The 115,343-nt window shown below is 69.0% G+C and carries 92 protein-coding genes and 1 tRNA gene (2 of these 93 only partly in view); 53 read left to right on the forward strand and 40 right to left on the reverse strand.

Going from position 1 to position 115,343, the window contains the following annotated elements:
• Positions 1-12 carry the 5' portion of a catalase gene (locus G4D83_RS09680; RefSeq protein ID WP_163864417.1) on the reverse strand. Its footprint begins 1,521 nt before the window's first position, so only the first 12 of its 1,533 coding nucleotides appear in the window; the start codon lies at positions 10-12; the stop codon falls past the left edge of the window.
• A gap of 259 nt (positions 13-271) precedes the next feature.
• Between G4D83_RS09680 and kamD the strand changes: the two genes are divergently transcribed.
• From kamD to G4D83_RS09730, 10 genes are all read left to right on the forward strand, one after another.
• Positions 272-1,822, forward strand: a complete 1,551-nt coding sequence (gene kamD, locus G4D83_RS09685) for a lysine 5,6-aminomutase subunit alpha (RefSeq protein ID WP_163864418.1) — start codon at positions 272-274, stop codon at positions 1,820-1,822.
• Entirely contained in the window at positions 1,819-2,295 is a 477-nt protein-coding gene (locus tag G4D83_RS09690; RefSeq protein ID WP_163864419.1) for a hypothetical protein, read from the forward strand. Before kamD ends, G4D83_RS09690 begins: the two co-directional genes overlap by 4 nt.
• A gap of 4 nt (positions 2,296-2,299) precedes the next feature.
• Positions 2,300-3,085 carry a lysine 5,6-aminomutase subunit beta gene (gene kamE / locus G4D83_RS09695; RefSeq protein WP_163864420.1) on the forward strand — a complete coding sequence of 262 codons (786 nt, stop codon included), beginning with the start codon at positions 2,300-2,302 and terminating at the stop codon, positions 3,083-3,085.
• The gene (gene kal / locus G4D83_RS09700) at positions 3,082-3,480 is read left to right on the forward strand and encodes a 3-aminobutyryl-CoA ammonia lyase (RefSeq protein WP_205522603.1); all 399 of its coding nucleotides are present in this window, start codon (positions 3,082-3,084) and stop codon (positions 3,478-3,480) included. Before kamE ends, kal begins: the two co-directional genes overlap by 4 nt.
• Entirely contained in the window at positions 3,477-4,304 is an 828-nt protein-coding gene (kce, locus tag G4D83_RS09705; RefSeq protein WP_163864421.1) for a 3-keto-5-aminohexanoate cleavage enzyme, read from the forward strand. The genes kal and kce overlap by 4 nt, the downstream gene beginning before the upstream one ends.
• A 151-nt stretch (positions 4,305-4,455) precedes the next feature.
• On the forward strand, positions 4,456-5,232 hold the full coding sequence (locus tag G4D83_RS09710) for an SDR family NAD(P)-dependent oxidoreductase (protein WP_163864422.1): 777 nt from the start codon (positions 4,456-4,458) through the stop codon (positions 5,230-5,232).
• Positions 5,222-6,016 (forward strand): class I SAM-dependent methyltransferase, encoded by a 795-nt coding sequence (locus G4D83_RS09715; RefSeq protein WP_176437032.1) that lies wholly within the window; start codon positions 5,222-5,224, stop codon positions 6,014-6,016. Before G4D83_RS09710 ends, G4D83_RS09715 begins: the two co-directional genes overlap by 11 nt.
• A 177-nt stretch (positions 6,017-6,193) precedes the next feature.
• Complete coding sequence (locus G4D83_RS09720; protein WP_163864423.1) at positions 6,194-6,583, forward strand: hypothetical protein; 390 nt, start codon at positions 6,194-6,196, stop codon at positions 6,581-6,583.
• Between the two features lie 121 nt (positions 6,584-6,704).
• The gene (locus G4D83_RS09725; RefSeq protein WP_240356236.1) at positions 6,705-8,927 is read left to right on the forward strand and encodes a serine/threonine protein kinase; all 2,223 of its coding nucleotides are present in this window, start codon (positions 6,705-6,707) and stop codon (positions 8,925-8,927) included.
• Positions 8,928-9,025: 98 nt separating this feature from the next.
• Positions 9,026-9,961 carry a hypothetical protein gene (locus G4D83_RS09730; RefSeq protein ID WP_240356237.1) on the forward strand — a complete coding sequence of 312 codons (936 nt, stop codon included), beginning with the start codon at positions 9,026-9,028 and terminating at the stop codon, positions 9,959-9,961.
• A gap of 3 nt (positions 9,962-9,964) precedes the next feature.
• Here the strand turns inward: G4D83_RS09730 and G4D83_RS09735 are convergent, their stop codons facing one another.
• Positions 9,965-11,521 (reverse strand): ChaN family lipoprotein, encoded by a 1,557-nt coding sequence (locus G4D83_RS09735; RefSeq protein ID WP_163864424.1) that lies wholly within the window; start codon positions 11,519-11,521, stop codon positions 9,965-9,967.
• A 115-nt stretch (positions 11,522-11,636) separates the two neighbouring features.
• Here G4D83_RS09735 and G4D83_RS09740 point away from each other — a divergent pair, with 115 nt between their 5' ends.
• Both G4D83_RS09740 and G4D83_RS09745 read left to right on the forward strand, forming a co-directional pair.
• On the forward strand, positions 11,637-14,621 hold the full coding sequence (locus tag G4D83_RS09740; RefSeq protein WP_163864425.1) for a TonB-dependent receptor plug domain-containing protein: 2,985 nt from the start codon (positions 11,637-11,639) through the stop codon (positions 14,619-14,621).
• The gene (locus G4D83_RS09745; RefSeq protein ID WP_163864426.1) at positions 14,621-15,472 is read left to right on the forward strand and encodes a 5'-nucleotidase C-terminal domain-containing protein; all 852 of its coding nucleotides are present in this window, start codon (positions 14,621-14,623) and stop codon (positions 15,470-15,472) included. The genes G4D83_RS09740 and G4D83_RS09745 overlap by 1 nt, the downstream gene beginning before the upstream one ends.
• A 26-nt stretch (positions 15,473-15,498) precedes the next feature.
• On the opposite strand, the gene G4D83_RS09750 is transcribed toward G4D83_RS09745, so the two are convergent.
• Both G4D83_RS09750 and G4D83_RS09755 read right to left on the reverse strand, forming a co-directional pair.
• A complete protein-coding gene (locus G4D83_RS09750) occupies positions 15,499-15,789 on the reverse strand; it encodes a TIGR04563 family protein (protein WP_163864427.1) in 291 nt (96 codons plus the stop codon).
• A gap of 7 nt (positions 15,790-15,796) precedes the next feature.
• Complete coding sequence (locus G4D83_RS09755; protein WP_163864428.1) at positions 15,797-16,000, reverse strand: TIGR04563 family protein; 204 nt, start codon at positions 15,998-16,000, stop codon at positions 15,797-15,799.
• 453 nt (positions 16,001-16,453) lie between these two features.
• Between G4D83_RS09755 and tilS the strand changes: the two genes are divergently transcribed.
• From tilS to G4D83_RS45495, 9 genes are all read left to right on the forward strand, one after another.
• Positions 16,454-17,815 carry a tRNA lysidine(34) synthetase TilS gene (gene tilS / locus G4D83_RS09760; RefSeq protein ID WP_163864429.1) on the forward strand — a complete coding sequence of 454 codons (1,362 nt, stop codon included), beginning with the start codon at positions 16,454-16,456 and terminating at the stop codon, positions 17,813-17,815.
• Positions 17,816-17,993: 178 nt separating this feature from the next.
• Positions 17,994-19,910, forward strand: coding sequence for an ATP-dependent zinc metalloprotease FtsH (gene ftsH, locus G4D83_RS09765; protein ID WP_163864430.1), 1,917 nt, complete (start codon positions 17,994-17,996; stop codon positions 19,908-19,910).
• Positions 19,911-20,031: 121 nt separating this feature from the next.
• Entirely contained in the window at positions 20,032-21,270 is a 1,239-nt protein-coding gene (gene folP, locus G4D83_RS09770; RefSeq protein WP_163864431.1) for a dihydropteroate synthase, read from the forward strand.
• 228 nt (positions 21,271-21,498) lie between these two features.
• Complete coding sequence (glmM, locus tag G4D83_RS09775) at positions 21,499-22,893, forward strand: phosphoglucosamine mutase (protein WP_163864432.1); 1,395 nt, start codon at positions 21,499-21,501, stop codon at positions 22,891-22,893.
• 108 nt (positions 22,894-23,001) lie between these two features.
• Entirely contained in the window at positions 23,002-23,727 is a 726-nt protein-coding gene (locus G4D83_RS09780; protein WP_163864433.1) for a pyridoxine 5'-phosphate synthase, read from the forward strand.
• Between the two features lie 6 nt (positions 23,728-23,733).
• Positions 23,734-24,114, forward strand: a complete 381-nt coding sequence (acpS, locus tag G4D83_RS09785) for a holo-ACP synthase (protein WP_163864434.1) — start codon at positions 23,734-23,736, stop codon at positions 24,112-24,114.
• Positions 24,115-24,118: 4 nt separating this feature from the next.
• Positions 24,119-25,654, forward strand: a complete 1,536-nt coding sequence (locus tag G4D83_RS09790; protein ID WP_163864435.1) for an NAD(P)H-hydrate dehydratase — start codon at positions 24,119-24,121, stop codon at positions 25,652-25,654.
• Positions 25,651-26,130, forward strand: coding sequence for a tRNA (adenosine(37)-N6)-threonylcarbamoyltransferase complex ATPase subunit type 1 TsaE (tsaE, locus tag G4D83_RS09795; protein WP_163864436.1), 480 nt, complete (start codon positions 25,651-25,653; stop codon positions 26,128-26,130). The genes G4D83_RS09790 and tsaE overlap by 4 nt, the downstream gene beginning before the upstream one ends.
• 27 nt (positions 26,131-26,157) lie before the next feature.
• Positions 26,158-27,498 (forward strand): hypothetical protein, encoded by a 1,341-nt coding sequence (locus G4D83_RS45495; protein WP_205522604.1) that lies wholly within the window; start codon positions 26,158-26,160, stop codon positions 27,496-27,498.
• 3 nt (positions 27,499-27,501) lie between these two features.
• Here the strand turns inward: G4D83_RS45495 and G4D83_RS09805 are convergent, their stop codons facing one another.
• The 5 genes from G4D83_RS09805 to G4D83_RS09825 form a co-directional block, all read right to left on the reverse strand.
• Entirely contained in the window at positions 27,502-28,359 is an 858-nt protein-coding gene (locus tag G4D83_RS09805; protein ID WP_163864437.1) for a class II glutamine amidotransferase, read from the reverse strand.
• Between the two features lie 88 nt (positions 28,360-28,447).
• Positions 28,448-29,713 (reverse strand): imidazolonepropionase, encoded by a 1,266-nt coding sequence (hutI, locus tag G4D83_RS09810; RefSeq protein WP_163864438.1) that lies wholly within the window; start codon positions 29,711-29,713, stop codon positions 28,448-28,450.
• Between the two features lie 4 nt (positions 29,714-29,717).
• The gene (locus G4D83_RS09815; protein ID WP_163864439.1) at positions 29,718-30,458 is read right to left on the reverse strand and encodes a hypothetical protein; all 741 of its coding nucleotides are present in this window, start codon (positions 30,456-30,458) and stop codon (positions 29,718-29,720) included.
• A gap of 14 nt (positions 30,459-30,472) precedes the next feature.
• On the reverse strand, positions 30,473-32,128 hold the full coding sequence (gene hutU, locus G4D83_RS09820) for a urocanate hydratase (RefSeq protein WP_163864440.1): 1,656 nt from the start codon (positions 32,126-32,128) through the stop codon (positions 30,473-30,475).
• Positions 32,129-32,299: 171 nt separating this feature from the next.
• Entirely contained in the window at positions 32,300-33,484 is a 1,185-nt protein-coding gene (locus tag G4D83_RS09825) for a BON domain-containing protein (RefSeq protein ID WP_163864441.1), read from the reverse strand.
• Between the two features lie 234 nt (positions 33,485-33,718).
• Between G4D83_RS09825 and G4D83_RS09830 the strand changes: the two genes are divergently transcribed.
• Both G4D83_RS09830 and G4D83_RS46000 read left to right on the forward strand, forming a co-directional pair.
• Positions 33,719-36,097: an FdhF/YdeP family oxidoreductase gene (locus G4D83_RS09830; protein WP_163864442.1), complete on the forward strand. Its 2,379-nt coding sequence runs from the start codon at positions 33,719-33,721 to the stop codon at positions 36,095-36,097.
• A gap of 15 nt (positions 36,098-36,112) precedes the next feature.
• Complete coding sequence (locus G4D83_RS46000; protein WP_240356239.1) at positions 36,113-39,166, forward strand: hypothetical protein; 3,054 nt, start codon at positions 36,113-36,115, stop codon at positions 39,164-39,166.
• 9 nt (positions 39,167-39,175) lie between these two features.
• On the opposite strand, the gene G4D83_RS09840 is transcribed toward G4D83_RS46000, so the two are convergent.
• The gene (locus tag G4D83_RS09840; RefSeq protein WP_163864443.1) at positions 39,176-40,567 is read right to left on the reverse strand and encodes an MBL fold metallo-hydrolase RNA specificity domain-containing protein; all 1,392 of its coding nucleotides are present in this window, start codon (positions 40,565-40,567) and stop codon (positions 39,176-39,178) included.
• Between the two features lie 33 nt (positions 40,568-40,600).
• Between G4D83_RS09840 and G4D83_RS09845 the strand changes: the two genes are divergently transcribed.
• Positions 40,601-41,980: a sigma 54-interacting transcriptional regulator gene (locus G4D83_RS09845; RefSeq protein ID WP_163864444.1), complete on the forward strand. Its 1,380-nt coding sequence runs from the start codon at positions 40,601-40,603 to the stop codon at positions 41,978-41,980.
• A 6-nt stretch (positions 41,981-41,986) separates the two neighbouring features.
• Here G4D83_RS09845 and G4D83_RS09850 read toward each other — a convergent pair whose 3' ends face one another.
• From G4D83_RS09850 to G4D83_RS09860, 3 genes are all read right to left on the reverse strand, one after another.
• Positions 41,987-43,324: a serine/threonine-protein kinase gene (locus G4D83_RS09850; RefSeq protein ID WP_240356240.1), complete on the reverse strand. Its 1,338-nt coding sequence runs from the start codon at positions 43,322-43,324 to the stop codon at positions 41,987-41,989.
• Positions 43,325-43,456: 132 nt separating this feature from the next.
• Entirely contained in the window at positions 43,457-47,437 is a 3,981-nt protein-coding gene (locus G4D83_RS09855; RefSeq protein ID WP_240356241.1) for a serine/threonine-protein kinase, read from the reverse strand.
• A gap of 190 nt (positions 47,438-47,627) precedes the next feature.
• Positions 47,628-47,876: a helix-turn-helix domain-containing protein gene (locus tag G4D83_RS09860; protein ID WP_163864446.1), complete on the reverse strand. Its 249-nt coding sequence runs from the start codon at positions 47,874-47,876 to the stop codon at positions 47,628-47,630.
• Positions 47,877-48,129: 253 nt separating this feature from the next.
• Between G4D83_RS09860 and G4D83_RS09865 the strand changes: the two genes are divergently transcribed.
• From G4D83_RS09865 to G4D83_RS09890, 6 genes are all read left to right on the forward strand, one after another.
• Entirely contained in the window at positions 48,130-48,537 is a 408-nt protein-coding gene (locus G4D83_RS09865; RefSeq protein ID WP_163864447.1) for a (deoxy)nucleoside triphosphate pyrophosphohydrolase, read from the forward strand.
• A gap of 1 nt (position 48,538) precedes the next feature.
• A complete protein-coding gene (locus tag G4D83_RS09870; protein ID WP_163864448.1) occupies positions 48,539-49,471 on the forward strand; it encodes a hypothetical protein in 933 nt (310 codons plus the stop codon).
• Positions 49,472-49,647: 176 nt separating this feature from the next.
• Complete coding sequence (ftsH, locus tag G4D83_RS09875; RefSeq protein ID WP_163864449.1) at positions 49,648-51,669, forward strand: ATP-dependent zinc metalloprotease FtsH; 2,022 nt, start codon at positions 49,648-49,650, stop codon at positions 51,667-51,669.
• 108 nt (positions 51,670-51,777) lie between these two features.
• Positions 51,778-52,020, forward strand: coding sequence for an RNA polymerase sigma factor region1.1 domain-containing protein (locus G4D83_RS09880; protein ID WP_141643202.1), 243 nt, complete (start codon positions 51,778-51,780; stop codon positions 52,018-52,020).
• 101 nt (positions 52,021-52,121) lie between these two features.
• Positions 52,122-52,763 carry a nucleotide exchange factor GrpE gene (locus tag G4D83_RS09885; protein WP_163864450.1) on the forward strand — a complete coding sequence of 214 codons (642 nt, stop codon included), beginning with the start codon at positions 52,122-52,124 and terminating at the stop codon, positions 52,761-52,763.
• 61 nt (positions 52,764-52,824) lie between these two features.
• Complete coding sequence (locus G4D83_RS09890) at positions 52,825-54,285, forward strand: trypsin-like peptidase domain-containing protein (protein WP_176435670.1); 1,461 nt, start codon at positions 52,825-52,827, stop codon at positions 54,283-54,285.
• Positions 54,286-54,306: 21 nt separating this feature from the next.
• Here the strand turns inward: G4D83_RS09890 and G4D83_RS09895 are convergent, their stop codons facing one another.
• Positions 54,307-54,945 carry a DUF6066 family protein gene (locus tag G4D83_RS09895; protein WP_163864452.1) on the reverse strand — a complete coding sequence of 213 codons (639 nt, stop codon included), beginning with the start codon at positions 54,943-54,945 and terminating at the stop codon, positions 54,307-54,309.
• 168 nt (positions 54,946-55,113) lie between these two features.
• Here G4D83_RS09895 and G4D83_RS09900 point away from each other — a divergent pair, with 168 nt between their 5' ends.
• On the forward strand, positions 55,114-55,473 hold the full coding sequence (locus tag G4D83_RS09900; protein ID WP_141643206.1) for a PilZ domain-containing protein: 360 nt from the start codon (positions 55,114-55,116) through the stop codon (positions 55,471-55,473).
• Between the two features lie 164 nt (positions 55,474-55,637).
• Here G4D83_RS09900 and G4D83_RS09905 read toward each other — a convergent pair whose 3' ends face one another.
• A complete protein-coding gene (locus tag G4D83_RS09905) occupies positions 55,638-57,188 on the reverse strand; it encodes a Glu/Leu/Phe/Val family dehydrogenase (RefSeq protein WP_163864453.1) in 1,551 nt (516 codons plus the stop codon).
• A 311-nt stretch (positions 57,189-57,499) separates the two neighbouring features.
• On the opposite strand from G4D83_RS09905, the gene G4D83_RS09910 reads away from it, so the two are divergent.
• From G4D83_RS09910 to G4D83_RS09935, 6 genes are all read left to right on the forward strand, one after another.
• Positions 57,500-57,574, forward strand: a tRNA-Thr gene (locus G4D83_RS09910).
• Between the two features lie 564 nt (positions 57,575-58,138).
• A complete protein-coding gene (locus G4D83_RS09915) occupies positions 58,139-61,717 on the forward strand; it encodes a VWD domain-containing protein (protein ID WP_163864454.1) in 3,579 nt (1,192 codons plus the stop codon).
• A 197-nt stretch (positions 61,718-61,914) separates the two neighbouring features.
• A complete protein-coding gene (locus G4D83_RS09920; protein ID WP_163864455.1) occupies positions 61,915-63,216 on the forward strand; it encodes an AHH domain-containing protein in 1,302 nt (433 codons plus the stop codon).
• Between the two features lies 1 nt (position 63,217).
• Positions 63,218-63,811: an imm11 family protein gene (locus G4D83_RS09925; protein ID WP_205522605.1), complete on the forward strand. Its 594-nt coding sequence runs from the start codon at positions 63,218-63,220 to the stop codon at positions 63,809-63,811.
• Positions 63,812-63,874: 63 nt separating this feature from the next.
• Entirely contained in the window at positions 63,875-65,161 is a 1,287-nt protein-coding gene (locus G4D83_RS09930) for an acetyl-CoA C-acetyltransferase (protein WP_163864456.1), read from the forward strand.
• A gap of 14 nt (positions 65,162-65,175) precedes the next feature.
• Positions 65,176-66,534, forward strand: a complete 1,359-nt coding sequence (locus G4D83_RS09935) for a 3-oxoacyl-ACP reductase (RefSeq protein ID WP_163864457.1) — start codon at positions 65,176-65,178, stop codon at positions 66,532-66,534.
• Here the strand turns inward: G4D83_RS09935 and G4D83_RS09940 are convergent.
• Entirely contained in the window at positions 66,477-66,881 is a 405-nt protein-coding gene (locus G4D83_RS09940) for a CYTH domain-containing protein (protein ID WP_163864458.1), read from the reverse strand. The genes G4D83_RS09935 and G4D83_RS09940 overlap by 58 nt on opposite strands.
• Positions 66,882-67,108: 227 nt before the next feature.
• Here G4D83_RS09940 and G4D83_RS09945 point away from each other — a divergent pair, with 227 nt between their 5' ends.
• Entirely contained in the window at positions 67,109-68,722 is a 1,614-nt protein-coding gene (locus tag G4D83_RS09945; RefSeq protein ID WP_163864459.1) for a glycosyltransferase family 39 protein, read from the forward strand.
• Here G4D83_RS09945 and G4D83_RS09950 read toward each other — a convergent pair.
• Genes G4D83_RS09950 through G4D83_RS09965 form a run of 4 tightly spaced genes read right to left on the reverse strand, consistent with a single transcriptional unit; the run spans position 68,637 to position 72,462 of the window.
• Positions 68,637-69,788, reverse strand: coding sequence for a sensor histidine kinase (locus tag G4D83_RS09950; RefSeq protein ID WP_163864460.1), 1,152 nt, complete (start codon positions 69,786-69,788; stop codon positions 68,637-68,639). The genes G4D83_RS09945 and G4D83_RS09950 overlap by 86 nt on opposite strands.
• The gene (locus G4D83_RS09955; protein ID WP_163864461.1) at positions 69,785-70,462 is read right to left on the reverse strand and encodes a response regulator transcription factor; all 678 of its coding nucleotides are present in this window, start codon (positions 70,460-70,462) and stop codon (positions 69,785-69,787) included. The genes G4D83_RS09950 and G4D83_RS09955 overlap by 4 nt, the downstream gene beginning before the upstream one ends.
• Positions 70,463-70,475: 13 nt before the next feature.
• On the reverse strand, positions 70,476-71,825 hold the full coding sequence (locus tag G4D83_RS09960) for a sensor histidine kinase (RefSeq protein ID WP_163864462.1): 1,350 nt from the start codon (positions 71,823-71,825) through the stop codon (positions 70,476-70,478).
• Positions 71,806-72,462: a response regulator transcription factor gene (locus G4D83_RS09965; RefSeq protein ID WP_163864463.1), complete on the reverse strand. Its 657-nt coding sequence runs from the start codon at positions 72,460-72,462 to the stop codon at positions 71,806-71,808. The genes G4D83_RS09960 and G4D83_RS09965 overlap by 20 nt, the downstream gene beginning before the upstream one ends.
• 142 nt (positions 72,463-72,604) lie before the next feature.
• On the opposite strand from G4D83_RS09965, the gene G4D83_RS09970 reads away from it, so the two are divergent.
• Genes G4D83_RS09970 through G4D83_RS09980 form a run of 3 tightly spaced genes read left to right on the forward strand, consistent with a single transcriptional unit; the run spans position 72,605 to position 78,185 of the window.
• Positions 72,605-73,921: a TolC family protein gene (locus G4D83_RS09970; protein WP_163864464.1), complete on the forward strand. Its 1,317-nt coding sequence runs from the start codon at positions 72,605-72,607 to the stop codon at positions 73,919-73,921.
• Entirely contained in the window at positions 73,914-75,092 is a 1,179-nt protein-coding gene (locus G4D83_RS09975; protein WP_163864465.1) for an efflux RND transporter periplasmic adaptor subunit, read from the forward strand. Before G4D83_RS09970 ends, G4D83_RS09975 begins: the two co-directional genes overlap by 8 nt.
• An 18-nt stretch (positions 75,093-75,110) precedes the next feature.
• The gene (locus G4D83_RS09980) at positions 75,111-78,185 is read left to right on the forward strand and encodes an efflux RND transporter permease subunit (protein ID WP_163864466.1); all 3,075 of its coding nucleotides are present in this window, start codon (positions 75,111-75,113) and stop codon (positions 78,183-78,185) included.
• Between the two features lie 31 nt (positions 78,186-78,216).
• Here G4D83_RS09980 and G4D83_RS09985 read toward each other — a convergent pair whose 3' ends face one another.
• Together G4D83_RS09985 and G4D83_RS09990 are read right to left on the reverse strand one after the other, a co-directional pair.
• The gene (locus G4D83_RS09985) at positions 78,217-80,595 is read right to left on the reverse strand and encodes a TonB-dependent receptor family protein (RefSeq protein ID WP_163864467.1); all 2,379 of its coding nucleotides are present in this window, start codon (positions 80,593-80,595) and stop codon (positions 78,217-78,219) included.
• Positions 80,596-80,707: 112 nt separating this feature from the next.
• Positions 80,708-82,231 (reverse strand): hypothetical protein, encoded by a 1,524-nt coding sequence (locus tag G4D83_RS09990; RefSeq protein WP_240356242.1) that lies wholly within the window; start codon positions 82,229-82,231, stop codon positions 80,708-80,710.
• Between the two features lie 146 nt (positions 82,232-82,377).
• Between G4D83_RS09990 and G4D83_RS09995 the strand changes: the two genes are divergently transcribed.
• Both G4D83_RS09995 and G4D83_RS10000 read left to right on the forward strand, forming a co-directional pair.
• Entirely contained in the window at positions 82,378-83,601 is a 1,224-nt protein-coding gene (locus G4D83_RS09995) for an imelysin family protein (RefSeq protein ID WP_163864468.1), read from the forward strand.
• On the forward strand, positions 83,594-85,039 hold the full coding sequence (locus G4D83_RS10000) for an HTTM domain-containing protein (protein ID WP_163864469.1): 1,446 nt from the start codon (positions 83,594-83,596) through the stop codon (positions 85,037-85,039). The genes G4D83_RS09995 and G4D83_RS10000 overlap by 8 nt, the downstream gene beginning before the upstream one ends.
• A gap of 17 nt (positions 85,040-85,056) precedes the next feature.
• Here G4D83_RS10000 and G4D83_RS10005 read toward each other — a convergent pair whose 3' ends face one another.
• Positions 85,057-85,776, reverse strand: coding sequence for an MBL fold metallo-hydrolase (locus G4D83_RS10005; protein ID WP_163864470.1), 720 nt, complete (start codon positions 85,774-85,776; stop codon positions 85,057-85,059).
• 291 nt (positions 85,777-86,067) lie between these two features.
• Between G4D83_RS10005 and G4D83_RS10010 the strand changes: the two genes are divergently transcribed.
• Positions 86,068-86,412 (forward strand): rhodanese-like domain-containing protein, encoded by a 345-nt coding sequence (locus tag G4D83_RS10010; protein ID WP_163864471.1) that lies wholly within the window; start codon positions 86,068-86,070, stop codon positions 86,410-86,412.
• 106 nt (positions 86,413-86,518) lie between these two features.
• Here G4D83_RS10010 and G4D83_RS10015 read toward each other — a convergent pair whose 3' ends face one another.
• The 5 genes from G4D83_RS10015 to G4D83_RS10035 all read right to left on the reverse strand — a co-directional run bounded on the left by G4D83_RS10015 (position 86,519) and on the right by G4D83_RS10035 (position 90,515).
• A complete protein-coding gene (locus G4D83_RS10015; RefSeq protein ID WP_240356243.1) occupies positions 86,519-87,088 on the reverse strand; it encodes a hypothetical protein in 570 nt (189 codons plus the stop codon).
• A gap of 51 nt (positions 87,089-87,139) precedes the next feature.
• Positions 87,140-88,060, reverse strand: a complete 921-nt coding sequence (locus G4D83_RS10020) for a type VI immunity family protein (RefSeq protein WP_163864472.1) — start codon at positions 88,058-88,060, stop codon at positions 87,140-87,142.
• Complete coding sequence (locus G4D83_RS10025) at positions 88,057-88,650, reverse strand: hypothetical protein (protein ID WP_240356244.1); 594 nt, start codon at positions 88,648-88,650, stop codon at positions 88,057-88,059. The genes G4D83_RS10020 and G4D83_RS10025 overlap by 4 nt, the downstream gene beginning before the upstream one ends.
• Before the next feature lie 204 nt (positions 88,651-88,854).
• Positions 88,855-89,616, reverse strand: coding sequence for an SIR2 family NAD-dependent protein deacylase (locus G4D83_RS10030; protein ID WP_163864474.1), 762 nt, complete (start codon positions 89,614-89,616; stop codon positions 88,855-88,857).
• Between the two features lie 11 nt (positions 89,617-89,627).
• On the reverse strand, positions 89,628-90,515 hold the full coding sequence (locus tag G4D83_RS10035; RefSeq protein ID WP_163864475.1) for a LysR family transcriptional regulator: 888 nt from the start codon (positions 90,513-90,515) through the stop codon (positions 89,628-89,630).
• Between the two features lie 167 nt (positions 90,516-90,682).
• On the opposite strand from G4D83_RS10035, the gene G4D83_RS10040 reads away from it, so the two are divergent.
• Both G4D83_RS10040 and G4D83_RS10045 read left to right on the forward strand, forming a co-directional pair.
• Positions 90,683-91,915, forward strand: coding sequence for an MFS transporter (locus G4D83_RS10040; protein ID WP_163864476.1), 1,233 nt, complete (start codon positions 90,683-90,685; stop codon positions 91,913-91,915).
• 78 nt (positions 91,916-91,993) lie between these two features.
• Positions 91,994-92,359: a hypothetical protein gene (locus tag G4D83_RS10045; protein WP_163864477.1), complete on the forward strand. Its 366-nt coding sequence runs from the start codon at positions 91,994-91,996 to the stop codon at positions 92,357-92,359.
• A gap of 2 nt (positions 92,360-92,361) precedes the next feature.
• Here the strand turns inward: G4D83_RS10045 and G4D83_RS10050 are convergent, their stop codons facing one another.
• Both G4D83_RS10050 and G4D83_RS10055 read right to left on the reverse strand, forming a co-directional pair.
• Positions 92,362-93,201: an SDR family oxidoreductase gene (locus G4D83_RS10050; protein WP_163864478.1), complete on the reverse strand. Its 840-nt coding sequence runs from the start codon at positions 93,199-93,201 to the stop codon at positions 92,362-92,364.
• Positions 93,202-93,493: 292 nt separating this feature from the next.
• On the reverse strand, positions 93,494-95,833 hold the full coding sequence (locus G4D83_RS10055; protein ID WP_163864479.1) for a hypothetical protein: 2,340 nt from the start codon (positions 95,831-95,833) through the stop codon (positions 93,494-93,496).
• A gap of 249 nt (positions 95,834-96,082) precedes the next feature.
• On the opposite strand from G4D83_RS10055, the gene G4D83_RS10060 reads away from it, so the two are divergent.
• The gene (locus tag G4D83_RS10060) at positions 96,083-97,198 is read left to right on the forward strand and encodes a Gfo/Idh/MocA family protein (protein WP_163864480.1); all 1,116 of its coding nucleotides are present in this window, start codon (positions 96,083-96,085) and stop codon (positions 97,196-97,198) included.
• A gap of 15 nt (positions 97,199-97,213) precedes the next feature.
• On the opposite strand, the gene G4D83_RS10065 is transcribed toward G4D83_RS10060, so the two are convergent.
• The 3 genes from G4D83_RS10065 to G4D83_RS10075 form a co-directional block, all read right to left on the reverse strand.
• Positions 97,214-97,798 (reverse strand): hypothetical protein, encoded by a 585-nt coding sequence (locus G4D83_RS10065; protein WP_163864481.1) that lies wholly within the window; start codon positions 97,796-97,798, stop codon positions 97,214-97,216.
• An 87-nt stretch (positions 97,799-97,885) separates the two neighbouring features.
• Complete coding sequence (locus G4D83_RS10070; RefSeq protein WP_163864482.1) at positions 97,886-98,422, reverse strand: hypothetical protein; 537 nt, start codon at positions 98,420-98,422, stop codon at positions 97,886-97,888.
• A gap of 15 nt (positions 98,423-98,437) precedes the next feature.
• Positions 98,438-98,974: a hypothetical protein gene (locus G4D83_RS10075; protein WP_163864483.1), complete on the reverse strand. Its 537-nt coding sequence runs from the start codon at positions 98,972-98,974 to the stop codon at positions 98,438-98,440.
• Positions 98,975-99,252: 278 nt separating this feature from the next.
• Here G4D83_RS10075 and G4D83_RS10080 point away from each other — a divergent pair, with 278 nt between their 5' ends.
• Entirely contained in the window at positions 99,253-99,639 is a 387-nt protein-coding gene (locus tag G4D83_RS10080) for a hypothetical protein (RefSeq protein ID WP_163864484.1), read from the forward strand.
• A 199-nt stretch (positions 99,640-99,838) separates the two neighbouring features.
• Positions 99,839-102,328 (forward strand): WD40 repeat domain-containing protein, encoded by a 2,490-nt coding sequence (locus G4D83_RS10085; protein ID WP_163864485.1) that lies wholly within the window; start codon positions 99,839-99,841, stop codon positions 102,326-102,328.
• A gap of 29 nt (positions 102,329-102,357) precedes the next feature.
• Here the strand turns inward: G4D83_RS10085 and G4D83_RS10090 are convergent, their stop codons facing one another.
• The gene (locus G4D83_RS10090; protein ID WP_163864486.1) at positions 102,358-103,110 is read right to left on the reverse strand and encodes an AAA family ATPase; all 753 of its coding nucleotides are present in this window, start codon (positions 103,108-103,110) and stop codon (positions 102,358-102,360) included.
• A 249-nt stretch (positions 103,111-103,359) separates the two neighbouring features.
• Between G4D83_RS10090 and G4D83_RS10095 the strand changes: the two genes are divergently transcribed.
• The 3 genes from G4D83_RS10095 to G4D83_RS10105 are packed head-to-tail and all read left to right on the forward strand — an operon-like array spanning position 103,360 to position 108,854.
• Positions 103,360-106,866, forward strand: a complete 3,507-nt coding sequence (locus tag G4D83_RS10095; RefSeq protein WP_163864487.1) for a response regulator — start codon at positions 103,360-103,362, stop codon at positions 106,864-106,866.
• A gap of 15 nt (positions 106,867-106,881) precedes the next feature.
• Entirely contained in the window at positions 106,882-107,700 is an 819-nt protein-coding gene (locus G4D83_RS10100) for a CheR family methyltransferase (RefSeq protein WP_163864488.1), read from the forward strand.
• A 5-nt stretch (positions 107,701-107,705) separates the two neighbouring features.
• Positions 107,706-108,854 (forward strand): hybrid sensor histidine kinase/response regulator, encoded by a 1,149-nt coding sequence (locus tag G4D83_RS10105; protein ID WP_240356245.1) that lies wholly within the window; start codon positions 107,706-107,708, stop codon positions 108,852-108,854.
• 24 nt (positions 108,855-108,878) lie between these two features.
• Here G4D83_RS10105 and G4D83_RS10110 read toward each other — a convergent pair whose 3' ends face one another.
• From G4D83_RS10110 to G4D83_RS10135, 6 genes are all read right to left on the reverse strand, one after another.
• Positions 108,879-109,859: an aldo/keto reductase gene (locus tag G4D83_RS10110; RefSeq protein ID WP_163864489.1), complete on the reverse strand. Its 981-nt coding sequence runs from the start codon at positions 109,857-109,859 to the stop codon at positions 108,879-108,881.
• Positions 109,860-110,429: 570 nt separating this feature from the next.
• Entirely contained in the window at positions 110,430-111,692 is a 1,263-nt protein-coding gene (locus tag G4D83_RS10115) for a hydroxymethylglutaryl-CoA synthase family protein (RefSeq protein WP_163864490.1), read from the reverse strand.
• 56 nt (positions 111,693-111,748) lie between these two features.
• Positions 111,749-112,786, reverse strand: a complete 1,038-nt coding sequence (locus G4D83_RS10120) for an alcohol dehydrogenase catalytic domain-containing protein (RefSeq protein ID WP_163864491.1) — start codon at positions 112,784-112,786, stop codon at positions 111,749-111,751.
• Positions 112,787-112,831: 45 nt separating this feature from the next.
• Complete coding sequence (locus G4D83_RS10125) at positions 112,832-113,572, reverse strand: CoA-transferase subunit beta (protein ID WP_163864492.1); 741 nt, start codon at positions 113,570-113,572, stop codon at positions 112,832-112,834.
• Positions 113,569-114,366, reverse strand: a complete 798-nt coding sequence (locus G4D83_RS10130; protein WP_163864493.1) for a CoA transferase subunit A — start codon at positions 114,364-114,366, stop codon at positions 113,569-113,571. Before G4D83_RS10130 ends, G4D83_RS10125 begins: the two co-directional genes overlap by 4 nt.
• Positions 114,363-115,046 (reverse strand): TetR/AcrR family transcriptional regulator, encoded by a 684-nt coding sequence (locus G4D83_RS10135; protein WP_163864494.1) that lies wholly within the window; start codon positions 115,044-115,046, stop codon positions 114,363-114,365. The genes G4D83_RS10130 and G4D83_RS10135 overlap by 4 nt, the downstream gene beginning before the upstream one ends.
• Before the next feature lie 254 nt (positions 115,047-115,300).
• On the opposite strand from G4D83_RS10135, the gene G4D83_RS10140 reads away from it, so the two are divergent.
• Positions 115,301-115,343, forward strand: the 5' portion of a protein-coding gene (locus G4D83_RS10140; protein WP_163864495.1) for a GC-type dockerin domain-anchored protein. It continues 800 nt past the right edge of the window; the window shows 43 of its 843 coding nt (coding positions 1-43); it begins with the start codon at positions 115,301-115,303; the stop codon falls past the right edge of the window.

The following is a 115,343-nucleotide window of genomic DNA, read 5'->3' on the forward strand; positions in this document are numbered from 1 at the left end:
ACGGGTTTTCATGCGAAGTCTCCTCTCGGGGGATGAGGCGCCCCGCTCCAGAGCACGCGCCGTGCCGTTCCTTGGAATCCAATAACTCCAACGGGTTGCCGTGTCGCCAATCGCGGCGCTCACCGGCATATCGGTGGAAACACCGCCGGCTCGGTGGGGTGGATCACCGTTTTTTCGGTGCGGACGTTTCCCAACCGATAATGCGGTGCGGCAGCGCGTTCGGGTATGCTTCGGCGCTTCCTGTAGGCGTTCGGGCGGGTAAGGTGCGCCCATGCCAGGCCCGTTCATTGACGACGCGCAGATTGCGCATGCGCGCACTCTGGCGGAGGAGATCGTCAACCCGATCTTCGACCTCATCCGCCGCAACACCACTGTATCGATTGAGCGCACCGTGTTGCGCTTCTTCGGAATCTCCGGGGCAGGCGCGCGAGGGGTGCCGCTCGCCAACCTGATGGTCGACAAGCTCAAGGCCGCCGGGGTGCTCAACCGGGGCGCCGCCTATTGGTATGGCCGGGCGCTCCACCTGGGCGCCAAGAGCCCGCTGGAGGCCGTGGAGCGGCTGACGGCGCTGCCGACGGACAAGCTCGGTCCGCTGTCTCCGGAAGTCGAGCAGAACCTCCGTGCCGAGGTCCGCGCCGAGGCCCGCTCCGCGCTGGAGGACATGAAGTCCCGCCTCGCCGCGCGCGATGCGCTCCGCCAGCAGTTCCCCATGTCGCCGGCGCCGCACAAGTACGTCATCGTCGCCACCGGCAACATCTACGACGACGTGGACCAGGCTCGGGCCGCGGCCCAGGCGGGCGCGGACGTCATCGCCGTCATCCGCTCCACCGCGCAGTCCCTGTTGGACTACGTGCCTCACGGCGCGACGACGGAGGGCTACGGCGGCACGTACGCCACCCAGGAGAACTTCCGCATCATGCGCGAGGCCCTGGATGAGGAGAGCATCAAGCTCAAGCGCTACATCCAGCTCACCAACTACTCGTCCGGCCTGTGCATGTCGGAGATCGCCTTCTGCGCGGCCTACGAGAAGCTGGACATGCTGCTCAACGACGCGATGTACGGAATCCTCTTCCGTGACATCAACATGCGGCGCACGTTCATCGACCAGTACTTCAGCCGCCGCATCTGCGCGCTCGCCGGCATCATCATCAACACCGGCGAGGACAACTACATCACCACGGCGGACGCGTTCGACGCGGCGCACACCGTCATCGCCAGCCAGTTCATCAACGAGTGCTTCGCCAAGCGCGCGGGCCTCAAGGACTGGCAGCTGGGCATCGGCCACTCGTACGAAATCGACCCGTACCGGGACGACACGCTCCTGTTGGAGTTGTCGCAGGCGATGCTGGTGCGCCGCTGCTTCCCGGACGCGCCGCTGAAGTACATGCCGCCCACCAAGCACAAGGAGACGGACATCTTCTTCAGCCACGCGTACGACGTGATGGCGGACCTGGTGGCCATCTGGACGAAGCAGGGCATCCAACTGCTCGGCATGATGACGGAGGCCATGCACACGCCGCTGCTCGCGGACCGGTTCGTGGCGCTCAAGTCCGCCAACTACATCCACCGCGCGGCGCGGGGCATCGACGAGGAGTTCACCGTCCGCGAGGACGGGAAGATCGCCAACCGGGCCCGCGAGGTGTTCGGCCAGGCGATGAAGCTGCTCCAGGAGTGCCGCGACGAAGGCATGGTGGCGGCCATTGGCAAGGGTCACTTCGGCGACGTGAAGCGCGAGGAGACCGGCGGCAAGGGGTTGGACGGCGTGATGGAGAAGGCTCCCGATTACTTCAACCCGTTCCTGGAAATCCTGGAGGCAACATGATGCTCGGTACCATCCTGACCGTGGTGATGGCCGCTGGCGGTTCGGCGGACTCGCTGGCGCAGTTCCAGGTGAAGAACGTGGGCGTGCAGGTGCCCGCCGCGTGGAACCGCTCCGCCGAGGACGGGACGACGAAGTTCACCGCGCCCAGCGGCGACGCGTACTTCCTGGTGGACGTGGGCTCGGTGCAGACGGCGGGCATGAAGGCCCAGGTCTGCGTGGACAAGATTGTCGCCAGCATCGGCGGCGCCAACTGGGTGGCCCTCAAGGTGGGCGGGCAGCCGGCGGCGAAGCGGTTGGACTCGGACAATTCGACGAACGGCGGGGTGGTGGACACGGTGACGTACGTCGGGTGCGATGGGCGCACGACGTGGTCCGTCGTCTTCCACATGGAGCAGGCCAAGAAGGACCGCTTCGCCGCGCTGGCCGACAAGGTGGGCACCAGCGTGAAGATTCAGCGGGGCATGGGGAAATGAGCCGATGGTGAAGCCCAGCAAGCAGATCATCCGTCCCTACGGAGACCGTCGGGACGACGGCGTCGTGCAGCTCTCGTTCACGCTGCCGGTGCCCCTGTCGGAGAAGGCCAAGGAGGCCGCCGCCGTCTTCACGAAGAAGATGGGGTTCTCCGACGTCAAGGTCGCCGCGGCCGAGCGCGCCGCGGACAACTACACGTTCTTCATCGTGTACGCCCGCTCGGGCATGTACCTGGACTACGCCGAAATCGACGTGCCGGAAGTCGTCGTGAAGAAGATGTCCTTCGACGACCTCAACGCCTTCATCAAGGAGAAGGTCGGCCGTCGCATCGTCGTGTTCGGCGCGTGCACCGGCACGGACACGCACACGGTGGGAATCGACGCCATCCTGAACATGAAGGGCTACGCGGGCGACTACGGCCTGGAGCGCTACCCCGGGTTCGAGGCGTTCAACCTGGGCAGCCAGGTGCCCAACGAGGACCTCATCAAGAAGGCCCTGGCGAAGAACGCCGACGCCATCCTGGTGAGCCAGGTCGTCACGCAGCGCGACGTGCACAAGGACAACTCCCGGCACTTCATCGACGCGGCGAAGGCGGCGGGCATCCACGGCAAGGTGCAGCTCCTCCTGGGCGGCCCGCGCGTGGACCACAAGCTGGCGCTGGAGCTGGGCTTCGACGCCGGCTTCGGTCCCGGCACCAAGCCGTCCGACGTGGCCAACTACATCGTCCACGCGCTCCTGAAGAAGGAAGGCAAGGAGCCGAAGGACGCCCACTACCAGGGAGAGCCGACGTGAGCACTGGGACGAAGGCCATCATCCGCCTGCGCATGAGCAGTCACGATGCGCACTACGGCGGCAACCTGGTGGACGGGGCGCGGATGCTCGGCCTGTTCGGCGACGTGGCCACGGAGCTGTGCATCCGGGCGGACGGCGACGAGGGGCTGTTCCGCGCGTACGACTCGGTGGAGTTCCTGGCCCCGGTGTACGCGGGGGACTTCATCGAGGCGGAGGGCGAAATCATCAGCGCGGGCAACACGTCGCGGAAGATGCGCTTCGAGGCCCGCAAGGTCATCCGGCCCCGCACGGATGTGAATGATTCGGCGGCGGACCTGTTGCCGGAGCCCATCGTCGTGTGCCGTGCTTCGGGCACCTGCGTGGTTCCCAAGGACAAGCAGCGAGGCCAGCGATGAGCACTCCCATGGTCATCACCGCGGCGATGGTCGGCGCGGAGACGACGCGCGAGCAGACGCCGCACCTGCCCATCACCGCCGATGAAATCGCGGAAGACGCCGTGCGCTGTCGCGAGGCCGGCGCGGCGATGGTGCACCTGCACGTGCGCACCGCGGACGGCAAGCCGTCCCAGGACGCGGAGCTGTTCCGGGCCGCCATCCGCGCCATCCGCAAGCGCACCGATGTCCTCATCCAGACGTCCACCGGTGGCGCGGTGGGCATGACGGTGGACCAGCGCTGTGGTCCGCTGACGCTCACGGGAGAGGACAGGCCGGACATGGCCACGCTCACCACGGGCACGGTGAACTTCGGCGAAGAGGTGTTCTGGAACCCGCGTCCCCTGGTGCGGGACATCGCGAAGCGCATCCGCGCGCTGGGCCTCCGGCCGGAGCTGGAGTGCTTCGACGTGGGCATGCTCGACGAGGCCCGCTATCTGGCGAAGGAGGGCCTGGTGGACCTGCCGGCGCACTTCGACTTCGTGCTCGGCGTGCCGGGTACGCTGCAGGCGCGGCCGGAGGTGCTGGACTTCATGATTGCCTCGCTGCCGGAGGGGAGCACCTGGACGGTGGCCGCGGTGGGCCGTCACCAGCTCCCGTTCGTGGACGAGGCGGCGAAGCGCGGCGGCAACGCGCGGGTGGGTCTGGAGGACAACATCTACGTGTCCAAGGGCGTGCTCGCGAAGGGCAACTGGGAGCTGGTGGCCGAGGCCGCCAAACGGGCTCGGGCCCACGGCCGCGAGCCAGCCACGCCGGAGCAGGCGCGCAAGCTGCTGCGCCTGAGCTGATGCACTCCGACGCCGACGCGCTCTTGCCGCGTCGGCGTCTTCTTTTCCATGTCAGCAATCACGGGCCCCTCGCGTCGGCAGCCGCCGGACGCCACCCGTCTGCCCGGATTCCGGCGCGACGGGGCCCCAAGTCTTCCGAGGAGCCATCTGAATGGACACGGAGCTGAAGGGCAAAGGCATCCTGGTGACGGGCGGCGCGGGAGGTATCGGCACCGCGCTCGTCCGAGCGTTCTCCGAAGAAGGCGCGAAGGTGGCGGTGCACTACCGCTCCCGCGAAGCCCAGGCGCGAGCGCTTGCGCAAGAAGTGGGCGGCGCGGCGGTGGGCGCGGACCTGACGGTGGAGGCGGAGGTGGATGCCCTCGTGCCCGCGTCGGTGGCCGCGCTGGGCCGGCTGGACGTGCTGGTGTGCAACGCGGGCGTGTGGCCCGCCCCGGATGAGCCTGTCTGGCAGATGTCGCTGGAGCGCTGGCGTCGGACGCTCGCGGAGAACCTGGACAGCGTCTTCCTGTGTTGCCGTGCGTTCCTCCGGCACGTGTCCACCACGGGCGTGGGCAACATCGTCATCATCAGCTCCACGGCGGGCCTGTTCGGCGAGGCCGGGCACTCCGACTACGCGGCGGCGAAGGGCGCGCTGGCGAACGGCTTCGTGCGCAGCCTGAAGAACGAGCTGGGCCGCATCGCCCCGCTGGGCCGGGTCAACGTGGTGTGCCCCGGCTGGACGGCGGTGGACCGCAACCGCTCCAAGCTGGAGGGCGAGGGGTTCGTGAAGCGGGTGACGCGCACCATGCCGCTGCGCAAGGTGGGCCAGCCCGAGGATGTCGCGCGCGTGGTGGTGACGCTCGCATCGGATCGCATCTCCGGCCACGTGACGGGTGAGGTCATCACCGTGGCGGGAGGCATGGAAGGAAGGGTGCTTCATGACGACTGAGTCGATGGACGTGCGGAAATACAACCGCGAGGCGTGGGACCGGCAGGTGTCGGTGGGAGACAGGTGGACTGTTCCGGTGACGCCGGAGGTCATCGCCGCGGCGAGGCGCGGGGAGTGGAGCATCGTGCTCACGCCCACCAAGCCGGTGCCGCGCGAGTGGTTCGGTGAAGTCGCTGGAAAGCGGGTGCTGTGCCTGGCGGGTGCGGGCGGACAGCAGGCGCCCGTGCTGGCGGCGGCGGGCGCGAGGGTGACGGTGCTGGACAACTCGCCCGCGCAGTTGGGGCAGGACCGCAAGGTGGCGGAGCGGGAGGGCCTGGAGCTGCGGCTGGTGGAGGGGGACATGAAGGACCTCTCCGTGTTCGAGGACGGCGGCTTCGACCTCATCTTCCACCCGTGCTCCAACGCCTTCGTGGATGACGTACGGCCCGTCTGGCGAGAGGCCTTCCGCGTGTTGCGCCCAGGCGGAGTGCTCCTGTCGGGCATCAGCAATCCGGTCATCTTCCTGTTCGACCCGGACCTCCAGGAGCAGGGGGTGATGCAGCTCAAGTACAAGATGCCGTACTCGGACTTCACCAGCCTCACGGACGCCGAGCGCCGCCGGTACACCGACAAGGGTGAGCCCCTCTGCGTGGGACACTCGCTCCAGGACCAGTTGGGCGGACAGCTCGACGCGGGCTTCCTCCTGGCGGGCCTGTTCGAGGACCGGCACGTCGCGGGCGACAAGCTCTCCGAGCACTTCGACGGCTTCATCGCCACCCGCGCCGTGAAGCCGGGCGCGCCCTGAGCATGTAGGGGTGGTGACTGGACGGAGGGCGGGCAGGCGGTAGGGGAGGGGACCTGCTCCCACCGGGTGCCGGCGGCGTGGATTTAACCTTCTTCTCCACGCGGGGTTCTTCCTGGCAACGAGGACGCGAGCGGGTGTGCCGCTCGCGTCCAGTTCCACCGACTGGAGAGTCCCACCATGCGTCAAGGTTTCCTGCTGCGTTCCGTTGTCGCTGCTTCGCTGTTGTTCTCCGTCCCGGTGCTCGCCGAGGACGCCGCGCCCGCGCCCCAGGGCCAGGAGGGCCACCATGGGGGTCGATATGGCCACAAGGGCATGAAGGGAGAGCGGAAGCTGGCCAGGATGGAGCACCGCCTGGACCGCGCCGTGTCCGAGGGTCGTCTCTCGCAGGCGCAGGCGGACCAGTTCAAGACGGAGGCCCGCCAGCTTCGCGACGAACTGAAGGCCCAGCGTGACGCGGCCGGCGGTCAGCTCTCCGAGGACCAGCGCCTCCAGGCTCGCGAGCGCGTCCGTGCCCTGCGCGCGAAGGTGAAGGCCGCCGTGCAGGCCAACGCGCCCACCAAGACCTGAGTCCGACCCGCGGGTTCCCATGGAGCGTGAGGCCTTTCAGAGACAGGCCAGGCGCTGACTTCGTTCCATGTCGTGCCGCGACAGTCCCCTGGAGGGGCCCCTGCGCACGATGAATTCTGGAATGGTAGTTTCCCCTGACATGGGCAACCCGGGGCAGACGCAGTTTGGTCGGTACGAATTGCTGGAGCGCCTGGGCGCGGGTGGGATGGCGGAGGTGTACCGGGCCCGGTATCCGGCGGCTCCTGGCGTCATCAAGTCCGTGGTCATCAAGCGGGTGCTCGGTGTCTATGCGTCGGACCCTGAGTTCGCGGAGATGTTCCTCAATGAAGCCCGTATCTGCGTGCGCCTGAGTCATGGCAACGTGGTGCAGGTCTTCGACTTCGGGGAGGTGGACGGCGAGTATTTCCTGGCCATGGAGTGGGTGGATGGCCAGCCGCTTTCCCGGGTGCTGAAGCGGGCGAGCGCGAAGGGCCTTCCCAGACTCCCCACGCCCATCGCCGCCGGCATCGCCATCGACATGTGTCGAGGGCTGCACTACGCGCATACCCTGGTGGATGAGCAGGGTGAGCCGCTCGGCCTGGTGCACCGCGATATCTCCCCGGACAACGTGTTGATGAGCTTCGAGGGGGAGGTGAAGATCTCCGACTTCGGAATCGCCAAGGCCCGGCTCGCGGGCCGCGTGGAGACAGAGGCCGGAGTGGTGAAGGGCAAATACCTGTACCTCTCGCCGGAGCAGGCGCGAGGCGAGGTGCTGGACGCACGCTCGGATGTGTATGCGGTGGGCGTGGTGCTGTACCAGATGCTGTGCGGACAGCTCCCGAACGAAGGCGATGAGCTGGAGGTGATGACCCGCACCGTCGAAGGGCGACTGACTCCAGCGCGGCAGTTCAATCCGACGCTGGACGCGGCCATGTTGGAGATCCTCCAACGCGCGTTGATGAAGTCACGGGACGACCGCTACAGGACAACGGAGGCGCTGCAGCAAGCCCTCTCCGATTGGCTGAGCACGAACGCGCCGCTGTTTCCCACGAACACCCGCAAGCATCTGACGAGCTGGCTCTTTCAGGACGAGCTGGCCACGCGCAAGCGCATCCCGGCGCTTCCCTCCGAATTCCTATCGCAGCTCGAGTCGTGGCGAGCCCCCGCCGACGTCAATGCGCTCGGGCCAAGGAGCCAGCGGTCCGCGGCGACACGGGTCGTACGCGCGAAGTCCCAATCTTCCGCCCCCCACGCCAGGACGTCCGAGCCGCCAGGCGCGGCCTTCGAGCTGGATGTGGCGGAGGTGGCGCCAGGAGCCCAGCGAGCAGCTCGGAAGGGTTCCCTGGGCTGGCGCTGGGGAGCTCTCATCGCGTTGGTGCTCGGGTTGCTGGGCATGGGCATCGTCTGGCGTGGCTCCAAGACGGACGCCGCGACAGAGGCGCTCACGACGAAACAGGACAACGTGCGTGTTCCGGCGGCGCCCGAAGTTCCTCCCATACTGGCGGAGCCCGAGGTGGGGTCCCCGCCGGTCGCCGCCGAGGTTGTTCCCTCACAGGATGATGCCAAGGTCGCCCCGCGGGGCGACGAGAGCGTCGAGGCTTCCGCGTTGGGCGAGCGCAAGGAGGCGGAGCCGGAAGTCGAGCCTGCCTTGGACACGAAGGTGTCGATGGAGCAGGAGCCGCCCGCGCTGGCCGTGCTTCGCGAGTCCGGACAGTCATTCAATCCCATCCAGCGGGCACATGAGTTGGTGCTTGAGCCCACGGAGCGCTACTCGCTGCGCACGCTGGGCACGTATGGCTTTACCTGGTCCAAGGCGCTGGACGGCACGCGTGCGGCGCCCTCCTCCAGTCGCGTCCTCGCGTTCATCGCCGACCCCGAGGTGCCGCCAGAGCGGCGGCTGTGGACGCTGACCACGGACTCCCAGACGGTGACGGGCATCACGCGGATGTGGCTGTTCGTCCTGTGGGGCCAAGAGTGGGCGCTCACGCGGCCCCACATGATGGAGATCGACGTTCGTTCGCTCAGTGGAGGCGCGAAGCAAGGCCGGTCCCTGAACGTCGTCGACTTCGCGAGCGAACTCGCCCCCGAGCATCGCTTCACGGTCCGGAACCTACGGCCCGGGCTTCGGTATGCCGTGGAGATCCGGGCCTCCCACGAACGGCCGCGCAGCCCCGTGGTGATGATCGCCGTGCCGGCCGCGCCGTTTCGCCTCCGCGTCGCCGGGCAGCCCTCGGACGAGCGATTGCACGTGCTCGACGTCGGCCGGCACATCCTGTCGGGAGCGTCGGAGCTGTGGTTCTCCCTGCCGAGATGGGCGGACGACGCGGAAGTGGAGATGGAAGTCTCCGTGGAGGCCGCTCCCTGAACCTCCCGGACCCGCGAGCAAGCGGCCGTGTTGCCGACCCGCACGCGCAGCGTGACGGACCCCGGGGAATCGCGCAGACTCGCGGCACGAGGTCTCGCATGCGGCTGGTGCTGTCCCTGGTGGTGTTCGTGTCACTCGTCGGCTGCGGCGCGCATTCAACGCGCGCGTTCCTGGGCGACGCCGCGGCTCCCGCTCCTTCGCGAATCCCCGTGGACGACGCGGAGTTGCTCCGGGTCCAGGCCCGCGCCCGGTACATCGTCGAAGCGGAGCGCGCCGCCATTCGCGCCACGGACGTGCTGATGGAGAGCAAGGACGTGGACCTGAGCCCGTCCCGGATGCAGATGCACCTCACCCTGCCTCATGGTGGCGCCTGGTACGGCCTCTTCGGCCGGGTCGACGACGCGGGGAAATTCATCCCGGCCTATGCGTTGAAGGCTCCCCACGAGGAGCCCGAATGGATGGAGCTCATCCCCTTGAACACGCTCCCCATCGACTTCAGCCCCATGGCCCGCGCGGTGAGGACGGCGAAGAACATCACCGTGGAGGCCTTCGGTCGGCCCAGCGTCAACCCCGTGGTCCTCGTGGAGGCGTCGGGCGACATCACCGTGTACACGCTGCAGGGGACCAGGGACCCGAAGCGCTTCTTCTATGGCGGCGACTTCCGCTTCCGCTTCGCTCCGGATGGCAAGACGCTGCGCGAGCAGGTGAAGCTGCACCCGAGCGTCATCGCGGTCGACGTGGCGCCCATCACCGAGGACGCCTCGCGGATGGATGCGCACCTGCACCAGACCTTCAAGGGACCGCTGGAGACGGAGCTGGCCTTGCTGATGCTCTATCCGGAGCTGACGTCGCTGGCGGTGGGCCACGTCGACACGGCGGTGACCTACGTCCTGTTTCCGGATGGCGGCATCAGCGTCGTCACCGAGGACAACCCCGCGTCCAGGCGCGACCTCCTCCCGGATGGCACCTTCGCGTCCCCTCCCGCCGCGCCGAAGCCCCCAGAGGCGGAGGCCCCCGAGGCACGCGCTCGGTGAGACTCAGTCCCGCAGCCGCTCGGCCCAGGTGAAGTACACGGTGCGCGCGTCGGCGAACGGATCTCGAAACAGGGCGCGGACCTCCGCCTTCGCCAGCCGGCCCTCGTCGAAGGCGCGGTAGAGCCTGTCCCCGAGCAGGTAGCCCAGCGCGTGGCTGACGCCGTGGAACAGCCGGTCCTTGCGCAGGGGCAGCAGCTTCACCGCCTCTTCGGGCGCCTCCAGCTCCGCGGCCTTGTGCGCCAGCACGAAGGCGGAGACCTGTCGCTCCACGCCGCGACTCTCGCCGAAGCGACGGGCCCAATCGGCCAGCCCCAGGCACGTGCGACGCGGGTTCACCAGGCGGGAGCCGAAGAAGCCCAGCGCCTCCTCCATGCACCGCGCGTAGAAAGCTTCGGAGGCCGTGCGCGGCGCCTCCATCGCGCTGCCCACCGCGCAGTGCCGCACGAAGTGCGCGGCCTCCTCCGCCGCGTGGTTCAGTGACAGCGAGGCCAGATACGCCGTCCGCGCTCGCGGGATGTAGCTGCTCTCCCGCGACAGGATGTGGCGGCGCAGCTGTGACAGCTCCGCCTGCGTGAAGCGCCCGCGTCGCTGGATGCGCGCCAACACGTCGCCATCCGCCACCGTGGCGACCTCCACCGACTCCAGCGCGCGCACCACCGGCACCCCGGCGAGGCGGCCGATCAGCGCCGCCATCTCCCGGAACCGCTCCGAGGCACCCCGGTCCATCAAGGGCGAGTCGCCGGCCTCGGCCTCCAGATAGTCGAGGAAGCTCTGCTGACAGACGACGGGAGAGGCGTTGAGCAGGCACACCGTGTCGTCGGCCAGCTCCACCGCTTCGGCCACGCCCATGCGTCCGTCGCGGGCCAGCCGCCACCAGACGCCTTCCGCGTTCTGGTACACGACCAGGCCGCGACGCGTGTCGTCGCCGAGCGCGCGCTCCACCTGCGCGGGCAGGTGACACGGCGCGACGTGGTACTGGCCCACGAGGACGAGGACGAGCGGACGGTCCTCGGCACGGGCCGCCCGGGCGATGCGCTCCGCGGCGTAGGCATCCCTCAGCGCGAGCGAGCGCTCACCCTGGGCACGCCGGTCGATTCCGACGACCTCCAGGCGGTGGCGCCGGGCGAAGGCGAGCAGGGTGCGCAGCGGGGCGCCCGGGCCGAATCCCGCACCATCCGTGTCACCGCCCAGCTTCGCCAGGAGGGAGCGCTCCGAGAGGCGGCCGGAGCGCCAGGCATCGACCGAGGTCTGGTGACGTCCCTCGATGCACTCGAGGGCCATCACGACGCGGCGTCCCGAGGTGAGCGCGTGCTCCACCAGCTCGAGGTAGGTCTGCTGCGCCAGGGGCAGCGTGTGGTAGTCGCCCACGTACACCACGTCCGAGGCGAGCACGCGTTGGTGCACGTCGGCCAGAGGCAGGACGCGCCGATAGCTGGCGGTACGCCGCCGGTAGCGGGCCTCGTAGGAGCGGAAGGCATCTGTCTGCCCGTCCACCACGCGGGCGATTTGTGCCCGCTGACGACGGAAGAGGGCAAGGTGCAGGGCGAGCGAGTCGCGCATGGAGTGCGGCGATCCCTCGCACGGCCCTGGAGACCCGGCAAAAAATCAGCGGCACGCGGCCTCGGGGCTCCCTTCCTTGACTCGGGGAGGGGGGCAATGGACCATCCCCTTCAGCTTGAAGAACACACTCGCGCGCGCGACCCTCCTCAGCTTCGTGCTCTTCCTGGCGGTACCTGTCCGTGCCGAGGAGCCTTCACTTCTTCACTCCGCTCCGACCAAGGCCGAGGCCAACCTGCCTCTGCGGCTGGACGGCACGCTCGTGGAGGGAAGCCGCATCCTGGAGATGTACGTCCGCTACCGCGGCCCGGGTGAGCCCTTCGCCCGCGTGCTGATGGAGCGCCAGTACGGCGACCTCTACCGCGGCGTCATCCCCGCCGAGCACATGGTCCCGCCAGGCGTCGAGTACTACGTCGAGGGCCTCACCGCCGACGGTGAGCGCATCCCCATCTTCCAGACCGCCGCGCGGCCCGCCCGTGTGTTCGTGGCCGGAGAGGTCTCCACGACGGCGAGCCGGCCCGGCCCCTCGGAGCCGCCCGTCTCCATCTCCGCCGACGAGCGGCCCCCCACCCGGACCCCGCCGCCCGAGCGCACCAAGGCGCCGCCGCCCACGAACAGCGCCTCCGATGACTCGATGGCGGCCCTGACCGCGGATCTGCCCTCGGACGTTCCTCCGCCCAGGACCGCGACGCGAGACACCCGCACCCCGCCGCCGTCGCGCGAGCCTCCGCCCCCGACGCGAGGCACCACGACGACCTCACGCGAGACGGCGACTCCCACGCGAGAGCCCACGACGCGCGAGAGCCCACGGGCGACGCGAGAGCCACCTCCGCGAGATGCGGTGACGACGCGGGATGCACCCGTTCGCGAGCCCGTCGCTTCCCGCGAGTCGTCCCGGGAGACCTCGACGCGCGATTCGGCTTCCTCGCGGGAGTCGTCCGCGACGCGCGAGAGCGCGGCCTCCGCGGTGATGCGCTCGGAGCTGGAGGAGGACATGGCCCTCTACAGCGCCGAGGACACCCTGGCGCTGGCCACGCGTCACGAGGAGAAGGTCCGGAAGGTGCCCGCCATCGCCGCCTCGTTCGGCCGCGAGCAGATCAGCGCGCTGGGTGCCCGCACCGTCGCCGACGTGCTGGACGTGGTGCCCGGCCTCACCGTCAGCCGCGACGTGCAGGGCTTCCACCGCACGGCGGTGCGCGGCATCCGCAACGACGCCGAAGTGCTGTTCCTCCTCAACGGCCACCGCCTCAACAACTTCTTCGACGGCAAGGCGCTGATGAACCTGCCGGTGGAGAACCTGGAGCGCATCGAAGTCATCCGTGGCCCGGGCTCCGCGCTCTACGGCGCGGGAGCGTTCCTGGGCGTGGTCAACATCGTCACCGACACCTCGGATGGCGTGCGCACGGCCGTCTCCGCCGGAGGCTTCCCGGAGAAGGACGACCGTCTGGCCATCACCGTCAACGGGCACGCATCGGCCGGAGAGACCTTCGGTGACCTGCGCCTCTTCGCCGACGCGGATGTGTGGAGCCAGTCAGGCGACTCGAACGTCATCGACAACGATGGCCTGGATGACGAGGCCATCTCCCAGGGGCTCCGCGCCGTGGAGGACCCGGCCGGCAAGACGCGCGATGACCGCTTCCTGCTCAACCTGGGCGGCGGCGCGACGTATGCGATGGGCGACGCGGGCCGGCTGGGCGCCTCGGTGCGCTTCCTCACCGAGAACCGCACCGCGCTGATGGGCCTCTTCGACACCGTGGCCGAGGACTCCGAGTTGAAGTGGAACGTCCTCATGGCGGACGTCCATTGGGAGCGCTCCATCGGCACCTCGGTGCTGCTGCGCGCGCGCGCCGGGTTCGATCAACAGTCCACCGACCGCCTCTTTCAAATCACCCCCAAGAACTTCCGGACGGGGACCGAGGCCAACCAGCTCTTCGCCGAGGGCCTGCGGGAGCGGACGAGCATCTCCGTGCGCTCGCTCACCGGCGGCGTGGACGCGGACATCGCGCTGTCGGCCAACAACCGCCTGTCGCTGGGCGCGCTGGTGGAGCAGCAGTCGCTGGGCGACTACAACTACGAGACCAACTACACGCTGGACGCGCGCGTGCGTCCAGAAGGCTTCACCGCGCCCGAGGGCCTCACGGACCTCTTGGGACTCGCCGACGGCGCCGTGTCCAAACGGCTCATCGTGGGCTTCTTCGCGCAGGACCAGTGGACCGTCGTCAACCCGCTGACGCTCACGTTCGGTGTGCGCGTGGACGCCACGCAGCTTCCCACCGTGGACGGCTCGGGCACCATCACCGGCACCAGCTTCGTGCCCAGCATCAATCCCCGCGTGGGCCTGGTGTTCTCCGCCACGGACGCGCTGGTGCTCAAGGCCCTGTATGGCCGCGCCTTCCGCGCCCCCACGCTCCAGGAGCTGGTCGAGCGCATCCCCGACACGGACTACAACCAGGGCCGCTTCGAGGGAAACCCGCGCCTGCAGCCCTCCACGGTGGACACCTTCGAACTGGGCGCCGACCTCATCCAGTCCGCCGGCGAGGCCCGCGTGCGGCTGCGCGCCAACGCGTACCTGGAGCTGTTCGACTCGCCCATCGTCCCGGTGGACACGTCCGGCAACATCGTCCCGCTGCGCAACCGCGAGCTGGGCGTGCGCGTGTACGGCATCGAGGGCGAGGCCCGCCTGGAGGCCTCCAAGCGCGCCAACGCCTGGATCAACGCGAGCATCTCCCGCGCGCAGGACATGGAGCTGCCGTCGCAGTCCCGCCTGCTCACCGACACGCCGCAGGCCCGCTTCAACGCGGGCGTGTCCATGCCCATTGGCGCGTGGGTGAACTTCGACGTGGTGGTGCGCACGGGCGCGGAGCGACGCAACAACAGCCGCTCCGTGCTGGAGCTGGTCCGCCGCTACAAGATTCCCGCCTACAGCCTCATCACCGCGCAGATTCGCAGCGAGCCCATCGCCGACATCTGGGAGGTGTCGCTGGTGGCGCACAACGTCTTCGACCACGACCTTCGCGACGACGTGCCCCGTCCGGACCGCGTCACCAACAGCCTCCCGCGCGAAGGCATGTCCGGCTACCTCACCGTGAGGGCCCACTTCTGATGCCGCTCCCCAAGTCCAAGTCCAAGTCCGTACTTGCCGCCCTCGCGTGCGCCCTGGCGTCGCCGCTCTCCGGGTGCATCTCCTACAACGACTCGTGCCAGCCGCTCGTCTCGGACCCGGATGCCGTCGTCGGCTACCTGGCAGCGGACGTCCAGTTGGACAAGCCGTTCACCCGGCATGACAACAACGCGCTGGCCCAGGTGGTCGCCGACGCGTTCCTCCATGCCGAGGACGGCTCCGCGCGGCCCGCCGTGCTGGGCGTCGTCAACGGCGGCTCCCTGCGCACGGAGGGCCTCTGCTACACGCGCATGTCGCTGCGCAAGGGGCCGCTCACCGACGGCGTGCTCCACGAGGTCATCCTCTTCGAGAACCTCATCGTCACCGTGGACCTCACCGAGCGCGAGGTGGTGGAGATGATGGAGAACAGCGTGGGCGCGCTGTACCTGGAGGGGCAGTCCATCGCCTCGCCCTCCGGCGCGTTCCTCCACGTGTCAGCGGGGACGTCGGTGCGCGTGGACTGCTCGCGCCCCAGGGGCGAGCGCGTTCGGGCGCTGACGGTGGGGGGGCAGGCCATCCCGCTGCCGGCGCGCGAGGACACGACCATCCGCTACCGCGTGGCCATGCCCAGCTTCCTGCTCGAGGGCGGCGACGGCTACGACACGGTGTTCGGCAATGCCGGTCAGGACCCCGCCCGGAACCCGGTGCAGGCGCGAAAGCTGGGCGGCACCGACGCGAACATCGCCTCGGCGTACATGCGGGAGAAGTACCCCACGCCCGTCCAGGCGCTCTCCGAGGAGCCGCGCGTCATCTTCGAGAACTGCGCACTGCCCGCGAGGCCCGCCGGCAGGTGAGTGCCGGGGGCCGCTCGCGGGGCCCTTCAGGACTTGGGCTCGTCCGGGTTCGGAGCGGCCGCCACCATGCTCGGTGGGGTCGCTGGCGCCGCCGCCACCGGAGGGCTCGCCGTGACGGTGGCGGGCCGAGGAGGCGGAGGCGCATTGAGCACGTCGTTGACCGACGGCATCTTCCGAATCTCCGCACGCGCGACCTTCCACGCCTGCTGGACAATCCACGAGAGCGAGCGGTCCTGTCGCGTCGCTTCGCGCTGGATCTCCTCCAGCATGTCCTCGGGGAAGTAGAGGCTTTGTTTGCGGTGGTCGGTGGTGGCCATGCCTGCGCTACTCCTCGCGCGGGTCCTGGCGCTCGTCGCCAGTCACGTCGTTAACGGCGGGGAACCCCTTGATGCGCTCGCGGGCGATCTTCCACGCCTGCTGCACGACCCAGGAGAGGGAGCGGTCCTGTCGGGTCGCTTCCTCCTGAATCTCCTTCAACATCTCCTCGGGGAAGTACAGCGACTGCTTGCGCTTGTCGGTGCCTGCCATACTTGAGTCTCCGGGGCGGATTCGAGGTGACGACCTGAACACACCGGGGCCGTTATCCGACAGACGCCCAAGAGGGTCAACGGTTTCGGAGGACTCATTCCGCGCTCGCTGGGTCCTCGCCCGGGCACGTTCAGTCAAGCCTGACGTATCCAACTGTGCGCGAAAAAGGAAACGCCCCGGCCCTCTAGACAAGAGGACCGGGGCGTCTCGGAAAGAGGGACCGCCGGGAGTGGATCTCCCAGCGGACCCGTGGGCCCAGAGGGGGAGGGGGGGGACCCCTAGGCCCAACACCTTGAAAATTCGACCGTCCCCTCAACAACCCCGGGGGCCGCGCATATTTCCTCTTCCGAGTCGGCGCCCATCCGGTGTGACGATCATAAGAACCAGCCCCCCTGCCTTCAACCGCACGCGCCTCTGTAACCCTGTTACCCGACACTCCATTCCACCTGTCAGATGTCACGCACTGGACCCATGACACGGCTGCTGACGAGGACGCTGCTGGACGCGTACACGCGCCTGGGGCTGGAGGGCCGCTCCGTGCTGTGCGCCGTCTCTGGAGGCGCGGACTCGGTGGCCCTGCTCGTCGGCACGGCGAGCGTGCGAGAGCGCCTGGGGCTGCGCGTGGAGGTCGCCACGGTGGACCACGGCCTGCGGCCTGAATCTCGAGCGGAAACGCAGTTGGTGGTGTCGCTCGCCGAGCGGCTGGGTTTCGCGTGTCACGTGCGCGAGCTGTCGCTGCGGTCCGGCGCGGGCGTGGAGGCGCGGGCGAGACAGGCGCGCTACGCGGCGCTGGAGGCGGTGCGCGTGGAGCGCGGCTTGTCGGCGGTCGCGACGGCCCACTCGGCCACCGACCAGGCGGAGACGCTGCTGATGCGCCTGGCCCGCGGCGCGTCGTCGCGAGGCGCGGTGGGCATCCACGAAGCGCGTCCCGGGCTCGTCCGGCCGCTGCTGGAGCGCACCCGCGAGGAGCTGGTGGACTTCCTGGCGGAGCAGGGCGTCGGATATTCGACAGATGCGATGAACGCCGACCCGACGTTCTTCCGCGTCCGGGTCCGGAAGGACGCCCTGCCGGCCCTGTCCCGCGCCGCGGGCTTCCGCGTGGACGCGCGATTGGCGTCCTTCGCGCGGCTTTCGGCGGAGGACGACGCGCTGCTGAGCGAGCTGGCGGACGCGGCCTGGAGGCGCGTGTGGCTGCCGGAAGGCGGCGGCCTGGACGCGGTGGCGGTGCGCGCGCTGGAGGTGCCGCTGCGGCGCAGGGTGCTCGCCCGGCTGCTGGCCGAGCATGACGTGGTGACGGACGCGGCCACGGTGGAGCGCGTGCTGGGCGCGGTGGAGGAGGGCGGCTCCGCGACGGTGGGGCGTGGACTGCGACTGCGCGCGACGGGCGGGCGGGTGCGCTGCGTGCCGCTGACTCAAGAGACGCGGCCCGTTTCAGCGCTGTTCCTGGAAGGCGCGGGGGCCTCGGGCGTGTTGGAAGGCACGGGGTGGTCCTTTCGCGTGGAGACACAGGCGCCGCCCGAGGGGGTCCATGGACTGTCGCTGGCGGAGGACGTGAACTGGCCGCTCACCGTGCGGACACGCAAGCCCGGGGACAAGGTCCGGATGGGCGCGGGACAACGGCGGCTTCAGGATGTGTTGGTGGATCTTCGAGTGCCCGCGGAGTCGAGAGATGCGCGGCCGGTGGTGTTGGACGCCTCGGGCACCGTGATGTGGCTTCCAGGGTTGTGGGCGCCGCCCCCCAGGGCGGATGTTTCCGGACACTACCTGTGGGCGACACCCGTGGGTCCGAGCATTCAGCGGACCCCTTCGTTATAGAGTGGAATGAGTGTTGTCGGGGGTTGGCCGCGCCCCCTAAATAGTTGAGGGCTTTTTGCTGTTGCTGATACGGTCCGACGACAGGGGAGCTCGCCTGGTGTCGGGCAAACGATTGAAAAGGCTGGGTTTCTCCCGGCGCGGCCCTCATCCCGCCGAGTACCGAAAGGGCAGCTGACACGTGCGTTCGACTTACAAGACCATCGGGCTCTGGGTCATCCTGATCGTCCTCTTCGTCGCCTTCTACAACTTCTTCTCCCAGGGCAACGACCAGGTCCAGGAGCCTTCGTTCACGCAACTGCTGACGAAGGTAGAGGAGAAGAAGGTCAAGGAAGTGGCGGTCAAGGGCAACACCTACTCCGGCAAGTTCGTCGACACGAGCGAGAAGTTCCGCACGACGGGACCGGCGCCGGACGCGGCCATGCTGAACCAGCTCCGCAACAACGGAGTGGACGTCAAGTACGAGCGGGAGGAGCAGAACAGCCTCTGGCTGACCATCCTCGGTCAGTGGATGCCGGTCGTCTTCCTGTTCCTCTTCTTCATCTTCTTCATGCGCCAGCTCCAGGGTGGCAGCGGCAAGGCGATGACCTTCGGGAAGTCGAAGGCCAAGCTCCTGAGCGAGAGCCACAACAAGGTCACCTTCGCTGACGTGGCCGGTGTGGACGAGTGCAAGGAAGAGCTGGAGGAGATCGTCGCCTTCCTGAAGGACCCCAAGAAGTTCACCAAGCTGGGCGGTCGCATCCCGAAGGGCGTGCTGATGATGGGCCCCCCGGGAACGGGCAAGACGCTGCTCGCGCGGGCCGTGGCCGGCGAGGCGGGCGTGCCGTTCTTCTCCATCTCCGGCTCGGACTTCGTGGAGATGTTCGTGGGCGTCGGCGCCAGTCGCGTGCGCGACCTCTTCGAGCAGGGCAAGAAGAACGCCCCCTGCATCATCTTCATCGACGAAATCGATGCCGTGGGTCGTCACCGTGGCGCCGGTCTGGGCGGTGGACATGACGAGCGTGAGCAGACGCTCAACCAGCTCCTCGTGGAGATGGACGGCTTCGAGTCCAACGACGGCGTCATCCTCATCGCCGCGACGAACCGTCCGGACGTGTTGGACCCCGCGCTGCAGCGTCCGGGTCGCTTCGACCGCCGCATCGTGGTGCCGCGTCCCGACCTGAAGGGCCGCCTGGGCGTGCTGAAGGTGCACACCCGCCGCGTGCCGCTGGCGCCGGAAGTGGACCTGGAGGTCATCGCTCGCGGTACGCCGGGCATGACGGGCGCGGACCTGGAGAACCTGGTGAACGAGTCGGCGCTGATGGCCGCGCGGCAGAACAAGGAGCGCGTGGACCTGAGCGACTTCGAGGCCGCCAAGGACAAGGTCTTCATGGGTCCTGAGCGCCGGTCGATGATCATGACCGAGAAGGAGAAGAAGAACACCGCGGTGCACGAGGCGGGGCACGCGCTGCTCGCCAAGCTGCTGCCAGGGTGCGACCCGCTCCACAAGGTCACCATCATCCCGCGCGGTCAGGCGCTCGGCGTCACCTGGAGCCTGCCCACCGAGGACAAGGTCAACGGGTACAAGAAGCAGATGCTGGACCAGATCGCCATGGCCATGGGTGGCCGCATCGCCGAGGAGCTGCTCTTCAACGAGATGAGCAGCGGCGCGGCGAACGACATCGAGCGGGCCACCGAGACGGCGCGCGCCATGGTGTGCCGCTGGGGCATGAGCGAGAAGCTGGGGCCCCTGGCGTTCGGCAAGAGCGACGGCGAGGTGTTCCTGGGCCGCGACTTCAACTCGTCCAAGGACTACTCCGAGGACACCGCGCGGCAGATCGACTCCGAGGTTCGCAGCATCGTGGTGGGTTGCTACGAGCGCGGCAAGCAGGCGCTGACGGAGCACCTGGACGCGCTCCACCGCGTCTCCGACGCCCTGGTGGAGTACGAGACGCTCGACGCCGAGGACGTGAACATCCTCCTGCAGGGTGGACAGCTCACCCGTGAGCGCCCGCCCCCGCGCGTGAATGCGCCCCCGAAGGCGACGGAGAAGAAGGACAAGCGGAAGATCCTCGACGCCCTCGACGGGCTGCCGAAGATGGAGCCGAACAAGGCGTAGCCCCGCCGCTGTCCTGAAGTCCTGAAGGCCCTTCCCGAAGTCGGGGAGGGCCTTCTGCTTTGCGGGGGCTGGGCGCTCGGCGCACGGGGTAGGGTGGCGCGGTGCCCTGGAGTCACTTCCCATGATTCGTGCCCGCCCCATCAGCGCCGACCGTCCCGAGGACCTGACGTTGGCCTTCCGACGCATGGGCCTGCCGACGCCCGCGCGCGAGTACCTGCTGGAGAAGCTGCCGCACGCGCAGCTTTTGCTCACGGGCGTGACGAAGGACGTGGGCACCTTCCTCCATGCGCTGCCCGAGCGGGCGCTCGTGCCGGGCCGAGAGGAACATCCCTCGTGGGTCTCCGGAGACGCGCGCTCACGGCCGGGGGCGGGGCTGCTGTCGGGTCGCCGCGAGCAATTCGAGCGGCTCGTCGCCCTGGCGCGCGCGGAGGGCGGGGCGCTCACGGAGCTGGCGGGCGCACTGGAGCGGGCCCTGGAGGCGGGGAAGGCGCCTGGGAGGATGGTGCTGGGCGAGCGGACGTTCGAGTGGGGCTCGCGCACCTACGTCATGGGCGTGGTCAACGTGACGCCGGACAGCTTCTCCGACGGAGGGCGCTTCCTGAGCGCGGAGGCGGCCATCTCACACGGCCTCGCCCTGGCGGACGCGGGCGCGGACCTGCTGGACGTGGGCGGCGAGTCCACGCGCCCCGGCTCCCAGCCTGTCACCGCCGAAGAGGAGGTGGCTCGCGTGCTGCCCGTCATCGAGGGCCTGCGCGCGCGCACCTCCGTGCCCCTCTCGGTGGACACGACGAAGGCGGCCGTGGCGCGCGCGGTGTTGAAGGCGGGCGCCCACCTGGTCAACGACATCACCGGCTTCCGCTCGGACCCGGAGCTGGCCGGCGCGGTGGCCGAGGCCAACGCCGCCTGTTGTCTGATGCACATCCGGGGGACGCCGGACACCATGCAGCAGGCCCCTCGGTACGAGGACCTGGTGGATGAGGTGCTCGACTTCCTCGACGCGTCCGTGACGCTGGCGACCTCGGCGGGCATCGCGCGCGAGCGCATCCTGCTGGACCCGGGGATTGGCTTCGGCAAGACGTTCGACCACAACCTCTACCTGCTGCGGCGGCTGGGAGAGCTGCGCGTGTCGGCGCTGCCCCTGCTGGTCGGCACCAGTCGCAAGGGCTTCCTGGGGGCCCTGACGGGCGGGAAGCCGGCGGGCGAGCGACTGGCGGCGACGCTGGGCTCCGTGGCGGCGATGGCCGTGCTGGGTGGGGCGGACGTCGTCCGGGTACACGATGTGGCCGAGACGCGCGATGCGCTCGCCGTCGCCGATGCCATCCGCTCCGCTCGGGATGGGGGCATCCTGCTCGGCCGCTGAGCGTCCGTGGACGCCGGGCCACGCGGAAGGGCCCGCGCGGTCTGGGTCGTCGAGGCGGGGCTTGGTATCGTTTTCGCACCCTTGTTCAAGGGTGATAGAGCCTGCAAGGCCGGGCCGTTGCCAGGGGAGCGTTGGGACCCTACCTTCGAGCCCCGGCGGTGGGCGGGGTATAAGCCCCGACGTCGAGAGACCGGCACAGGCCCGGCGTGGGAAAGGTGGAGCGGCACCATGGCGTACAGGATGAACATGCCTCCGAAGGAGGAGCGCACGACACAGAAGCTGTTCGGCACGGACGGTGTTCGCGGCAAGGCGAACGTCTACCCGATGACAGCGGAAGTGGCGATGCAGCTCGGGCGGGCACTCGCGTTCCTCATCCGCAACGGGCCGCACCGGCACCGCGTCATCGTGGGCAAGGACACGCGACTGTCCGGCTACATGCTGGAGCAGGCGCTCGCCGCGGGCCTCACGTCCATGGGGGTCGACGTGGAGCTCGTCGGTCCGCTGCCGACGCCGGGCATCTCCAACCTCACCACGTCGATGCGCGCCGACGCCGGCGCCGTCATCTCCGCGTCCCACAATCCGTATGAGGACAACGGCATCAAGTTCTTCTGGCGCGATGGCTTCAAGCTGCCGGACGAGACGGAGGGCAAGATTGAAGAGCTGCTCTCCACGGGTGCCATCGACTCCATCCGCCCCACCGCGACGAAGATTGGCCGCGCGTTCCGCATGGAGGACGCCCGGGGTCGCTACATCGTGTTCCTCAAGGCGACCTTCCCGCGCGAGCTGACGCTGGAGGGTCTGACCATCGTCGTCGACTGCGCCCACGGCGCGGCCTACAAGACGGCGCCCGCGGTGCTGGAGGAGCTGGGCGCCAAGGTCATCAGCCTGGGCGTGGCGCCGGACGGCAAGAACATCAACCACAAGTGTGGCGCGCTGTTCCCGGAGAACCTGGCGCGCACCGTCATCAAGCACGGCGCCCACCTGGGCATCGGCCTGGACGGCGACGCCGACCGCCTCATCGTCGTGGACGAGAAGGGCAAGGTCGTGGATGGCGACGCCATCATGGCCATCTGCACCGGCGAGCTGATGGCTCGCAAGCAGCTGAAGAAGAAGGTCCTGGTCTCCACGGTGATGAGCAACATCGGCCTGGAGCGCGCGGTGGCGCGCTGGGGCGTGAAGGTGGCTCGCACGCGCGTGGGTGACCGCTACGTCGTCGAGGAGATGCGCCGCAACGGCTACAACCTGGGCGGCGAGCAGAGCGGCCACCTCATCTTCCTGGACCACACCACGACGGGTGACGGCACGCTGGCGGCGCTCCAACTGCTCGCGGTGATGTGCCGCGCGGGCAAGCCCCTGAGCGAGCTGTCCTCCATCTTCGAGCCGGTGCCCCAGACGCTGGTCAACGTGGTGGTGAAGCAGAAGAAGGAGCTGGGCGAGATGCCGGACGTGATGAAGGTCATCAAGTCCGTGGAGCAGAAGCTCGGCAACTCCGGCCGCGTGCTGGTGCGCTTCTCCGGCACCGAGCCCAAGGCCCGCGTCCTCATCGAGGGCGAGGACGCCGCTCGCAACGAGGCCTACGCGAAGGACATCGCCGACGCCCTCGCCAAGGCGTGCAATCGCTAGTCGTCGTTCACGGCGGTTGACTTCCGGACGCTGGCCGCGATTAGAGGGGCCAGCGCGTGCCGGGGCCCCCGACAATCCCGGGACCGCGCATCAAGCGAGGTGCGGTCGATGGGACAGCGACTGGGTGTCAACGTGGACCATGTGGCGACGCTGCGGCAGGCGCGGCGCACCACCTATCCGGACCCCGTGACGGCCGCGGCGATGGCGGAGCTGGCGGGCGCGCGGCAAATCACCATCCACCTGCGTGAGGACCGGCGCCACATCCAGGACCGCGACTTGCGCATCCTGCGGGAGACGACGCAGACGCTGCTGAACCTCGAGATGGCGGCCACCACGGAGATGGTGAAGATCGCCTACGAGCACAAGCCGGACGTGGTGACGTTGGTGCCGGAGCGCCGCGAGGAGCTCACGACGGAGGGCGGCCTGGAGGTCGCCGGCCAGCGCGAGCACGTCGCGAAGATCATCAAGAACCTCAAGGACGGCGAAATCACCGTCTCGCTGTTCATCGACCCGGACCTGGACCAGGTGCGCGCGTCGCACAAGGTGAACGCGGACCGCATCGAGCTGCACACGGGGCGCTACTGCGAGGCGCGCAACGAGAAGGAGCGCGCGCGGGAGCTGGCGCGCATCGTCGACGCGGCCAAGGCGGGCACGAAGCTGGGGCTGGGCGTGGCCGCGGGCCACGGGCTCAACTACGACAACGTGCAGCCCATCGCGCGCATCGCCGAAATCGACGAGCTGAACATCGGCCACGCCATCGTCGCGCGCGCGGTGCTGGTGGGCTTCGACCGCGCGGTGCGGGAGATGCTCGACCTGATGCGCAACCCGGGATAGCGCGCCATGGGAATCCGGGGCCTGGGCCTGGACATCTGCTCCATCTCCCGCATCCAGCGCATCATGGATGGACCTCGCGCGGAGCCGTTCCTGAACCGCGTCTACACCGAGGCGGAGCGGGCCCTGTGTGGCCAGCGCCATGACGCCGCCAGCGCCTATGCCGCGCGCTTCGCGGCGAAGGAGGCACTGGTGAAGGCGCTGGGCGCGCCCAAGGGCATCCGCTGGAAGGACATGGAAGTGCGCCGGGACGGGGGGGCGCCGTACTTCGCCCTCTCCGGCGTGGCGCTCGAAGTGATGGAGGCGCGAGGGTTGGAGGCGTTCCTCGCGCTCACCCACGATGCAGACGTGGCCGCCGCCACGGTGGTCCTCCAGACGAAAGGGGAGTGAATCCATGTTGCGCGTCCTCACCGCCGCCCAGATGCGTCAGGCCGAAGAGGCCGCCGAGCAGCGCCACGGCATGCCCTCCGCGCTGCTGATGGAGAACGCGGGGAGGGGACTCGCGGAGGTGGCTCGCGAGCTGGCCGGGCCCGGTGGACGTTTCGTGGTGGTGTGCGGGCCGGGCAACAACGGTGGGGATGGCCTGGTGGCGGCGCGCTTCCTCATCGAGGGAGGCGCCAAGGTGTCGGTGACGCTGGTGGGCGACCCCGCGAAGCTGACGCCCGAGGCGAAGCGCAACCTGGAGGCCCTGCGGGGCTTTGGTGGGGTGGCGCGCGCCGTGGAGTCGTTGGAGCAGCCCGGCTCCGGTGACGTGGTGGTGGACGCGCTGTTCGGCACCGGACTGAGCCGGGCTCCGGCGGCGGCCTTCGCGGAGGCCATCTCCGCCATCCATCGCTGGCGGCGCGCGGGTGCGAAGGTCGTCGCGGCGGACGTGCCCTCCGGCCTCCAGAGCGACACGGGCGAGCCCTTCTCGCCCTGCGTGGAGGCGGATGCCACGGTGGCCTTCGGCTTCCTCAAGCCGGGCCAGGTGCTGGAGCCCGGCGCGACGCTGTGCGGACGCGTGCGGCGGGTGGACATCGGCATGGGCGGCGCGTCGTCTCGCGAAGTCTCGGGCGCCGAGCTCTTCGTGGTGGAGGAGTCGGACGCGCGCGACACGCTGCCGGTGCGCAAGGCGGACACGCACAAGGGCACGTACGGCCATGTCCTCGTCGTCGCGGGCAGCCGGGGCAAGACGGGCGCCGCGGCCCTGGTGTCGAAGGCGGCGCTGCGCAGCGGCGCGGGGCTCGTCACGGTGGCCACGCGGAGCGACGCGCTGGAGTCCGTGCAGTCGCACTCCGCTGAAATCATGGGCATCCCCTTGGAGGCCGCCGGGCCTTTGGGAATGGGTGACCTGGACGCGCTGCTCGCCGCCGCCGAGGGCAAGGACGCGCTGGTGATGGGCCCGGGCATTCCTCGCGGTCCGGGTACCGGCGCGCTCATCGGCGAGCTGGTGTCGCGCCTGGAGATTCCGGTCGTCCTGGACGCGGACGCGCTCAACGCCGTGGCCGAGGACCTGTCCGTGCTGCGCCGCGCGAAGGGGCCGGTGGTCCTCACCCCGCACCCCGGCGAGATGGCGCGGCTGACGGGCAAGTCGACCCGGGAGGTCCAATCCAAGCGACTGGAGGTCGTGAGTCGACTCGCTTCGGGATTGGGCGTGACGGTGGTGCTCAAGGGGGACCGGACGCTGACGGCGCACGCGGATGGACGCGTCTTCATCAACACCACCGGCAACCCGGGCATGGCCACGGGAGGCTCCGGGGACGTGCTGTCCGGGGTGTGCGGCGCCCTGCTGGCACAGGCCCTCCCCGTGCCGGATGCCATCTGGACGGCGGTATATGCCCATGGCTTCGCGGGCGACCTGGCCGCGGCCAGGCGTGGACAACTGGGCCTGGTGGCGGGGGACCTCATTGAACAGGGGCTCTGCGAGCTGTGGGTGAGGTGGGGTCGATGAGTGACGGCGAGCTGGTGACGCGGACGTTGACGCTGGCTTCACCCGAGGAGACGCATCGGCTCGGCGTGAAGCTGGGCGGGCTCTTGGAGCCGGGCGACTTCGTGGGCCTGATTGGGGACCTGGGCGCGGGCAAGACGCACCTGGTGCGCGGAGTCGCCGAGGGCGCGCACGTCCCTCGCTCCGAAGTGGCCAGCCCCACGTTCGCGATTGTGTACCCGTACTCGGGAAGGATTCCGCTCTACCACGCGGACCTGTACCGCCTGACGGGCTACGATGACCTCTACGCCACGGGGTTCATGGACCTGGTGGGCGGAGAGGGCGCGGTGCTGGTGGAGTGGTTGGACCGCGTGCCCGAGGCCGCGCCCACCGAGCACCTGCGCGTCACCCTGGCCCACGCCGGTGGGGATGCGCGCTCGCTCAAGGCCGAGGCCTTCGGCGCCCGCTCGGTGGCGCTGCTGACGGCGTGGCTGCCTTGATGTCCACGCACCGCGGAGGAGTGGCGCATGGGACGTAGCTACGCGGCGCTTCGCGAACTCAATCGCAACCGGCCCGTCGCGCCTGGGGACCGCGCGCGCGTGCTCGACGTGCCCGAGGAGTGCTGGTTCTTCGACAGCGAGTACCGGCTTCAAATCTGGAGTCGGGAGACGCTGTTCGAGTTCAACGTCGTTCCAGCTCCGTCCGTGGCGCGCCAGCGGCACTTCCTCGTTCAGCGGCTCGATGGACTGTTCGTGGACCTCGCGGTCTACGAGGACAGCGCCATCTGTACGCGGGGAACGCTGGGCGGGCGCGTGGCCCAGGCGAGGGTGCGCCTGTCCGATATCGACGGCCTGGTGAGCCACTATGGCCGGCTCGGCTTCCACGCCGGCCTGGGCTGGAACGTGTCGTCCGACAGGTTGGTGCGGCGCGAGCTGCGCTCGACGCAGCCTGGACTGATTCGCTCCGAGACGGTGAGCGTCGACGGGGCGGAGCTTCACGCCGTCTCCGTGCGCGTCGCTGGGCTGGAGAAGACGTCCCATGAGGAGCGCACCCCGTTCCAGACGCGTGACGAGGCGCTCGTCGCGGCGGAGCAGCGGCTCTTCGCGCTGGAGCAGGAGGAACTGACCGCCTTCACGTGCTCGACGCCGCAAGCGAAGCATGTGAATCCGGCGCCCCCGTCCCAGTCGCCGAAGGTGGAGCTGTCGAGCGCGGCTCGGCCCGACACGGCACGCGAGGCCGTGGATGCCGCGGTGGCCCTGCTCACCGAGCTGCACCACAAGCTGCCGGAGGGACATTTCGTCATCGAGCTCATCGACCCCGAGCAAGACCGTGCGCGGCTGGAGCGCATGGGGCACGGCGGCACCTTCTTCCGCTCCATGCACGAGAAGCGCTTCGGGCGATGGACGAGGCCCGAAGCCGTCGACGCCACGGGCTCCTCCTTCGACTACTTCACGCGGCGCTACGGCACCGCGACCTGGGTCGTCGCGCACGCGAACGGCGAGACGACGCACCTGAGCGGCAACGTCAGCGGTGGCGGACAGTGCGTGCTCGAAATCAACGCCGACGAGTACAACGTGGAGGAGCTGGCGGAGAACCTCGATGAGCCCGTGCCGGGCCTCTCACTAGCCCTCGTCTTCCATGGCGGCTGGCACGACGGCGCGAGCTTCCTCTTCGACCGGCGCTCCCAGACGCCAGAAGGGGAGTACGGCATCCACTCCTTCGGCGAGCTCGAACCCGAGCTGCCCGACGAGCCAACGGCGCCCGAGCACATCCAACCCTTCGGCTTCTGGTTGTTCGAGCGCGTCGTGGCCCTGCGCGAGAAGCTGGTGCCCGCGCTGCGCGAGCTCCAGCCTCCCGTGGTGCCCTGACGCTCAGGCAGCGTGACGCGTGGGGCCGGGCGTGGGGGGCTGAACGTCCCCCGCCAGCTCCGGCACCCGCCAGCGATGGAAGACGAGCCCGGCGTCCACGCCGATGACGTCCTCCTCGTTGACGGGCGTCCAGTACGGCCCACCGCACAGCGACTCACTGGAGACGATGAGCTGCTCCAGCCGCGTGCCCACCTCGGGCAGCGCGCCCGTCGAGCAGCTCGCGCCACCGGTGTTGATGAAGAGGGTGCGGTTGCGCCGCGACGCCACCATCACCTCGCCATCCGTGGCGAGGAAGTTCATCGCGGAGCGCGGCTGCACCAGCGGCTCGTCGGTGATGGCTGACACCAGGCTCATCGTCTCCGCGAGCGCTCGGGCGACGCCCTCCACGGGGACCGCATGCGCGATGGGATACCGGGCGGCCAGCCGGGTCAGGAAGACGTAGAAGCAGCGCTCGCTGTCCGTGGTGCCCTGGATGCCCGCGCGCAGCGTGGGACAGATGAGCTCTTCAATCCTCGCGCTGTGCTTCGCGAATTCCCGCACCGTGCCGTTGTGAACGAAGGTCCACCGGCCATGCTGGAAGGGGTGGGAGTTGCGCAGCTCCACAGCGCCCACCGACGCGAGCCGGATGTGCGCCACCACCGTGTGTGAGGACACACGGCTGCTCACCCGCTCGAAGTCAGGGTCACTGTGCGCGGGGCCCACACCGTGGGCCACCTGCGGGAGCGCCTCCGCGCCGTACGCGGCGATTCCCCACCCATCCTTGTGCTCGCGCGACTGGATGAGGAGCGAGTTCTTCTCCGTCACCAACGAAGGGTGGACGGCGGAAGGCACTGACGATCTGAATCCAAATAGTCGGCACATGGCTGCAATGGGTACTTATAACGGCCGGCCCCGACGGGAAGTTCTCCTGCCCTCCCGTGCGACGCACGTGTCACCAGACAACGTCGCTTCACCCGCAGGAATTCAGCGCCTGCTTGACCACGACACGCCCGGCTTTGACGACCGTGCGCGCGTGCCCTACGCCTAAATGGTAGGGCAGATGGCGGAAAGACGCACAACTGAACAGCACCAGGTCGCCTGCATCACCCACAGCCAGCCGACCATGTTGTTGCAGTCCCAATGAGAGCGCGGCGCCGCGTGTCGCCGCCCAGTAGGCCTCCGCCGCGCTCAACCCGTTCTCCAGACACGCCAGTCCCAGCGCCAAGGCCGTGTTTTCACTCATGGCCGAGCCTGGATTCACGTTGGTACCCAAAGCGATGTTGAGGCCCGCGTCACGCAGTCGACGTCCCGGCGCGTAGGGGCGCATGCGCAGGAAGAGCGTGGAGGTGGGTACGAGCACGGCGGTGACGTTGGCGTCGGCGAGGGCGCGCATGCCGGCGTCGGTGACTTGCTCCAGGTGGTCGGCGGTGGCGGCGCCCAGCTCGGCGGCGAGTTCTGAAGCGCCCCGGGCGGTGAGCTGGTCCGCGTGCAGGCGCGGAACGAGCCCCAGTGCGCGGCCGGTGGTGAGGATGCGGCGGGCCTCGTCGACGGTGAAGGCGCTGTCCTCGACGAAGACGTCGCAGAAACGCGCCAGGCCCTCGCGGGCGACGGCCGGGAGAATCTCCTCGATGCAGAGGCGGACGTAGTCCTCGCGGCGCTCCCGGTACTCCTGGGGAAGGGCGTGCGCGCACAGCAGCGTGGGCACCAATTCCACGGGCGTCAGCGCGCCCAGCCTGCGCACCGCGCGCAGCATCTTCAGCTCGTTCTCCAAATCCAGCCCGTAGCCGCTCTTCACCTCGGCCACCGTCACGCCCTGCTCCAACAGGCGCTGGACGCGGGGCAGGGCCAGGCGCACCAGCTCGTCCTCGCTGGCGGCGCGGGTGGCGCGCACGGTGCTGACGATTCCGCCGCCCGCCTTGGCTATTTCCAGATAGGTGGCGCCCTGGTTGCGCAGGTCGAACTCCGCGGAGCGCTCGCCAGCGAACACCAGGTGCGTGTGCGGGTCCACGAAGCCCGGGCCCACGAAGCCGCCCTCCGCATCCAGCACCTGTGTGTCGGGGCCCACGGCGCCCGAGGGCAGCTCCGACTCCGGACCCACGAAGGCGATGCGTCCCTCGCGCACGCCCACGCACGCGCCGGGCTTCGGCGTGAGCGCGGCTTCCGCGGGCTCGCGGTGCGTGCCTTCCAGGGTGAGGACCTCGGACGTGTTGCGGACCAGCAGCTCCAGCGCTTGCATTGCTTCAACGACCTCCGCGTACGCCGACGATGGGAACGTTCCAGCTGGCGCTCTTGCCCACCAGCGCCCGACCGAACCCGCCGGACAGCTCCAGCGATTCCAGCCAGCTCCAATTGAACCGGGCGGCCACGACGCCGCCGTAATACAGCGAGCCCTGGCTCGAGCCGTGGGACGCGAGCGTGTGCACCGCGATGAAGGGCACCAGCCCCACGGACACGCCTTGCTCGGGCGAGAAGCTGAAGGCGCACGTCGCCTCCGCGCCGCCCATGGTGCCCGGGCCGCCCCGGCTCGTGGTGATGCCGAAGTCGGTGGCCCCGCGCAGCGCGAGCGAGGGCGCCACACCGAGCTGCGCCGAGCCGAGGTAGTAGGACGCGCCCGCGTACACGCCGTAGCCGGGCAGGGGCAGCGGGAGGAACATCTCGCCCTGGATGCCGGTGTGCAGGTGCAGCCGCTCGGTGAGGGGCCACGTCATGGCGGCATCGAACGCGAGCCCCCACTGCTGCGTGGAGAAGCTGGAGTCGTCGCCCCGGAAGCGGTCCTCGGTGTTGATGGACACCTGCGTCCCGGCGATGGGCGCGCTGAGCCGGGGGCCGGAGCGGATGCCGGCCTGGAGGATGCGGTGCTCGGCGGACCCCGGGCCCAGGCGCATGACCATGGGCCCGACGGCCGTCGGGGCACACCCCGCGAGCGCCCCGAGAGCCAGGGCCAGGAACAGGACGACTCTCGAGTGCGCGCGGTAGGCCATGGCGACTCCGGAGGCTACACGGTGATGCCCGGAATCTTCACGCCTCGCTCCTTGGCGACTTCAATGGCCTCCGGGTAGCCCGCGTCCGCGTGGCGCAGCACGCCCATGCCGGGGTCGCTGGTGAGCACGCGTTCGATGCGGCGCGCGGCCTCCGCCGTGCCGTCCGCGACGATGACCTGGCCCGCGTGCAGCGAGTACCCCATGCCCACGCCGCCGCCGTGGTGGAAGGACACCCACGACGCGCCGTTCACCGCGTTCACCAGCGCGTTGAGGATGGGCCAGTCCGCCACCGCGTCCGTGCCGTCCTTCATCGCCTCCGTCTCGCGGTTGGGCGACGCCACCGAGCCGCAGTCCAGGTGGTCTCGGCCGATGACGATGGGCGCCTTCACCTCGCCCTTGCGCACCAGTTCGTTGAACGCGAGGCCCGCCTTCGCGCGTTCGCCGTAGCCCAGCCAGCAGATGCGCGCCGGCAGGCCCTGGAACGCCACGCGCTGCTCCGCCATGTTCAGCCAGCGCTGGAGCGACGCCTTCTGCGGGAACAGCTCGCGCACCACCTGGTCCGTGCGGCGGATGTCCTCCGGGTCTCCGGACAGCGCCACCCAGCGGAACGGGCCCATGCCCTCGCAGAACAGCGGGCGGATGTACGCGGGCACGAAGCCGGGGAACTCGAAGGCGTTCTCCATGCCCCCGAGCTGCGCCTGGCCGCGCAGGTTGTTGCCGTAGTCGAACACGTGGCTGCCGGCGCGCTGGAAGTCGTTCATCGCCTCCACGTGCTGAATCATCGACTCGCGGGCGCGGCGCACGTAGCCCTCGGGGTCGCGGGTGCGCAGCTCGGCGGCGGCCTCCAGCGACAGGTCCGTGGGGATGTAGCCGTTGAGCGGGTCATGCGCGCTCGTCTGGTCCGTGACGAAGTCCGGCTTGATTCCCCGGCGGTACAGCTCGCGGAACACCGTCGCCGCGTTGCCGATGATGCCGATGGAGCGGCCCACGCGCTTCTGCTGCGCGTCCTTCGCCAGGGCCAGCGCCTCGTCCAGGTCCTTGGCCACCACGTCCAGGTAGCGCGTCTCCACGCGGCGCTGGGCGCGCCACGGGTCGATCTCCACGCCGAGGAAGACGGCGTTGTTCATGGTGGCGGCCAAGGGCTGCGCGCCGCCCATTCCGCCCAGGCCTCCGGAGAGGATGAGGCGGCCGGCGAGGTCCTCGGTGCCGTAGTGGAAGCGGCCGGCGGCGGCGAACGTCTCGTAGGTGCCCTGGAGGATTCCCTGGGTGCCGATGTAGATCCACGAGCCGGCCGTCATCTGGCCGTACATCATCAGGCCCTTCTTCTCCAACTCGTTGAAGTGCTCCCAGTTGGCCCAGCGGCCCACGAGGTTGGAGTTGGCGATGAGCACGCGCGGCGCGTCCGGGTGCGTGCGGAAGATGCCCACGGGCTTGCCGGACTGGACGAGCAGCGTCTCCTCGTCGGAGAGGTTCTGCAGGCTGGAGACGATGCGGTCGAAGGACGGCCAGTCGCGAGCGGCCTTGCCGGTACCGCCGTAGACGACGAGGTCCTCGGGGCGCTCGGCGACATCCGGGTCGAGGTTGTTCATCAACATCCGGAGCGCGGCCTCCTGGACCCATCCCTTGCACGAGAGGGTGGAACCACGGGGGGCGCGGATGACGCGGGACATGAACAGGCTCCTGAGGTGTGGCTGGCGGAAAGGCCCGGCACACTAGCCGAACCCGCGCGGCGCGGGGACAGCACCGTGAGGCCCCATGCCCCACTGTCCGCTGGAGGCCCGAAAGGCCCGCCCCCAGGGGAGGACGGGCCCCGATTCATGACGCGGAAGGCCGAGCCCACATCAGGAGTGCAGCGAGCCGTCCTCGTCCGAGGTCTGCTCGGATGGGTTGAGCGGCTCCTGGGACGCGGGTGGGGGCCGCGCCCCCTCGCTCCGGTTCAGTCGCAGGTGGTTGAGGACCTCCTTCACGCCGAGCACGGCCTCGGAGACGTCCTCGATGGCGCGCTTCTCGTCGCGGCCTCGCACTCGGCCGAGCAGCGTCACCACGCCGCCCTCCACCTGGACGTCCACGTCGGAGGAGTCCATCCACGCGCGCATCAACTGGTCGCAGATGTCCGCGCGGATGCGGTCGTCCCCACGTTGGTAGCCCCGAGGGCCCTTGCCCGTGGGAGGTGACGCGGTACGGGGGCGGTAGCCGCCACCGAGGAAGCCTCCATGGCCCATGTCATGGTCATCGCCGCGCGACATGCTCGTGGAGAATCCCAACTGGGGCGGGGCCATGTTCTCGATGCCCGGTCCATGGCCCGAAGGTTGGGTGCCGCCCAGTCGCACGTCCGCTTCGGCGGGCCGGTCGCGAGGCCGCAGCTCCCGCATCTCATCCATCCACGCCTCGGGCTCGTCCCACGAATCCGAGCCGCGCGGTTCGTAGCGCGAATGTCCCCGTCCCACGGCCCCCTGGCGATGGGCGATGGGTGGCGCTCCACGAGGACCGGGGCGGCTGCTCTCCTCTGAGGGGCTCTTTCGTCGAAGCCGCTCGTCGGTCCGACCGATGCGCGGGTCTCTCTCGGCGCCCTCATCCAGGGCGCGGAAGGTGCCGCTGGGGCTGAAGCCCGGTCGCCGGGCGATGCGCTCCGGGTCGAGGAGTCGGGCACGGCGGTCCAGCTCGCGCTCGCGGTCGTAATCCGGGCCGTACTCGCGGGCCTTGTCCAGCTCCCTCGCGGCGTCACTGAAGTCCCGGTCGATTTCGTAGTCGAGCGTGTCCCGGTCCCCCCGCATCGAGCGGTTGTCGAGGTCGCGAGCGAAGTCCCTCGAGGGGTGCTCGTAGTCGCGGCGCCCATCCCAGTCGGAGCGGTGGGAGTCGCGGCCCGGCCTCGCATGGTGCTCGTGGTGCTCATGACGGGGTGGGCCTCGCGGGTCGTCCTGTCCTCTGCCCGGGGGGTGTCTCCCCTGATGCTCGTCGTGGGGTGCCGCCCCTCGACCGGGTCGCTCTCCGCCTCGCCTGCCGGAGTCCTCATGGCGCCTGCTCATGACTTGCGTCTCCTTGCGTATCGGCTCGCCCTTGGTCCCTGTCTCCAGAGGGTTTTGACCGCGCGCGGTGCTGGCAACGCGGCCTTGCCCCGTTGGCTGTCCGGGCGCGGGCCGGGCGGGAATGAGGTCCGGGAAGGAGCGGCGTCGAGCAGACGTACCCGCGAGGCCCGGGAGCGGTAGACTCGGGCGCGCCACGGTCGGGCGGACGTCCGCATGGCATCCGGAGGGCGGGGCATGGCCGAAGTACAGCGGGACGAAGAGGAGACCCAGGGCGAATCGGCCTCGGCGCTGACGCCGCTGCTTCCTCCCGTCCAACCACCCGAGGAGTCGAAGGCTCCCCTGGTCGGCCTCCTGTCCGAAGTCGCTGGCGGTATTCCCGCCGTCATCTCCACCATGAAGCACGCCTGGGGCGAGATGGGGGCCGTGCGTGGCACGCGCCTGCTGCTCAAGGTCAACCAGAAGGACGGCTTCGACTGTCCGGGGTGCGCGTGGCCGGACCCGGGACATCGCTCGGTGGCGGAGTTCTGTGAGAACGGCGCCAAGGCGGTGGCGGAGGAGGGGACGACGGAGCGCGTGACGCCCGACTTCTTCCGCCAGTGGAGCGTGGCGGAGCTGTGCTCCCAGTCCGATTTCTGGCTGGGCAAGCAGGGCCGCCTCACACACCCCATGGTGCTCCGCGAGGGCGCCACGCACTACACGCCCATCTCGTGGGAGGAAGCGTTCGCGCTCGTCGCGGAAGAACTCAACGCGCTGGAGACGCCGGACGCCGCGTGCTTCTACACGTCCGGGCGCACCAGCAACGAGGCCGCGTTCCTGTACCAGTTGTTCGTGAGGCAGTTCGGCACGAACAACCTGCCGGACTGCTCGAACATGTGCCACGAGTCCAGTGGCACCGCGCTCAGCGAGACACTCGGCATCGGCAAGGGCACTGTCACGCTGGAGGACTTCGACCAGGCGCAGGCCATCTTCGTCATCGGGCAGAACCCGGGCACCAACCACCCGCGCATGCTGACGACGCTCCAGGCCGCCGCGCGCCGGGGCTGCGAAATCGTCAGCATCAACCCGCTGCCGGAGACGGGCCTCAATCGCTTCAAGCATCCGCAGGAGGTGTTCCAGCTCATCGGCCCGGGCACCGCGCTCAACACCCAGTTCCTCCAGGTGCGCATCAACGGCGACGTGGCGCTGCTCCAGGGGCTGGGCAAGGCGCTGTTGGACTTGGAGGCCCAGAAGCCCGGCACGGTGGTGGCGCGCTCGTTCATCCAGGACAGGACGCTCGGGTTCGAGGCGTACGCGGCCCACCTCGCGGAGGTGAGCTGGGATGACGTGGTGGAGCGCAGCGGTGTGCCTCGCGCCCAGATTCTGGCGGCGGCGGAGCTGCTCGCCCGGTCCGAGCGCACCATCTTCTGCTGGGCCATGGGGCTCACCCAGCACCGCAATGCGGTCGCCAACATCCAGGAGATCGTCAACCTCACGCTGTTGCGAGGCAGCGTCGGCAAGCCCGGCGCGGGCGTCTGTCCGGTGCGTGGCCACAGCAACGTGCAGGGGGACCGCACCATGGGCATCTGGGAGCGGCCGAAGGCCGAGTTCCTGGATGCGCTCGCCCGGGAGCTCGACTTCGAGCCTCCGCGTCACCATGGCCTGGACGTGGTGGACACCATCCACGGCATGCACGAAGGCCGGGTCCGGGTGTTCTTCGCGATGGGCGGCAACTTCCTGTCGGCCACGCCCGACACGGAGCTCACCGCGAAGGCCCTGCGACGCACGCGCCTCACCGTGCATGTGTCCACCAAGCTCAACCGCGCGCATCTGGTGCACGGGCGCCGGGCCCTCATCCTCCCGTGCCTGGGTCGCACCGAGCGGGATGTGCAGGTGGGTGGGGCGCAGTTCGTCACGGTGGAGAACTCGATGGGCGTGGTGCATGCCTCGCGCGGCGCGGTGGCGCCGGCTTCCGAGCATCTGCTCAGTGAGCCGGACATCGTCGCGCGGCTGGCCACGGCGGTGCTGGGCTCTCGCTCGAAGGTGCCGTGGCGGTCGCTGGTGGAGGACTATGACCGCGTCCGGGACTTGATTGCCCGAGTCATCCCGGGCTTCGGCGACTTCAATCGCCGCGTCCGCGAGCCCGCGGGGTTCTTCCTGCCGAACGGGCCTCGCGAGGGGCGCTTCACGACGGCGAGCGGCAAGGCTCACTTCACGGTGCACGCGATGCCCCGCGAGGAACTGGAGCCCGGGCAGTTGTTGATGATGACGCTGCGGACGCATGACCAGTTCAACACCACGGTGTATGGCCTGGATGACCGTTATCGAGGCATTCGCGGTGGGCGGCGCGTCGTGCTGATGCACCCGAAGGACATCCAGGAGCGCGGGCTCACCGAGGGACAGGTGGTGGACCTGACGAGCCACTTCCGGGACGAGAAGCGCGTGGCCCGGAGGTTCGTGGTGGTGCCGTACAACATTCCGCGCCGGTGCGCGGCGACGTACTTCCCCGAGACGAACGTGTTGGTGCCGGTGGACAGCTACGCCGAGAAGAGTCGCACCCCCGCGTCGAAGTCCGTGGTCATCACCGTGGCGCCGTCCGTGGACGCGCCAGCCCTGGCAGAGGGTTCGACTTCATGAGGACCGTGAGCGCGCATGCAGCCGTCCGGTGAGGCCGCGTGGCCGGAGTCGATCCGGCCGCTTTATGAGGGAGTGTCGGGCACGCCCGATGCGGAGGCGGTGTCGGCGTCCTCGCAATGGACGGAGTCCTTCGCGCTATGGGTGCGAGGGGCCTCGCTGGAGGAGCGCAACCAGGCGCAGCTCGCGGCGTGGGAGCGCGTTGCCTCGGGGGAACGAGGGCTCGCGGAGTTGTTGTTCCTGGTGGGCTCGTGCAGCGAGCTGCTGTGGCCGTATGCGGCGCCGCCGACCGGGCTGCTGGAGCGCTTGCTGACGCGGCGGACGCAGATGCTGGAGGTGCTGCGCGCGGCGGGAGACGCGGAGGTCGCCACGCGGATTCGTCGGGAGACCGAGGACTCCGTGTCGACGGTGCTGACGCGCTACCTCAAGCGGCATCCGGACTCGCTGGCGACGCTCGTGGGGGACGTGTCGTGCACGTTCGATGGGCGCGCGCTGCGCTTCCAGGACACGGTGGAGGTGGACCTCAAGCGGGTGATGGCCACCGGCGCGAAGGCCATCGGGATGCTGGAGCAGCTTCGCGCGCTCCTGCCGGCGACCGCCGAGGCGGGCAGGGACAGGCTCGCGGACTTCATCCGGACGCGCGCCTCGCGGATTCCGTGGCAGGAGGCCTCCGAGGTCCTGGCCGAGCGGCTGTTCGCCCTGGCGACGTCACCGGAGGGCCGCGGAGCGATGCGCGGCTTCCTGGCGTGTTATCCGAATGGCCGCAAGGAGCCGGAGTGGTGTGCTCGCGCGGGTTTGCTGCTGGCGCGGACACTGGAGGTGGGCGGGCCGACGTCCGTGGTGGAGAACCTGTGCGAGCTGCTCGCGCGGTTCGATGCGCCGCCGGTGGATGGGCTGCGCGGTGCGATGGGCGCGCTGGTCGGCAGCGACTTCGAGGTGGCGGCGAGCCTGGAGCCCGTGCGCTTCGTGCTCGACCACTGTCAGGCCACGCTGCGCAAGGGTGAGCCGGGGCTCGTGCTGGCGCTGGTGTGGCTGGAGGAGCGGCTGTTTCGCGCGGCGGTGCGCAAGGGCCTGGCGGACGCGTTCGAGCGGCGCAAGCGGACTCGGGCGAAGCTGGAACCCCTGGCTCCTGGCTTCGTGCAGTTGTGCTGGTTGGCGGAGGAGTGCGCGGACCTGTGGCCTCGTCTGGTGGCGGTGGATGCGCGACCGGGCATGGATGAGCTGGCGGCGTGGCGCGAGGACGTGGCGGAGCGGGTGGGGCGCAAGCCCATGCTTCGCAAGGCGGCCATCGAGTTCTTCCTGTGGTGCGCGCCGGATGCGGCGTCGTCCGAGGCGGAGCTGACGGTGCTGTCGCTGCTGCGCACGGAGACGGACCGACGACAGGTGCGAAAGCTGAAGGACCACCCGTCATCGCGGGTCCGGTTGCGGGTGCGCACGTTGCAGCGGTGGCTCCAGGGCACGGGGAAGGAAGGGCCCGCCGTGAAGCCCACGGGGGCCGTGGCTCCGGCTTCGTTGACGGAGGCGTTGCGGCATCTGCATGTGACTCGTGCGGTGCCGCTGGCCGGGCGGACGTGGCTGCGAGATCGCGACCTGGAGGAGTTGTTGCTGGGCGCGGTGACTCGGGTGGAGACGGACTTCGCCACGCGTTACCCGGAGCGGTTCCGCGAGGATACTGGAGAGTTGGTGGCCTCGCTGTTGGATGGGCTGAGCGGGGAGATGGGCCGCGTGAAGGCGGACCTGTTGACCTTGCTGGCGCAGGGGCAGCCTCTGCCGCTGGACTTCGAGCTGACGGTTCGCCGCGTGGCGGACCTCGTGCCCGAGGATCCGCTTCCTCTGACGGAGGGGCAGGTTCGTGGTGTGGTGGATGAGCTCGTTGCCACCATCGAGGGTTCGGAAGCCGTTGCGGCAAGCGGGGTTGCTACCGCGCGCGACGACGAAACCGTGGCGGAGGATGCGCAGCCGTCAGTGACGGCGCACTCAGACTCCACTCCGGACGAGGCCGCGCTAGAGGATTCGAGTGTGGCGGACGGCTGGGCGGCAGGTCCTTCCGAGGACGGCACTCTTGCTGTCTCCGCGTCCGATGGCGGAATGAGCGCGCGGGACATCGAGGGAGCAGAACCCCCCTCGGAGTCGCTCGCTGATGTTGCTCCTCCTGAGGGTGAACCGGGTGATGCGAGCGCACCGGGCATCCAAGAAGTGGGGCCACTCTCGGAATCGCTCGCTGAAGTTGCTCCTCTCGATGGTGAACCAGGTGATTTTGGCGCACCGGACCTTGAGGAAGTGGGGTCACTTTCGGAGCCGCTCGCTGATGTGGCTCCTCGTGACGGGGAACCGGATGAAGTGCTCGCACCGGACCTCCGGGAAGCGGAGTCACTCGCTGACGTTGCTGCGTCCGATGGAGCCGAAGAAGCACAGACTTCACCGGTGACACCCGTCGAGGGTCCACCCGACAGCACGGATGCACTGCCTCCGTTGCTCGCTCCGGTGACGACCTCCGCCGCTGAGTCACGATGGGTCGAGGAGGCAACGCCGACGGAGGCCCCAGTTCGTCCACGCGCGTCGAAGAGAAAGCGGGGCACGAAGGGCGCGGCCACGCGTGCCACCACCGGACCCGAAGTGGCCTTCATCCTCGAAGCGAATGTCGACGGCTTCGTGCACACGGAACGCGCGGTGCTCGTGCAAGTGGTGAAGCTGGAGCAACGCGGTGAAGGGCAGTGGTTGCCTCACTTCAAGCTCGGACGTGAGCAGCTCGACGGGATGCTCTCGCGAACCGATGCCGCCTTCTGTCTCTTCCTCGTGCCACCCATCCCTCGCGCCGAGTGCTGGTTGCTCCCGACCCGGCTCGTGCGCGAGCTGATGGAACACCAGCGCTCCCTGTCCGAAGTGTCACGTGAGACGGTGGCTCGCGCAGCGCGCTCCCTGGCTCACTGGTGGATGGACGACTTCGTGAGCCTCTGGACAGGGGACGCCCGGCCCTCGTTGCTGGAGCATGTGTCCGGTCACGCCAGAAACGGACCGGACTTCATCGTCCGCTGGTCGGTGCGGACAGGTACCCGCACCGAGAAGTCCTAGCCGGCAGCCTCAGACCGCCAGCTCCAGCTCCACCTTCTCCATGTAGCCAGGCACGTAGGCGTTCCAGCTCTTCGCCTGCACGCGTCGCCGGAGCGCCTCCAGTGCCTCCGGCTCACCATGGACCAGCAGCGTCTGGCGCGGCGGAGAATCGAAGCCCTCCATCCAGCGCATCGTCTCCGTCCAGTCCGCATGCGCGGAGAAGCCGCTCACCGTTTGGATTTCCGCCGCCACCGGCACGCGCTGCCCGTGGATGAGGGTCTCCTTCTCGCCATCCAGCAGCCGCCGACCTCTTGAGCCCACGGACTGGTAGCCCACGAAGAGCACCGTGTTGCGCGGGTCCGGCAGGCGGTGCTTCAGGTGATGCAGCACCCGTCCACCCGTGGCCATGCCGGACGCGGAGATGATGACCGCCGGGCCCCGGTGCTGGTTCAGTTCCTTGCTCTCCTTCGCGGACGTGACGAACCGTGTCCGTCGCGTCGCCAGCGGAGATGCCCCGCGCTCCACGATGGCCTTCATCGTCAGGTCGTGCTCCTCGGGGTGCATCAGGTACAGCGGCGTCGCGTCACACGCCATGGGCGAGTCGACGAACACATCCACTTCCGGGATGCGCTTCGCCTCTTCCAGATTCCGCAGGTGGAAGAGAATCTCCTGCGTGCGTCCCACCGCGAACGCGGGAATCACCACCACGCCTCCGCGGTCGAAGGCGCCCGTCACCGCCTCGCACAGCGCATCCACGGGCTTCGTGTCGCGGTGCTGCCTGTCGCCATAGGTGCTCTCGACGACCAGCGTCGTGGCCGAGTCCACGCTCTGTGGGTCTCTCAGGATGGGCGCGTTGTAGCGTCCCAGGTCCCCGCTGAAGACCACGCGCTGACGCGTGCTCTTCAAGTCGAACACGCACACCGCCGAGCCCAGGATGTGGCCCGCCCGGTAGAAGGTGAGGGTGATGCCCGGAAGGATTTCCTTCGGCCGCTCGTAGCTGAAGGTCTCCATCAACTCCACCGCGCGCTCGGCGTCGGGCACCGTGTAGAGGGGCAGGGCCGGGCGGTGCTTGGAGTAGCCCTCCTTGTTCGCGTAGCGGGCCTCCTCCTCGTGCAGGTGCGCGGAGTCCGGGAGCAGCAACGCCGTCAAGTCGCGGGTGCCCGGCGTGGTGTAGATGGGCCCTCTGTAGCCTTCGCGAATCACCCGGGGGAGACCGCCGGTGTGGTCGATGTGGGCGTGCGTGAGGACGATGGCGTCGATGTCCCGAGCAGGCAGGGGCAGCGGCTCCCAGTTCCGTTGTCGCAGCTCCTTCTGGCCCTGGAAGAGCCCGCAGTCCACGAGGACCTGCTTGCCGTCATGCTCGAGGAGGAACTTCGAGCCCGTCACCGTTCCAGCGGCACCGAGAAAATGGAGGGAGGCCATGGGCGCATCCTACCGTGCTAGCGTGGGGCGCCCATGAGCATCTCCGAGCGGCCTCCCGGGGCGGACCGCACCCCCTCCAAGGGCGAGGACGCCCAGCAGACTCGGCCCACCGGTTCCGGCCGCCCTGGCTTCACCGGCGCGGTCCGTCGCTTCCGCTTCACCGTCCTGGAGGGCCCGCAGCCCGGGCAGACCAAGGACTCCAACGCGGATACCTTCTCCATCGGCTCGCATGCCCTCAATGACTTCGTCATCGAGGACCCCACCGTCTCGCGCTTCCACTGCGAGGTGCGGGTCGACCGCGAGGGCGCGCGCGCGAGGGACCTGGACAGTCTCAACGGCACCGTGCTCGACGGTGTCCACATCCGCGAGGCATACCTGCGCGGCGGCAGCGTGCTGCGTCTGGGCCGCGTCAGCGTGCGCTTCGACTTCAGTCCCGAGAGCAATCGCCTCCAGATCTCCGAGCGCACCTTCTTCGGTGAGCTGGTCGGCACCTCCGTCGTCTCCCGCGCGAGCTTCGCGCTGATGGAGCGCGCCTCCGCCAGTGACGCGACGGTGCTGCTCGAAGGCGAGACGGGGACGGGGAAGAGCCGCGCTGCCCTGGCCATCCATCGCGCGGGCGCTCGCACGGCCGGCCCCTTCCTCACCGTCGACTGCGGCGCCATTCCCGGCAACCTGCTGGAGAGCGAGCTGTTCGGCCACGAGAAGGGCTCGTTCACCGGCGCGCTCCAGCGGCGCATCGGTGCCTTCGAAGAGGCCGACGGTGGCACCATCTTCCTCGACGAAGTGGGGGAGCTTCCGCCCGAGCTCCAGCCGAAGCTCCTGCGCGTGCTGGAGCAGCGCGAGATTCGCCGCCTGGGCGCGAACACGTATCAGCCCGTCAACGTGCGGGTCATCGCGGCGACCCACCGGGACTTGCGCGCGGAGGTGAACGCGGGCCGCTTCCGGCCGGACCTGTTCTTCCGGCTCGCGGTGGTGCGCATCCTCATTCCCTCCCTGCGCGAGCGCCCCGAGGACATCCCCCTCATCGCCGAGCGCATCCTCGCCGCGTTCGGCGCCGAGCCCGCGCACGTCGCGGCCCTGAGCACGCCGGAGTTCATCGACCAGCTCCAGCACGCCGCGTGGCCCGGCAACGTGCGTGAGCTGCGAAACCACCTGGAGCGCTGCCTCGTGTTCCAGGACGCCATGCCGCCCACGACGGAGCAGGTGAGCTCGCAGGGCGTCCTCGGCAGCATGGTGGACCCGAAGCAGCCGTACGCGGAGGCGCGTCGCCGGGCCCTCGAGGTTTTCGAGCGCGAGTACCTGGACGCGCTGATGCAGCTTCATGGAGGCAAGGTGTCGCAGGCCGCTACCGCCGCCGACATGGACCGCGTGTACCTGTACCGACTGCTGCGACGACGCGGCCTGCGGACCTGAGCCACCTCAGTCGGTGGCTCGCTCCGCCACCACGCCGGGCGTGCCCCCCGTGGCCCAGCCTTCGAGCCGGGACAGCAGGCCGCCCACCAGTCGCCGACCTCCCCGCGAGTCCGTGGAGGGCTCGCCAGGCGCGGCATGGAGATAGAGCCGCGCTTCGAGCGCGTCGCCCGCGAGCCCCATCGCTCCGCCGAGGAGCTGCTGAGCCAGCTTGCGACACCCCTCGCGCTCGACGTCCCGTGCCGAGGACTCGGAAGGAAGCTCCCGCCATGCGAGGAGGGCATTGCCGCCTTCCATCGCCAACGTCCAGCCCGAGGACTCCAGCAGCGCGCGGCTCCACTCCAGGGCCTCGTCCCTCGCGTCCATGGCCTCGTCCGAAGGGTCCTCGAGTGACTCGCGGAAGCGCAGGTCCAGGTAGAGCCCCGCGGCCCACGTCGCCTCGTCCACGGACGTGAGCGAGGAGCGCAGCGCCGAGAGGAACGTCGCCACATCCGGCCAGCGCTCCTCGGGCCGCTTCGCCAGACACCGTCGGACCAGGGCCTCCAGTCCTTGGGGAACGCGCACGCTCTCACCCAACCGCGGTGGAGGTGCGTGCAGGTGCTGCTCCTCGATTTCGACCGCGCTTGCGCCGGTGAAGGGGAGCTTGCCGGTGAGCAGTTGGTAGAGGAGGACTCCCAGCGCATACAGGTCCGCGCGCGCGTCCACGGCCTGTCCGAGAATCTGCTCCGGCGCCATGGCCACGGGAGTGCCCAGCACCGCGCCCGCGCTCGTCAGGCCCGCGCTGCCTTCAACGGGCGCGACCTTGGCGATGCCGAAGTCCACCAGCTTCACGGTGAAGCCCTCCGCGCGCGGCAGGAGCATGACGTTCTGGGCCTTCAAGTCACGGTGCAGGATGCCCTGGCCATGCGCCTGGGCCAGCGCGCTCCCCAGCTCCTCCATCACCGTGTGGGCCTCCGCGAGCGAGAAGGGCCCTCGGCGCGCGAGCCATCGGTCCAGGCTCTCGCCCTCCAGCCACTCCATGGCGAGCCAGGGACGTCCGTCGCGCAGCTCTCCGTATTCGAGCACGCGAACGATGTGCGGATGGTGGAGCGCCTGGAGCGTGTCGGCCTCTTGCTTGAACCGCTTGAGGACCTCGCTCACGTGGTTGAAGTGGGCGCGGACCACCTTCACGGCCGCGAGGGTTCGCGTGTCCACGTGTGTGGCACGGTAGAGCGATGCGGTGACGCCGGAGTGGACTCGGGCCTCCACCACCCAGGGACCGACGAGGGCGCCCGGCTCCAGCTCGTCTCCGTAGAGCGAGACCTGGCCTTGGGTCCCCGCGCCATCGCGCTCGTTCATCTCCGCCATCCACTCTCCACGGTTCCTGCTAGCACGGGCCGGGCTCCTCCCGCCTCCCCTCCCTGCTTGGCACGAGCGCCCCGCCGGGAGCCATCCGACCAGTGGCCCGGGCCGAACTCGCACCGTCCGCCGCTGGACCCTCTATCTCCCGAGCCCATCTGTCACGAGCCCCCGCACGCGCTCGGTCCACAGCGGTGCCTCGTGGGCGATGTCCTCGACCTCGGCGACTCGGGCGCGCAGGGCTTCGTCATCGTCCGCCGCCCGGGCGGCTCGGGCGGCCCAGACGAGGACCTCCATCCGCTCGTCCGGGGTCATCCGCGTCCTGGCGGAGTCCACCCGGTCCTCCCAGAAGGCTCGGGCATAGGGGCGTTCACCCAGCGATTCATCGACCACGCGCCGCACCACGGAGGCCATGAGCTGGTCCGCTGGGGACATGCCCGCGAGCGACGTCGACTCCTCCAACCACGCGAGCTGCCGAGCCGTCTCCGCCAGGTCCTTCACCTCACAGCACAGGCGCGCCACCAGCAGCGCGTCCTGCGCCATGGAGCGCGGAAAGTACCGCTGGCTGAGGACTCCCGCGCGACGGGCGAGGGGCAACGCCTCCGCCGCATGTCCCTGGTAGCCCAGGAGCAGCGCGAGGTTGAACGCGGAGGTCCGCTCAATCTGCACGTTGCCCAGCTCGCGTCCCAGGCTGACGGCGCGCTCCAAGTCTCGACGTGCGCCCGCCGCGTCGCGCCGTTGGACGTGCAGCACCATCCGGTTGTTGAGCGTGACGCCCAGGTGCAGCGTGTCGCCCGTGGACTCGCACAGGGAGATGGCCTCGTTGAAGCGCCGCTCGGAGTCCTCGAGTTGTCCCGTCCATCCCAGCATCGCGCCGAGCATGGCCAGGGCGATGGCTTCGGTCTCCGCGTCGCGAGTCGCGCGTGCCAGCGTCACCGCTTCCTCCAGCGGGGTGATGGCGCCCGTGATGTCCTCGCGCCGCACGAAGACCCGGGCGCGAGCCATCGCATGGCGCGCAGCCATCTCGGAGGGCACGGGATCGCCCAGCAGTCGCAGGGCCTGCTCCTGCAACGTGATGGCGTCCTCCGTGTCATCACGCCAGTCGAGCGCGGTGGCTTCCTCCAGGAGCAGGTCCGCCTCCCTCACCACGGAGCCACGGGCGTGGGCGACACGTCGTGCCTCGCGCAGGTCCTCCAGTGCGTCGTCGATGCGCTGGAGCCGATAGCGAACGCGGCCCCGCCCCGACAACAGGTCCAGCTTGCGTAGTTCGTGGTCCCTCGGGAGCAGGGACAGCGCGGCCGAGTAGTGGCGCTCCGCCTCCAGCAGCCGGTGCCCGCGCCGGCTGGTCTCCGCCATCGCATGGTGAAGCTCCAGCGCGAGGAGCGTCTCCCCGGCGGCCTCGGCCCAGCGAGCCCTGCGCGGAGTGGGGACATCGGGGAGGGCGGTCAGCGCGGCGCCGCAGATGCGACGACGCAGGGGCGCGGGGAGCTGCGCGGCGAAGGCCTCGCGCAGGGTGGTGTGCTCGAAGCGCCAGCGTCGGGGGCCTCGAGCCTCCACCATCCCGAGGCGCGCCAGGCGCTCCAATCCCACGCCCGGGTCCATCGAGAGGTCCAGGTCTTCTTCCTGCTCCAGGAGCGAGAGCGTGGTGGACAGCTCCTCCCAGCGCACGTCGTCGCCCAGCACCGCCGCCACCTGAAGCAGCGAGCGCAGTCCGGACGGGAGCGCAGCGAGGCCGCGCACCGCCATCCGCTCGTCGGGGCTCGGGCTGTCCAGGCCTCGTGCATCCAGCGCTTCGGCCGCGAGGTAGCCGCCGCCTCCGAGGCGAGTCCGGATGGCCCCCGCCGCCCGCAGTGCGCGGACCAGCTCCACCAGTCGGAGGGGTGACCCGCCACACCGCTCCACCAACTCGCGCAGCGTCTCTTCGGCGGGCACGTCCACGCGATGGAGAAGCTCGCGCAGCACATCCCTCGCGGCTCCGTCCTCCAGCGGCGCCAGCTCCCGGCGCGCGGTGTCGGCGGAGCGCTCGCCGAGATAGGGACGCAGGCCCAGCAGGCGATGGCGGCCCGCGAGGACGATGCACAGCGGCGCCTGAACGCCCGCGAGCGTGGCCAGCTCCAGCGCATCCAGCGCCGTGGGGTCCAACGTCTCCGCGTCGTCGACGAGCAGCACCAGGGGCCGGACTTCAGCGAGCTGGCGCAATCGGGATGCGAGGGCTCGGGCGATGTGCTGCCGCCGCGCCGCCGGGTGCAGGGTGGCGAAGTCGAGCGTGAGGCCCGCGCCCTGGAGCAGGAGCTTCACGGCTTCGTCGGACGGCGTGCTGGGCGCGATTCCCAGCACGGTGGTGAGCAGGTTTCCCAGGCCGCTCTCGGTCGCGCTGGCCTCGTCGCGGTGGGCCTCCACGAGCACGCTGGAGGCCGCGCCCGCGTCCAACAGCTCTCGATGGAACTCGGTGAGCAGTCGCGTCTTGCCGAGCCCTTCTTCGCCCAGCAACGTGAGGAGCAGCGGCGCGCGGCGCTCGCTGATTCGCGTCACACCCTCGCGCAGCCACTTCAGCTCACCGTCGCGCCCGCGCAGAGAGGCGGCACGCGGAGGCTCCAGCTCCGTGGTGGGAGTCGGCGTGCGTCCGGGCTCGGGTTCCCCAAGGCTGGCCCTCGCCTCCGGGGTCAGCAGCAGCGTTTCGGTGGAGGCAGACATCGAGCTGTGCGCGACATCGAGGCCGGACGCGCCATCCCGAGTCAGGGGCAGCGTTTCGGCAAGAGCAGAGGACGACGTGTGCGCGGCATCGAGTCCGGACGCTTCGGCCTCTCCGGTCTGCGACTGGACGTTGGCGACGACGGGGGACGCTGGCCACCAGCGCTCCACGTGTTCGAGCGCGGCTCCACCCAGCACCAGCCGACCACCGCGCTCCCGTACACGCAGGAGCGCTCGATGCACCGCGCGCGTCGAGCCCGGAGGCAACACGCTCGCGAGCGCCTCCGCGGCCTTGTGTGCGGTTCGCACGCCTGCTTCCACGTCCGTCGCATGAGGGAACGCGAAGAGCGCGAGCCCCGCCTCCACCCGCGCCAGCTCCGCGCCGATGCCGGAGAGGTGCCCGTGCAAAGTGGGAACGTCGAGCGAGGTCCTCACGCCCAGCAGGGCGATCTCCCGCGACCCCGTCGGGCTGGCCTCGCTCCTCCGCGCGGAAGCTCCGCCGCTCTCGACACCTCCACCCGCGGGTCGCTGCTCCACCCTGGTGTGCTGCCCAATCATCGGCAGTCGTTCGAGCGCATCAGCCACCTCCGACGCCGAGGCCCACCGCTCCTCGGGAGCCTTCGCCAGCAGGCGAGCCACGAGCGCCTCTACCTCATCCGGCATGGCCGACGGCACCAGCTTCGCGAGTGAGGGAGGCCTGCGGGAGACATGCGCCTGGAGCACCGAAGCCGTCTCACCGACGAACGGCGGCCGGCCGCACAGCAGCTCGAAGTACACGATGCCCAGGCTGTAGAGGTCGGCACGCGCGTCGATGATGCGCGCGTCGTGACACTGCTCGGGCGCCATGTACTCGTGGGTGCCCAGTCGCTGCCCCGTCCTCGTTACGGTGGGGGCAGGGGCCTCGTCCTGGGCGGCTCCCACGCGCGCGAGCCCGAAGTCGACGAGCACCAGTCGCTCACCAGCGAGCATCACGTTCTCGGGCTTCAAGTCCCGGTGCACCACCGACGCGGCATGCACGCGCGCGAGGGCCCGCGCCAGGGCCACCATCACCGCTCGCGCTTCGTCCCATGGCAGGGCGCCCGGCCCTGGCAGCTCCGCCAGCCGCCGCGCCAGCGTCTGGCCTTCGATGAGCTCCATCGCGATGACGGGCTCACCCTCGGATGTGCGCGCTTCCCCCAGAAGCTCCGGGGTGAAGGGGGGACCGATGCGGCGGAGCGCTTCCAGCTCCCGCGCCAGGCGCTCGGACGCGAGCGGCTCCAGCACCTTGAGCGCCACGTGCCGTCCGTCCACCTCCCGGCGCGCGGCGTGGACCCGCCCGAAGCCTCCTCGGCCCAGGGCACGGCCCACGTGGTAGCCGGGAACGTCCGACGGGAGGGCCGGAGGCGTGCGCGGCGGAAGCGCGGCCGTGGGGTGGAGGGGACAGCTATCCACCACACGACGATGGCAGGAGGGACAGCGCATCGATGGCGGCGAGGGGAGGGAAGTCCGACGTGCGTGCGGGCCCGTCGCAGCATCGCCTCTCGGCGGCGCGGACGGAAGCCTCCCACCGGGGAACGGCCACCGCTTCCGGGGACGTCGGTGGGGCCGTCAGGCCGCCTCCCGGCGCGCACCCGGGCCAGGCTCAGTCACTCATCTCGGGGAGGTCCGGGAGGGTGTCCGGATCCAGCTTCAGGATGACGCACAACCGCGTCAGGGTGGAGATGGTCGGTACCATGACTCCGCGTTCCACCCTGGAGAGGACCTCCGGGGGCATTTCCAGGCGCTCGGCCACGACTTCCACGCCGAGCCCCGCCTGTTGGCGGGCGGCCTTCAGTGCCGCCCCGAGCACCTCGGCCCTTTCCGCGCGACTCGTCTTCATGGACGCGAGCATGACGCCATCCGGCCCGCTCGTCACCCAATTCACCACATGGCCACGGTCCGAAGCATGGCCTCCAACAGTGAATGGGGCCCTGGGGGATGGTGCCTCGGCCCTTGGCCAACGGAGGGGCGCACCGGAGTGGGGGTGGGCGCCTGCCCGGGCCATGCCCACGCTGGCGGTGGGGGGCCCGTGGGATTGGCGACGGGCGGGGGGCTGTGTTAGGCCGCCCCTCCCCGTTGGCCTGCCCAGGAGACAGGAGAAGCGAATGGCCCGTCGCCACGTCCGCGTCGTCGGTGCGATGCTCGAGAACGAGCAGGGACGCTACCTCATCACCCAGCGCCCCCCCACCGCGTCACTGCCCCTGCTGTGGGAGTTCCCTGGCGGCCGAGTGGAGGAGGGCGAGAGCGACTCCGTGGCCCTCGCCCGGGAGATCGCCGAGGAGATGGGCGTGGCCGTCGAGGTGCTCGACCAGGTCATGCACACCCGCCACGAGTATCCCACCTACGACATCGACTTCCGGGTGTTCCGCTGCCAGCTGGCGGAGTCGGAACACCACATCCGCCACCTGCGTGTGCATGACCACCGCTGGGTGACGCTGGAGGAGATGTCGCAGTACCGCTTCCCCGACGCCGACGCGAAGACGCTGGCGAAGCTGTTGGACCTGGACGCCTGACATGGCGCCCCGCCGGACCTGGGCCCTGCTGCTGGGCATGGGGCTGTTCGCCTGCTCGAGCCCCAAGCCGGTTCCGTCCGAGTCGGACGTCCCTGACGCCGGCTCGCAGGTGCCCGCAATCGGTCTCCCCGGCTGTGTCACCTACGGCGTCCCCCGGCAGACGGGCGTGGTGCCGGAGCAACTGCCGGAGCTGTCCGGACTGGCCGCCAGCGTCCGCCATCCGGGCGTGTTCTGGACGCACAACGACTCCGGCAACGATTTCGAGGCGTTCGCCATCGACGAGACGGGCGCGGTGCGGGCCCGGCTGAAGCTCACCGGCGCCGAGCCCCGGGACGTCGAGGACGTGGCGGTGGGGCCGTGTGCGCCGGGGGAGGCCCGCACGTGTGTCTTCCTGGCCGACATCGGCGACAACTTCGAGCTGCGGGAGCAGGTGCGGCTGTTCCGGTTCCCGGAGCCGGAGACGCTCGCGGATGCCTCCGTACCGGTGGAGCCGATGCCGTTCACCTACCCGGACGGCTCGCATGACGCGGAGGCGCTGGTGCTGGACGCGCGCTCCGGGCGGCTGGGCGTGCTCACCAAGACGCGCCGCTCGCTGGGTGACTTGTACGCGCTGGACGGCCTCAAGCCCGGCACCGTCATCCAGGCGACGAAGCTGGGCACGCTGGAGGCGCCGCAAGGATTGGACAGGCTCTCCACGGCCGCGTCGCTCCATCCTTCCGGCCAGCGCCTGCTGGTGCGCACCTACTCGCGAGTGTGGGAGTTGCGACAGTCGGGGGCGGCGGACCTGGAGTCGTTGTTGAAGGGCTCGCTCGTCGCCGTGCCGGCCGGAAGCCAGGCGCAGGCGGAGGCGGTGGCGTACTTCGCGGACGGCCAGGGGTATCTGCTGGGCACGGAGTTCACCGGTCAACCCTTGTGGCGGGTGGGTTGTCGCTGATCTCGCGACTCCTCAGTCGAGACGTGGCGTGAACCCGCGCCAGCGGGTTGACGGTCGGGCGGAGGTGAACATCTTTGCCCGGCTGAGCGTGACGCCATCCGGGCAAGGGGCCCGAATGAGCGGGGAGGGGGAGGGCGAGCGTGCCGACGATGAAGCCACAGGAGCTCCCGCCGGGTATGGGCCCGCGGGGAAAGAAGTCCGAGAAGCCAGGGACGCCGGGCAAGGGATTCAAGTTCGGCTCGCCGCTGGGCTACATCCTGCTGCTCGTCCTGGGCTTCCTACTCTTCCGGAACGTCTTCCAGGACGCGGGCGTCCGCCGGGTGAGCTACAGCCAGTTCCGTGACGCGGTGGAGTCCGGCAACTTCAGCCGGGTCCAGATTTCAAACGAGTGGGTGAAGGGTTTCCTCAAGGACACCGCGCAGCCGCCGCCGCCCGCGCAGGGGGAGCGTCCGTTGCGAGGCGAGCCCAGCGCGCTGCCGTGGATGGCGTACCGGGTCCAGGGCGACGAGTCGCTCGTCCCTCTGCTGGAGCAGAAGGGCGTCCAGTTCGAGGCGGTGCCGCAGTCGGGACTCGGGGAGGCCTTGTGGATCTGGCTGTTGCCCCTGGGTCTGTTCTTCCTCTTCTGGAGCTTCATGATGCGGCGGGTGGCCGGAGGCATGGGCCAGGGCCCGCAGAGCGTCATGAGCTTCGGGAAGACGCGCGCCAAGGTGCAAGCCGAGGCCGACACCGGCGTGGGCTTCAAGGACGTGGCCGGCGTGGACGAGGCGGTGGAGGAGCTCAAGGAGATCGTCGAGTTCCTCAAGACACCGGAGAAGTTCCGCCGCCTGGGCGGGCGCATCCCCAAGGGCGTGTTGCTGGTGGGGCCTCCGGGCACGGGCAAGACGCTGCTGGCGCGAGCGGTGGCGGGTGAAGCGGGCGTGCCCTTCTTCAGCCTCTCCGGCTCGGAGTTCGTGGAGATGTTCGTCGGCGTGGGCGCGGCCCGCGTGCGCGACCTGTTCGCCCAGGCCACGGCCAAGGCGCCCTGCATCATCTTCATCGACGAGCTGGACGCCATCGGCAAGAGCCGCAACTCGGGCGTCGCGGGCGGACATGACGAGCGCGAGCAGACGCTCAACCAGCTGTTGGCGGAGATGGACGGGTTCGACAGCCGCGCGGGCCTCATCATCCTGGCGGCGACCAACCGTCCGGAGATTCTGGACAGCGCGCTGATGCGGCCGGGCCGGTTCGACCGTCAGGTGCTGGTGGACCGTCCGGACAAGCGCGGCCGGGAGATGGTGCTGGAGATTCACGCCCGCGGCGTGAAGCTGGGTCCGGACGTGGACCTGAGGACCATCGCCTCGCGCACGCCGGGCTTCGCGGGCGCGGACCTGGCCAACGTGGTGAACGAGGCGGCGCTGCTCGCGGCCCGACGCAACCGCGACGCGGTGATGCGGGCGGACTTCGAGGAGGCGATTGAGCGCGTCGTCGCCGGCCTGGAGAAGAAGAACCGCCGGATGAACGAGCGCGAGAAGGAGATTGTCGCGCACCACGAGGCGGGCCACGCGGTGGTGGGCTGGATGCTGCCTCACGCCGAGCGGGTGACGAAGGTCTCCATCATTCCTCGCGGCCTCGCGGCGCTCGGCTACACGATGTCGATGCCCCTGGAGGACCGCTACCTCATGTCGCTCGACGAGCTGCGCGACAAGATGGCGGGGATGATGGGCGGGCGCGCCTCGGAGGAGATCTTCATCGGAGAGATCTCCACCGGTGCCTCCAATGACATCCGTCAGGCCACGGAAGTGGCGCGGCTGATGGTGCGTGACTACGGCATGAGCACGCTGGGCCCCGTGGCCCTGAGCGCCGACCATGGCCCCAACTTCCTGCGCTCCGCGGGCATCCCCGAATCGCGCACGTACTCCGAGCAGACGGCGCGGATGATCGACGAGGAGGTCCGCAAGCTGGTGAGCGAGGCGCTCGACCGGGCCCGCGAGGTGCTCACCCATCACCGGGACAAGGTGGAGGCCCTCGCCGCGCGGCTGCTCGCCGTGGAGGTGGTGGAGGAGGACACGATGACGGGCATCCTCGGTCCCAAGGTACTGGCCCAGCGAGGGCTCCTGCACCCCGAGGCCCGCCAGGTCATCTCCGCGCACCCGGTGGACACGAACACCGATGAGCAGCCGCCGCCGACCCAGCACGCGCACAAGCCCCTGGACTCATGACGGACGGCTGAACGCCTGCTCTCCGGCCTGACCCTCGCCCCCCGCCACCGCACATTCCTGCGGTGTCCGGGGGGCGAAATTATCTTGAGACCTAAAGGAGGCGACGCCGTGGAGAACAGGATCGGCAAGAGCTACGTGGCCCGGAAGGCTCTCTTCGCGAAGGGGCTCAAGGAGGGGCGGCTCACGGTTCAGGAAATCGAGGAGGCACTGCCGGCGGGGACTTTGACGGCGGCGGAGCGCTGGCTCCTCTACTACTCGCTGCGGGCCGCTCAGGTGGAGATCATCGACGAGGTGACGGGGCAGATCGACCATGGGTTCATGGCCGAGACCCCGGCGCCGCAGGAGCATTAGCCTGCTCCCCTCGCGTTGACACGCACTCGCGCGCGGTTAGGTTGCGACCAGCAAAGCCTACCCGCGCACGAGCGCCTTCACACCTCGACTTCAGGTTCGACATGTCCGGCAACTCCCACACCGACGCAACCCAGGAAGCCCAGCACGCCAACGGCGGAGGTCCGCCGGGCCAGGACGCCGGAGAGGCCGCCGGTGCCCGCTCCGAGGAAGCCGAGGCTCGGGCCCCCGCCGATGACGTGGTGTCCGAGGCCGCCGACGCGGAGAAGGAGCGTCTGCGAGCGGACCTGGAGGCCTCCCGCCGACGGGTGGACGAGCTGGCGCGCGCCTACCAGGCGGTGAACAAGGACCGCGAGGAGTTCAAGCAGCGGCTCACCCGCGAGCGCGAGCGGATGATGGACGTGGAGCGCGGCAACGTGGCCGTGTCCCTCCTGGAGGCCATCGACGACCTGGACCGCGCGCTCTCCATGAGCGGCCAGGACGCCTCGTCGCTCGCCCAGGGCGTGCGGATGATCCGCGACTCGCTCCTGGCGAAGGCCCAGGGCATGGGAATCGAGCGCGTCACCGTGGTGGGCCAGACGTATGACCCCAACGTGGCGGAAGCCACGGACATGGAAATCACCACCTCTCCGGACGAGGACCAGAAGGTGGTGGCGGAGTTCCGGGCGGCCTACCGGCTGAAGGACCGGGTCATCCGCCCGGCCCGGGTGAAGGTGGCCAAGTACGTGGCACCCGCCCAGGCGTGACGGCTGGCGGCTCGAAAAACGTGGAAGACGGTGGGGACCTGGGTTGTTCCCGCCGTTCGCCATGCGACGCCGTATAAGCTGCCGCTCCGTGTCCGCTCGATTGCTGTCCGTTCTCCTCGTCCTGGCGGTGTCTCCCCTGACGGCGTTCGCCGCGGAGGAGGGACCGGTGGGACCTTGGCTCCAGGCTCGCCTGCGTGAGCACGCCTCCTGGTTCACCTATCAGGGCAATGGCGAGGGCCGCGCGGGTGCCATGGGGCTGTGGCGCGAGCGCCCGGCCGGTGAGCCGGGCCTCCCCAACTTCGTGCCGCCCACGTCGCTGGCGCCGCTGATTCGCGCGGTGGAGGCGGGCGTCGTCAACATCACCACGGTGAGCCCCCGGGAGAGCGGGCTGACGGGGATGAAGCGCTCCACCGGCTCGGGCTTCGTGCTGACGGCGGACGGGCTCGTCGTCACCAACAGCCACGTGGTGTCCGGGGCGAGCAAGATCGCCGTCCGCCTGTCGGATGGCCGCGAGTTCTCCGCGGAAGTCGTCGGCCGGGACGCGTCCACGGACGTGGCGCTCCTGCGCCTGAGCGGCTCCGACATGGGGGACCTGCCAGCCCTGTACCTGGGGGACTCGGACCGCCTGGAGGTGGGGGACTGGGTGGTGGCCATCGGCAACCCCTTCGGGTTGGACCACTCGGTGGCGCACGGCATGATTTCCGCCAAGGAGCGCGTGCTGGGCGTGGGCCAGTTCGACGACTTCATCCAGACGGACGCGCTCATCAACCCGGGCAACTCCGGCGGCCCGCTCTTCAACATGAAGGGCGAAGTCGTCGGGGTGAACACGGCCATCATCAGCCAGGGGCAGGGCATCGGCTTCGCGGTGCCCATCAACCTGGTGAAGGACCTGCTCCCCAACCTGAGGGAGAACGGGAAGCTGGAGCGCGGCTGGCTGGGCGTGGTCGTCAACGATGACCGGGAGAACGGCGAGCGTCGCGCGCCCATGGTGAAGGACGTCTACCGGGGCAGCCCGGCGCACATCGCGGGCATCCGCGCGGGGGACAGGCTGGTGGCGGTGAACGGGCGGACCATCGGCTCCTACCTCCAGTTGCTTCGCAAGGTGGCGCTGCTGGCACCGGGCACGGAGGCGAAGCTGACGCTGCTTCGCTCCGGGGCCCGGCAGGAGGAGGTGTCCGTGCGGCTGGTGGAGCGCCCCGCGCAGGAGGCGACGGAGGGCCTGGTCCAACGCACCTCCAGCGACGAGGACCTGGGGCTGGCGCTGCGTGATTTGACGCCGGATGTGGCCGCGCCGCTGGGGCAGGAGGCGTGGGCGGGGGCGCTCGTGTCGGCGGTGACGCCGCGCAGCCCCGCGGACGAGGCGGGCCTTCGCGTGGGTGACGTGGTGACGGAGGTCAACCGCAAGCGGGTGAAGGACGCGGCCGGCGTGCGCGCGGCGCTGTCCAAGGGCAGCTCCGGGGCCAGCATCCTGCTGCGGGTGAAGCGGGGAGACTCCCTCCAGTACGTGGCCATCGCCCGCTAGAGGGAGTCTTGACGCGCGGGCCTAGCGGCTCGCGTTGGCGTCCTTGCCGTTGAGCCACAGGCCGAGCTGCGTGCCGGTGCGGCCCTCGGTGACGATGAGCCCGTCGATGCGGGCCGTCACGCCGAAGTTCTTCCCGCCGCCCTTCTTCGGCAGCGACCACACGCCCTGCGGCGTGAAGACGACCTGGGCGCGCACCCCGCGCATGGAGAACATGCGGGAGAAGATCTGGCCGTTCCACCCGTCCGGCAGCATCCCGGTGACGGTGAGGTAGGGCAGCACGGGGTTGCCATTGCCATCCGACTTCTTCGGGGCGCCGTGAGTCATGGCGTAGCGGCCCCCCGGGAAGAACGGGGTGATGTTGATGGTGTACTCGCCCGTGACCGGGGAGTACGGGCCCGGCGACAGCATGCCGGCGTCGTCCTCCACGACAATCATGTAGAGCTGCTTGCCCTGGTACTTCTTGCGGAACGCCTCCGCGTCGGACTTGCACTTCGCGTCCACCAGCGCCCCTTCACACGCGCCGATGTACTTCTCCAGGAAGGCCCCCAGGCCGCCCAGGGGCTCCGAGTCGTCGCGCAGCTTGGCGAAGCGCGCGTCCACGTCGGCCAGGGCCAGGGTGGGCAGGAGGAGGGCGGCGACGGCGACCAGAAGGCGGCTCAAGGCGAGGAACTCCAGGGCTTGGGGGAGGCTGGATGGTGCCATGTCCCGGAAAATCCTGGGGATGCCTTCTCGTAGGTGGGTGGGGGTGGATGTAGGTAAATAAATTGCCTACATATGGCTACCATGTAGGGTGTGCCTGTCACCACCTGTTGCCGGGAGGCACCCCCAGTGTTCGAGCGTCCCCAAGAGCGTCGTACCCACCTGCGCTTCGACAAGGTCTTCACCGTCTACCTCACCACCCAGGACGGGATGATGAGGGGCGTCGGTCGCAACATCAGCGCTCGCGGGATGTTCGTGGAAGTCCGGGATCAGGTCGGGCTCGGAGAAAAGCTGAAGGTGACGTTCGCCGGCGAGGACGGCACGGAGATGACCTGCCTGTGCGAGGTCCGCTACCAGGTGGCGCTGGCGTTTGGCCGCAAGGACGGGCGCGAGGGCAGCAGTCGCGGGGTGGGCCTGCGAATCGTTGCGTACGAGACGCACGACGACGCGCCCCTGCTCCTGGTGGACCGCGAGCGGGTGATGCACTGAGGTTTCGAGTGGGGGCCCGGAAGGGCCCGGGTGGCCCGACGCTCCCGTGACTGGGGGCCGCGACGGCCGTCTTCCGAGGCACCCACCACGCATGACAAGGGCACGGTCCTCGGAAAGTGAGGAGCCGTGCCCTTGGTGTTTCAGGGGCGCAGGTGCGCTGAGGCCTACTGGGAGAAACCCTCGAGGAGGTAGTGGGCCTCGATGCGCTTGAGCGCGAGGATCATCGCGGCGCAGCGGGTGTCCACGGGCTCGCCGGCGCAGTAGCCGCGGCTGTCGTGCATGTCCGTCTTGCGCGGCGTGTTGCGGGAGATGTCGCGGATGATGCGGTAGTTGCGCTTCATCGCGCGCTCCAGGCGCTGGTCGACCTCGGCCTCGCTCCAGCGCTCCATGCGCTTGTTCTGGATCCACTCGTAGTAGCTCACCGTCACGCCGCCGGCGTTGGCGATGATGTCCGGAATCATCTCGATGCCGCGCTTCTGGAGGACGCGGTCGGCTTCCGGGGTGGTGGGGCCGTTGGCGCCCTCGGCGATGAGCTTGACCTTGAGGCGCTCGGCGATGTCGGCGGTGATTTCGCCACCCAGCGCGGCGGGCAGGAGGATGTCGGCCTGCACGTCCCAGAGGTCCTTCTTCTCGATCTTCTGGGCGCCGGGGAAGCCCAGCACGCTGCGCTTGAGGTTCTTCGGGTCCTGGACGTAGGCGGCCAGGGCCTGCACGTCGATGCCGTCACCGTTGTAGATGGTGCCGTCGGAGTCGTTGACGGCCAGGAGGCGCGCGCCCATGCCGCCCAGGATGATGGCGGCGTGGCTGCCCACGTTGCCGAAGCCCTGGAGGACGAACGTCTTGCCCTTCACGCTCTCGCCGCGGTCCGCGTAGTAGTCCTCGATGCAGAACGCGACGCCCTGACCGGTGGCCTTGCCGCGGCCCTCGGAGCCGCCGATGCGCACGTCCTTGCCGGTGACGATGCCGCGCAGGTTGTGGCGCTCGCGCTCACCGTCGGAGAACTGGCGGTACAGCAGGGCCATGATCTCCGGGTTGGTGCCCACGTCGGGGGCGGGGATGTCGATGTTCGGCCCGATGAGGCTCTTGAGCCGGTACATGAAGCGCAGGGTGATGGCCTCCAGCTCCTCGCGGCCGTACTCGCGCGGGTCGATCTGGATGCCGCCCTTGCCGCCGCCGAAGGGCACTTCCGCGATGGCCGTCTTCCAGGTCATCTCCGCGGCCAGGGCCTTGAAGAGGTCCAGGGACACCTCGCGGTGGTAGCGCAGGCCGCCCTTGTAGGGGCCACGGGCCTGGTTGTGCTGGACGCGGTAGGCCTTGAAGCGCTGGGACTCACCGGGGACGAGCTGGTAGACCTTGCCGTCCGGCAGGCGCAGGTGGCCCTGGCGGATGGCGACGTCGGAGCCCAGGAGGGCGCGGCCGTTGAGGATGATGCTGCCGTTGGCGAGCAGCTCCAGGCCTTCCTTGTTGCGCACCTGCGTCTCGGGCAGGTCGGCGAACGTCTTGGCCCGCTCCGGGATGAGGGGGACGAGGCGATCCTTCAGCTTCGCCGTGACGTAGAAGATGTGCTCGTAGTCGGGCTCTTCCAGCTCCAGGCGGACGCGCTTGTCCAGCTTGATGAGGTCCGCCGCCCGATGGAAGATCTCCATCGCCTCCGTGTAGACGGTGCGCTTCGGCGTGGGCGCCGGGGCGCGCATGAAGTTCTCTTCGCTGGCCATGGTGAAAGTGGCTCCTTGTGGTCCCAGCCACAGGGGGCCGGGGACGCGGGGATAGCGGCGCCCTTATGCGCATATGCGAAACAGGGGGTCAACCGCCGAGGCGCCCCCTGGCCATCCCGAAAAGCGGAGCGATGACGGGGACTTATGGCAACGCGCTGTGTCACCAGGGGCGGATGCACCGTGTCATGGCTGTCACGGTGACGGGGCCGTTCGTTGGTGTTCGAAGCAGGGTGTCCGAAACCAAAAAGAGGGGGCACATCATTTCTCCTTGCCCCACCCGGAGCGCGATGGTACTCAGCGCGCCGCCTTGCGCCGACATAGCTCAGTGGTAGAGCAACTGATTCGTAATCAGTAGGTCCCCAGTTCAAGCCTGGGTGTCGGCTCCAAACAGTGAAAAGGGTCGGTTGCCGCGAGGCAGCCGGCCCTTTTTGTTTTCGGGGCTGTTGGCCCACCTGGCGGGTCCAGCGGGACGGTCGGCGGGTCCTACACCGGCACCGGGCGTCTGGCCGCCGACCTACGGGAGCCCGTCCATGGCGTGGACCCCGGCTCGCGAGGAGTCGAATTGGGGCCTCCAGGCGCCCCAGGTCCTCTTCGAGCACGGTCCCAGGGGGCTCGGCCTGAACGACGGAAAGCCGTGCACGCCGTTGGGATGAGGCAGGCCCCATGGCCTGGACCACCGACACCCTGGCAGGGGGGGCCAGGCATCCACTCCGAAGCCACGATGCAACTCCCTCTGTTTCTGGGAGGCATTGATGACGATTTCATGGAGTTCATTGCGCGGGTGCTTGTGAGCCTTTGGCGGAGTGTCTGCGAAAGCAACATTCCGTGAGGGTTTGTAACCTCAAGGGACACATGCCGCCGCGCGTCGCGCTCTGTTTCCGCGAGGTTCGGCCCGGCCGCGCCCTTGCAGCCTTGTCTCAATCCCACAACGTTTCACCCTCGGAGTTCGCATGAGACGCAGAAGACTCATCGCATCTTCATCGCCACCGAACCGTCCAGCGCTCCTGGGGGTGCTGCTCGCGTCCTCGCTGTTCGCTGTCACAGCAGAGGCTGCCGACCTCAAGGTCATGACCCTGGGGCTCGGCTCGGGTTCCATCACCGGGACAGGAATCACCTGCAACACCAGCGGTGGTGACTGTGACGAATCCTTCGGGTCGACCACCGTGACGCTCACGGCCGCGCCCGCGGCGGGTTCAACCTTCGGCGGCTGGAACACCGACGCGGATGCGGACCTGCTGTCCACGCCAGACTGCACGGGGATGTCGCTGACCTGCACCTTTTCGACGGGCGTGGCCCGGTCGGTGAAGGCGGTCTTCAACCTCTCGCCCGGCACCATCAATCCGCTCGTGGCCGCCGACCCGACCGCGATCACCCCCGAGGAGATCGACACGTACCTGGGCGACCCCGCCAACGCGAACACCAACACCGTGGCGCGCTTCGTCAGCGCGCTGCCCGTCCAGTACCGGCAGAGCGCCATCCTGATGACGCGTTCGGAGAGCCTGCAGACGGGCACCGCGGAGCATCCGCGCATCCTGCTCTCGAGTATCAACGCGAAGTCTGTCTTCTCCATCGGGCCGGTCCAACATTCCGCATATCCGGGCTCGCACCCGGACGTCATCGAGTACATGCAGTGGGACGCGGCCACGAAGAACTTCCGCTTCCATGAAATCATCCTGGCGCCCATCCCGGCGATGGGCACCATCCCGCCGCGCACGCGTCACATCGAGAAGGACGACGGGAAGTGCTCGAGCTGTCACTCGACCCGGAACGTGGTCAACACGTCGGACATCCCGGGCACGGACGGCTTGCCCGTGGGTGTCATCAAGACGAAGAACAAGCCCAACTGGGACCCGTATGACAGTTGGGGCGGGATGCTCCCTTTCAATCGGGATCGTCTGTATCAGGGCTCGTTGGACACGGCCGCGTTCCGCAGGCTCTACAATCCCTGGACGTGGCGGACCAACCCCGCGATCCGATCGCTGGTGGAGCAGTTGAGCCTGCAGCCTCCGGGGGTGCCGACGGCCGACCGCATCACCCGCTTCCGGGGCGGCGCGAACGACGGGACGCCTCGGTTGTCGTTTGACACGACTTTTCCGGTGACGGTCGAGCCGGCCCCGGTGGGCTCCGTTGCTTCCGTCAGCACGGCGTACACGTTCAACAATGCGACCGCGGGCGCGCCCACCTCCGTCACGCGTGGAGGGTCCTTCGTCACGCTCTTCCACCTCTCTCAATTCACCGATGGCGAGGGGCGAGGCGTCCAGCTCTTCGACCTCGCGGGAGGGCTCGACGGCAACCTCAACCAGCAACGGGTCGCGGACGAACTCGCGAGTCACCGTTGGGCCACGGGCAACGTGTTCATCGATCCACGGCCGGTGGCGCTGGCCATTACCAAGGGCTGCTTCAGCATCGACACGGTGGGCAACCAGGTCATCAGCTCTTCAGGACCCCTGACGTTCAGTCAGGCGTTCTTCACGGCGCGACACAACGGCCTGGGCATCAACGCCGTGTTCAGCGACACCCAGTCGCGCACCAAGAGCGTGCCTCGCAGGAAGGTCGACATCCAGAAGTTCAACCTCGACCGGACCGGAGACCTGTACACCCTCACGACCTTGCCGACGGTGAATGGCCTCGTCCAGCAGCATGGCGCCGCGACCAGCGCGGGGACGAGCACCTCGCTCACCCGGCTGCGTCAGGAGGTGTTCCGCCGTCCGATTGACCTGGGCGTTCCCGATGGGACGACGATGGGCGGCATCTTCGTCGACCGGGAGATCTACGGGAACACGACGCGTGTCGCCCTGTACCGCTACTTCCTCGAGCCGCTCGGTGTCTCGGTGGACAAGTGGTCCATGGGCGTGCGCGGCCGGTCGCGCACCTATGCCTTCGCCGATGTCTTCTCTTCGTATACGAGCACGCTCCAGTCGGCACTCGAGGCCAACCTGACCGCGGACCCGTTCCCCGGCCTCGCGTCGTTCACCTGCGCCAACCTGATTCCGGCCGTGAACACCTCGCTGTCCTCGCTGCCCCCGACGAACGCCGTGCCGACGTACACGGACGTGCAGCGCATCTTCAACAAGAGCTGCGTCGAGTGCCACGGCGGGCTCGACTACCCGCCGTACAAGAACTACGGGACGTTCCTGAACCTCGCCGAGAATCAGGTCGGTCCCGGCGTGGACCCGCTCGCGCAGTCGTATTCCCTCGCGCAGCCCATGGCGACGAGCCTGTCGGGGCCTCTGTATGATCGGATCACCCGCACGTCGGAAGGCTGCCCGTCCGGGATGATGCCCTGTGGTGGGCCTCCGCTGAGCGCGGCGGATGTCGACACGATCCGGCGCTGGATTCAGGGTGGCAATCCCTCCACGTGGGGAGACCCGCATCTGACGACGATTGATGGTGTGCGCTACGACTTCCAGAGCGCCGGCGAGTTCGTGCTGCTGCGCGATCCGGGGTCGGAGATCCAGGCACGGCACACCCCCGTGCAGACCGAAGGGCCCGTGGGACCGGACGAGCACACCGGACTCACCTCGTGCGTGAGCATCATGACGGCGGTGGCGGTGCGCGTCGGCTCGCACCGCATCACGTACCAGATGAGCTCCGAGCAGCGAAAGGAGTTGGAGCTGCGCATCGATGGGAAGCTCGTGCAGCTCGGTACGGAAATCCTGCTCCCCGCCGGAGGCCGTATCGTCCGGACGCCCTCGCAGGGGGGGATCCAGATCGAGTCGCCCGGTGGGGTTCGCATCATCATCACCGTCGACTGGTGGTCGTACTACCAGCTCTGGTACATGAACGTCAGCGTGCAGCAGGCTCGCGCCACGCAGGGCTTGCTTGGCCCCATCGCGCCCGGGAACTGGCTGCCGGAGCTCTCCGATGGGACGCGGCTCGGGCCTCGCCCGACGGACCCGGCGCAGCGATACATCGACCTGTACGAGAAGTTCGAGGATGCCTGGCGGGTGAAGGACAGCACCTCGCTGTTCGACTATGCGCCCGGGTTCTCCACCGCGTCGTACACGATCAAGAGCTGGCCGGAGTACAAGGCGGAGTCCTGCAAGGTCAACAAGGCGCCCCCCGGGATTCCGGTCATGCAGGCGCTGCCGTCCATTCCGATGAAGGATGCACTGGTGATCTGCCGAGGCGTCCAGAATGAGGTTCGACGGATGCAGTGCGCGCAGGACGTGGCGGGGACGGGTGACCCGATCTTCGCCAACACGTTCGTGGCGTCCGAGAAGGTCGAAGCCAACAACGCTCCAGGAGTCCCAGGGCTGGTGGGTCCGGAGGACATGGCCATTGCTTCCTCGACGGTCACCTTCAAGTGGGCGGGCACCGTCGACAAGGACCAGGACACCGTCCTCTACAGGCACTGCGTCTGGAGCGTGAACTCCGCCTTCACCTTCCAGGAGTGTGACAAGCCGACGCGAGAGCTCTCCAGGACGGTGAGGTTGGAGTCTGGCAGGGACTACTTCTGGAAGGTCATCGCCGAGGACGGCAAGGGCGGCGGTACCGAGAGCAACACGTGGCGCCTGACGGCGAAGTAGCCGCCACCGCTGAAGGCTGAACAGGAAAGGGCCACCTCCACACGTGGGGGGTGGCCCTTTCACCATGGGCGCCAGGCATCCACCAGGCAGGGGGCGTGTGCGGTGGATTTGAGCCTCGGAATCCATGTCGAGGCAGACGGACTTTGGAGTAGGAATGCCGCGCCTCCTGATTCCCGGGACGCATGGGTGGGGATTGCATGAGGTTCCTTGCGTGGGTTCTTGTGAGCCTTTGGTCGACCGGATGTGCGACCACTCGGGTGGTCCATCTGGAGCGAGGGAATGGCCAGCGAGTCGTCCACGCATCGGTCGACGTCGACCCGGTCGAGGTGAGCGAAGAGGAGTTCAGGTCGGCCCTCGCTCGGCTCATCCTCGACATGCGGATGGATGTCTCGTTCCGGGAAGCGGAAGAGGCGGACGCGCGAGGCTGGGTTCGGTCCAGGCCGCTGCTTGCCTCTTCGAGGGGGCTCGTGGATTCGGGCTCTGGCGAGTCGCCAACGTCGTTGTACCCACGCGTCTGCCCCGATGCGGACGACTGCTTGACCTTGGTGGGTGGAGCGGGACTGGCGTTCTCGCGCAAGGACCGGACGTTGATGGCGCTCTCGTTCGCGCTCGACACGGTGTGGGAGAGTGTCGAGGCGGAGGTCGGCAAGACGCTGAACCCGGCGGCGCTCAAGGCGATGGTGACCTCGGCGGCGCTGGCGGTGCTTCTGACCATCACCCTGCCCGAGCCCATCACCAAGGGCATCGCGGTGGCGCTGACGGCGGCGATGGTGGCCTATCTCGGTGTCATGCCGGTCTGGGAGATAGGGCGCGGCTTCGTCCAGTTGTGGGATGATTCGGGGACGGCGATGAGCGTCATCGAGCTACAGGACATCGGGCATCGGTTCGGGAGGGTGCTGGGGACGAACGGCACGCGTGTCCTGGTGCTGTTGGTCACCGCGGCCCTGGGTGGGAGGAGCGCGATGGCGGCGCAGGGCCCCAGGCTCCCCGGCTTCACACAGGCGGTCGTTCGGGCTGAGGCCGAAGCGGGATTCCAGCTTGGTGCGGCGATGAGTGGCGGCGTGACCTCCATCGCGCTTCCCGCGGCCGGTGTGCTGAACGTCGCCCTGGCGCCTGGAGCCGCTGCCGCCTTGGCGATGTACTCGGATGGGCGGTATCCCGGTGACGAGGTGGGGCCCACTCATCACATCTGCACGAACAAGAACCCGATTTCGGATGTGACAGGGGGGCCTTGGACGCCGATATGCGAGAAGATTTTCAAGAAGGCAGGGATGACGCTTGAGGATGTGTCAAACAAGGTGCGGCTCAATGGCCACGAAGGGCCTCACCCAGAGCTGTATCACAAGAAGGTCGTGGGTCGGCTGCAGGATGCCGTCGGTCGCTGCAAGACAACCGAGACCTGTCGGGCGAGGTTGATGGAGGAGCTTGCACGCATTGCCGACGAGCTTCTGACGCAAGGCTCCGAATTGCGAAGCTTCATTGTCAAAGTGGAGAGGTGAAGTGGAGTCTCAATTCTATTGGGTTGAAATGGGTGATGTGCCCCAGTGGCTTCTCGAGACGCCGACGCGAGCTTCTGGTGAGTCATTTGACGAGCCCTGGATGTTCGCGGATGGCCGCGCGCTTCCAGACCCTGGGAGCATCAAGGCCCAGATTTCACATCCCGGTAGAGGGCGTGCGTTTGTTTTTTCTGTCATCGAAAAAGCCCCCATCGTCAGCGAAGAGGTCGCGAACGTCTTCAGGTCACTCTCGCCCGACGACGTACAGCTCTTTCCTGTGTCGATAGAGGGACTCGCCGAGCCGTACTTCGTCGTCAATGCAACCAAAGTGGTTGATGCCATCGACGAGGCACGGTGCCGAGAAGTGCACCACCATGACGAGAGCGACCCCTTCCCTGAATATGCAGGGGAGTACCGGTGGATCTACGGGTTGAGAATCGATCCCTCGAAGACCGGGGGCGCGCATGTCTTTCGGCTGAAGAAGTTCAAGACCGCGTTCATCGTGTCGGAGGAAATCAGGAGCGCACTGGAGCAGGTCGGGAACTTGGGTGTGTCGTTCGAGCGTGTGACAGGGCCGAACGAACTGGCCAGGGCATGAGGCCCCGGAGTCCTGCTGTACGTGGGTGTGTCCTCGCCGGGGCATGGCTGATAGGAACGCCCCATGAACCACGGACCTCCTCGCCGGGTCGCCATCGTCGCGGCCCTCCGTACTCCCTTCGCTCGCAGCAACACCGCGTACGCGCGCCTCTCCAACAAGGACATGCTGACGGACGTCCTGCGCGGCCTCGTCGAGCGCACGGGCCTGGGCGGCGTCCGGCTGGGTGAGGTGGTGGGCGGCGCGGTGATGAAGCACTCGCGCGACTGGAACCTGGTGCGTGAGTGCACCCTGTCCAGCGGCCTGGACGCCGCCACACCCGCCTATGACGTGCAGCAGGCGTGCGGCACCGGCCTGGAGGCCTGCATCCTCGTCGCGAACAAGATCGCCCTCGGGCAGATCGACGCCGGCATCGCCTGCGGTACCGACACCACGTCGGATGCTCCCGTAGCGGTGAGTCGCCGGATGCAGCGCGCGCTCATGGCCATCAATGGCGCGAAGACACAGGGGGCGAAGATCGCGGCGGCCCTGAAGCTGCTCGACCCGCGCGCCTTCGTGCCGGAGATCCCCGTCAACGCCGAGCCTCGCACGGGCATGTCCATGGGGCAGCATGCCCAGCGCACGTCCGACCGCTACGGCATCTCCCGCGAAGCCCAGGACGCCCTCGCGCTGGCCAGCCATCAGCACCTCGCGCGTGCCTACGATGCGGGCTTCTTCTCCGACCTGGTGATGCCGTACCAAGGCCTCGCGCGAGACAACAACCTGCGGCCGGACACCACCCTGGAGAAGATGGCGAAGCTGCCGGGCGCCTTCGACCGCGAGAAGGGCACCATCACCGCGGCCAACTCCTCTCCGCTCACCGATGGAGCCTCCGCCGTGCTGCTCGCGAGCGAGGAGTGGGCGCGTGCTCGCAGCCTGCCCGTGCTCGCGTACCTGACGGCAGGCGAAGCGGCCGCCGTGGACTTCGTCGACGAGCGCGAGGGCCTGCTGATGGGTGGCGCGTACGCCGTCCCACGTATGCTCCAGAAGCGCGGGCTCGCGCTGAAGGACTTCGACTACTACGAGATTCACGAGGCCTTCGCCTCCGTGGTGCTGTGCACGCTGGCCGCCTGGGAGTCGGACGCCTTCTGCCGCGAGCGCCTCGGGCTCTCGGGAGCCTTGGGCGCCATCGACCGTGCACGGCTCAACGTGAAGGGCAGCTCCATCGCAGCCGGACACCCCTTCGCCGCCACGGGCGGTCGCATCGTGGGTACGCTGGCCAAGGCGCTGTCCGAGGCGGGCTCCGGCAAGAAGGGCCTCATCTCCATCTGCGCGGCGGGCGGTCAGGCCGTCACCGCCATCCTCGAATCCTAGGGAGCGACGACCTCATGGCCGACACGTTGATGACGCTGGCGAACAACCCGATGACGGGAGGGCTCGTGCGGGCGCTGGGGCTGCCGACTCCGCCACCGCTGGCACGGGCGAAGGAAGGCTGGGTGGCGCAGCCCTTCGTGGACCGCGTGGTGCTGTTGGGCGCGGCGCCCGGCGGCTTCGCGACGGAGGCCGCTCGGGGTGTGCTCGCGGGCGCGGGCGCGCGGGTGCTGGACGCGTTGCCGGGAGAGGAGGACCGTCGCGTGGATGTGGCGCTCTTCGACGCCACGGGGCTCGCCACTCCGGCAGATGCTCGCGCCCTCTACGACTTCTTCCATCCGCTGGTCCCCCGACTGGCTCGCAACGCACGAGTCCTCGTGCTCGTGGGGATTCCCGAGGAGGCCAAGGGGCCCGCGGCGGCCGCCGTGGCGCGCGGGGCGGAGGGCTTCGTGCGCAGCCTCGGCAAGGAGGTGGGGCGGCGCGGTGCCACGGCCAACCTCGTGTACGTCGCGCGTGGCGCGGAGGACCGGCTCGCTGGCCCCGTGCGTTTCTTCTGCGGCGTCCAGGCCACCTATGTCTCCGGGCAGGCGGCGCGTGTGACGTCCACGGTGCGTCCCTTGGCCTCGGCGCCCATGGTCGCCGCGCTGAAGGGCAAGGTGGCGCTGGTGACGGGCGCCGCGCGTGGCATCGGCGCGGCCACGGCGGAGCGCCTCGCCCAGGAAGGCGCGCAGGTGGTGCTCCTGGATGTGCCCGCGCTCCAGGACGCGCTGGATGCCACGGCCAAACGCGTGGGGGGCGAGGCCCTGGCGCTCGACATCACGGCCCCCGATGCCCCCGCGCGTCTCGTGGCGGAGTTGCAAGGGCGCCATGGTGGCGTGGACGTGGTGGTGCACAACGCGGGCATCACCCGAGACCGTACCCTCGCCAAGATGACGCCCGAGGCGTGGGACCAGGTGCTGTCCGTCAACCTCGCCGCCATCATCGCCGCGGACGAAGCGTTGCTCGCCTCCGGTGCGCTGCGGGACGAGGGCCGCCTCGTGTACCTCTCCTCCATCAGCGGTGTGTCGGGCAACTTCGGACAGGCGAACTACGCCGCCACCAAGGCCGCGCTCATCGGCTACGTGGCCGCGCTCGCTCCGACGGTTTCCTCGCGTGGCATCTGCGCCAACGCGGTGGCGCCGGGCTTCATCGAGACGGCGATGGTGGCCAAGATGCCTCTCATGACGCGCGAGGTGGGCCGGCGGCTCAACTCCCTGTCACAGGGCGGCCAGCCGCGCGACGTGGCCGAGCTCGTCACCTTCTTCGCCAGCCCCGGCGCCTACGGTGTGACGGGCAACACCGTGCGCGTCTGCGGCCAAGGCCTCATCGGCGCCTGAGCGGTTCGGGCCTGCTCGGCCGTCACCGAGCAGGCCCGCTCATTCACGAACGGGCGAGCGAACCCCGATGTTTCAGGAGCCTCCACCTGGAGGGTCAGCTCCTCGCGGACCTTGTAGCCGTTCATCTGGTGCGCGGGGCCCTTCCACGTCAACTCGGACCAGGCGCGCCCGGACGTACGATAGGCGCGGACGCGCAGCCGATTGACACCACTCTCGGGCTCGGATGCATGCGTGTAGTACCAGTCTTCCATCGTCCCTTCGAAGTACAGCCAGCCGCCTGCCCGCTCGACCTTTCGTCGACGGAGCAGGAGGTCGTCCACGGCGCTCTTGAGTTCCACCTCATGCATGGCTCGATAGATTCGTCGTGTCGCTGAGTGCCGCATGTGATGGGGATGAGAGCGGCCTCATGTGACGTCGAGGTGACACGTCTGCTCATGACAGAGCAAGGGAATGAACGCTCCGCGCTGGGTCGTCTCGGATTGCAAGCCCTCTCATAGATGAACGCGTGATGAGAACTCTCTCAGTGGAGCCTGGGCTCGCGGACAGGACACTCCCGCATCAGGCATGACCTCGCATGTCCTCTCGCGCCACCGAGCACTGGAGCCTGCTGGGCGCAGGGGGACGAGAGGGTGGTCGGATGCCGCGCACGTCTGTAGATGCCGCTCAGGTCAATGGGTGGCCCTGGGTCTTGATGGTGTCGCTGGGGCTCATGCTCGTGCGGCTCGTCTACGCGGGGCAGGTGGAGCTGGCGCCCCAGGAGGCGTACTACTGGCAATACGCCCGGCACCTGGACCTGTCGTACCTGGACCACCCCCCGATGTGCGCCTGGTGGATGGCTTTGTCCTCCCGCCTGCTGGGGGAGTCCGAGCTCGCCTTGCGCCTGCCCGCCCTCCTTTCATCCGCCGGGTTGACCTGCGTCTTGTATTCACTCGGCGCCCGCTTGTACTCGCCGATGGTAGGCCTGCTGACGGCCCTCGCCGCGAACGCCACGGTCCTCTTCGGGCTGGGCGCGGTGGTGATGACACCGGACGTTCCGCTGGTCCTGTTCTGGGCCGCGGCGCTGCGCGTGCTTTGCGAACTGGTGCTGCCCGACGGCCGTGGCCCTGGCCGCTTCGCCTGGCGCTGGTACCTGCTCGGTGCGTTCTGCGGGCTGGCCCTGCTGTCGAAGTACACCGCCGGCTTGTTGCCGCTCCAGGTCCTGGCGACGGCGCTGGTGACGAAGCGGGGCCGAGCGGCCCTGGGCACGCCCCATCCCTATCTCGCGTGCCTGCTCGCGGTGGTCGTGTTCTCGCCGGTGCTCATCTGGAACCAGTCACACGACTGGGCGTCGTTCGCCTTCCAGACCACCGGCCGCGCCCGGACGGTGGATGGCTTTCGGGGCTATCTGGTCGGCCGCTACGTGGGCCTGCAGGCGGTGGCGGTGGGACCACTGCTCTACCTGGCGCTGTTGCTGACGGCGGGCGTCCTCGTGCGGCAGGCCTGGCGAGGGGACGCGCGGGCGCGGCTGCTGGCGATCTCCAGCGTTCCAGGCCTCCTGGTGTTCACGCTGGTGAGCCCCCTGCACTGGGTGAAGATGAACTGGGTGGCCCCCACCTACCTCGGGCTCATGGTGGCGGCGGCCGCGGGAGCGTGGGCACTCCGCGAGCGCCGCTTCGTGCGAGGCTACGCGGCGGTGAGCATGGCCCTGGGCGCCGTGTTGATGGTGGGCATGTATCTGATGCCCCTGTGCCCCTGGATTCCCTTTCGCGAGCGCGACAACCTGGTGAGCGGCTGGCGCGAACTGGCGGATGCAGTGCAACAGCACCGGATGGCCGCGGGCACCTCCGCCCCCATGGTGGTGGGGTGGGGTTACAAGACGGCGAGTGAGCTGGCGTACTACCTCCCGGACCATCCGGAGACACAGTCCGACTCCGCCCTGGGCGGAGAGGGATTGGCCTATGACTTCTGGATGGACAGGGTGCATCCCGGCGTGGATGCCATCATCGTCGTGGACGCGCGCCAGCCCTTGAAGGACTCCGCCACTCGCCTGGACAAACATTGCGAGTCGGTGCGCGAGCTGCCTCCCGTGACGGTGCATCGCGGCTCGCGGACAGTGACGAGCTTCAAGCTGTGGTACTGCCATCGCTGGCAGGGGCGGCCGCTGGTGGCGGTCCGGACGCCTGTCCCTGGCTCGGAAGGCGGAAGATGAAGCGGCTCTCATCGTCGCTTCGCTCGTAGCCCAGCGTGCCGCCGTGTGCCTCGGCGATGGTGCGCGACAGCGCGAGCCCCAGTCCTGTCCCCTTGCTGGTGCGGGACGCGTCCGCGCGGGCGAAGCGCTGGAAGAGGCGGGACTGGAAGGCCGAGTCCACACCCGCGCCGTCGTCGACCACGGTGAGCTGGACACCAGTGCCCGTGGCGTGGACCTCCACCCGGATGTGCTGCCGGGCGTGGCGGCGCGCGTTGGAGAGCAGGTTGTCCAGCACGTGGGTCAGCAGGATGGGGCTGCCCTGGGTGGGCGCGGGGCCCCCGAGCAACTCCAGCGTCAGGCCCTGGGACTGGACCGCCAGGTATTGCCTCGTGCGCTGGAGCGCGCTGTCCGCCAGGACGTACAGGTCCACGGGCTCCACCGTCATGACCCGTGCGCCGGCATCGGCGCGCGCCAGTTGCAACAGCTCGTCGACGAGGTGCGCGAGCCGCTGGGTCTCATCGAGCACGATGGCCAGCACCCGGCGGTACTCGTCCGGAGTCCTGTCCCGTCGCAGGGTGACCTCCGTCTCGCCCATGATGACGGTGAGCGGGGTGCGCAGCTCGTGGGCCGCGTCGGACGTGAAGGCGCGGATGCGCTCGAGCGAGGCACGGGCGTCCGCGAGCAGCTCGTTCAACGTCGACGCCAGCTCGTCCCACTCATCCGCGGTCCCCTTGACGGGGAGCCGCAAGTCCAGCTCCGACGCGCGCGCCGCCCGGACCTGGTCCTTGGCTTCGCGCAGCGGAGACAGCGCGCGACGGGCCAGGGCTCGCCCGAGCGCGGTGGCTCCCAGCACGGTGAGCGGCATCGTGGCGAGCATGGCGTACACGACCTGCAACGCCTCATCGAAGAGCCCCTCTTTTTCCGAGCAGGCCTTGGTGGACCCGGCTTCGCGGAACTCGCGGTGTTCACGCCACTCGCCGAAGGCGAGGATGGCGGTCATCAGGCATCCGTAGACCAGGAGGGTGCCCAGGACGGAGGCGGTGAAGAAGAAGGTGAGCTGGTCTCGGACCGAGCGCGGGCGCTTCATGTCCGGCTTCTCAGGACATAGCCAACGCCTCTCACGGTGTGGATGAGCTTGCCACCCTTGAAGGGTGCATCCACCTTGTTGCGGAGGTAGCGGATGTACACCTCCACGACGTTGGAGAACGTCTCGAAGTCATGGTCCCAGACGGCCTGGACGATGCGCGTGCGTGAGAGGACTTCACCCGCGTGCTCCAGCATGAAGAGCAGCAGGGCGTACTCGCGAGCCGTCAGGTGGATCTCCACGCCCGCCCGGAGCACCCTTCGTGTCGTGGGGTCCACGGTCAGGTCCCCGTGTCGCAAGAGCGGGCCCCCGCGATGGTCGACGCGGCGGAGGATGGCTCGAATGCGCGCCAGCATCTCCTCGAACGCGAAGGGTTTGATGAGGTAGTCGTCCGCGCCGGCATTGAGGGCGCTGATGCGGTCGGCGACCGCGTCCCGAGCGGTGAGCATGAGGACGGGGGTGATGTCCTGTCTGGCGCGCATCGCTCGGAGCAGCTCCAGCCCGGAGAGGCTCGGCAGCATCCAATCCAGGATGACGAGGTCGAAGCGCTCGTGGTTCAGGAGGACCTGCGCGAGGAGCCCATCGACGCTCTCCTGGACGTGGAAGCCCTCTTCCGTGAGGCCTCGCGCGATGAAGGCCCTGACTCTCAGTTCATCTTCGACGATGAGGATGGACACGATTTGATTTCTATCACTGATGTCGTGGTTGAACGCCGGGGAAGGTCAATCGCAGATGCGCCCCCCGCTCGGATGGGAGGACCGCCACGCTCGCGCGGTGCGCGCGCGCGACGAGGGCCACCAGGGACAGGCCGATTCCATGGCCCGGCTTCCCCGCGCGAGCGGTGGGGGAGCGGTAGAACGGCTCGAAGACCCGCCTCGAGTCCGCCTCGCTGATGCCAGGTCCCTCGTCCCGGATGTCGAGCCGCGTCTGCTCCGGCGTCTCTTGAAGGGACACCCGGACGCGTCCTCCATCGGAGAACTTGAGCGCGTTCTCCACGACGTTGTCGACGAGCTGTCGCAGCAGGTGGCTGTCCCCCGAAACGAGCCCGAGGGGACCGGCCTCGAACTCGACGCGGCGCAGCTCGCTCGGAGGCAGCGCGCGGAGGACCTCTTCGACGACCTGGGCCAGGCTCACCGACTCGACGAGCTCCAGCGAGCCCTGGGTGTCATCGGCGAGCACCAACAGTCGCTCCACGAGCACCCCCAGCGACTTCACCGTCCGGTGCATCCGCTCCAGGGCCAGGGTCGTGTCGGGCGGCTGGAGCATCTCCGCTTGCAACTCCAGCTCTGCTTGAAGCGTGGCCAGGGGCGTGCGCAGCTCGTGTGCCGCGTTCGCGGCGAAGCGGCGCGACTGCTCCAGTGCCTCCTGGAGTCGCGTGAGCAGCGCCACCAACGCGGTGCGGACCGCGTTCACCTCGCTGTAGCGGGCCTGGGCCGTGAGGGGGGCGGGGAGGGGACTTCCCGGCTCGATGCGGGCCAGGGACGCGCTCAGCTCGGTGAGAGGGCGGGCCGCCCAACTGGCCACGCGGCGGCTCATCAGCAGGCTGATGAGGGCCGCACAGGTCGCCGCGACCACCGCGGCCAGCGGCAGGGAGACCCGAAGCCGGGGAATGCTCTCGATGTTCTCCTGCGCGACCGACAGGCGCCCATGGGCGGTTTCGCCGCATCGCCTCACGCCCGCTTCTCCCGGGAGCTGGGACCACGCGCAGCCGGACTGCGTCGGAATGTCCGGGTCTCCTCCCAGTTGGCCTTCGCTGGAGAACAGGGCGATGCGGATGCCGAAGGCCATCAGCTCCCGCTGCTCCGCGTCGGCCTCGAGCCGGGCGCGCGCATCATCCAGTCCACGGACCTCCTCGACCAGGTCCACCGCTGCGTCACGCAGGCGCCGGTCCTCTCCCGCCAGCAACATGCGGTAGGCGAGCAGCCCCGTGGCGCCCGCGGTGAGCGCGCTGCTCGTCAGGGCGACGGCCACCATGGTGCGCGACAGCCTGCGCACCATCGAGTCCCGGGGGCGCCCGGTGTCAGCTGGTTCCAAGGCCATACCCCGCGCCTCGCAGCGTGCGCACCACGTCCTCACCCAGCTTGCGGCGAATCCTTCCGACCAGGACCTCCAGGCTGCTGGCGGCGCCGGCGCTGACATCACCCCAGACGGACTCCAGCAAGGCATCGCGGCTCACGAGGCGCGCTCCATGAGACGCCAGCGTCTCCAGGATGGCCCACTCGCGCGCGGTGACGGACACGGCGGTGCCGGCCCGCAGGGCTTCGCGTCGGCCGAAGTCGAGCACCACGTCTCCCAACTGGACGCGCACGGTGCCCGCCTTGTCCTTGCGGCGTCCGAGCGCGCGCACCCGCGCCCGCAGCTCGGCGATGGCGAAGGGCTTGCCCAGGAAGTCGTCCGCGCCCGCATCCAGTCCGTCGACTCGCTCGGACACGCGGTTGTGGGCGGTGAGGATGAGGATGGGCGTCTGGATTCCGTCCGCGCGCAGCTCACGGCAGAGCGACAGCCCGGAGCCGTCCGGAAGGCCCACGTCGAGCACGATGACGTCCGTCTCGTCGACGAGCGACCGCCGCGCCTGCTCCACGTCTCCGGCCTGGCGGACGACGTGGCCGTCGCGCTCCAGGGCCTGGGTGACGAGGGCGCGGAGTTCCTGATGGTCATCGACGACGAGGACTCGCATGGCGGGGCTCCACACGGAGCTATACCACCGGCGAGTCACCGCGAAACGGGGCCGCCGGGCCGACGTTCAGCCACCGTTCAACCTCGGCTGGCAGGGTCCGCGCATGCCTTCCCGGTGCAGGCCTCGACAGCTCAAAGCTCGCATGCTGGCCCTCGCGTGCATGGTCACCGCGGGGTGTGCCAGCTCGCCCTATGACCGTGCCTGGGTGTCCTCGGAGCTGTCGACACTCGCCGCCCCGGTGGGGCCGGGCGTCGCGGAGGAGGCCTCGCTGCCCCCTGGCGTCGTGGACTCCGCGCCCCTGGATGAGCGGACCGCGGTCGCGGTGGCCCTCTGGAACAGCGCCGCGCTCCAGGCTGACATGGCACAGCTCGGCGTCTCGAGAGCCGACCTGGCGGAGGCGGGTGCGCTCCCCAATCCGACCTTCTCGCTGCTGATGCCCGTGGGGCCCAGGACGCTGGAGACCTCGCTGCTGCTGCCCCTGTTCTCGCTCTGGCAGCGGCCCGCGCGGGTCGCCGCCGCGAAGGTCCAGGTGGAGCAGGTCGCGCGAGGGCTCGTCCAGAACGGGCTGGATGTCGCGCGCGACGTGCGCCTGGCCCACTCCGACTGGGTTCGCGCGGAGGGGCGGCGCGTGGCGCTGGAGGAGCTGGCGGCCTTGTGGGCGCACACCCGCGAGCTCGTCGAGGCGCGTCAGGCCGCGGGCGATGCCAGCCTGGTCGAGGTGGCCTCACTGCGCGCGGAGGCCTGGTTGGCGAAGGACGCCTCGCGACGCTCGCGCACGGACGTGACGCTGGCCCGGGAGCGGCTGCGGCTGATGATGGGCGTGGCGCGAAGTCCGCTGTTCCAGACGGCCCTTCCGCTGGCCTCTCCCCGCGACGCACGGGCGCTGCGGCCACTGCCGGACCTGGTGCGGCTCGCCCTCGCCGCGCGGCCCGATGTTCGCGCGACGGAGCTGGGCATCGACCTGGCGGGAGGTCGGCTGGGTTGGGAGAAGACGCGCATCCTCCAGTTGATGGCGAAGCTGGACACCAAGCCCTCGACGACGGCGAGCGGTGAGCCCAAGGCGCTGTGGGTGCCCGGCGTGCAGCTCGACGTGCCCCTCTTCAACTGGAATCCCGGAGGCATCGGGCGCTCCGAGGCCGAGCTGATGCGCGCCTCCGCCCGCTATGTCCTGCTGCGACAGCAAGTCACCAACGAGGTCCTCACCGCGCGCGAGCTGACGCTCCAGGCCTCCCAGTCACTGGAGGCCGTCGAGTCGAACATCCTCCCGGCGCTGACCGCCGCGGGGGATGGCGCGCGCAAGGCCTTCGACGCCGGTGATGTGCCCTACCTCCAGGTGCTGGACGCGCTCCGCCGTCTGGCCGACGCACGCCTTCGCGCCCTCGACCTCGAAGCGGATCTCCGCCGCGGACTCGCCCAGTTGGATCGTGGTCTGGGCAAACAGGGAGTTGCCCATGAGTAGATATCCCCGACTCACGCTCATCGCGAGCCTCGTCACCCTGTCGCTCGCGTGCCGCGCCGACAAGCCCGCGCCGATTCCGCCCGCCGCGAAGGTGAGCGCCCACGTGGCCGAGTCCGCGCTGGCGACTGTGACGCTCGAGCCCCAGGCCGAGGAGCGACTGGCGTTGCGAGTCCAGCCCGTGGAGAAGCGCAAGGCGGCGCGCAAGCAGGTGCTGGGAGGCGAAGTCGTGGTGCCCTCTGGCAGCGCGCTCGTGGTGACGGCGCCGGTGGCGGGTGGCGTCGTCGCGGAAGGAGCGGCGTCAGCGCTGCGCCCTGGCGCGGCCGTCAAGCGGGGTGACGTGTTGCTGAGACTGGTGCCGCTCGCCACGGTGGACCGGGACCTCCATGCCCAGGCCCAGCGGACGGTGGAGAGCGCCAAGGCCCGTGACGAAGCGGCGGCGTCCCGGCTCGCCCGCGCGGAGCGATTGCTGAAGGATGGCGCGGGAACCGAGCGAGCCGTGGAAGAGGCGCGTGCGGACCGGGCCGTCGCCCAGTCGGAGCTCCAGGCGGCGAACACGCGACTGGAGTTGGTGGGGCGCTCACCGCTCGAATCGGACGTCAGTCTGCGCATCCGCGCGCCGCGGGATGGCGTCTTGCGACAGGTGTCGTTCGCTCCGGGGCAGTCCGTCACGGCGGGGGCTCCGCTGTTCGAGGTGGTGGGTGTCACCGCGAACTGGGTGCGGGTGGCGCTCTTCGTCGACGAGGCCTGGCGCGTGAAGGCGGACGTCCCCGTGCGCGTGCACGCGCTCCTCACGGGCCAGGATGTTGGAGTGGAGGCGCTGCCGGTGCCAGGCCCTCCCAGCGCGGACCCCATCGCCGCCACGGTGGACCGCTTCTACGAGCTGCCCGCGTCCGTGAGTCTGGCGCCGGGGCAGCGCGTCGGTGTGTCGCTCCAATTGGGGGACGACGCGGAGGTCCTCTCCGTCCCGTCGTCGGCCATCGTCTACGACGCATTGGGAGGCGCCTGGGTGTACGTGAAGCAGCAGGAGCACGTGTACGCGCGCAGCCGCGTCGACGTCATGCGCCAGGAAGGGTCGGATTCGTTGCTCTCGCGGGGGCCGCCGGCGGGCACCTTGGTCGTGGCCGTGGGAGCGGCGGAGTTGTTTGGGACGGAGTTCGGTGCTGGCCACTGATGGAGACCTGACCTCGACATGCGCTCGCTCATCGCCGCCTGCCTGAATTATCGCCTCGTTCCCATCGCCGCCGCGGTGCTGCTGCTCGTGATGGGCTACGCGAGCCTGCGCGACATGCCGCTCGATGTGTTTCCCGAGTTCGCGCCGCCCCTGGTCGAAATCCAGACAGAGGTCCCCGGGCTCTCCAGCCTGGAGGTGGAGAAGCTCATCACCACGCCCTTGGAGAATGGCCTCGCGGGAGTGCCGGCGCTCAAGACGATGCGCTCCAAGTCCGTGCTCGGCCTCTCGTCGGTGGTGCTCATCTTCGAGCGGGGCTCGGACCTGTTCCGCGCGAGGCAGATGGTGCAGGAGCGGCTGGCCCGGCTCGCGTCCACGCTGCCCGCGGTGTCCCGCCCGCCGGTGATGCTCTCACCGGTGTCGGCGACGAGCCGGGTCCTCAAGGTGGGGCTCGTCTCCGACACGCTGGACCGGATGGCGTTGTCGGAGGTCGCCCGGTGGACGCTTCGTCCGCGCTTGATGAGCATCCCTGGCGTGGCGAACGTCGCCATCTGGGGCCAGCGGGACAGGCAGTTCCAGGTGAAGGTCGACCCCGAGCGGCTGCGCGCGGCGAATGTCCGCCTCGAAGACGTCCTCCGGGTCGCGCGGGAGGCGAGCCTGCCGTCCTCGGGCGGCTTCGTGGACACGCCCAACCAGCGACTCGCCGTCAGCCTGTCGGCGGACACCACGCTGGAGGCCTTGCGGGAGGTCCCCGTGGCCTTCCGCAACGGCGCCTCCATCCGGCTGGCGGACGTGGCCACGGTGCAAGAGGGGCATCCACCGCCTATCGGCGAGGGCATCGTCGATGGCGCGCCGGGCATCCTCCTCATCGTCGAGAAGCAGCCCTGGGGCAACACCCTGGAGGTCACCGCGCAGGTGGAGGCGGCGCTGGAGCAGATGCGTCCCGCGCTCCAGGGCGTCACGGTGGTGCCGGGCATCTTCCGTCCCGCGACGTTCATCGAGAAGGCGGTGGGGAATCTCCGGCACGCGGTGCTGCTCGGCTGCCTCATGGTCATCATCGTCCTGTTCGCCTTCCTCCAGGACGTCCGGACCGCGGCCATCAGCATCGTTGCGATTCCGCTCTCCCTGGTGGGCGCGGTGGTCGCCTTGCGCCTGGTGGGGGCGACCATCGACACCATGGTGCTCGCGGGGCTCGTGCTCGCGCTGGGCGAGGTGGTGGACGACGCCATCATCGACGTGGAGAACGTGCAGCGACGGCTGGCGGAGAACCGGCGACTGGGCAGTCCTCGCTCCGTCTTCGACGTGGTCCTCGAGGGCTCCATGGAGGTCCGCAGCGCCGTCGTCTACGCGACGGTGATTGTCGTCCTCGTCTTCCTTCCCGTCTTCCTGCTGGAGGGCGTCAGTGGCGCGTTCTTCCGGCCGCTCGCGGTGGCGTACGTCCTGGCGGTGGGCGCGTCGATGGTGGTCGCGCTCACGGTGACGCCGGTGCTGTGCCTGCTGTTCCTGAAGAACCACGAGGAGAAGCCGCCCCGACTCGCGGGCTGGCTGCGCTCACGCATCGGCCCCGTCGTCGCCTGGGTGATGGACCGCCCCCGACTGGCGGTGCGCAGCGTGCTCGCCGTGCTGGCGATGGGCGGGGTGCTGGCGGCGCTGTTGGGCGAGGGCTTCCTGCCTCACTTCCAGGAGTCGGACTTCCTCATGCACTGGGTGGCGAAGCCTGGGACGTCCGGTGACGCCGTCCTGCGCACGGCCCTGCGCGCCAGCACGGAGCTGCGCGCCATCCCCGGCGTTCGTCACTTCGGCGCGCACATCGGTCGCGCGGAGGTGGCCGACGAGGTGGTGGGCCCCAACTTCGCGGAGCTGTGGATCAGCCTGGACGAGGTCGACGACTACACGGCGACGGTGCGGCGCATCAACGAGGTGGTGGAGGGCTATCCCGGCCTCTACCGCGACGTGCAGACGTACCTCCAGGAGCGCATCAAGGAGGTGCTCAGCGGCGCGGGTGGCTCCATCGTCGTGCGCTCGTTCGGGCCCGACCTGGACACGCTGCGCGCCAAGGCCCGCCTCATGGAAGCGAAGCTCCGGACGATTCCGGGCGTGGTGAACCTCAAGGTGGAGCCCCAGGTGCTGGTGCCGCGAATCCAGGTCCGGCTCGAACCGGAGGCGGGGCGACGGCTGGGCCTGACTCCGGGAGACGTGCAGCGCGCGGTGGCCACGCTGCTGCAAGGCACCAAGGTGGGCGAGGTGTACCGGGAGGAGCGCACCCTGGACGTCGTCGTGTGGGGAGAGGACTCCCTGCGCCAGGACGTCGCCGCCGTGAAGGCGCTGCGCCTGGTGGCGCCCGCCTCGGGCATGCCGTACCAGTTGGGCGACGTGGCGAGGGTGGAGCTTGTCTCCGTGCCCAACATCGTCCAGCACGAGGGCGCCTCCCGCCGGCTGGATGTCACCTGTGACGCCCAGGGCCGCGCGTTGGGCGCGGTGGTCGGCGACATCCAGGCCGCCATCGCTGACCTCGACTGGCCCACGGGCCACCATGCCGAGGTGCTGGGTGAGTACGCCGAGCGGCAGGGCGCGCAGACGCGCCTCCTGGCCTTCTCCCTCCTCGCGGTGCTGGGCATCGCCCTGGTGCTCTACCTGGACTTCCAGTCACTCCGGCTGGTGGCCTTCACGCTGGGGACGTTGCCCTTCGCGCTCGTGGGCGGCGTCGTGGGCGTGCTGCTCACCGGCGGCGTCATCTCCCTGGGCTCGCTGGTGGGGTTCGTCACGGTGCTCGGCGTCGCGGCTCGCAACGGCATCCTCCTGGTGAGCCACTACCGACACCTCGAGTCCAGCGAGGGAGTCCCGTTCGGTCGCGAGCTGGTCCTCCGGGGCACGCTGGAGCGACTTCAGCCCATGGCGATGACGACGTTGACGACGGCCCTGGCGCTGGTGCCGCTCGTGGCTGGAGGTCTGAAGCCGGGTCAGGAGATTGAACACCCGATGGCGGTCGTCATCCTCGGCGGGCTGTTCTCCTCCGCCGTGCTGAACATCCTGCTGGTGCCCTCGCTGTACCTGCGCTTCGCTCGGGGGACGCGCACGGTGCGAGGGGAGGCCTGAACCCGACCAGGCCTCCCCGTGGCGAGGCAGCTCAGAGCTGGAACTTCACGCCGCCGATGAGGGTGCGAGGCGCGTTGGGGCGGGCGCCGTAGGGACGGCGGCCGACGATGACGGCCTCGTCCAGGAGGTTGCGGCCGCTCACGTACACCTGCCCCCAGCGGGTGATGTTCCAGTTGGCGTTCACGTCGAACGTCAGCAGCTCCCCCGTCTTCAGGCCCGGGGGGATTTCGCCCTGGCCCGCCTGCTCACGCATGCTGCCCAGGTAGGTGGCGCTGACGAAGGCGCCCCAGCGCGCGCCCTCGATTCCGACGGAGGCGTAGAGCTGGTGGTGGGGCACGTACGGCAGCTCGTCACCCGCGACGACGTTGCCGAACTGGGGGTCCGACGAGCGGAAGTCATTGAGCAGCTCCGTCCGCGTGAAGGTGTAGGCCACCGTCACCGGGAAGGTGATGCCGCCGCCCGGGCGGAAGGTCTTCTCCGCGAGCGCCTCCAGGCCGTAGATGTTCGCCGCGCCCGCGTCCACCTGCCGGTCCAGGTTGTCGTTGAGACAGCCGTTGGAGAAGGTGCAGACGTCGGTGAGGTTGGAGTAGTCGTTGAAGAAGCCCACCACCTCGAAGCGCTCACCGCGCCGCGTCCACCGCGCTCCAGCCTCGTAGTTGATGCTCTTCTCGGGGCCCACGGCCTGGGGCTGGCCGGGCGCGGGAGGAGAGAAGCCCCGGTACGCGCCCGCGAAGACGCCGAGCGCGGGGAGGACGGTGCCGTGGATGCCCACGCCCGGCATCAGCGCCTCCAGCGAGCCGTGGTCCTCGGTGCTCGCGAGCCTGTCCAGGGACTTGGAGCGGATGACCTCCAGCCGCACGCCGGGCGTCACCACCAGCGGTCCCCAGGAGATGGCGTCCGTCGCGTGCAGGGCGAGCGCGTGCGTGGAGTCCTTGTTGTCGGCGGTGACCTCCGTGGTGCCGCCCTCGGCGACCAGCTCGCCGCTCACCATGCGGAAGCCGTCCTGCGTGTGGCGTCGGTCGATGCTGTCGTAGTGGTAGCGCACGCCGAACTCCGCGTTGTGCGCCACCGGGCCCGTCTTCGCCGTCCAGCGGGCGATGCTCTGGATGCCCTGGTTGACGAAGACGCGGTGGTTGGGCCCGATGAGGATGGTCTCCCCGGGGCTGGACGAGTCCAGCTCGCCCGTGAGCACGCCGTAGTAGATGGCGTTGCGCGCGCTCGTGGGGTCCGCGAGCACGTCCGAGATGGAGATGCCCCGGAAGCTGTTCACCTTGCGCCAGCTCCGGTCCAAATCATGCCGGTACAGCGACGTCGTCACGGCGATGTCGTTCCCCTCCAGCACGTGGCTGAGCACCGCCTGGGTGCGGTGCCACTGCATGTGGTCGAACTGGCTCGCCTTGTAGCGGCGCAGCGGGTTCTCCGCGAAGTCCGCGTCGGACAGGCCCAGGTACGTCTCGTTGGAGCCTTCGTCGGAGTAGCCCAGCTTGAGCTGGAGCGACTGGCGCAGCTCGCCGTCGGGGACCAGCCGGTAGCGCGCCTTGGCCATCCACTCGTTGCGGTGGAAGCCCGTGGTCTCGTCGGTGTTGTCGATCTCCTTGAAGCCGTTGCTGCGCAGGTGGATGCCCTCGATGAGGAAGCCCATGCGCTCGGTGCTCGCGCCGATGTAGCCGTGCGCCTTGCCATAGAGGTACTGCCCGCCCGCGAGGTCCATGCCGAAGGACTCCTGCGTGGGGACGTCCCGGGTGATGAGGTCCACCGAGCCGCCCACCGTCTGCGGGCCCTGCTGGATGGAGGAGGGACCCTTGAGCACGCGCACCGACTGCATGCGCGTCATCAGCGGGAAGTAGTACGCGGCGGGCGCGGAGTAGGGCGCCGGCCCGAAGAGGATGCCGTCCTCCAGCAGGGTGACCTTCTTGCTCCGGTCCGGGTTGACGCCGCGCAGGCCCAGGTTGGGGCGCAGGCCGAAGCCGTCCTCACCGCGCCCGTACACGCCGGGCACCGACTGGAGGATGGCCTGTGGGTCGTCCAGCTCGTAGCGCTGGAGCTTCTCCGGCTTGAGGATGTGGATGGAGCCGCTCGTCTTCGCCTCGGACGTGCCCACCACCACGCTCTCGAACTTGCGGCCGTCGGCGGGCGGCGCCTCGACACCAAGGGGCTCCGACGCGACGGGCTCGGCCTGGACGGGTTGCTCGAGGGGGCCCGGGACGGAGGGCGCCTCGGCGGCGGGCCGCGCGGGCTCCGGCTCCAGCGATGGCGGAGCGAGGGGCGCATCGGCCGCGGCGGGGGGCGTCGTCGCGGGGACCTCCGTGGGGGGCGGAGGGGACTGCTCGGGCGTCGGGGGCGTCTGGGCCACGGTCGACGAGGAGACGATGAAGGAGACCACTGCGACAGCGAAGGTCGGTGCACCCATGACGACGAAGACTCCCGGTGGAACGTGCTGAAGTGCGCGGCGAGCGACCGGGCCGGCGGGGAGCGCTCTTCCCCCACCGGCCCAGGCCGACCGCTGTCAACCGCGTGGATGCCTACTGCGATTCGGCCGCACCCGCGATGACGATCTTGCCGTCGGACTGCACCGCGAGGCCACGCGCCGCCTCATCCAGCTTGCCGGCGATGATGTTCACCGTGACGATGCCACCGGTGCCGAAGGTGGTGTCGCGCGTGCCATCCAGGTTGAAGCGAGCGACGGCGAAGCGGTTGTCGCCGCCCTCGGTGACGAAGCCCGTCGCGTACACCTTGCCCTCGGGGCTGAACGCCACGCCCCAGGCGCGGTCATTCTCCGTCTCGGAGAAGGGCACCGGCGCGGCGAACTCCGCGCCCGTGGTGATGTTGCGGATGAGCAGGATGGCGTCGTCGTCCTGTCCGCCACCCGCGCGGTAGCCCGAGGCCGCCACGTATTCCTCGGTGCCGACGTCGGCCCGAGCCACGTTGAAGAAGGCCTCGTCCGGACGGTCGAAGGAGTAGAGCTTCACGCCCTCGTTGAAGCCGTCCGCCGCCGCCGGCTGGCCGTCCGCGGTCAGCAGCACCGCCATGGCGTCGATGTTGCTCGTCGTCGGAGTCCCACTGCCCACCATGAACGTGCGGTCGTCCTTCAGCGCCACCGCGTCACGGCCGCGGTCATTGTCGCCAGCCAGGTCCAGGATGAACGAGCCGTTCGTGCCGTACGTCGGGTCCAGCACGCCCGCCGCGCTGTAGCGGAAGGAGATGAGGTCCACCGTGTTGCCGGACACGCCCGCCGCGCGGCCATAGCCGGTGGTGACGTAGGAACCCGTGGACTGGCGCACGGCGGCGTAGGCCTCCGAGATGCCCCACTCGCGGGTCGCGTCGTTCGTGGCGAAGGGCGCCGAGTTCAGCACGCCCTTGGAGCCGAAGGTGCTGTCCACCGTGCCCGCCTCATCCAGGCGCAGCATCACGATGCGGTTGGCGGACTGCGCGCCAACGCCCGAGGGCTGAGACAGGTAGCCCGCGGAGACGATCTTCCCGTCCGCCTGCACCATGCCGTGGCGCGCGGAGTCACCCAACCCGCCGATATCCAGCCCGTAGAAGCCCTTGCGCGAGTTGGCGCCGGGGTTGGCGTTGAACGTCTCGTCCAGCGCGCCGTTGGCGGTGAGGCGGACGATGGCGCGGTCGGAGTCCGTGCGCGTGCCTTCCGCCTTCTTGGTCGCGAACACCACCAGGCGGTCCTGCGCGTCGCGGGTGATGCTCCACATGGAGTCACGCACCGAGCCGTTGGCCGTGCTCAGGTTCAACCGGGAGATGCCGTTGCCGCTCGCGCCGAAGGTGTTGTCCACCGTCCCGTTGGCGTTGAGCCGCACGAACGCCAGGTCCGTGTCGGGCGTGACGGTGCCAGCGTCCGTCGGCGTCCCGGAGTCAGGAGTGGTGCCCGCGTCGGTGCCCGCGTCCGTCTGGGTGCCCGCGTCGGGGATGGGCGTCGGGGTGGGCTCCTCGTCGTCGTCGCCGCAGCCCCCCATCCAGGTCGCCGTCAGGCCCATGACCAGCAGGGTAGGTAGAAGCTTCTTGAAGCGGGGGGTTCTCGTCTGGTTCGACATGTTCAATCCCGGTCGGTCCAATTGAATATGAGAGTTATTCTCATATTCGGCGGAGGAAGGCGGCCATTCCCTAGGCCGTGCGTTTCTCCAAGTCAAGATATCGAGAATGATTGTCAGTCTCAAAAGTGATTGGTAATGCGGGAGGCATGAACATCTCCCGGACCCGACTCGATGTGCCCTCCTGGTTGGGAGCGAGGGCCTTGGCATTCACCGTGTTGCTGTGTGTGTCGTGCAGCGACAGCAAGCCCAAGCCGGCGGATCCTCCGCCCGTGGATGGCACGGATGTGCGCGCGCAGCTGTTGAGCGCCACGGGCGAGTGCATCCTGGGGGAGGCGCGGGAGTTCCAGCCCAAGGCCGCGGCGCTTCAGGCGGCGACCGCGACGTTGCGGGACACCCCGGACGCGACGACGCTGGCCGCGGCGCGCACGGCGTTCCATGAGGCGATGGACGTCTGGCAGGTGCTGGAGCCGATGCAGGTGGGGCCGGCGGCGCCGCGCATCAGCCCGGGGGGCGGGGAGATTCGCGACAACATCTACTCATTCCCCCTGTACAGCCGCTGCTCCATCGAAGAGCAGCTCGTCTCCAAGAGCTACGAGTCCCCCAGCTTCTCCACCAGCCTGGTGACGCGGCGCGGGTTCCTCGCGCTGGAGTACCTGCTGTTCTACGAGGGGGCGGAGACGGCGTGCGGAGCGAACTCGGCCATCGTGGCGCAGGGGACGTGGGCCGCGCTGTCGGCGGATGAGCGCGCGGCGCGCAAGCGGGCCTACGCGGCGGTCGTCGGGGCGGACGTGAGCACGCGCGCGCAGGCGCTGGTGGATGCGTGGGCGGCGGAGGGTGGCAACTTCCTGAAGACGCTGGCGACGGCGGGCGCGGGCAACACGGTGTACCCGACGACCCAGGTGGCGCTCAACGCGATGAGTGACGCTCTCTTCTACGTGGAGCGCGAGGGCAAGGATCAGAAGCTGGCGCGTCCGCTGGGGCTGCGCGACTGCTCTTCCGACACGTGTCCGGAGCTGTTGGAGTCGCAGTTCGCGGGCCGCTCGAAGAAGAACCTCCACCTGAACCTGGTGGGCTTCCGGCGCATCGTGGACGGCTGCGGCCCCGACTTCTCCGGGACGGGCTTCGACGACGTGTTGGTGAAGGTGGGCGCGGAGGGCGTGGCCACGCGGATGCGGCAGGAAGTGGTAAAGGCCGAGGCCTCGCTGGCCGCCGTGGAGGAGGAGGACCTGCGGCAGGCGCTGGCCCAGGACAAGGCCTCCGTGCAGGCGGTCTACAACGCCTTCAAGGGCGTCACGGACGTGCTGAAGACAGACTTCATCTCCACGCTGGACCTGGAGCCGCCCGCGGGCCTCGAGGGAGACAATGACTGACGTGGCCGCTGGCGACGTGACGTCCGCGCACCCGAGGATGGCACGGGTCTGGGCGTGGCTCCTGGCGCCTCGGGACATCGCCGCGCTGGCGGTGTTCCGGGTGGCGCTGGGGCTGCTCATCACCGTGTCGTCGGTGCGCTTCCTGGCCTATGGCTGGGTGGGCGTCCTGTTCGCGCAGCCCCGGGTCCGCTTCACCTATTGGGGATTCGGTTGGGTACCGGTCCTCCCCAGTGAGTGGATGCCCGCGCTCTTCGTGGCGCTGGGCGTGCTGGGGATGTTGTTGATGGTGGGGTTGTTCTACCGGGTGACGGTGGTGCTGCTGTTCGGGGTGTTCGCCTACGTGCAACTGCTCGACGTGACGAACTACCTCAACCACTACTACCTGGTGAGCCTGCTGCTGGCGCTGATGAGCTTCGTGCCCGCGCATCGGGCGTTCTCCGTGGACGCGTGGCGCCGGCCGGAGCTTCGCCAGGACTGGCTGCCGGCGTGGTGCACGGTGCTGCTGCGCTTCCAGGTGTCCATCGTCTACGTGTACGCGGGGCTGGCCAAGGTCACCACCGACTGGCTGGTGCACGCGCAGCCGCTCAACATCTGGCTGTCCGCCCGGACAGGGCTGCCGTGGGTGGGCCCGCTCCTGGACGAGCGCTGGGTGGCGTATGCGGCGGCGTGGGGCGGGATGTTGTTCGACAGCACCATCGTGTTGTTCCTGATGTGGCGCCGCACGCGGCCGTTCGCGTACGTCGTGGTGGTGGGGTTCCACGCCGCGACGTCGGCGCTGTTCCCCATCGGGATGTTCCCCTTCATCATGGTGACCGCGGCGCTGGTGTTCTTCGACCCGTCGTGGCCGCGCACGCTCCTCGCCAGGGTGCGGCGGAATCCTGTCTCCGTGAGTGTGCTCGCGGCCGAGGAGGGCCGGGCACCGGGTTGGAAGGGCCGCGTGGCGCTCGGCGTGGCGGTCGTCTACGCGTGCCTCCAGGTGGTGCTCCCGCTGAGGACCCACGCGTACGGGGGCAACGTGCTCTGGCACGAGCAGGGGATGCGCTTCTCGTGGCGGGTGATGACGCGGGAGAAGAATGGGAGCGCGACGTTCATGGTGCGCGACAGCGTCACCGGACGTGAGTGGCATGTGTCGCCCAGCCAGTACCTCACGCGGCTCCAGGAGCGGGAGATGGCGGTGCAGCCGGACCTCATCCTGCAACTGGCCCACCGCATCGCCCGGGACTTCGAGGCGACCACCCAGCATCCGGTGGAGGTCCGCGCGGATGTCCGCGTGTCCTTGAACGGTCGGATGTCGGAGCCGTTGGTGGACCCGGCGGTGGACCTGTCGAAGGAGGAGGATGGCCTGGGCCCCAAGGCGTGGATTCTTCCCGCCCCCGAGGGGCCGCCGGTGCATCTGCGCCCCGCGAGGTCCTCGCACGCGCGTGTGCCGGGGGCCTGATTCCACTTCCCTGAACGCTAGGAATGGAGATGTGAATCCGTGTCCGCCGCTCCTGGCGACGTGAGTCCGCAGGCGCGGTTGGCGGGAACGGCCACGTCGAGCTTCTTCGGCTTGGGAAGGTCGAGGTGCTCCATGATGTGGATGAACTCGTCGCGACTCTTCCCGGCCACGCGGGGGTTGTGCCGCTTCTCCTCGGCGATGCTCGTCACGGTGCGGCCCTTGTAGTCATGAGCGGGGTAGACGAGCGTTGAATCCGGGAGTCCGAAGAGGACTCGCGTGAGGCTGTCATAGAGCTGGCTGGGGTCCCCGTTCTGGAAATCGGTGCGGCCGTTGCCGCGTATCAGCAGGGCATCTCCGGTGAAGACGCGGTCTCCCAGCAGGTAGCTGACGCTGTCGTCCGTGTGGCCCGGAGTCGCGAGCACCTGGAAGTCGAGCTGGCCGATGCGCACGTGGTCCCCGTGGCGGACCTGGACGTCGGCGCACGTGGCGCCTTGCTCGCCACCCACCACCTTGCAACGCGTCTGCTCCCGCAGATGGCCGGACGCGGTGACGTGGTCGGCATGCACGTGGGTGTCGAAGACGTGGGTCAGCGTGAGGCCCAGCTCGCGCACCAGTTGCAGGTCCCGGTCGACCTGCTCCAGCACGGCGTCGATGAGGACCGCCTGACCGGTCGACTCGTCTCCCAGGAGATAGGTGTAGGTCGAGGACTCGGAATCGAAGAGCTGGCGGAAGATCATGTCGAAGCCTCCTGTCCCTGCGAGTCGTGAAGGGGCACTGAGGATTCACGCTCGCCCCGTTTCAGGATGCGACCTGCTCGGGCACGACACGGCAGCCGAGGAGGCAAGGGGTACGCTCCCTGCTCCTGGGGCATTTCAGACGAGCCACATGTCCGCCCGCTCTGTGTGGAATCAAGCAGGCACGCTCGCGGGACGATTCGTGGGAGAAGGGGCTCGCGCGAAGGTCCTGAATCGTTCGTGCGCCCTCGTGGCTTTCACTTCACTGAAACCCCATTCCTCGGAGATTCGTCCATGAAGTCCACGCTCGTTGTCGCGGCCGTCCTCGCGGGTGTCCTCCTGGGGGCTTGTGCGAGCCAGCAGCGGCCGGTTCGTGACGAAGCCCACCGTTGGGTCGACGACGGAGCCACGCTGGTGGATGTCCGCACGCCCGAGGAGTTCGCCGCCGGTCACCTTCCGGGGGCGGTGAACATCCCCGTGGATGACTTGTCCCAGCGACTCGAGGAGCTGGGCGCTCCGGCGAAGCCCGTGGTCATCTACTGTCGCAGCGGAGGCCGCAGTGCCCGCGCCGAGAAGCTGCTGAAGGAGCGTGGCTTCGAGCAGGTCCTCAACCTGGGCCCCATGTCGGCGTGGGAGTGATGCGCGGAGCCCGCGCCTCTGGAGACATCCGGGACGACCGCTCGTCCCACCCAGCGCATGGCGTCGGCGGCGGTCGTTGATTCAATCCGCCTGGCTTCGAGTCTCTTCAGTCGTCGTCATCATCCCCGTCGCCGCCACCGCCCCAGATGCCTTCGGCGGCTTCTGGCGTCGGCGCGTCGAAGGTGCAGGTCAGCTCGTCGCCATTCTCATAGTGGTAGACGAAGCGCCCGGCGGCGTGCTCGTCGTCCACCACGTCAATCGTCACGGAGCCCCTCGCCGGCACTCCAGTCTCCGCGTGGAAACCCTTCCCGGACTCCGACGCGGTGTCCCGGGTGCCCTCCCAGTTGACCACCAGCGGGTTGTCCTCCGGTTCAAGGCGGAGCTCCCTGTTGATGAGCGCCACCGTTCGCGAGGTGCTGCTCTCTCCATCGAGCAGGTTGATCTCCGCGCCAAAGGTCTTCAGGCCCGCATGACCGCGCGGGAGGTAGGTCAAGAACACCGTGTCGCCGATGTTGAGGTCCACGAAAACGGAGGCCTCGCCATCGATGGGCCAGTTCACGGACACGCCCAGGTGTTTGCCTCGACATTCTCCCGTGGCGTCCCTGCCTCCACACGCGGTGAGGAGCAGGGCGGCGGCCATCCATGACAGTGCTGCGCGAAGACCCAGACAGTTCATGCCTGCCATTCTAATACGATTTGGTTGCCCGCCGGCATGGGACCAGTTGTCTCATGGGCAGAGGCGACGGAGCCACCGATTCATCTGGTCCTTGTCCAAGGAGAACCCACCGGAGCGTTCCTCATAGAGGAAGGGCTTCAGCAGATATGCCAGCGCGGGGTACTGCGGAGGGATGCCCTCTGCTTTCGTGTCGAGGGCATCCGGCCATTCCCCCAGGGAAATCAACAGCCGCTCCTCGGGGAGGGGCAACAGGGACACCCCCGGGAATGCCAACTCTCTCCGCAGTCGCTCAATGCCGCCGAGCTGCCCGAGCAACGGCTGCCCCAGGAAGGTGAGCCAGTAGGCCCCTCTCGCCTGCGCCCCGATGACAGTGCTGGTTTCCCCGACATGGTAGAGGTCCAGGCCCATATATCGCGTGAGGAGATCGAGGAGCTCCGCCCGGGCCGCATACCAGGCGCCATGTGGCGAGACGAACGCGAGGCTCGCGTAGCCGAAGCTGAAGGGCAACTCCCGGGCGATTTCGAGCGCCAGGGCACGCAGATGTTCGGGGCCATGGGCCCGCAGGTATTCTGTGGGGAACGTAAAGGCCACGCTCGTGGCTGGATTCTGGGGGGTAGGCCAGGAGGGCTCATCAATGCGTCTCCCGTGATAGTCGAACTGGTAGCCACCGGCCTCGCTTGCATTCTCGAACAGCTCGACGACCCAAGCCGTTCCCCACGAACGTTCAAGCAGTTGTTTGCGATTGTGCTCCCACCCTTGATCGTCCAGTGGAACCATGTCTCCGTCATCAGACGAATACCAGTTCAGGGAGTTGGGAGGGATGGCTCGAACGTAGGTCCGCAGGGCGCGCCAGATGGCGGGGGCTACGTCCTCATGATTGCGATGGATGAAGAAGGAGAGAACCACTCCGTCGCGAGCCACCAGCACTCCACTCTTTGTCCGGAGACGGATGACTGGGATGTTCTCGCTCATCGAAGCACCACGCCCACGCGCGGGGAGACAATCACGGCCTCTCCGCCCAGGGCTGCTTCATAGACTTCGCCCTGACCCTTTCCGGCATAGGCGCTGTTGGCGCCATAGCGCGTCCACTGTGGAAGATTCGTGTCCGGGCAGGGGAACTTGAAGTCAAGGGTGACTGCGGACCGCAGCAGGTCGCGATTCGCGTGCAGAACGATATCTGGCTTGATGGTGCGCCAGAGTTCATGACCGCAGCCCTGGGCAAGAAGGCGTGCCGCCTCCTCCCGGCCTACGGTCTCAAGGAGCAGGGCATGGGGATAATAGCGATAGCGCTGCTCGATGCTGAACGGCTCGGGCCACAGTGAGGCGAGTACCTCGCGAGCACATTCGAGGGCGAGCGCGTGCTTTTGTTGTCCCAGGCGCATGGCGCGGGTGACGGGCTTTCCACACGTGTCTACATCTACTACTTCGAGACATTCGTTCCGTGTCGGTGGGCGGTCACCGAAGAAGTGGGCATTTATCTGGCGCTCCGCCTGGATGGCGCATTCCACGAGCTGCTCCTCGAGTTCACCGACTGCATTGTCCTGCTTCAGCAAGACAAGCATGACCGGGGCGAGCCGGGCGAGTTGCGAGGCCACTTCCTGGGTAGCGGCGGAGCCTGTCGCGCTCCTCGTCATCGCAGCGGCGTGGCGAAGACGCGCGGCGGTGTCCGTGTCTAGACGCAGGTCTCCACGGCCGGAGCGGCTCGGGCTGCTGGCACAGGCCGTCAGCAGGACAAGTGAAAGACACAATGGAAGGGAGCAATTCATTCAAGTGTGTCCGAGTATAGCGGGGAGGATCTTCTCGGCGTGCCCGAGGACCTCGACGTCGAAGTCAGGATGGCGAGGCTCCATGGGCGTGAGGTTGATGAGGAGCGTCCAGGCTCCCGCGTACTTCGCGCCCCGGACGAAGTTGGCCGCCGGTGCGACGCTCCCAGACGTTCCGATGGCGAGGAAGAGGTCACAGTCGCGCAGCGCCTTCTTGGCCGTCCACTCCGCGTCGACGGGGAGAGGTTCTCCAAAAAGCGTGACGTCGGGGCGGAGAGGGTGACCGCACACGGAACACGGCGGGGCCTCGTCGGGCTGTGACATGTCCTCGAAGGGGCTCTGCGTGCACGTCGGTTGGGAACAGCAGGTGCGCAAGAGCGAGCCGTGCAGTTCCACCACCTCCTGACTGCCCGCGCGAGTGTGGAGCCCGTCCACGTTCTGCGTCAGGAGCGTGAAGCGCTGGTCCTCCGAGAGCCCGCGTGCCCAGTCCGCGAGCGCGAGGTGCGCCGCGTTCGGCTGAGCGTCTCGCACGAGTCCCCGCAGCGAACCAAAGAGCTTCCAGATGCGCGAAGGCGCTCTCGCGAACAGCTCCGCGTCCGGAACCTCTTCCATTCCAGGCCGTGTCCACAGGCCACCAGGTCCCCGGTACGTGGGCAGGCCCGAGGCCACGGAGATACCCGCGCCGGTGAGCACCACGATGTGGCGCCAGGCGCCCGCTTGGAGCCGCTCGCGAAGTCGCTGCAACGTCGTCTCATCGGTGCGCATGTCGAGCCAGTCTAGCGACTGCCGGCGAAGAGGTGCTTCGCCATGAAGTCCACGAAGACTCGCAGCTTGGGAGACAGGTAGCGACTGGACGGCCACAGCATCCGGAACGTTCCCTGGTGCTGGCTGTGCTGCTCCAGCACCGTCACGAGCGAGCCGTCCGCGAGCTGCCGGCGGATGGCGAAGTCCGGGAGGCAGGTGATGCCAAGTCCCTGCTCGGCCATGAAGATGAGCGGTTCGATGGTGTTCACGACCGCCGTCGTCGGCAGCTCCAGCTCCTTGCGCCCTCGTCGCAGGGGCCAGCGCTCCAGCTTGCCGTTGCTCGCGAAGCGGTGGTGCAGGCACGCGTGGGACTTCAGGTCCTCGGGCTTTCGCGGCGTTCCCTTCCGCGCCAGGTAGTCCGGCGAGCCGACGAGCGTGAGCCGGAAGGTGCCCAGCACACGCGCCATCAGCCGGGAGTCGCTCACCTCGCCCGCGCGGACCACGCCGTCGAAGCCCTCGTCAATCACGTCGACGAGCCGATCCGAGAAGTCGAGGTCCAATTCGATATCGGGATACGCGCGCATGAAGGCGCTCAGCGTGGGCATCATCAGCATTCCGACGATGGGCATGCTCACGCGCAGCCTGCCTCGCGGCGCGCCCTGGGTCTGCGCCAGCTCCAGCTCCGCGGCCTCGATTTCACAGAAGATGCGGCGGCAGCGCTCCAGGAACAGCGAGCCCTCCGGCGTCAGGGTGATGGTGCGCGTGGAACGGTGGAAGAGGCGCACGCCCAGCCGCTCCTCCAGTCGCGCGATGGCCTTGCCAATCGCCGATGAAGACACCCCCAACTGCCGCCCCGCGAGCGTGAAGCTGCGCGCGTCAGCGGCCTGCACGAAGGCATTGAGCGAACCCAGGCTGTCCATGCGTCACACCTCGATTGCGGACAGTTCTGTCCGATGTGCTCGGAACTGTAGCCCGATGGTCGTGAGTGGCCACCGAATCTATTGTCTCCGCCATCGACGTCGACGGGCGTCGCCTCGCCCGAGGGCGCAGGTCACCCGTCCTTCCCCTTCGCTGACTGGCGGCCTTCATGACTTCCACGACCCCGACCCGCGCCCAGGCGGCGCCCGCGCTCCATTCCACTGACGACACGCCCGAGAAGTCCGAGCGGTTGCCCATCGCCGGGCTGCTCGCCCTGGCCATGGCGGCCTTCATCACCGTGCTCACGGAGGCGCTGCCCGCGGGCCTGTTGCCGAGGATGAGCGCGGACCTTCAAGTCTCGGAGGCGCTGGTCGGCCAGCTCGTCACGCTCTACGCACTGGGCACGCTGCTGACAGCGATACCGCTGACGGCCGCGACGCAGGGCTTGAGACGGCGGCCAGTGTTGCTCCTCGCCATCCTGGGCTTCGCCGTCGTCAACACCGTGACGGCGGTGTCGACGAACTTCGTGCTGACGCTTGGCGCGCGGTTCTTCGCCGGCATGTTCGCGGGACTCTTGTGGGCGCTCGTCGCGGGCTACGCGGCGCGGATGGTGCCGGAGCACCAGCAGGGCAGGGCGATGGCGGTCGCCATGGTGGGGATTCCGCTGGCGCTCTCGCTCGGAATCCCGGCGGGGACCTTCCTGGGCGCCGCCGTCGGGTGGCGCGTCACCTTCGGCATCATGAGCGTCCTGTCCCTCCTGCTCGTGGGCTGGGTGTTCGCCCGGCTCCCGGACTTCCCAGGCCAGCGAGGGGAGCGTCACCTGTCGATTTCGAAGGTCTTCATGCTGCCGGGCATCCGGTCCGTGTTGTTCGCCACGCTCGCCTTCGTGCTCGCGCACAACGTCCTCTATACCTATATCGCGCCCTTCCTCGCACCGGCGGGCATGACGAAGGACATCGACGTCGTCCTGCTTGTCTTTGGCGTGTTCGCGCTCGTCGCCATCTGGGTCATCGGTGTGTTGATTGACCGGTGGCTGCGCGAGCTGGTGCTCGTCAGCACCGCGCTGCTCCTGGGAGTGTCGTTCGCGCTCGGCTTGTGGGGGAGCACTCCCGCCGTGGTCTACGTGGGGGTGGCAATCTGGGGGCTGGCCTATGGCGGAGCCGCCACGCTCTTCCAGACCGCCTCCGCGAAGTCGGCGGGGGAGGCCGCGGACGTCGCCCAGTCGATGATCGTCACCGCCTGGAACATCGCCATCGCGGGCGGTGGCATCGCCGGAGGCGTCCTTCTGGAGACGCTGGGCGCCACCGCGTTCCCCTGGCTGCTGGTCATCCTGCTGGTGCCCACGCTGCTCGTCGTCTGGCTGGCGAAGCACCACGGCTTCCCACCCGCACCTCGGCGCTGAGCCGCGACAGCCCGAGGGGCTATGCTTCAGACCCGTGCGTGCCCGCTCCCGGGCGCGCTGAGAGGCCGAGGGCGGACCATGAAGCAGCGGAGTGCCGTGTCGTGGCCAGGTCTGGTGGGTTTCGCCCTCCTGGTGCTTCCAGGTCGTGTGGTGGCGGACCACTCGCTCTACACGCTCGACTGGGAGGACAAATCCCAGGTGTTGGAGTACCGCTCATGTGGCTGCGCGGATTCGTGCTGGGTCGCGGAGCTGCGCGCGAAGAAGGGACGCAAGCTGCTCGCCGGGCTGCGCTGTGACTGCACGAGACTCTGGGTCATCCCGAGCCCTGGCGCGAAGGAGGTCGAGCACCGCCCCACCTGCGAGGGCTTCGACGAGGTGGGCAAGTTCGAACGCATCACCGAGGAGCTGCGGAAGGTGGTGAAGGCTCACAAGCCCGCGAAGTAGCCCTACGTCACAGGCAGGTCCTCCAGTCGCGTGGGCGCATGTCCCGCGAGCCGCTCCACGTCGGTCGTCACCTCCGACAGCTCGCCCGCCGCGATGGCCGTGTACGTGCTCACCCACGCGTCCACCTGCCACGGCTCCGCGCCGTAGCGGGCACGAGAGCGATAGGCCTCTTCGATGCTCTCCGCGTGGTAGCGGATGGGGCGCCCCAGCTTGCGACTGAGCACGGCGGCGACCTCTTCGAGCGTCAGTGATTGAGGGCCGGTCAGCGAGTACGTGCGGCCCCGGTGCTCCCGCGCATTCAGCAGCACGGCCGTGGCGACGTCGGCGATGTCCTCCTGCGCCACGGCGGCGACGCGGCCATTGCCCGCGGGGCCTCGAATCACCCCGTCATCCCCGGCCATCATCGGGAGGAAGTCCAGGTAGAGGTTGTCGCGCAGCATCACCGAGGAGAAGCGCTGCTCGCGCAGGCGCTGTTCGGTGGCCCAGTGGTCCCTGGCGAACGTGAAGGTCGCGTTCGGGGCCGCCCCGTAGAACGACGTGTAGACGAGCGTCTCCACGCCCACCGCCGCCGCTGTCTCGATGAACGCGAAGTGCTCCTCCAGCCGCGTCGGAGCCTCCTTCGCGGACACGAAGAGCGCCGTCTGGACGCCCTCCAGCGCGCGGGAGAGCGCGTCCCGGTCCCGATACGTCGCGACGTGGACCTCGGCCCCGGGAAGGGAAGGGGCCCGCTTCGCGTCGCGGACGATGAGTCGTTGAGCGACTCCCTGGTCCGCGAGCCGACGGGCGATGCGTCCCCCGAGCCGGCCCGTGCAGCCGGTGACGGCAATCGGTGTGTCCGCCATGACGTCTCCTCCGTGGAATGTGACGCGAGGGACTCAGCCAGGCCGCGTCGTCCCGATGATGGGCTCGAGCGTATCGCCCTTCTCCGAGTCCCTGGTCGCCTGGTTGATGGCCGCCCTGGCTTGGCCTTGCTCACGCATTGGCTTGCTCTCCCCTCGGTGCCAGTTCTGGCTAGGGTACGGATGCCCCCGTGGAGAGAGGAGCCTTGCCCGGCGCTTTCGGCGGGGAAGCAGGGAGGCTCGGCCCACGCCCGTTGCCTGGCGAGACCCGAGCCTCCCACGTTCCGAAGGGTGACTACCCGCCGCGCACGCTGATGCGGTAGGCGGTGCTGCTGGTGCACTTGCCGACCTGTTGGACCACCGTGAGGATGTCCGTGGCCACCAGGTTCCGGCTCAGCAGGATGACGTTGCCGCTGCCGTCGCCAATCTCCTTGTTGCTGCTGTCGTAGACGCGGATGCGCGCGCCGGGGATGGCTTGCAACACGATGACGAAGTTGGTGCCCGCGAGCGGCTGGAGGATGCGCGGCGCTTGCAGCTCCTTGCAGCTCCCCGCCGGAGGCGTCTGGTTCGGCGGGCCCGCCTGGCAGAGCTTCTGCTGCGCGACCAGGACCTCGCCGGAGTTCAGGGCCCGGCCCAGGGGCGTGGCGAAGTCGTAGTTCGGGAACCAGGAGATGGGCGTGGAGAAGCCGCCCGCGGAGCCCACGCCCAGCACGTCGATGCTCGTCCGTGCGCCGTTGGTCAGCGAGCCCAGGCTCACCAACTGCTGGCCGGCGAAGGTCTGCGGCGGGTCGAAGGAGGGCGCGGGGATGCTCGCGGGCGCCTTCACGGCCTTCTGGGGCGCGGACTCCGGGCTCTTGTCGCCGCACAGGCCGATGACCGCCTTGTACTCGTCGCCCACGACGAAGGGCGTCTTGCCCGGGCGGATGGCTGTCCAGTCGGTGCTGGTCGACGACGAGACGGCCGAGCCGCCGTTCACCGTGACGGTGAGCTTCGCGCCCGGGACGTGGCGCACGGAGATGACCTCCGCGCACTCGTAGATGAGCGTCGGGTCGATGACGGGCGCGGGCAGGCCCGCGGGGTAGTCGACCTTGTGGTCGCGGACCTTGATCTCCGGTGAAGGGCCGGAGACCGCCGCGCCGCTCTCCTGCCGGGCCGTGACTTTGTCGCCGACGACCAGCGCGGGAACGTTGAACACCTCGTGGTCGGGATTTCGCGCGATGAGCGAGCCCACGTCGGTGCCGTTGATGGTCAGCGTCACCTTCGCGTCGAGCACCGCGCCGCGCACCGCGACCTGCGTCGCACAGGCATACAGCGGGTCGATGACCACGGGCGGCGAGAGATAGCCCGTGTCATCCGGGATGTTGCCCGGCACCGTCGCGCCTGTCGGCTTCGGCGCCTTGCAGGCCTTGCGCAGCGCATCCACGTGCGCGGTGTACTGAGAGCGGTCCGCGCCGTACGGCGGCATCGTCCCGGGCAGCGGAGGGCTCACCGCCGTCTCGAGGACGACAGCGCAGTAGCCGGGCAGCTCCTTGGAGAGCGCGGGGAAGCGGCGACCGGAGCCGCCCGCGCGGTGGCAGGTGTCGCAGCGGCCCTCGGAGGACACCGCCTCCAGCAGATAAGAAGGGCCCGGGTTCTGCGGCCAGTTCGGATGGACGATGGGCTCGTACCAGCCCGTCCCGAACAGGTCCAAGCCGATGAAGGGAGGCTTCTCGGGGTGGACGATGAAGGGATTCTCGCCCGCGTGGCAGTCCGAGCAGGTGCCCTGGCCGTTGGCTTCGAGGGCATAGCCTCCGACGAAGTCCTTGATGTCCACCTGCACGCCCCGGATGAAGGTCTTGCTCGCGGGGTTGTCCCAGAAGCACGCCTTGTTGCTGAGCGTGCCGAGGCAGATGACGCCGAGCAGGTCGATGGACTTGTCGTCGCGCAGATAGCGGGGCAGCGCGAGACAGACACCCGGCGGCTTGGTGCTGGTGTAGTGCATCAGCTCCGCCTTCTCGGAGGTGCTGATGAACTCGTCGTCGATGACGCCTCGGTTGACCCAGCCCGCGGAGAACATGGGCGGAGGAATGGGGACGCCCGCGGCGGCACACTCGCGGATGTAGGCGTCACCGCTGTTCTCGGTGATGGAGAAGGTCTTGATGCCCTGCGCCTCCAGCTTCCGCGCGACGTCGGCGCCCACGCCCTTCGTCTCGTGCTGCTCGGCTCGCTCCACCTTCGACGTGCTCAGATGCTTGAGGTAGTGCGTGCGCAGGGCCCCGTTGAGGGCGCGGATGCGCGTGAAGTCCTCGGTGCGCAGGGTGTCGTTCAGCCAGTCGATGTACAGCGCGTTGGCGAGGACCTCGTCGTCCACCTGGCTGGTGATGACCTTGCGCGGACCGTCGAGGTCGAGGCCGCCTTTCTCCAGGGCCTGTCGCCGCAGCATCTCCAGGAACTCCTGCTGGGTGCGCCGCACCAGTCCAAGGTCGGCCGTCAGGACCTTTCCGCCCTCGCCGAGGAAGGCACCGTGGCCGTAGGTGACGACGCGCTCCTCCGCCGAGGGCTCCTGACTCACGGGGGGCTCGGCGCTCTGGCAGCCGAAGAGGCTCGCCGCCATGACGACGGAGAGGACAAGGGTCAACCGCGTGTTTCCAAGCATGGGTCGTCCAGGGGAAGGAGGTGCGAAAGCGACAGACGGCACTCCCGAGCGGCGGAGCCGGGCCGCGAAATCCGAGGCCTGCCTTCGCTGAACGGCATGGCCCCGTTTTCTTCCCTCACCGCGTCTTCGTCACGGTGTCCTGGTCGTCGCTCCGCCCACCCACCAGGCGTGCGGAAAGCGTGGAGCCTCGTCGGGGACTTGTGGCCCCGCGCCCTGGCGCACAGCGTGTCCTCCAGAGGAGGTGTGCCCATGGCTCAGCGTGGCTCACGGCGGATTCGTTATGCGGTGGTGGGCGCGGGGAATCTCGCGCAGGTGGCCATCCTCCCGGCATTCCAGAACGCGGGAGAGAATTCCGAGCTGGTGGCCATCTTCTCGTCGGACCGAACGAAGCGTGAGGCGCTGCGTGAGCAGTACGGTGTTGAACACCGCGCGGGCTACGAGGACTTCGAGCAGGTCTGCCGGGATGCGGAGGTCGACGCTGTCTACATCGTGCTGCCCAACACGATGCACCGCGAGTTCACCGAGCGCTCCGCCCGGGCGGGGTTGCATGTGTTGTGCGAGAAGCCGATGGCCACGACGGTGGAGGACTGCGAGGCGATGATTCGCGTCGCGGACGAGCACGACGTCCGGTTGATGGTCGCCTACCGGCTCCACTTCGAGGAGGCGAACCTGCGAGCCATCGAGCTGTTGCGCTCGGGCAAGCTGGGCGAGGCTCGGATGTTCTCCGCGGTGATGACGCAGCAGGCGCGCTCGGGTGACATCCGCACGCGTGCCGACGTGGGAGGCGGGGCCTTGCTCGACGAGGGGCCGTATCCCATCAACGCCGCGCGCTACCTCTTCGGGGCCGAGCCCACGGAGGTGGTGTGCTTCACGCAAGAAGACCCGGACGCACGCTTCAAGGGCGTCGACGGCACGGCGTTCGCGCTGCTGCGCTTCTCCGAGGGGCGGATGGGCCAGTTCGCCATCAGCCATGCGGCGTCGGCGGTCTCCAGCTACCGCGTCATCTGCGAGAAGGGTGACCTGCGCGCGGACCCGGGGTTCGGGTACGACTCCGAGCGCAAGCACTTCATCACCGTCGATGGGAAGACGGAGGAGCGGACGTTCGAGAAGCAGGACCAGTTCGCGCCGGAGCTGCTCTACTTCTCGAAGTGCATACTGGAGAACCGCGAGCCGGAGCCGTCGGGTTGGGAGGGGCTGGCGGATGTCCGGGTGATTGTCGCGCTCCAGGAGTCCGCGCGCACGGGGCGGGCCGTGAAGCTCGCGCCCTTCGAGCGGCGCCAGCGGCCGTCCATCGACCAGCTCATCGTCCGCCCGGCCATCGAGCCGCCGGAGCCCGTGAACGCGCCGTCGCCCACGGTGGAGTGAATTCAGGGGAGCGCGCTACTCGTAGTCCTGCTGGAAGGTCGATTCGATCCACGCCTGGATCTCCTGAGGACTGGCGGACGACCCCGGGCTGAGCGGGTGGCCGAGGCGTTGGTCCCGGGTGTGGGCCATCGCCTTGGAGTGGTCCCGCGCACTCGTCAGGTGTCCCTCCTCGAACGTCAGCTCGTGGACCTCACGCAACTTCCAGGCGGGCGCGAAGCCCATGTGGACCGCCAGCTCGCGGATGAAGTCGGTGCCGATCAACAGGCTCCCCGTGAAGGGGACTCGTGCACGCGTCGGCTCGTACACGGCGCACTCGTCGTTCGTCGGGTCATACCGGGGCGCATCGCCGAACAAGGGCGCACCTTGCCCGTCCCGGACCGTCTGCGTGTCGTCCGGGTGTACTCCGACATGGAGCCTCTCGAGGAACAGTCCTTCCTCGGTGACGCGGTATCCGCAGAAGAAGCCGCGCAAGCACGCGGTCGACTGCGCCACCGGCTTGAGGCCATGTCGCCCCGGGATGAAGAGCTCGGTGCCTTTCACCCCGGTGAGGCTGAAGGTCTGCTCACGATAGAGGACCGTGTCGGTGATCTGGGCGGTCAAGGGCTTTGCTCCTGAGACGGCGCCAGGGGAGTCTGGCGTGTTGGCTCCCGACTCCCCCAGCGTAGCGCGCCTGACTCCCAGCGGTCGTCACCCGCTCATGCAGTCGAGCAGCACCTGCGTGCGGTAGGGCTTGTCCCGCTGGGGGGGCTCCGGCAGCAGGACCGTGCGAGCACATGGCACCACGAAGCGGTGGTGCAGCAGGGCCGTTGCTGTCTCCGTGGCCCGCTCGTAGTTGGACCACTCCAGCGTCATGACACAGGTGCGTGTCCTGCAATCGACGCCCAGCACGGAGAACGGGCGGCGCGTGCGCAATGTGTCCAGGTCGGCGCGGAGGCCCGTCGCGGTGGGGACGGCCCAGCCGGGTTGGATGGGCTCCAGCTCGTGTCGCTGGAGCTCACCCGCGTATTCGGCGAGCACCCGCCGCTGCTCCTCGGCGGGGTCCTTCGGGGCCGGCGGAGAAGGTCGCACGGTGGCTTCCTCACGGACCGCGGGCGGTGCCGCGTCGGAGAGACTCACCGCGGAAGTGGAGCGGAGGGTGAGCGTGGCTCCCGCCGCGCCGACGGCACATGCCGCCAGCGCGAGGAGCACGCGTCCGGAAAGGAAGGGGACGGTGCGATTCTTCATGGCCTGGCCCTCAGCTCACGGCGTGTAGAGGGTGTAGCCCACCGACGAGGTGAACCCGACGTCGCCACGGCCCGGGAGCTGGATGAGGACGTAGGGATAGTCCCACGGCGCCGTCCGCCAGTAGTACAGCGCGTCCACGCCCGAGCCGCTCGTCATGGTCACGTTGTAGTAGCCCGTTGCCGCGCTGCGCACGGAGTTGCCGCAGCGGCCTCCCGTGGCCCACTTCCAGGAAGTGCAGGCCATCGCATAGACGTCGTGGCTGCTGTGGCCGTCGAACCCCTGGACGTTGACCTGATAGATGTTGTTCATCGCGAACGTCGCGTCCGTCACGACGGGGCAGCGCAGGTCGATCCACTGCCAGTTGATGCCCTCCGACCGGTTGCGCACGCCATGCGACGTCCCGTCGAAGTCCGCCTCGGGCCGGTCCTCGGTGCTCTGGAAGCAGGCGAAGGTGGAGGTCATGCGCTCGGCGGCGACGGCCGAGGCAAAGGGGGCCAGCAGGAGCGCGGGCAGCAGCGCGGAGAACAACGCGCGAAGTGAAGTCTTCTTCATGTTCAGCGGGTCCTTTTTCACGAGAAGCACCGTCTTGGTGCCCAGGACCGCAGGTGCAACGCGAATGCCGCGCATTCCCCCAGGCCGCTCAAAGGCAAACACCTGAAAGGACTGAGACACACGGGCTTCGGTGCCTGGCACACGTGTGCCAGCTGTGCCAGGCGATGTGCCCGCCAGGGCTGACGAACGGAGGGGTGGCCGCGCGCCCGGCTGCTCCAGGTCACATTCCGGCGGAGAGGACTCCTGCCACTTGGAGACCAGACCTCGGGAGGGCCGACATGAGCGCCATTCAAATCATCCTCATTGGAATGCTGGGCAGCGCGCTGCAAGAGCTGCTGCACTGGTACGGACTGCGGGAACACCTGGGCACGGGGCGCTACAAGGCGCTCATGAAGTCCGCCCCCTATTGGGTCATCACCGCCTTGATGATTGTCGGCTCGGGCGTCGCGGTGTGGGCCTGGTTCGCGGGGGACGGAGAGATTCCCATGCGGCAGTACCTGGTGCTCGGTGCCGCGCTGCCCCTCATCTTCAAGAAGGCCGTGGAGGTCGTCACCGGCCCCAAGCCCGCCGTGGCCATGAGCAGTCCCAGCGCGTCGCCGGAGAGCGGCAAGCTCGCCGACTACTTCAAGGGCGCTGGAGGCTCCCGTCAGCAAGGACTGGCGTGAGTCGGGCCCCCACATGACCACGCAATGACAGCCTCGTCGCGGTGCTCGTGGGAAACTTCTCGTGAGGCTGCCAGCCAATGGTTTCCCGGAGAGGACTTCTCCGGGGCGGGCGGCAGTCAGGCTTTGACACCGCGTGAGTGGAAGATTAGGGAAGGTCCTCACGCGCATCTGGGGGGCCGGGACGCGCGGGAGAATGCCCATGACTTCGCGTCTCGTTTCCCTGCGCGTCGCCCGCTTCGCCTCCCTCGTCCTGACCTGTGTCCTGGGTGCGTGTACCTCCGACGACAAGCCGCCGGGCCCCTCGTCGCGTGCTCCCGGAGTGGCCCTGCTCCAGATAGAGAACGCGCAGGTGGCGCCCGGGGTGCCGGTGCGCTTGCGCTGCACGGCGGACGACCCGGATGGAGACCGGCTCGTCTATGTCTTCGATTGGGGGCAGGGTGGAACGCTGCCCCAGTCTCCAGAGGTCGACAGCGGGGCGACGTCCGGCGTGGACGTGCCCATCTCCCGGGAGGGCACCTATCAGGCACGGTGCCGCGCGGTGGACACGGCCACCACGGTGGGCGCGTGGTCTCCCCAGCTCTCCTTCATCGTCGGAGAGCCGCCACCCGATGGGAACCGGAGGCTCCAGGTGGAGGTCGTGGGGCAGGGGCGCGTGACGAGCACGCCCTCGGGTGTGGACTGCCCTGGCACCTGCTCCGTCCGGCACTCCGCCGGGACGAGGCTCACGCTGGAGGCCGTGCCCGCTTCGGGCTGGCAACTGCTGGGCACCTCCGCGTGTACGGGGACGGGCCGGAGCTGTGAGCTGCTGCTCGACGCCGACAAGGTCGTCACGGTGCGCTTCGCGCCAGCCCTCGACACGGCGTTGTCCTGGCAGCGCACGGGGGCGCAGTTGCCGACGTCGCCGGAGTGGAGTCCAGATGGCACGTTGCTCGCCGCCGTGGATGGGAGTGTGTCGACGCCGGGCATGCTGCGCGTCTGGGATGCGACGCAGGGCCGCGTCAAGCGCCAGACGGCGGCGGTGGCGCCCGCGCGCTTCTCCTCGGTGGCGTGGAAGCCCGGGAGCGGAGCAGTCGTGGCCGTGGGGCTGTCGACGGGCAGCGTGGCCGTGCTGGATGCGGTGACGGGCGTCACGCTTCATGAGTGGACCGTGCAGGCCGGCAACGTGCGGGCGCTGGCGTGGAGTCCCGACGGCACACGGCTGGCCACGGCGACGGATGCGAGCAAGGAGGTCCACTTCTGGAATCCCACCACCGGAGCGCGCGCGGGCCAGACGCTGACGGCGGTGGACAAGGTGCGTCGGCTGGCGTGGAGCCCTGACGGCGTCCGCATCGCGATGCAGGTGGGCATCCTCTCGCGGTGGGTGGAGTTCCATGTCGTGGGCACGCAAGGGCCGGAGGAGCTGCTGCCGGACGCGGCGGGCTTCGCCTGGAGCCCGGATGGCACTCGCTTCGCGGCGGGCTTCCAAGGCGAGGTGAAGGTGTACTCGACCGCGGGCTATCGCGTGGAGGCCACCCATGCGGGAGCCTGGGGACTGGCGACCCAGGTGGACTGGAGCGCGGATGGACGCTGGCTCGGCGTGGCGGGGTCCGCGGCGCGCAGTTTGTTCGTGCTCGATGCGGGCACGGGCGCAGTGGTGGTGGACGCCAGCCAGGTGACCACGGACCCCAACGCGCAAGGCTATGACGCGTTTCGCTTCCATCCGACGAAGCTCCAGTTCGTCGTGGTGGATGACCTGCCGGAGACGCTGGACGTCTTCACGGTGGACTCGGGTGAGGCGTCCTACAGCCGGCGCGAGGTCCTGTCGCACCGCTACACGGTCCGGGCGGCGGCGTGGCGCTCCTCGGGTGAGGTGCTGGCCTCCAGCGGTGACGAGGGCCGGGTGCGGCTCTGGAATCGCGCGGGTGATTCGCTCAGGACCCTCGATGGCCATGGCGGGCAGGCGGTGCGCGCGCTGGCGTGGAACACCGCCGGCACGCGGCTGTTCACCGGGGGCGACGACGGGGTCATCAACGCCTGGAACGCGGACGACGGGACGCTCGCGCAGCTCCCCATCCGGCGGGAAACGACTCCGGCCCTCGAGGTCTACCAGGTCGCGCCGAGTCCCGATGGCGTCCGCGTGGCGAGCGCCATGGGTGTCACCACCGTCGCCTCCCATCGCGGTGTCATCCGGGTCCACCACGTGCAGAGCGGCGCGGAGCTGTTCCGCTTTCCGGACGGCTCGCGGCAGGTGTTGTCAGTCGCGTGGACTCCGGAAGGAAGGCTCGTGGTCGCCTACTTCGACAAGAGCTGGGACGTGTGGGATCCGGTGACGCAGGTCCTCACGTCGGTCGCTTCCGTCGCGGACATGACGTCGCTGGCCGTGGCCTTGAGCCCGGATGGAACGAAGCTCGCTTTCGGTGGGCGTCCAGGCTTGTCCCTGTGGGAGGTCTCCACGGGGAGGCAGCTCGCGCAGACGCCGTTCGCGTTCTCGCCGGAGACACTCGCCTGGAGCGAGGACGGGCGCCGCGTCGCGGGAGGTGGGTCAGGCGGGCAGGTCTTCGTGTGGGACACGAGCGTGCCGTCGCTGCCGGCCACCGTCATCGGCTTCCATGACAACACCGTCTCGGCCGTGTCCTGGGGGCCCGGGGGGAACCTCGTGGCCACGGGCGGACGGGATGGCGCGCTGCGGGTCTGGCGCTTCACGCCATGAGGGCTGGGCTCCGCTTCGGCTCAGGTGGACTACGAGGGGGCGAGGGGCGTGAAGCGCGCGGCTCCTTCGTGCATGTCCACGCGGATGACCTCGCGGAGGTCGAAGGACTCCGCCAGTGACTCCGAAGGCGTGCAGAGCACGACCTGGGACAGGCGCGCGGCGGTATGCGCGGCCTGGACCTGTTCCCAGATGGCGTTCGGAGGCGGGTCCCTGGAGGGCTCCACGCGGAAGTGCAGGGTCGGCGCGTCCAGGCGCGGGCCGTCGTCGAACTGGATGTCGCGCAGGAAGCACCGCATCCACCACAGCCAGTTCGCCACCAGGTAGCCCACGTACCAGCCTTCCTGCTCATACGAACCGAGCCCGTCGGGGTGCTTGGGGGAGGGCTCTCGCGGCGCGAACTCGGGCAAGGAGGCCTCCGCCCGGGGCGCGTTGCGGTCCGGGTCGACGAGGAGGACCGACACGCCGGCGTTGAGCTCCACCGACTCCCACGTCACCTGCCAGGCGCCGTCCGTCCGCCTTTGCAGCTCCACGCCATACTGGTTGTCGACGAAGTCCAGCTCCACGCGCAGGGGTTGTGTCGACTGGAGGCCGTCGAGCACACCGGACGCGCGCAGGTGCTGTTGAAGTCTTCCTTCCGAGATCGCCTGTATCAGCGTGAGCAGCGCGGCGATGTCCCGCGTCGCCGTCTCCTCGGTGTCCACCAGCACACACAAGCTGGGCGGGCGCAGGTCGACGTCTCGGAGCGAGTGGAAGCCGGAGACACGCAGCTGGGTGAGTTTCATCGGCCCGCAGCCTATGCCAGTCCCAAGGCGTCCAGAGAAACGACCGCGGGGACGCCCGGCTGCACGGGGTGCGACAGCGGCAAACACCCGGAGTCGATGCGGACCGGGCCCGTGTGCCCGGTGGTGTCGCACAACGTAAACAAACCGACATCGCGTGCGCAGGCGCATCCGGGTGAACACGAAGTGGCTGGGAGGCCATGGTAGGTGAGCGGCGTTGCGTCTCGCCCCCCAGCCCTGGACGCGCTCTTCATGACAGGTGTTCTCCAGACTCAGCCCCCCGTCGAGGCCAGGCCCACGCGCGCCTCGCGCTTCGGACCGCCGCTTCCGCCCGGGACGTTCGCGGGCTTCATCGTCGCCGCGCTCGCCATCTTCGCCATCGCCGTCCTGTCCTACCGCTCGCTCGAGTCGCACTCGGGCGCCGCGGAGCTCGTCCGTCACACGATGGAGGTCAGCGAGCGGATGAAGACGCTGCTGTCCACGCTGAAGGACGCGGAGACGGGGCAGCGAGGCTTCCTGCTGACGGGCGAGCGCACCTACCTGGAGCCGTACGCCAGCGCCAGTCGCGCGCTCCCCGCGCAGCTCGAGCGCATCCGGGAGCTCGTGTCCGACAACGACTCCCAGCTCCAGCGCCTGGAAGCCCTGAAGCCACTCGTCGAGGCGAAGCTCGCCGAGCTCCAGGCGACCATCGACTTCAAGACGGCGGGTCAGTCCGAGGCCGCGCTCACGCGGGTGCGCACCAACGAAGGCATCGAGCTGATGAACCGGATGCGCCTGCTCGTCGAGCAGATGGAGAACGAGGAGCGGCGGCTGCTGGCGGACCGCAGCGGCGCCTTCCAGAGCACAGCGACGATGTCGCTCGTCGTCACCTGGCTGGGCTCCGCCTTGCTGCTGGTGCTGGTGGGCATCTCCGCGTTCATGACGTCGCGGGACTTCCGGGCGCGCTCCATCCAGGCCTGGATGCAGGAAGGCCAGACGCTGCTGGCCACGCGCATTCAAGGTGGCCCCCGGTTGGAGCAGCTCGGGGACCAGGTCCTCCAGTTCCTCGCCCGGTACCTGGATGCCCAGGTGGGAGCCATCTACCTGGCGGACAGCGTGGAGCACTTCCACCGCTTCGGGGGCTATGCGCTGCCGCCCTCGTTCCTGGACCCGAGCGCGCAGGCGCGGCCCGGTGACGGACTGGTGGGGCAGGCCATCAAGGAGAACCGCGTCTTCCACCTGCGCGATGTCCCGGAGGGCTACCTGCCCATCAACTCCAGCCTGGGGCAAGGCAAGCCCAAGCACCTGCTGGTGGTGCCCACGGTGGTGGACGGCAGGGTGAACGCGGTGGTGGAGCTGGGCTTCCTCCACCCGGTGCATGCATCGGACCTGGAGCTGCTCCAACGGGTGTCGGAGTCCGTCGGCATGGCGGTGCGCTCGGCTAATGACCGCACGCGCCTGGAGCAGTTGTTGGAGGAGACGCGCCGCCAGTCCGAGGAGCTGCAGGCCCAGCAGGAGGAGCTGCGCGCCTCCAACGAGGAGATTGAAGAGCAGAGCCGCGTGCTGCGCGACTCGCAGGGCCGCCTGGAGCAGCAGCAGGCGGAGCTGGAGCAGACCAACGCGCAATTGGAGACGCAGACGCAGTTGCTGGAGCGGCAGCGCGACTCGCTCACCATGGCGCAGACGGAGCTGACGGAGAAGGCGACGGAGCTGGAGCGCACCAGCCGCTACAAGTCGGAGTTCCTGGCCAACATGAGCCATGAGCTGCGCACGCCGCTCAACAGCTCGCTCATCCTCGCGAAGCTGCTGGCCGACAACAAGACGGGCAACCTCACCGAGGAGCAGGTGAAGTTCGCTCAGACGATTACGTCGGCGGGCAACGATCTGCTCGCGCTCATCAACGACATCCTGGACCTGTCCCGCATCGAGGCGGGCAAGGTGGAGATAGAGCCCGAGGTCGTCAGCGTCGCGCGCTTCGTGGAGAACGTGTCGCGCTCCTTCCACGTGCTGGCGCGCGAGAAGCAGATTGGCTTCTCCACGAAGGTGGACCCGGCCAGCGCGGAGTCGCTGGAGACGGACCCCCAGCGGCTGGGCCAGGTCATCAGGAACCTGCTCGCCAACGCGCTGAAGTTCACGGAGAAGGGCGAGGTGTCGCTGCACGTCTCGCCCGCGGGCCCGGGGCTGCTCTCCTTCTCCGTGCGGGACACGGGTATCGGCATCCCCGCGCACCTGCAGGGCCTCATCTTCGAGGCCTTCCGTCAGGCGGATGGCAGCACCCATCGCAAGTACGGCGGCTCTGGACTGGGCCTGTCGATCTCCCGCGACCTGGCGCGCCTCTTGGGCGGCGACGTGTCGGTGATGAGCGAGCCGGGGCAGGGCAGCACCTTCACCGTGACGGTGCCGGTGGCGCTCTCCGCCGCCTCCTCCGCGCCCATGCCCGCGTCCCCCAAGCGCGAGCTCGTCGCCCCCACGCCGACGGAGCGGGCCGCCCAGGCCGTGGCGAAGCTGCCGGCACCGGACTTCGTGGACGCGCCGATGAGGACGCTCCACTCGCCCATCGAGGATGACCGGGAGCGGCTCGTCCCAGGGGCGAGGCTCATCCTCGTGGTGGAGGACGACGCGCGCTTCGCGGAGATTCTGCGGGACCTGGCGCGGGAGCTGGGCTTCCTCTGCGTCGCGACGGACCGGGGCGGCGTGGCGTATGAGGCCGCCGTCGCCTACCAGCCGAGCGCCATCCTGCTGGACATGAACCTGCCGGACCAGTCCGGGTTGATGGTGTTGGATCAGCTCAAGCGAGACCCGAGGACGCGGCACATCCCCGTGCACGTCATCTCCGTGACGGACGCCTCGCGCGAGGCGCTGGAGCGCGGCGCGGTGGGCTACGCGGTGAAGCCGGTGAAGCGCGAGCAGCTCATGGAGGCCGTGCGGAAGCTGGAGACGCGGATGACTCCGGGAGTGCAGCGCGTGCTCGTCGTGGAGGACGACACCCGGCAGCGCGAGAGCATCGAGAAGCTGCTCGAGAGCGAGGACGTGCGCATCGACGGGGTGGCCACGGCGACCGAGGCGCTGGATCTGCTCAAGCAGAACACCTTCGGCTGCATGGTGATGGACCTCAACCTGCCGGACCTCAGCGGCTACGAGTTGCTGGAGCAGATGGCGGAGCTGGAGACGGTCTCCTTCCCGCCCGTCATCGTCTACACGGGGCGCTCGCTCACGCGCGAGGAGGAGCAGCGACTGCGGCGCTACTCCAAGTCCATCATCATCAAGGGCGCGCGCTCGCCCGAGCGGCTCCTGGACGAAGTCTCGCTCTTCCTGCACCAGGTGGAGTCCAAGCTGCCTCCGGAACGGCAGCGCATGTTGCAGGTGGCGAGAGATCGCGAAGCGGCGCTGGATGGCCGGCGCATCCTCGTGGTGGAGGACGACGTGCGGAACATCTTCGCCCTCTCCAGCGTGCTGGAGCCCCGGGGCGCGAAGGTGGAGATCGCCCGCAACGGCAGGGAGGCCCTGGAGCGGCTGGCGAACAGCATGGCCCAGGTGTCGCAAGGCGTGGACCTGGTCCTGATGGACATCATGATGCCGGAGATGGATGGACTCACCGCCATGCGGGAGATTCGCAAGCGGAGCGAGTGGCAGAAGCTGCCCATCATCGCGCTGACGGCGAAGGCCATGCGTGACGACCAGGAGAAGTGTCTGGCCGCGGGGGCGAACGACTACATCGCCAAGCCGCTGGACGTGGAGAAGCTCCTCTCGCTCATCCGCGTCTGGATGCCCAAGGCGTAGGTCATCGCTTCACACATGGACTCCCAAGCCCAGGACATCGAGCTGAAGCTCCTGCTCGACGCCATCTACCTGAAGTACCACTACGACTTCCGGCAGTACGCGACGGTGTCGATGCAGCGGCGCCTGCAACTGGCGGCGGAGAACTTCGGCTGTCGGACGCTGTCGCAGCTCCAGGACCGGCTGCTGCACGAGCCGCTCATCTTCCCGTCCCTGCTCGACTACCTCACGGTGCAGGTGAGCGAGATGTTCAGGGACCCGACGTACTTCCGCACGCTGCGCGAGTCCGTCGTGCCGCTCTTGAGCACGTACCCGTCCCTCAAGCTCTGGGTGGCGGGGTGCAGCACCGGCGAGGAGGTGTACTCGCTGGCCATCCTCCTGCGGGAGGAAGGGTTGCTGGAGCGCACGCTCATCTACGCGACGGACATCAACCCGGGCGCGCTCCAGAAGGCGGAGGCGGGGGTGTATCCGGTGGAGCGCATCGCCACCTTCACGCAGAACCACATCGCCTCCGGGGCTCGTGGGTCGCTGTCGGACTACTACACGGCGGCGTATGGCAATGCCGTGTTCGACAGGTCCCTCAAGAAGCACGTGGTGTTCTCGGACCACAGCCTGGCCACCGACAGCGTGTTCGCCGAGGTCCAGTTTCTCTCCTGTCGCAACGTGCTCATCTACTTCGACCGGGAGCTTCAGGAGCGGGTGTTGGGTTTGTTCAAGGATTCTCTGTGTCGCAAGGGGTTCCTGGGCCTGGGCGCCCGCGAGTCCCTGCGCTTTTCCCAGCATGAAGCGGCGTTCTCGGTGGTTTCCCGGGACGACCGCATCTTCCAGAAGGGGTAGCCGTCTTGAACGCTCCCGGGAAGGAAACAGTGGATGCGGCGCCGCGGGTGAAGTGCCTGCTCGTGGATGACCTGGAGGAGAACCTCATCGCGCTCGCGGCGCTCTTGCGGAGCGACGACGTGGAGTTGCTCCAGGCGCGCTCGGGTGGCGCCGCGCTCGAGTTGCTGCTCGAGCACGACGACGTCGCGCTGGCGTTCCTCGACGTGCAGATGCCGGACATGGACGGCTTCGAACTGGCGGAGTTGATGCGGGGCATGGAGCGCACCCGGCACATCCCCATCATCTTCGTGACGGCGGGCTCCAGCGACAAGCGGCGGCTCTTCAAGGGCTACGACATGGGCGCCGTCGACTTCCTCTACAAGCCGCTGGAGCCGCTCGTCCTGCGCAACAAGGCGGAGGTCTTCTTCCAGCTCCACCGGCAGAAGCAGCAGCTCGCGCGTCAGCTCGATGAGCTGTCGGAGACGCTGCGGCTCAACGAGATGTTCACCGCGGTGCTGGGGCATGACCTGCGCAATCCCCTGAGCGCCATCCTCACGGCGGCCGACCTGCTCCAGCGGCGCTCCGAGGACGAGGCCGTGAAGAAGACGGCGGGACGCATGCTGGCGAGCGGCAAGCGCATGGGTCGGATGATCGAGGACGTGCTGGACCTGGCGCGCGCCCGGCTCGCGGGCGGCATCCCCTTGCGGCGCGGGGAGACGGACTTCGGTGCGTTGGTCCAGCGCATGGTGCAGGAGCACCAGTCCGCGTCACCCAAGCCCTCCATCGAGGTCCTCCTGGAGGGAGACCTGGTGGGAGACTGGGACTCGGACCGGCTGGCGCAGGTGGCCTCCAACCTCATCGGCAACGCGATTCAGCACGGGGACACGAGCGCGCCCGTGCAGCTCCGGTTGGATGGGACGCACTCGGACGCGGTGAGCTTCACGGTGAAGAACCTGGGCGTGATTCCGCCGGCCATCCAGGCCCACCTCTTCGACCCGTTCCGGGGCGGGGCCCAGCGGCGAGGCCGCACGGGCGGCCTGGGACTGGGGCTCTACATCGTCCATCAAATCATCCAGGCCCATCACGGACAGGTGGAGGTGGAGTCGGGCTCAAGCCCCTACACCGAGTTCCGGGTGAGCCTGCCGCGCCGGGGGACCGAGGTCATCAAGCTGTAGCCCGCGGTCCCTCCAGGGTGCGGGCTACTTGTACAGCACGTCGTTGACGCTGATGCCGCGTCCGCGCGGGAGGACCTTCTCGAGCGCGGCGAGGTCCTCGGTGGTGGGCGTCCAGGTGCCGGCCTTGGCGTTCGTCTTCACCTGCTCGGCGGAGGTGGCGCCCGCGATGACGGAGCCCACGGTGGGGCGCGCGGCGAGCCCGCCGATGGCCACGTCGATGAGGGAGATGGAGCGTTCGCGAGCGAAGGCCTCCAGGCGCTCGACGGCGTCGAACGTGGCGTCGGTGAGCAGCCCGCCCATGTTCCAGTGCTTCACGCGGGTGTTCTCCCCAGCCGCCGCGCCGCGCTTGTACTTGCCGGTGAGCAGCCCGCTGGCGAGCGGGAAGTAGGGGAGCAGGCCGATGCCGTGGTGCTGCAGCGCGGGCACCAGGTCCTGCTCGACGCCCCTCCCAATCAGGCTGTACTCGTTCTGGGCGCTGATGAAGCGCTCCAGGCCGCGCGTGCGGGAGGTCCACTCCGCGTCCGTCACCTGCCAGCCCTGGAGGTTCGACGAGCCGAGGTAGCGGACCTTGCCCTCGCGGACCAGCTCGGTGAGCGCGCTCAGCGTCTCTTCAATCGGCGTGGCGGGGTCGGGCCAGTGGAGCTGGTAGAGGTCAATCCAGTCCGTGCGCAGGCGCCGCAGGGAGCGTTCGATGGCGCTCCGGATGTAGCGCCGCGAGCCGCGCGCGCCCCAGTCCGTGCCGTTCTCGCCCTTCACGTCGCTGCCGAACTTGGTGGCCAGGATGATGTCCCGGCGGCGGGTGCCCAGGGCTTCTCCGAGCAGCTCCTCCGAGGTGCCATACGAGTCGGAGGTATCGAACAGGGTGATGCCCGCGTCGATGGCGGCATCGACGACGGCGCGCGTCTGCTTCGCATCGATGCGCATGCCGAAGTTGTTGCAGCCCAATCCCACGGCGGAGACGGTGAGGCCGGAGCGGCCAAGGCGACGGTAGGTCATCTGCGTCATGTGTTGGCTCCTGTCTGCTGGAACGGCGAAGGTAGCGGGGCGTGCTCGGGGGCGCAGGGGAGAATGCAAGGCACCTGGGCCTTTGCGCCGCGAGGCGCGGACCTCCTGGGCGCGGACCGGGGGCTCGGTGTGCCAGCGGCGGCACCGCCGGTGAGCGTGGGCGAGGACCAGCTCTACCGGCCCCGCACGGTCGAGGAGGCGAGGACAGCGGTGCGGGAGTCCGCCTCGCGCAATCCCGCGCTGCTGAAATCTGGGTGGACGGCTTCCACGGCAGCCTGCCCACGAAGATGTCGCCGGACATCTACGCCGCCATCATCGACGAGGCACACCAGCGGAAGCTCCGTGTGGCGGCGCATGTCTAGCTCCAGGACCGGGGCACGCTCGCTGTCGGAAAGCGCGCGGACTTCATCCTCGTGGAGGGAAACCCGGCCGAAAACATCCAGGACATCCACCGCATCATGGGCGTGTGGCACCGGGGACAACGCGTGTCGGGAGGCGTGGAGGAGTTCACGCCCTGCGCCGGCGGCCCCGGGAATCGTGTGCCCGGGGCCCGCCGTCACGGTGCATCCGTCAGAGCGCGCCGCCCTCGACATACAGGCGCTTGTGGTCGCGAATCTCCGCGAGCCGGAACGTCCCCGGTGCGGGCGTCTTCGCCTCGGGAGCGTCCGAGGGCAGCTTCATCAGCCGCTCGTACTCCTCGATGGAGACGCGCTCTCGCCGGGCCAGCACTCCGTCCAGGTCCGCGCGTGCCATCCGCTCCGCCGCCTTCTCCCCGACGACGCCGGAGAAGAACTCCGCCATGCAGCCGCTGCCGTAGGACAGCAGGCCGATGCGCTGGGACGCGAGCTGCGCGCCCTCGCGATGCAGCAGCCCCGCCACCGCCAGGTACAGCGACGCCGTGTACACGTTGCCGATGCGCGCGTTGAGCCCCAGCGACGAGGCCACCTGCGCGTCGTAGCTGGCCGCGGACTTCGCCACCTCCTCGCGAGCCTCCGGCGTGCCGGGCCCAGGACCCACCGCGTCCTCCAAGTCACAGAGGCGAAGCTGGGTGTGCGCCTTGCGAGCCATCTTGCAGAAGGGCACGTGGTAGGCGATTCGCGCGAGCTGCTCGCCGGGCAGGGCGCCCGACCAGCGCACCAGCCCGTGCTCCAGTGCCTTCTCGCGCCAGCCCCGGTACGCACCCGACAGGGCTTCCAGATAGCAGTTGATGGAATAGTGCCCGTCCACCAGCGCCTCCCGTCGGCCGATGGGCCGCCAGAAGTCGTAGACATCCATGGTGCACGTGCCGTTGAGGCCCAGGTCCAGCGCGAGGAGGTCCGGCTGCTCGGAGACGAGCAGCGCCACAGCGCCGCCGCCCTGGGTCGGCTCGCCCGCCGTGTTCAGGCCGTAGCGCGCGATGTCCGAGCACACGACGATGGCCACCTTGCCCGCGCCCGCGCCGGAGGCAATCCACTCCGTCGCGGCCATCAGCCCCGCGGTGCCGCCGTAGCAGGCGTGCTGCGTGTCATACGTGCGCATGGTGCGCGGCAGCTTCAGCAGGCCCTGGACGTGCGAGGCCACCGGCTTCGAGTGGTCGATGCCTGTCTCCGTGCCCACCACCAGCATGCCGATGCGGGACGTGTCCACGCCCTGCTGCTGGATGAGCCGCGCCGCCGCCGTCGCGGCCAGGGACACCGTGTCCTCGCCGGGGTCCGTGACGGCCATCTCCTTCGCGCCCAGGCCCGCGGTGAACTTGGCGGGGTCCACTCCGCGCGCGCGCGCCAGGTCCTCGATGTCGACGTATCGGGACGGCACGGCCACCGCCAGCGCTTCGATTCCAACCCGTTTCTTCATGAGACTCCTCGCTTCCAATTCGTGCCTCAAACCCCGGTTGCTGTCTCGACGGCTGCTCAGGCTTCGGGGGGGACCAGCACCAGCCGGCCCGCCACTTCTCGGTTTTCCAGCCGGAAATGGGCCCGGGCCGCTTCAGCCAGCGGCACCGTGTCCGTGACGAACTGTCGCACTCCACCGGTGGCGGTCAGCCGGAGCGCCTCATCCAGCTCCGCCTGGTTCGTGGCGTACGCGCCGATGATCTCCAGCTCTTTGACAATGACAAGCCCGGGATTGATTTGCACGAGTCCCGATTCGAGGTTGCCCACCACGACGAGCCGGCCGCCGGGTGCGATGCATTTCAATGATTGGTCAAAGGTGGCGCTGCCCACGATTTCAACCACCAGGTCCACGCCCGCACCGCTGGTTCGCTTGCGCACCTCCGCCGCGAAATCCAATCCTTTCGAGAGGATGACCTCATCCGCACCCGCATCCCGCAGCGGCTTCACCTTGGCTTCGCCGGACGTCACCGCGATGACGCGCGCGCCATCCAGCCTGGCGAGCTGCACGGCGGACATGCCCACGCCACCACTGGCGCCGGTGATGAGCACTGTTTCACCCGCCCGCACCTTGCCCCGCGTGCGCAGCGTGTGAACCGCCGTGCCCGTGGTGCAACAGACCGTGGCCGCCTCGGCCCAGGGCAGCGAGGCGGGCACCCGGCCCAGGCCCGCGACGGGCGCCACCATGAACTGCGAGTAGCCGCCGGGCAGTTCCTCGCCGAAGAAGCGATTGTCCCCCTTGCACAAGCTGTTTCGCCCGCTGCGACACAGCCCGCACTCGCCACATGACAGCCTTTGCAGCGTCGCCGCGCGGTCGCCTGTCTTCCAGCCTGGCGTATCAGGACCCACCGCCACGACTTCGCCAGCGGCCTCGTGGCCGAGAATCGCGGGGACGCTGGTGCGGGGCAGGTTGCCTCGGCGGTTGATGACGTCGTGATAGCAGACGCCACATGCGTGCACCTTGAGCAGCACCTCGCCCCGGCCCGGAGTGGGTACCGGGACGTTCTCCATCTTCAAATTCCCGGCTTCACCGAAACTGCGCAGAACAACAGCCTTCATCTCCATACCTCCGAGAGCAATTCCAGACACGAGTGGTGTCGAGGGTCAGCGACCGACGAGCTGTTCGCGGTATCCGCGAGGGTCCAACGCACGGATGGCTGTGATTGTGCGGGCATCCGGCAGCGACGTGACGGGCAGGGCCTCGTCCACGGTGAACTCGAAGCCGGTGCGCTCGGCGATGTCCTCCGCCGTGGCCCACGGGTGGCGAGCCGTCAACCGAGCACCGGAGGCGCCCAGCTCGAAGACACCCAGGTCCGAGATGAGGCGCACCGTGCGGCGCGGGTCCTGCGTCGTCGCCACCTGGACTTCCGGCACCAGGTTGCGGCGCGACTGGCGAGGCACCAGCAGCACGGGCCGATGCACCCACTGCCGCAGCGTCGCCGCGCCCGCGACGCCCGGGAACTTCGTGCGGGGTCGCGCGAGGCTTCCGCTGGCCGTCATGTTGGTGCGGCCGATGGCATCCACCTCGGCCGCGCCGAAGAAGACGGTGTCCACCCGACCGCGCCGCGCATGGTCGAACAAGTCGGGGATGGTGATTTCCGCCGAGCGGCCCTCCAGGTAGCCCAGGTCCTCGGAGGAGGGCAGCAGCGTGGAGATGTCCGGGTCCAACGAGCCCACGCAGGCCAGGTACGTCAGGTCTGGCGCATGGGTGGCCCGGGCCACGGCGATGGCGAGGATGGCGAGCGGCGAGGCGACGCCCGTGGCCACCACGGCGCCGTCTTCAATCTGGAGCGCGAGCAGGGCAACCACGGTCTCCGCGGGAGTGGGGTCGAACGTGGCGCTCATGCCGCCCTCCGCGTCTTCACCGAGGCGAGGAACTCCGCCTCACGGCCGGTCTCCGCGAGCGCCAGGTAGCGCGACAGCATTTCGTCGTCGTGCGGATACAGTCCGGTGCAGCCGGTGGGCAGTGCGCCGCCCGGTGCGAGGACGATGCGGTCCACCTGGAAGCCGGGAATCGTCGCGCGAGGCAGGCGCTTCACGCGCTCCTCCACCGTGGCAATCACCCGCCGCGCGGCGCCCGCGACGAGCAGGTCCGTGGTGGGGTCCTCGATGAAGAGGTTGCCGCGCTCATCCGCCGCTCGCGCGTGGACCAGCGCGACATCCGGGAAGTACGCGGGCTCCACCGGGACGCTCTCACCGGTGAATGGGTCCACCACGGTGCGCGGCGGCTCCGCGCTCGCGAGGCCCGACACATCCGCGTCCGGCGCGGGGATGAAGGGCAGCCCCATGGAGGCCGCGCGCAGCCGCTGGACGACGCGATACCCGTCGTGCTCGCGCCAGGAGAGGGTGTTCTGCTCAATCGCCCGCTTGATGCAGGGCATGGGGCGCACGCGGCCCTCCAGGCTCAGCGCGCCGAAGGCGATGTCCAGGTGCGCCAGACATCCGCCCGCGACGAGGAGCTCGGCGGGCAGCGGGTTGGGCAGGGAGATGAGGCGCAGCCCGCGACGCTCCTGGGCAATCAGCTCCATCACCAGCGCCATGGGGGCGCGGCCGAGCATGAAGCCGCCCGTGGCCAGCGAAGCGCCGTCGGGAATCGACGCGACGGCTTCCTCCAGGGAACACCAGCGCGCGGTCTTCACGGCTCCTCCGTTCCGGAGCCGGAGCCTGAGGCGGCGCGGGGGACCACTCGCAGCGAGGAGACACCGGGCTGCCCGTCGACCGCGGCGGCGACGATGGGCGGGAAGAGGAGGTCCACCATGCCGTCGGCGATCTGCTCGTCCGACAGGCGCCCGTCGGGCTTGAACCACTTGTAGACCCACAGCACCATGCCCAGGAACGAGAACGCGCCGATGGTCGGGTCCACCGGACGGATGCGTCCCTGCTGCGCGGCCTGCGAGAAGGCCTCTTCCAGGAAGTCGACGTAGCGCTTCTTGCGGTTGTCGATGAACGCGCGCGCCTCACCGGTGAGCGTGGCGTGCTCGTGGAGGATGATGATGACCTCCTTGCTCCACCCGCGCGTCACCAGAAGGATGTTGTGGCGCATGCACGCGCGCAGCCGGTCCACCGGGTCCGCGATGTCCTGAACGTGCGAGAGCACCTGCTCCTCGAACAGGTCCATCCCGTAGTTCATGATGGCGAAGAGCAGCTGCTCCTTGTTCTGGATGTGGTGGTAGAGCCCCGCCTTCGTCATCCGGCACGCGGCGGCGATCTCCTGCATCGAGGTGCCTTCGTAGCCGCGCTCGCAGATGAGCCGCGCCGCCGTCTCCAGGATGGCCTTGTAGCGCTCGCCCTCATCCGGCTTCCGTCCGCTCGTCGTCACATGTCCCTCGTCTTGATGGACTGTAAGTTTTTCCGAATCCACGACCTACCGACCGGTAGGTAGCACGCGAAAACGCAGTGTGTCAACGCGCGTGGCGGCGTGTAGGGCGGAGGCCGAGCGGAGAAGCGTCAGGAGTTTCAGGAGGTTGCGGGTGAGCTGGAGCTTCGAGGAAGGAGCGACCTGCTCGTTGCGACGGTTGTCGGGCAGGCGCCCTAACGTCGCGGACCTTCTCGTCACACCCCCTGGAGGTCCCGATGCGTCTCTCCCTGCTGTGGGCTGGAGCCGTCCCTTTGATGT

The sequence above is a fragment of the Myxococcus eversor genome, from assembly GCF_010894455.1.
In the GTDB taxonomy this organism is placed as follows: domain Bacteria; phylum Myxococcota; class Myxococcia; order Myxococcales; family Myxococcaceae; genus Myxococcus; species Myxococcus eversor.

Excerpts from the sequence above, each read along its gene's own strand:
- kamD (WP_163864418.1), top strand. The coding sequence starts at position 272 with ATGCCAGGCCCGTTCATTGACGACGCGCAGATTGCGCATGCGCGCACT.
- G4D83_RS09690 (WP_163864419.1), top strand. The coding sequence starts at position 1,819 with ATGATGCTCGGTACCATCCTGACCGTGGTGATGGCCGCTGGCGGTTCG.
- kamE (WP_163864420.1), top strand. The coding sequence starts at position 2,300 with ATGGTGAAGCCCAGCAAGCAGATCATCCGTCCCTACGGAGACCGTCGG.
- kce (WP_163864421.1), top strand. The coding sequence starts at position 3,477 with ATGAGCACTCCCATGGTCATCACCGCGGCGATGGTCGGCGCGGAGACG.
- G4D83_RS09710 (WP_163864422.1), top strand. The coding sequence starts at position 4,456 with ATGGACACGGAGCTGAAGGGCAAAGGCATCCTGGTGACGGGCGGCGCG.
- G4D83_RS09715 (WP_176437032.1), top strand. The coding sequence starts at position 5,222 with ATGACGACTGAGTCGATGGACGTGCGGAAATACAACCGCGAGGCGTGG.
- G4D83_RS09720 (WP_163864423.1), top strand. The coding sequence starts at position 6,194 with ATGCGTCAAGGTTTCCTGCTGCGTTCCGTTGTCGCTGCTTCGCTGTTG.
- G4D83_RS09725 (WP_240356236.1), top strand. The coding sequence starts at position 6,705 with ATGGTAGTTTCCCCTGACATGGGCAACCCGGGGCAGACGCAGTTTGGT.
- G4D83_RS09730 (WP_240356237.1), top strand. The coding sequence starts at position 9,026 with ATGCGGCTGGTGCTGTCCCTGGTGGTGTTCGTGTCACTCGTCGGCTGC.
- G4D83_RS09735 (WP_163864424.1), bottom strand. The coding sequence starts at position 11,521 with ATGCGCGACTCGCTCGCCCTGCACCTTGCCCTCTTCCGTCGTCAGCGG.
- G4D83_RS09745 (WP_163864426.1), top strand. The coding sequence starts at position 14,621 with ATGCCGCTCCCCAAGTCCAAGTCCAAGTCCGTACTTGCCGCCCTCGCG.
- G4D83_RS09750 (WP_163864427.1), bottom strand. The coding sequence starts at position 15,789 with ATGGCCACCACCGACCACCGCAAACAAAGCCTCTACTTCCCCGAGGAC.
- G4D83_RS09755 (WP_163864428.1), bottom strand. The coding sequence starts at position 16,000 with ATGGCAGGCACCGACAAGCGCAAGCAGTCGCTGTACTTCCCCGAGGAG.
- tilS (WP_163864429.1), top strand. The coding sequence starts at position 16,454 with ATGTCACGCACTGGACCCATGACACGGCTGCTGACGAGGACGCTGCTG.
- folP (WP_163864431.1), top strand. The coding sequence starts at position 20,032 with ATGATTCGTGCCCGCCCCATCAGCGCCGACCGTCCCGAGGACCTGACG.
- glmM (WP_163864432.1), top strand. The coding sequence starts at position 21,499 with ATGGCGTACAGGATGAACATGCCTCCGAAGGAGGAGCGCACGACACAG.
- G4D83_RS09780 (WP_163864433.1), top strand. The coding sequence starts at position 23,002 with ATGGGACAGCGACTGGGTGTCAACGTGGACCATGTGGCGACGCTGCGG.
- acpS (WP_163864434.1), top strand. The coding sequence starts at position 23,734 with ATGGGAATCCGGGGCCTGGGCCTGGACATCTGCTCCATCTCCCGCATC.
- G4D83_RS09790 (WP_163864435.1), top strand. The coding sequence starts at position 24,119 with ATGTTGCGCGTCCTCACCGCCGCCCAGATGCGTCAGGCCGAAGAGGCC.
- tsaE (WP_163864436.1), top strand. The coding sequence starts at position 25,651 with ATGAGTGACGGCGAGCTGGTGACGCGGACGTTGACGCTGGCTTCACCC.
- G4D83_RS45495 (WP_205522604.1), top strand. The coding sequence starts at position 26,158 with ATGGGACGTAGCTACGCGGCGCTTCGCGAACTCAATCGCAACCGGCCC.
- G4D83_RS09805 (WP_163864437.1), bottom strand. The coding sequence starts at position 28,359 with ATGTGCCGACTATTTGGATTCAGATCGTCAGTGCCTTCCGCCGTCCAC.
- hutI (WP_163864438.1), bottom strand. The coding sequence starts at position 29,713 with ATGCAAGCGCTGGAGCTGCTGGTCCGCAACACGTCCGAGGTCCTCACC.
- G4D83_RS09815 (WP_163864439.1), bottom strand. The coding sequence starts at position 30,458 with ATGGCCTACCGCGCGCACTCGAGAGTCGTCCTGTTCCTGGCCCTGGCT.
- hutU (WP_163864440.1), bottom strand. The coding sequence starts at position 32,128 with ATGTCCCGCGTCATCCGCGCCCCCCGTGGTTCCACCCTCTCGTGCAAG.
- G4D83_RS09825 (WP_163864441.1), bottom strand. The coding sequence starts at position 33,484 with ATGAGCAGGCGCCATGAGGACTCCGGCAGGCGAGGCGGAGAGCGACCC.
- G4D83_RS09830 (WP_163864442.1), top strand. The coding sequence starts at position 33,719 with ATGGCCGAAGTACAGCGGGACGAAGAGGAGACCCAGGGCGAATCGGCC.
- G4D83_RS46000 (WP_240356239.1), top strand. The coding sequence starts at position 36,113 with ATGCAGCCGTCCGGTGAGGCCGCGTGGCCGGAGTCGATCCGGCCGCTT.
- G4D83_RS09840 (WP_163864443.1), bottom strand. The coding sequence starts at position 40,567 with ATGGCCTCCCTCCATTTTCTCGGTGCCGCTGGAACGGTGACGGGCTCG.
- G4D83_RS09845 (WP_163864444.1), top strand. The coding sequence starts at position 40,601 with ATGAGCATCTCCGAGCGGCCTCCCGGGGCGGACCGCACCCCCTCCAAG.
- G4D83_RS09850 (WP_240356240.1), bottom strand. The coding sequence starts at position 43,324 with ATGGCGGAGATGAACGAGCGCGATGGCGCGGGGACCCAAGGCCAGGTC.
- G4D83_RS09860 (WP_163864446.1), bottom strand. The coding sequence starts at position 47,876 with ATGCTCGCGTCCATGAAGACGAGTCGCGCGGAAAGGGCCGAGGTGCTC.
- G4D83_RS09865 (WP_163864447.1), top strand. The coding sequence starts at position 48,130 with ATGGCCCGTCGCCACGTCCGCGTCGTCGGTGCGATGCTCGAGAACGAG.
- G4D83_RS09870 (WP_163864448.1), top strand. The coding sequence starts at position 48,539 with ATGGCGCCCCGCCGGACCTGGGCCCTGCTGCTGGGCATGGGGCTGTTC.
- ftsH (WP_163864449.1), top strand. The coding sequence starts at position 49,648 with ATGGGCCCGCGGGGAAAGAAGTCCGAGAAGCCAGGGACGCCGGGCAAG.
- G4D83_RS09885 (WP_163864450.1), top strand. The coding sequence starts at position 52,122 with ATGTCCGGCAACTCCCACACCGACGCAACCCAGGAAGCCCAGCACGCC.
- G4D83_RS09890 (WP_176435670.1), top strand. The coding sequence starts at position 52,825 with ATGCGACGCCGTATAAGCTGCCGCTCCGTGTCCGCTCGATTGCTGTCC.
- G4D83_RS09905 (WP_163864453.1), bottom strand. The coding sequence starts at position 57,188 with ATGGCCAGCGAAGAGAACTTCATGCGCGCCCCGGCGCCCACGCCGAAG.
- G4D83_RS09915 (WP_163864454.1), top strand. The coding sequence starts at position 58,139 with ATGAGACGCAGAAGACTCATCGCATCTTCATCGCCACCGAACCGTCCA.
- G4D83_RS09920 (WP_163864455.1), top strand. The coding sequence starts at position 61,915 with ATGAGGTTCCTTGCGTGGGTTCTTGTGAGCCTTTGGTCGACCGGATGT.
- G4D83_RS09930 (WP_163864456.1), top strand. The coding sequence starts at position 63,875 with ATGAACCACGGACCTCCTCGCCGGGTCGCCATCGTCGCGGCCCTCCGT.
- G4D83_RS09935 (WP_163864457.1), top strand. The coding sequence starts at position 65,176 with ATGGCCGACACGTTGATGACGCTGGCGAACAACCCGATGACGGGAGGG.
- G4D83_RS09940 (WP_163864458.1), bottom strand. The coding sequence starts at position 66,881 with ATGCATGAGGTGGAACTCAAGAGCGCCGTGGACGACCTCCTGCTCCGT.
- G4D83_RS09945 (WP_163864459.1), top strand. The coding sequence starts at position 67,109 with ATGTCCTCTCGCGCCACCGAGCACTGGAGCCTGCTGGGCGCAGGGGGA.
- G4D83_RS09950 (WP_163864460.1), bottom strand. The coding sequence starts at position 69,788 with ATGAAGCGCCCGCGCTCGGTCCGAGACCAGCTCACCTTCTTCTTCACC.
- G4D83_RS09960 (WP_163864462.1), bottom strand. The coding sequence starts at position 71,825 with ATGGCCTTGGAACCAGCTGACACCGGGCGCCCCCGGGACTCGATGGTG.
- G4D83_RS09965 (WP_163864463.1), bottom strand. The coding sequence starts at position 72,462 with ATGCGAGTCCTCGTCGTCGATGACCATCAGGAACTCCGCGCCCTCGTC.
- G4D83_RS09970 (WP_163864464.1), top strand. The coding sequence starts at position 72,605 with ATGCTGGCCCTCGCGTGCATGGTCACCGCGGGGTGTGCCAGCTCGCCC.
- G4D83_RS09975 (WP_163864465.1), top strand. The coding sequence starts at position 73,914 with ATGAGTAGATATCCCCGACTCACGCTCATCGCGAGCCTCGTCACCCTG.
- G4D83_RS09980 (WP_163864466.1), top strand. The coding sequence starts at position 75,111 with ATGCGCTCGCTCATCGCCGCCTGCCTGAATTATCGCCTCGTTCCCATC.
- G4D83_RS09985 (WP_163864467.1), bottom strand. The coding sequence starts at position 80,595 with ATGGGTGCACCGACCTTCGCTGTCGCAGTGGTCTCCTTCATCGTCTCC.
- G4D83_RS09990 (WP_240356242.1), bottom strand. The coding sequence starts at position 82,231 with ATGTCGAACCAGACGAGAACCCCCCGCTTCAAGAAGCTTCTACCTACC.
- G4D83_RS09995 (WP_163864468.1), top strand. The coding sequence starts at position 82,378 with ATGAACATCTCCCGGACCCGACTCGATGTGCCCTCCTGGTTGGGAGCG.
- G4D83_RS10000 (WP_163864469.1), top strand. The coding sequence starts at position 83,594 with ATGACTGACGTGGCCGCTGGCGACGTGACGTCCGCGCACCCGAGGATG.
- G4D83_RS10005 (WP_163864470.1), bottom strand. The coding sequence starts at position 85,776 with ATGATCTTCCGCCAGCTCTTCGATTCCGAGTCCTCGACCTACACCTAT.
- G4D83_RS10010 (WP_163864471.1), top strand. The coding sequence starts at position 86,068 with ATGAAGTCCACGCTCGTTGTCGCGGCCGTCCTCGCGGGTGTCCTCCTG.
- G4D83_RS10015 (WP_240356243.1), bottom strand. The coding sequence starts at position 87,088 with ATGAACTGTCTGGGTCTTCGCGCAGCACTGTCATGGATGGCCGCCGCC.
- G4D83_RS10020 (WP_163864472.1), bottom strand. The coding sequence starts at position 88,060 with ATGAGCGAGAACATCCCAGTCATCCGTCTCCGGACAAAGAGTGGAGTG.
- G4D83_RS10025 (WP_240356244.1), bottom strand. The coding sequence starts at position 88,650 with ATGCTTGTCTTGCTGAAGCAGGACAATGCAGTCGGTGAACTCGAGGAG.
- G4D83_RS10030 (WP_163864474.1), bottom strand. The coding sequence starts at position 89,616 with ATGCGCACCGATGAGACGACGTTGCAGCGACTTCGCGAGCGGCTCCAA.
- G4D83_RS10035 (WP_163864475.1), bottom strand. The coding sequence starts at position 90,515 with ATGGACAGCCTGGGTTCGCTCAATGCCTTCGTGCAGGCCGCTGACGCG.
- G4D83_RS10040 (WP_163864476.1), top strand. The coding sequence starts at position 90,683 with ATGACTTCCACGACCCCGACCCGCGCCCAGGCGGCGCCCGCGCTCCAT.
- G4D83_RS10045 (WP_163864477.1), top strand. The coding sequence starts at position 91,994 with ATGAAGCAGCGGAGTGCCGTGTCGTGGCCAGGTCTGGTGGGTTTCGCC.
- G4D83_RS10050 (WP_163864478.1), bottom strand. The coding sequence starts at position 93,201 with ATGGCGGACACACCGATTGCCGTCACCGGCTGCACGGGCCGGCTCGGG.
- G4D83_RS10055 (WP_163864479.1), bottom strand. The coding sequence starts at position 95,833 with ATGCTTGGAAACACGCGGTTGACCCTTGTCCTCTCCGTCGTCATGGCG.
- G4D83_RS10060 (WP_163864480.1), top strand. The coding sequence starts at position 96,083 with ATGGCTCAGCGTGGCTCACGGCGGATTCGTTATGCGGTGGTGGGCGCG.
- G4D83_RS10070 (WP_163864482.1), bottom strand. The coding sequence starts at position 98,422 with ATGAAGAATCGCACCGTCCCCTTCCTTTCCGGACGCGTGCTCCTCGCG.
- G4D83_RS10075 (WP_163864483.1), bottom strand. The coding sequence starts at position 98,974 with ATGAAGAAGACTTCACTTCGCGCGTTGTTCTCCGCGCTGCTGCCCGCG.
- G4D83_RS10080 (WP_163864484.1), top strand. The coding sequence starts at position 99,253 with ATGAGCGCCATTCAAATCATCCTCATTGGAATGCTGGGCAGCGCGCTG.
- G4D83_RS10085 (WP_163864485.1), top strand. The coding sequence starts at position 99,839 with ATGACTTCGCGTCTCGTTTCCCTGCGCGTCGCCCGCTTCGCCTCCCTC.
- G4D83_RS10090 (WP_163864486.1), bottom strand. The coding sequence starts at position 103,110 with ATGAAACTCACCCAGCTGCGTGTCTCCGGCTTCCACTCGCTCCGAGAC.
- G4D83_RS10095 (WP_163864487.1), top strand. The coding sequence starts at position 103,360 with ATGACAGGTGTTCTCCAGACTCAGCCCCCCGTCGAGGCCAGGCCCACG.
- G4D83_RS10100 (WP_163864488.1), top strand. The coding sequence starts at position 106,882 with ATGGACTCCCAAGCCCAGGACATCGAGCTGAAGCTCCTGCTCGACGCC.
- G4D83_RS10110 (WP_163864489.1), bottom strand. The coding sequence starts at position 109,859 with ATGACGCAGATGACCTACCGTCGCCTTGGCCGCTCCGGCCTCACCGTC.
- G4D83_RS10115 (WP_163864490.1), bottom strand. The coding sequence starts at position 111,692 with ATGAAGAAACGGGTTGGAATCGAAGCGCTGGCGGTGGCCGTGCCGTCC.
- G4D83_RS10120 (WP_163864491.1), bottom strand. The coding sequence starts at position 112,786 with ATGAAGGCTGTTGTTCTGCGCAGTTTCGGTGAAGCCGGGAATTTGAAG.
- G4D83_RS10125 (WP_163864492.1), bottom strand. The coding sequence starts at position 113,572 with ATGAGCGCCACGTTCGACCCCACTCCCGCGGAGACCGTGGTTGCCCTG.